112 protein-coding genes and 2 pseudogenes (1 of these 114 running past the window's edge) are annotated in these 115,343 nt (G+C 38.3%); 55 read left to right on the forward strand and 59 right to left on the reverse strand.

Features of this window, described 5'->3' with window-relative positions; genetic code table 11:
- Positions 1-544 precede the first annotated feature (544 nt).
- The 7 genes and pseudogenes from VB691_RS24405 to VB691_RS24435 form a co-directional block, all read left to right on the forward strand.
- Entirely contained in the window at positions 545-988 is a 444-nt protein-coding gene (locus VB691_RS24405; protein ID WP_323294125.1) for a DUF1816 domain-containing protein, read from the forward strand.
- 40 nt (positions 989-1,028) lie between these two features.
- Positions 1,029-1,625, forward strand: coding sequence for a phycobiliprotein lyase (locus VB691_RS24410; RefSeq protein WP_323294126.1), 597 nt, complete (start codon positions 1,029-1,031; stop codon positions 1,623-1,625).
- An 891-nt stretch (positions 1,626-2,516) separates the two neighbouring features.
- Positions 2,517-4,316 carry a group II intron reverse transcriptase/maturase gene (ltrA, locus tag VB691_RS24415; RefSeq protein ID WP_323294127.1) on the forward strand — a complete coding sequence of 600 codons (1,800 nt, stop codon included), beginning with the start codon at positions 2,517-2,519 and terminating at the stop codon, positions 4,314-4,316.
- A 114-nt stretch (positions 4,317-4,430) separates the two neighbouring features.
- The gene (locus VB691_RS24420) at positions 4,431-5,183 is read left to right on the forward strand and encodes a phycobilisome rod-core linker polypeptide (protein ID WP_323294128.1); all 753 of its coding nucleotides are present in this window, start codon (positions 4,431-4,433) and stop codon (positions 5,181-5,183) included.
- 136 nt (positions 5,184-5,319) lie between these two features.
- Entirely contained in the window at positions 5,320-5,619 is a 300-nt protein-coding gene (locus tag VB691_RS24425; RefSeq protein ID WP_323294129.1) for a hypothetical protein, read from the forward strand.
- 3 nt (positions 5,620-5,622) lie between these two features.
- Positions 5,623-5,874, forward strand: coding sequence for a PIN domain-containing protein (locus VB691_RS24430; protein WP_323294130.1), 252 nt, complete (start codon positions 5,623-5,625; stop codon positions 5,872-5,874).
- Positions 5,865-6,176, forward strand: a pseudogene (locus tag VB691_RS24435) (bleomycin hydrolase); the annotation flags it as partial. The gene VB691_RS24430 and the pseudogene VB691_RS24435, both read left to right, overlap by 10 nt.
- A gap of 100 nt (positions 6,177-6,276) precedes the next feature.
- On the opposite strand, the gene VB691_RS24440 reads toward VB691_RS24435, so the two are convergent.
- Entirely contained in the window at positions 6,277-6,402 is a 126-nt protein-coding gene (locus VB691_RS24440; protein WP_323294132.1) for a hypothetical protein, read from the reverse strand.
- 103 nt (positions 6,403-6,505) lie between these two features.
- Between VB691_RS24440 and VB691_RS24445 the strand changes: the two genes are divergently transcribed.
- From VB691_RS24445 to VB691_RS24465, 5 genes are all read left to right on the forward strand, one after another.
- Positions 6,506-7,948, forward strand: coding sequence for a circularly permuted type 2 ATP-grasp protein (locus tag VB691_RS24445; protein ID WP_323294133.1), 1,443 nt, complete (start codon positions 6,506-6,508; stop codon positions 7,946-7,948).
- Between the two features lie 61 nt (positions 7,949-8,009).
- Entirely contained in the window at positions 8,010-8,978 is a 969-nt protein-coding gene (locus tag VB691_RS24450) for an alpha-E domain-containing protein (protein WP_323294134.1), read from the forward strand.
- An 11-nt stretch (positions 8,979-8,989) separates the two neighbouring features.
- On the forward strand, positions 8,990-9,868 hold the full coding sequence (locus VB691_RS24455; RefSeq protein WP_323294135.1) for a transglutaminase family protein: 879 nt from the start codon (positions 8,990-8,992) through the stop codon (positions 9,866-9,868).
- 57 nt (positions 9,869-9,925) lie between these two features.
- Positions 9,926-11,152, forward strand: a complete 1,227-nt coding sequence (locus tag VB691_RS24460; protein ID WP_323294136.1) for a M20 family metallopeptidase — start codon at positions 9,926-9,928, stop codon at positions 11,150-11,152.
- A gap of 100 nt (positions 11,153-11,252) precedes the next feature.
- Positions 11,253-11,831, forward strand: coding sequence for a Uma2 family endonuclease (locus tag VB691_RS24465; protein WP_323294137.1), 579 nt, complete (start codon positions 11,253-11,255; stop codon positions 11,829-11,831).
- A gap of 85 nt (positions 11,832-11,916) precedes the next feature.
- Here VB691_RS24465 and VB691_RS24470 read toward each other — a convergent pair whose 3' ends face one another.
- Both VB691_RS24470 and VB691_RS24475 read right to left on the reverse strand, forming a co-directional pair.
- Positions 11,917-15,057, reverse strand: coding sequence for a DEAD/DEAH box helicase (locus VB691_RS24470; RefSeq protein ID WP_323294138.1), 3,141 nt, complete (start codon positions 15,055-15,057; stop codon positions 11,917-11,919).
- A gap of 508 nt (positions 15,058-15,565) precedes the next feature.
- On the reverse strand, positions 15,566-16,414 hold the full coding sequence (locus VB691_RS24475; protein ID WP_323294139.1) for a pentapeptide repeat-containing protein: 849 nt from the start codon (positions 16,412-16,414) through the stop codon (positions 15,566-15,568).
- Positions 16,415-16,579: 165 nt separating this feature from the next.
- Between VB691_RS24475 and VB691_RS24480 the strand changes: the two genes are divergently transcribed.
- The 4 genes from VB691_RS24480 to uvrA all read left to right on the forward strand — a co-directional run bounded on the left by VB691_RS24480 (position 16,580) and on the right by uvrA (position 21,160).
- Positions 16,580-16,867 (forward strand): LapA family protein, encoded by a 288-nt coding sequence (locus VB691_RS24480; protein ID WP_323294140.1) that lies wholly within the window; start codon positions 16,580-16,582, stop codon positions 16,865-16,867.
- A 17-nt stretch (positions 16,868-16,884) separates the two neighbouring features.
- The gene (locus VB691_RS24485) at positions 16,885-17,562 is read left to right on the forward strand and encodes a response regulator transcription factor (RefSeq protein ID WP_323294141.1); all 678 of its coding nucleotides are present in this window, start codon (positions 16,885-16,887) and stop codon (positions 17,560-17,562) included.
- Between the two features lie 91 nt (positions 17,563-17,653).
- Positions 17,654-18,157, forward strand: coding sequence for a DNA recombination-mediator protein A (locus tag VB691_RS24490; RefSeq protein WP_323294142.1), 504 nt, complete (start codon positions 17,654-17,656; stop codon positions 18,155-18,157).
- 126 nt (positions 18,158-18,283) lie between these two features.
- Positions 18,284-21,160: an excinuclease ABC subunit UvrA gene (uvrA, locus tag VB691_RS24495; protein ID WP_323294143.1), complete on the forward strand. Its 2,877-nt coding sequence runs from the start codon at positions 18,284-18,286 to the stop codon at positions 21,158-21,160.
- A 33-nt stretch (positions 21,161-21,193) separates the two neighbouring features.
- On the opposite strand, the gene VB691_RS24500 is transcribed toward uvrA, so the two are convergent.
- Positions 21,194-22,402 (reverse strand): glycosyltransferase family 4 protein, encoded by a 1,209-nt coding sequence (locus VB691_RS24500; protein WP_323294299.1) that lies wholly within the window; start codon positions 22,400-22,402, stop codon positions 21,194-21,196.
- Positions 22,403-22,709: 307 nt separating this feature from the next.
- On the opposite strand from VB691_RS24500, the gene VB691_RS24505 reads away from it, so the two are divergent.
- Positions 22,710-23,018 carry an RNA-binding protein gene (locus VB691_RS24505; protein WP_323294144.1) on the forward strand — a complete coding sequence of 103 codons (309 nt, stop codon included), beginning with the start codon at positions 22,710-22,712 and terminating at the stop codon, positions 23,016-23,018.
- Positions 23,019-23,061: 43 nt separating this feature from the next.
- On the opposite strand, the gene VB691_RS24510 is transcribed toward VB691_RS24505, so the two are convergent.
- From VB691_RS24510 to VB691_RS24530, 5 genes are all read right to left on the reverse strand, one after another.
- Entirely contained in the window at positions 23,062-24,036 is a 975-nt protein-coding gene (locus tag VB691_RS24510) for a GDP-mannose 4,6-dehydratase (RefSeq protein WP_323294145.1), read from the reverse strand.
- A 20-nt stretch (positions 24,037-24,056) separates the two neighbouring features.
- Positions 24,057-24,977, reverse strand: a complete 921-nt coding sequence (locus tag VB691_RS24515; protein WP_323294146.1) for a glycosyltransferase family 2 protein — start codon at positions 24,975-24,977, stop codon at positions 24,057-24,059.
- 150 nt (positions 24,978-25,127) lie between these two features.
- Positions 25,128-25,673, reverse strand: a complete 546-nt coding sequence (locus VB691_RS24520) for a hypothetical protein (protein ID WP_323294147.1) — start codon at positions 25,671-25,673, stop codon at positions 25,128-25,130.
- A 3-nt stretch (positions 25,674-25,676) separates the two neighbouring features.
- Positions 25,677-26,975 (reverse strand): AAA family ATPase, encoded by a 1,299-nt coding sequence (locus VB691_RS24525; protein ID WP_323294148.1) that lies wholly within the window; start codon positions 26,973-26,975, stop codon positions 25,677-25,679.
- Positions 26,976-27,023: 48 nt separating this feature from the next.
- The gene (locus tag VB691_RS24530; RefSeq protein ID WP_323294149.1) at positions 27,024-29,048 is read right to left on the reverse strand and encodes a M48 family metallopeptidase; all 2,025 of its coding nucleotides are present in this window, start codon (positions 29,046-29,048) and stop codon (positions 27,024-27,026) included.
- 912 nt (positions 29,049-29,960) lie between these two features.
- Here VB691_RS24530 and clpS point away from each other — a divergent pair.
- From clpS to VB691_RS24545, 3 genes are all read left to right on the forward strand, one after another.
- The gene (gene clpS, locus VB691_RS24535; protein WP_323294150.1) at positions 29,961-30,254 is read left to right on the forward strand and encodes an ATP-dependent Clp protease adapter ClpS; all 294 of its coding nucleotides are present in this window, start codon (positions 29,961-29,963) and stop codon (positions 30,252-30,254) included.
- A 3-nt stretch (positions 30,255-30,257) separates the two neighbouring features.
- Positions 30,258-30,548 carry a DUF2103 domain-containing protein gene (locus VB691_RS24540; RefSeq protein ID WP_323294151.1) on the forward strand — a complete coding sequence of 97 codons (291 nt, stop codon included), beginning with the start codon at positions 30,258-30,260 and terminating at the stop codon, positions 30,546-30,548.
- Positions 30,549-30,613: 65 nt separating this feature from the next.
- Complete coding sequence (locus VB691_RS24545; protein WP_323294152.1) at positions 30,614-32,509, forward strand: pentapeptide repeat-containing protein; 1,896 nt, start codon at positions 30,614-30,616, stop codon at positions 32,507-32,509.
- Positions 32,510-32,583: 74 nt separating this feature from the next.
- On the opposite strand, the gene tatA is transcribed toward VB691_RS24545, so the two are convergent.
- Positions 32,584-32,751: a twin-arginine translocase TatA/TatE family subunit gene (gene tatA / locus VB691_RS24550; protein ID WP_323294153.1), complete on the reverse strand. Its 168-nt coding sequence runs from the start codon at positions 32,749-32,751 to the stop codon at positions 32,584-32,586.
- Between the two features lie 119 nt (positions 32,752-32,870).
- On the opposite strand from tatA, the gene VB691_RS24555 reads away from it, so the two are divergent.
- Both VB691_RS24555 and VB691_RS24560 read left to right on the forward strand, forming a co-directional pair.
- On the forward strand, positions 32,871-33,611 hold the full coding sequence (locus VB691_RS24555) for a phycocyanobilin:ferredoxin oxidoreductase (RefSeq protein WP_323294154.1): 741 nt from the start codon (positions 32,871-32,873) through the stop codon (positions 33,609-33,611).
- Between the two features lie 32 nt (positions 33,612-33,643).
- A complete protein-coding gene (locus tag VB691_RS24560; protein ID WP_323294155.1) occupies positions 33,644-34,240 on the forward strand; it encodes a PAP/fibrillin family protein in 597 nt (198 codons plus the stop codon).
- A gap of 285 nt (positions 34,241-34,525) precedes the next feature.
- Here VB691_RS24560 and VB691_RS24565 read toward each other — a convergent pair whose 3' ends face one another.
- The gene (locus VB691_RS24565) at positions 34,526-34,876 is read right to left on the reverse strand and encodes a hypothetical protein (RefSeq protein WP_323294156.1); all 351 of its coding nucleotides are present in this window, start codon (positions 34,874-34,876) and stop codon (positions 34,526-34,528) included.
- Between the two features lie 387 nt (positions 34,877-35,263).
- Here VB691_RS24565 and VB691_RS24570 point away from each other — a divergent pair, with 387 nt between their 5' ends.
- Together VB691_RS24570 and VB691_RS24575 are read left to right on the forward strand one after the other, a co-directional pair.
- Positions 35,264-36,106: a M48 family metallopeptidase gene (locus tag VB691_RS24570; RefSeq protein WP_323294157.1), complete on the forward strand. Its 843-nt coding sequence runs from the start codon at positions 35,264-35,266 to the stop codon at positions 36,104-36,106.
- 26 nt (positions 36,107-36,132) lie between these two features.
- A complete protein-coding gene (locus VB691_RS24575; protein ID WP_323294158.1) occupies positions 36,133-36,765 on the forward strand; it encodes a Uma2 family endonuclease in 633 nt (210 codons plus the stop codon).
- Between the two features lie 75 nt (positions 36,766-36,840).
- Here the strand turns inward: VB691_RS24575 and VB691_RS24580 are convergent, their stop codons facing one another.
- The 8 genes from VB691_RS24580 to rimK all read right to left on the reverse strand — a co-directional run bounded on the left by VB691_RS24580 (position 36,841) and on the right by rimK (position 43,674).
- Positions 36,841-37,695, reverse strand: a complete 855-nt coding sequence (locus VB691_RS24580) for a HEAT repeat domain-containing protein (RefSeq protein ID WP_323294159.1) — start codon at positions 37,693-37,695, stop codon at positions 36,841-36,843.
- Positions 37,696-37,702: 7 nt separating this feature from the next.
- Entirely contained in the window at positions 37,703-37,939 is a 237-nt protein-coding gene (locus VB691_RS24585; RefSeq protein WP_323294160.1) for a phycobilisome linker polypeptide, read from the reverse strand.
- A 76-nt stretch (positions 37,940-38,015) separates the two neighbouring features.
- Positions 38,016-38,900 carry a phycobilisome linker polypeptide gene (locus tag VB691_RS24590; RefSeq protein ID WP_323294300.1) on the reverse strand — a complete coding sequence of 295 codons (885 nt, stop codon included), beginning with the start codon at positions 38,898-38,900 and terminating at the stop codon, positions 38,016-38,018.
- Positions 38,901-38,997: 97 nt separating this feature from the next.
- Positions 38,998-39,813: a phycobilisome linker polypeptide gene (locus VB691_RS24595; RefSeq protein ID WP_323294161.1), complete on the reverse strand. Its 816-nt coding sequence runs from the start codon at positions 39,811-39,813 to the stop codon at positions 38,998-39,000.
- A 126-nt stretch (positions 39,814-39,939) separates the two neighbouring features.
- A complete protein-coding gene (gene cpcA / locus VB691_RS24600) occupies positions 39,940-40,428 on the reverse strand; it encodes a phycocyanin subunit alpha (protein ID WP_323294162.1) in 489 nt (162 codons plus the stop codon).
- Positions 40,429-40,519: 91 nt separating this feature from the next.
- Positions 40,520-41,038, reverse strand: coding sequence for a phycocyanin subunit beta (locus VB691_RS24605; protein WP_323294163.1), 519 nt, complete (start codon positions 41,036-41,038; stop codon positions 40,520-40,522).
- Between the two features lie 737 nt (positions 41,039-41,775).
- Positions 41,776-42,765: a succinylglutamate desuccinylase/aspartoacylase family protein gene (locus VB691_RS24610; RefSeq protein WP_323294164.1), complete on the reverse strand. Its 990-nt coding sequence runs from the start codon at positions 42,763-42,765 to the stop codon at positions 41,776-41,778.
- Between the two features lie 3 nt (positions 42,766-42,768).
- A complete protein-coding gene (gene rimK / locus VB691_RS24615; protein ID WP_323294165.1) occupies positions 42,769-43,674 on the reverse strand; it encodes a 30S ribosomal protein S6--L-glutamate ligase in 906 nt (301 codons plus the stop codon).
- A gap of 578 nt (positions 43,675-44,252) precedes the next feature.
- Here rimK and ctpA point away from each other — a divergent pair.
- From ctpA to VB691_RS24650, 7 genes are all read left to right on the forward strand, one after another.
- On the forward strand, positions 44,253-45,494 hold the full coding sequence (gene ctpA / locus VB691_RS24620; protein ID WP_323294166.1) for a carboxyl-terminal processing protease CtpA: 1,242 nt from the start codon (positions 44,253-44,255) through the stop codon (positions 45,492-45,494).
- A 141-nt stretch (positions 45,495-45,635) separates the two neighbouring features.
- Positions 45,636-46,424 (forward strand): exodeoxyribonuclease III, encoded by a 789-nt coding sequence (gene xth / locus VB691_RS24625; RefSeq protein ID WP_323294167.1) that lies wholly within the window; start codon positions 45,636-45,638, stop codon positions 46,422-46,424.
- Between the two features lie 21 nt (positions 46,425-46,445).
- A complete protein-coding gene (locus VB691_RS24630) occupies positions 46,446-47,792 on the forward strand; it encodes a DNA cytosine methyltransferase (protein WP_323294168.1) in 1,347 nt (448 codons plus the stop codon).
- 139 nt (positions 47,793-47,931) lie between these two features.
- Positions 47,932-48,498 (forward strand): manganese efflux pump MntP family protein, encoded by a 567-nt coding sequence (locus VB691_RS24635; RefSeq protein ID WP_323294301.1) that lies wholly within the window; start codon positions 47,932-47,934, stop codon positions 48,496-48,498.
- Positions 48,499-48,758: 260 nt separating this feature from the next.
- On the forward strand, positions 48,759-49,409 hold the full coding sequence (locus VB691_RS24640; RefSeq protein ID WP_323294169.1) for a DUF3318 domain-containing protein: 651 nt from the start codon (positions 48,759-48,761) through the stop codon (positions 49,407-49,409).
- A gap of 28 nt (positions 49,410-49,437) precedes the next feature.
- Entirely contained in the window at positions 49,438-50,436 is a 999-nt protein-coding gene (locus VB691_RS24645; protein WP_323294170.1) for an anti-sigma factor antagonist, read from the forward strand.
- The gene (locus tag VB691_RS24650; RefSeq protein ID WP_323294302.1) at positions 50,429-50,890 is read left to right on the forward strand and encodes an ATP-binding protein; all 462 of its coding nucleotides are present in this window, start codon (positions 50,429-50,431) and stop codon (positions 50,888-50,890) included. The genes VB691_RS24645 and VB691_RS24650 overlap by 8 nt, the downstream gene beginning before the upstream one ends.
- A gap of 71 nt (positions 50,891-50,961) precedes the next feature.
- Here VB691_RS24650 and VB691_RS24655 read toward each other — a convergent pair whose 3' ends face one another.
- From VB691_RS24655 to VB691_RS24665, 3 genes are all read right to left on the reverse strand, one after another.
- The gene (locus tag VB691_RS24655) at positions 50,962-51,198 is read right to left on the reverse strand and encodes a ferredoxin-thioredoxin reductase variable chain (protein WP_323294303.1); all 237 of its coding nucleotides are present in this window, start codon (positions 51,196-51,198) and stop codon (positions 50,962-50,964) included.
- A gap of 674 nt (positions 51,199-51,872) precedes the next feature.
- A complete protein-coding gene (trxA, locus tag VB691_RS24660) occupies positions 51,873-52,256 on the reverse strand; it encodes a thioredoxin (RefSeq protein WP_416245507.1) in 384 nt (127 codons plus the stop codon).
- Positions 52,257-52,479: 223 nt separating this feature from the next.
- Complete coding sequence (locus tag VB691_RS24665; RefSeq protein ID WP_323294172.1) at positions 52,480-53,064, reverse strand: DUF3038 domain-containing protein; 585 nt, start codon at positions 53,062-53,064, stop codon at positions 52,480-52,482.
- Positions 53,065-53,287: 223 nt separating this feature from the next.
- Here VB691_RS24665 and VB691_RS24670 point away from each other — a divergent pair, with 223 nt between their 5' ends.
- On the forward strand, positions 53,288-54,853 hold the full coding sequence (locus tag VB691_RS24670; RefSeq protein ID WP_323294173.1) for a Na+/H+ antiporter: 1,566 nt from the start codon (positions 53,288-53,290) through the stop codon (positions 54,851-54,853).
- A 73-nt stretch (positions 54,854-54,926) separates the two neighbouring features.
- On the opposite strand, the gene VB691_RS24675 is transcribed toward VB691_RS24670, so the two are convergent.
- From VB691_RS24675 to smc, 4 genes and pseudogenes are all read right to left on the reverse strand, one after another.
- Entirely contained in the window at positions 54,927-55,331 is a 405-nt protein-coding gene (locus tag VB691_RS24675; RefSeq protein ID WP_323294174.1) for a hypothetical protein, read from the reverse strand.
- 278 nt (positions 55,332-55,609) lie between these two features.
- Positions 55,610-55,849 (reverse strand): annotated as a pseudogene (locus tag VB691_RS24680) (transposase); the annotation flags it as partial.
- An 88-nt stretch (positions 55,850-55,937) separates the two neighbouring features.
- The gene (locus VB691_RS24685) at positions 55,938-56,780 is read right to left on the reverse strand and encodes a hypothetical protein (RefSeq protein WP_323294175.1); all 843 of its coding nucleotides are present in this window, start codon (positions 56,778-56,780) and stop codon (positions 55,938-55,940) included.
- Positions 56,781-56,841: 61 nt separating this feature from the next.
- Entirely contained in the window at positions 56,842-60,516 is a 3,675-nt protein-coding gene (gene smc, locus VB691_RS24690; protein WP_323294176.1) for a chromosome segregation protein SMC, read from the reverse strand.
- A 134-nt stretch (positions 60,517-60,650) separates the two neighbouring features.
- Between smc and VB691_RS24695 the strand changes: the two genes are divergently transcribed.
- The 5 genes from VB691_RS24695 to VB691_RS24710 all read left to right on the forward strand — a co-directional run bounded on the left by VB691_RS24695 (position 60,651) and on the right by VB691_RS24710 (position 62,566).
- The gene (locus tag VB691_RS24695; RefSeq protein WP_323294177.1) at positions 60,651-60,812 is read left to right on the forward strand and encodes a hypothetical protein; all 162 of its coding nucleotides are present in this window, start codon (positions 60,651-60,653) and stop codon (positions 60,810-60,812) included.
- Between the two features lie 118 nt (positions 60,813-60,930).
- Positions 60,931-61,353, forward strand: coding sequence for a DUF29 domain-containing protein (locus tag VB691_RS24700; protein ID WP_323294178.1), 423 nt, complete (start codon positions 60,931-60,933; stop codon positions 61,351-61,353).
- 164 nt (positions 61,354-61,517) lie between these two features.
- Positions 61,518-61,586, forward strand: coding sequence for a DUF6972 family protein (locus VB691_RS25925; protein ID WP_416245536.1), 69 nt, complete (start codon positions 61,518-61,520; stop codon positions 61,584-61,586).
- Positions 61,558-61,806 carry a hypothetical protein gene (locus tag VB691_RS24705; protein ID WP_323294179.1) on the forward strand — a complete coding sequence of 83 codons (249 nt, stop codon included), beginning with the start codon at positions 61,558-61,560 and terminating at the stop codon, positions 61,804-61,806. Before VB691_RS25925 ends, VB691_RS24705 begins: the two co-directional genes overlap by 29 nt.
- Before the next feature lie 202 nt (positions 61,807-62,008).
- Positions 62,009-62,566 carry a Uma2 family endonuclease gene (locus VB691_RS24710; RefSeq protein WP_323294180.1) on the forward strand — a complete coding sequence of 186 codons (558 nt, stop codon included), beginning with the start codon at positions 62,009-62,011 and terminating at the stop codon, positions 62,564-62,566.
- 53 nt (positions 62,567-62,619) lie between these two features.
- On the opposite strand, the gene VB691_RS24715 is transcribed toward VB691_RS24710, so the two are convergent.
- The 16 genes from VB691_RS24715 to VB691_RS24790 all read right to left on the reverse strand — a co-directional run bounded on the left by VB691_RS24715 (position 62,620) and on the right by VB691_RS24790 (position 78,699).
- Positions 62,620-64,272 carry an acetolactate synthase large subunit gene (locus tag VB691_RS24715; protein WP_323294181.1) on the reverse strand — a complete coding sequence of 551 codons (1,653 nt, stop codon included), beginning with the start codon at positions 64,270-64,272 and terminating at the stop codon, positions 62,620-62,622.
- A gap of 148 nt (positions 64,273-64,420) precedes the next feature.
- Entirely contained in the window at positions 64,421-65,788 is a 1,368-nt protein-coding gene (locus tag VB691_RS24720; RefSeq protein WP_323294182.1) for an NAD-dependent succinate-semialdehyde dehydrogenase, read from the reverse strand.
- A gap of 461 nt (positions 65,789-66,249) precedes the next feature.
- A complete protein-coding gene (locus tag VB691_RS24725; RefSeq protein ID WP_323294183.1) occupies positions 66,250-66,891 on the reverse strand; it encodes a DUF4340 domain-containing protein in 642 nt (213 codons plus the stop codon).
- 32 nt (positions 66,892-66,923) lie between these two features.
- Positions 66,924-68,651 carry a GldG family protein gene (locus VB691_RS24730; protein WP_323294184.1) on the reverse strand — a complete coding sequence of 576 codons (1,728 nt, stop codon included), beginning with the start codon at positions 68,649-68,651 and terminating at the stop codon, positions 66,924-66,926.
- 45 nt (positions 68,652-68,696) lie between these two features.
- Complete coding sequence (locus VB691_RS24735) at positions 68,697-69,482, reverse strand: ABC transporter permease (RefSeq protein WP_323294185.1); 786 nt, start codon at positions 69,480-69,482, stop codon at positions 68,697-68,699.
- Complete coding sequence (locus VB691_RS24740) at positions 69,469-70,506, reverse strand: ABC transporter ATP-binding protein (protein ID WP_323294186.1); 1,038 nt, start codon at positions 70,504-70,506, stop codon at positions 69,469-69,471. The genes VB691_RS24735 and VB691_RS24740 overlap by 14 nt, the downstream gene beginning before the upstream one ends.
- Before the next feature lie 299 nt (positions 70,507-70,805).
- Positions 70,806-71,468 carry a Na(+)/H(+) antiporter subunit B gene (locus VB691_RS24745; protein WP_323294187.1) on the reverse strand — a complete coding sequence of 221 codons (663 nt, stop codon included), beginning with the start codon at positions 71,466-71,468 and terminating at the stop codon, positions 70,806-70,808.
- Positions 71,465-72,013 (reverse strand): DUF4040 domain-containing protein, encoded by a 549-nt coding sequence (locus VB691_RS24750; RefSeq protein ID WP_323294188.1) that lies wholly within the window; start codon positions 72,011-72,013, stop codon positions 71,465-71,467. The genes VB691_RS24745 and VB691_RS24750 overlap by 4 nt, the downstream gene beginning before the upstream one ends.
- Positions 72,006-72,284 (reverse strand): monovalent cation/H(+) antiporter subunit G, encoded by a 279-nt coding sequence (locus tag VB691_RS24755; RefSeq protein ID WP_323294189.1) that lies wholly within the window; start codon positions 72,282-72,284, stop codon positions 72,006-72,008. Before VB691_RS24755 ends, VB691_RS24750 begins: the two co-directional genes overlap by 8 nt.
- The gene (locus tag VB691_RS24760) at positions 72,281-72,532 is read right to left on the reverse strand and encodes a hypothetical protein (RefSeq protein WP_323294190.1); all 252 of its coding nucleotides are present in this window, start codon (positions 72,530-72,532) and stop codon (positions 72,281-72,283) included. The genes VB691_RS24755 and VB691_RS24760 overlap by 4 nt, the downstream gene beginning before the upstream one ends.
- Positions 72,529-72,918, reverse strand: coding sequence for a cation:proton antiporter (locus tag VB691_RS24765; protein WP_323294191.1), 390 nt, complete (start codon positions 72,916-72,918; stop codon positions 72,529-72,531). Before VB691_RS24765 ends, VB691_RS24760 begins: the two co-directional genes overlap by 4 nt.
- Positions 72,915-74,351: a cation:proton antiporter gene (locus VB691_RS24770; RefSeq protein ID WP_323294192.1), complete on the reverse strand. Its 1,437-nt coding sequence runs from the start codon at positions 74,349-74,351 to the stop codon at positions 72,915-72,917. Before VB691_RS24770 ends, VB691_RS24765 begins: the two co-directional genes overlap by 4 nt.
- Positions 74,348-74,683, reverse strand: coding sequence for a cation:proton antiporter subunit C (locus tag VB691_RS24775; RefSeq protein WP_323294193.1), 336 nt, complete (start codon positions 74,681-74,683; stop codon positions 74,348-74,350). The genes VB691_RS24770 and VB691_RS24775 overlap by 4 nt, the downstream gene beginning before the upstream one ends.
- Before the next feature lie 134 nt (positions 74,684-74,817).
- Positions 74,818-75,255, reverse strand: a complete 438-nt coding sequence (locus VB691_RS24780) for a phosphate-starvation-inducible PsiE family protein (protein WP_323294194.1) — start codon at positions 75,253-75,255, stop codon at positions 74,818-74,820.
- 132 nt (positions 75,256-75,387) lie between these two features.
- Positions 75,388-76,782: a cation:proton antiporter gene (locus VB691_RS24785; RefSeq protein ID WP_323294195.1), complete on the reverse strand. Its 1,395-nt coding sequence runs from the start codon at positions 76,780-76,782 to the stop codon at positions 75,388-75,390.
- 153 nt (positions 76,783-76,935) lie between these two features.
- The gene (locus tag VB691_RS24790; protein WP_323294196.1) at positions 76,936-78,699 is read right to left on the reverse strand and encodes a SulP family inorganic anion transporter; all 1,764 of its coding nucleotides are present in this window, start codon (positions 78,697-78,699) and stop codon (positions 76,936-76,938) included.
- 587 nt (positions 78,700-79,286) lie between these two features.
- On the opposite strand from VB691_RS24790, the gene VB691_RS24795 reads away from it, so the two are divergent.
- Both VB691_RS24795 and VB691_RS24800 read left to right on the forward strand, forming a co-directional pair.
- Positions 79,287-80,372: a sodium-dependent bicarbonate transport family permease gene (locus tag VB691_RS24795; protein ID WP_323294197.1), complete on the forward strand. Its 1,086-nt coding sequence runs from the start codon at positions 79,287-79,289 to the stop codon at positions 80,370-80,372.
- Positions 80,373-80,478: 106 nt separating this feature from the next.
- The gene (locus tag VB691_RS24800) at positions 80,479-80,811 is read left to right on the forward strand and encodes a P-II family nitrogen regulator (protein ID WP_323294198.1); all 333 of its coding nucleotides are present in this window, start codon (positions 80,479-80,481) and stop codon (positions 80,809-80,811) included.
- Between the two features lie 104 nt (positions 80,812-80,915).
- Here VB691_RS24800 and VB691_RS24805 read toward each other — a convergent pair whose 3' ends face one another.
- Complete coding sequence (locus VB691_RS24805) at positions 80,916-82,397, reverse strand: pentapeptide repeat-containing protein (RefSeq protein ID WP_323294199.1); 1,482 nt, start codon at positions 82,395-82,397, stop codon at positions 80,916-80,918.
- Between the two features lie 416 nt (positions 82,398-82,813).
- Here VB691_RS24805 and VB691_RS24810 point away from each other — a divergent pair, with 416 nt between their 5' ends.
- A complete protein-coding gene (locus VB691_RS24810; protein WP_323294200.1) occupies positions 82,814-83,818 on the forward strand; it encodes a sensor histidine kinase in 1,005 nt (334 codons plus the stop codon).
- A 72-nt stretch (positions 83,819-83,890) separates the two neighbouring features.
- Positions 83,891-86,689, forward strand: a complete 2,799-nt coding sequence (locus VB691_RS24815) for a hybrid sensor histidine kinase/response regulator (protein WP_323294201.1) — start codon at positions 83,891-83,893, stop codon at positions 86,687-86,689.
- Between the two features lie 16 nt (positions 86,690-86,705).
- On the opposite strand, the gene VB691_RS24820 is transcribed toward VB691_RS24815, so the two are convergent.
- Positions 86,706-87,503 carry an actin family protein gene (locus VB691_RS24820; protein ID WP_323294202.1) on the reverse strand — a complete coding sequence of 266 codons (798 nt, stop codon included), beginning with the start codon at positions 87,501-87,503 and terminating at the stop codon, positions 86,706-86,708.
- 175 nt (positions 87,504-87,678) lie between these two features.
- On the opposite strand from VB691_RS24820, the gene VB691_RS24825 reads away from it, so the two are divergent.
- From VB691_RS24825 to VB691_RS24835, 3 genes are all read left to right on the forward strand, one after another.
- Positions 87,679-88,092: a response regulator gene (locus VB691_RS24825; RefSeq protein ID WP_323294203.1), complete on the forward strand. Its 414-nt coding sequence runs from the start codon at positions 87,679-87,681 to the stop codon at positions 88,090-88,092.
- Between the two features lie 298 nt (positions 88,093-88,390).
- Positions 88,391-90,970 carry a DUF3536 domain-containing protein gene (locus VB691_RS24830; RefSeq protein WP_323294204.1) on the forward strand — a complete coding sequence of 860 codons (2,580 nt, stop codon included), beginning with the start codon at positions 88,391-88,393 and terminating at the stop codon, positions 90,968-90,970.
- A gap of 161 nt (positions 90,971-91,131) precedes the next feature.
- Positions 91,132-91,386, forward strand: a complete 255-nt coding sequence (locus VB691_RS24835; protein ID WP_323294205.1) for a SemiSWEET transporter — start codon at positions 91,132-91,134, stop codon at positions 91,384-91,386.
- A gap of 89 nt (positions 91,387-91,475) precedes the next feature.
- On the opposite strand, the gene VB691_RS24840 is transcribed toward VB691_RS24835, so the two are convergent.
- From VB691_RS24840 to VB691_RS24850, 3 genes are all read right to left on the reverse strand, one after another.
- Entirely contained in the window at positions 91,476-91,814 is a 339-nt protein-coding gene (locus tag VB691_RS24840) for a hypothetical protein (RefSeq protein WP_323294206.1), read from the reverse strand.
- 303 nt (positions 91,815-92,117) lie between these two features.
- Positions 92,118-92,348 carry a photosystem II protein, Psb35-related gene (locus VB691_RS24845; protein ID WP_323294207.1) on the reverse strand — a complete coding sequence of 77 codons (231 nt, stop codon included), beginning with the start codon at positions 92,346-92,348 and terminating at the stop codon, positions 92,118-92,120.
- 549 nt (positions 92,349-92,897) lie between these two features.
- Positions 92,898-94,277 carry a Rieske 2Fe-2S domain-containing protein gene (locus VB691_RS24850; RefSeq protein ID WP_323294208.1) on the reverse strand — a complete coding sequence of 460 codons (1,380 nt, stop codon included), beginning with the start codon at positions 94,275-94,277 and terminating at the stop codon, positions 92,898-92,900.
- Positions 94,278-94,571: 294 nt separating this feature from the next.
- Here VB691_RS24850 and crtR point away from each other — a divergent pair, with 294 nt between their 5' ends.
- Positions 94,572-95,453 (forward strand): beta-carotene hydroxylase, encoded by an 882-nt coding sequence (gene crtR, locus VB691_RS24855; RefSeq protein ID WP_323294304.1) that lies wholly within the window; start codon positions 94,572-94,574, stop codon positions 95,451-95,453.
- A 75-nt stretch (positions 95,454-95,528) separates the two neighbouring features.
- Here crtR and VB691_RS24860 read toward each other — a convergent pair whose 3' ends face one another.
- Complete coding sequence (locus VB691_RS24860) at positions 95,529-95,741, reverse strand: DUF2839 domain-containing protein (RefSeq protein ID WP_323294209.1); 213 nt, start codon at positions 95,739-95,741, stop codon at positions 95,529-95,531.
- 131 nt (positions 95,742-95,872) lie between these two features.
- Between VB691_RS24860 and VB691_RS24865 the strand changes: the two genes are divergently transcribed.
- From VB691_RS24865 to uvrC, 5 genes are all read left to right on the forward strand, one after another.
- On the forward strand, positions 95,873-96,196 hold the full coding sequence (locus VB691_RS24865) for a 2Fe-2S iron-sulfur cluster-binding protein (protein ID WP_323294210.1): 324 nt from the start codon (positions 95,873-95,875) through the stop codon (positions 96,194-96,196).
- Positions 96,197-96,257: 61 nt separating this feature from the next.
- Entirely contained in the window at positions 96,258-96,677 is a 420-nt protein-coding gene (locus VB691_RS24870) for a DUF1824 family protein (protein ID WP_323294305.1), read from the forward strand.
- 167 nt (positions 96,678-96,844) lie between these two features.
- Positions 96,845-97,939 (forward strand): HAMP domain-containing sensor histidine kinase, encoded by a 1,095-nt coding sequence (locus tag VB691_RS24875; protein WP_323294211.1) that lies wholly within the window; start codon positions 96,845-96,847, stop codon positions 97,937-97,939.
- 28 nt (positions 97,940-97,967) lie between these two features.
- A complete protein-coding gene (locus tag VB691_RS24880; RefSeq protein ID WP_323294212.1) occupies positions 97,968-98,672 on the forward strand; it encodes a 4'-phosphopantetheinyl transferase family protein in 705 nt (234 codons plus the stop codon).
- Positions 98,673-98,724: 52 nt separating this feature from the next.
- On the forward strand, positions 98,725-100,587 hold the full coding sequence (gene uvrC, locus VB691_RS24885; protein WP_323294213.1) for an excinuclease ABC subunit UvrC: 1,863 nt from the start codon (positions 98,725-98,727) through the stop codon (positions 100,585-100,587).
- A 35-nt stretch (positions 100,588-100,622) separates the two neighbouring features.
- On the opposite strand, the gene VB691_RS24890 is transcribed toward uvrC, so the two are convergent.
- From VB691_RS24890 to lexA, 4 genes are all read right to left on the reverse strand, one after another.
- The gene (locus tag VB691_RS24890; RefSeq protein ID WP_323294214.1) at positions 100,623-101,636 is read right to left on the reverse strand and encodes a potassium channel family protein; all 1,014 of its coding nucleotides are present in this window, start codon (positions 101,634-101,636) and stop codon (positions 100,623-100,625) included.
- A gap of 551 nt (positions 101,637-102,187) precedes the next feature.
- Positions 102,188-103,357 carry an RNA-guided endonuclease TnpB family protein gene (locus VB691_RS24895; RefSeq protein ID WP_323294215.1) on the reverse strand — a complete coding sequence of 390 codons (1,170 nt, stop codon included), beginning with the start codon at positions 103,355-103,357 and terminating at the stop codon, positions 102,188-102,190.
- A 353-nt stretch (positions 103,358-103,710) separates the two neighbouring features.
- Positions 103,711-104,367: a SnoaL-like polyketide cyclase gene (locus tag VB691_RS24900; RefSeq protein ID WP_323294216.1), complete on the reverse strand. Its 657-nt coding sequence runs from the start codon at positions 104,365-104,367 to the stop codon at positions 103,711-103,713.
- Between the two features lie 121 nt (positions 104,368-104,488).
- Positions 104,489-105,091, reverse strand: coding sequence for a transcriptional repressor LexA (lexA, locus tag VB691_RS24905; RefSeq protein WP_323294217.1), 603 nt, complete (start codon positions 105,089-105,091; stop codon positions 104,489-104,491).
- A 146-nt stretch (positions 105,092-105,237) separates the two neighbouring features.
- Between lexA and VB691_RS24910 the strand changes: the two genes are divergently transcribed.
- Positions 105,238-105,942 carry a YdcF family protein gene (locus VB691_RS24910; RefSeq protein WP_323294218.1) on the forward strand — a complete coding sequence of 235 codons (705 nt, stop codon included), beginning with the start codon at positions 105,238-105,240 and terminating at the stop codon, positions 105,940-105,942.
- Positions 105,943-105,964: 22 nt separating this feature from the next.
- Here the strand turns inward: VB691_RS24910 and VB691_RS24915 are convergent, their stop codons facing one another.
- The 7 genes from VB691_RS24915 to VB691_RS24945 all read right to left on the reverse strand — a co-directional run bounded on the left by VB691_RS24915 (position 105,965) and on the right by VB691_RS24945 (position 111,815).
- Positions 105,965-106,144 carry a hypothetical protein gene (locus VB691_RS24915; RefSeq protein ID WP_323294219.1) on the reverse strand — a complete coding sequence of 60 codons (180 nt, stop codon included), beginning with the start codon at positions 106,142-106,144 and terminating at the stop codon, positions 105,965-105,967.
- A 196-nt stretch (positions 106,145-106,340) separates the two neighbouring features.
- The gene (gene rpsJ, locus VB691_RS24920; RefSeq protein WP_323294220.1) at positions 106,341-106,658 is read right to left on the reverse strand and encodes a 30S ribosomal protein S10; all 318 of its coding nucleotides are present in this window, start codon (positions 106,656-106,658) and stop codon (positions 106,341-106,343) included.
- A gap of 106 nt (positions 106,659-106,764) precedes the next feature.
- Entirely contained in the window at positions 106,765-107,994 is a 1,230-nt protein-coding gene (gene tuf / locus VB691_RS24925) for an elongation factor Tu (protein ID WP_323294221.1), read from the reverse strand.
- Positions 107,995-108,123: 129 nt separating this feature from the next.
- The gene (gene fusA / locus VB691_RS24930) at positions 108,124-110,199 is read right to left on the reverse strand and encodes an elongation factor G (protein ID WP_323294222.1); all 2,076 of its coding nucleotides are present in this window, start codon (positions 110,197-110,199) and stop codon (positions 108,124-108,126) included.
- A 140-nt stretch (positions 110,200-110,339) separates the two neighbouring features.
- On the reverse strand, positions 110,340-110,810 hold the full coding sequence (rpsG, locus tag VB691_RS24935; RefSeq protein WP_323294223.1) for a 30S ribosomal protein S7: 471 nt from the start codon (positions 110,808-110,810) through the stop codon (positions 110,340-110,342).
- A gap of 185 nt (positions 110,811-110,995) precedes the next feature.
- Positions 110,996-111,373, reverse strand: coding sequence for a 30S ribosomal protein S12 (rpsL, locus tag VB691_RS24940; protein WP_323294224.1), 378 nt, complete (start codon positions 111,371-111,373; stop codon positions 110,996-110,998).
- Between the two features lie 112 nt (positions 111,374-111,485).
- On the reverse strand, positions 111,486-111,815 hold the full coding sequence (locus tag VB691_RS24945) for an iron-sulfur cluster assembly accessory protein (RefSeq protein WP_323294225.1): 330 nt from the start codon (positions 111,813-111,815) through the stop codon (positions 111,486-111,488).
- Between the two features lie 159 nt (positions 111,816-111,974).
- Here VB691_RS24945 and VB691_RS24950 point away from each other — a divergent pair, with 159 nt between their 5' ends.
- The 4 genes from VB691_RS24950 to VB691_RS24965 form a co-directional block, all read left to right on the forward strand.
- On the forward strand, positions 111,975-112,199 hold the full coding sequence (locus tag VB691_RS24950; protein ID WP_323294226.1) for a hypothetical protein: 225 nt from the start codon (positions 111,975-111,977) through the stop codon (positions 112,197-112,199).
- Positions 112,200-112,323: 124 nt separating this feature from the next.
- Complete coding sequence (yhdJ, locus tag VB691_RS24955) at positions 112,324-113,190, forward strand: adenine-specific DNA-methyltransferase (RefSeq protein WP_323294227.1); 867 nt, start codon at positions 112,324-112,326, stop codon at positions 113,188-113,190.
- Positions 113,180-114,295 (forward strand): restriction endonuclease, encoded by a 1,116-nt coding sequence (locus VB691_RS24960; protein ID WP_323294306.1) that lies wholly within the window; start codon positions 113,180-113,182, stop codon positions 114,293-114,295. Before yhdJ ends, VB691_RS24960 begins: the two co-directional genes overlap by 11 nt.
- Before the next feature lie 91 nt (positions 114,296-114,386).
- Positions 114,387-115,343, forward strand: partial view of a ribonuclease Z gene (locus tag VB691_RS24965; protein WP_323294228.1) — the 5' portion only. Its footprint extends 3 nt past the window's final position; only the first 957 of its 960 coding nucleotides appear in the window; its start codon is at positions 114,387-114,389; the stop codon falls past the right edge of the window.

Genomic DNA, 115,343 nt, shown 5'->3' on the forward strand with positions numbered 1-115,343 from the left:
AATTTATTTTAGTTAGTAAAATACACAAAACTTAATATAAAGCCGCCCTAAAACGCGATGCACTGAGCGACTTGTACTGAGCGCAGCCGAAGTATGCCGAAGTGGCGGGGTTTTAAACCCAATTTTCCGATAAATTGTGTAGCGCATTAGTTTCTCATGAAAAATATAGGATTAAGTCTTGACAATTATTTTATCAAAGATAGATAAACAAAGCATTGGGATCATCAAGGGATCAAGAGACAAAAGAGGAAAATTCATGGAACCAAAAAGAATGTATAGGCTGATATTCATTGTCAACGGGAAAATTTAAAGGGATGATGCAGTTTATTCCCTAAATATTCAGTAAAATATAAAAATCTCCTGAAATTTTTCAAGTTGTGGCCTCAGTTTTCTCATAGAGAAAAGCGACAACCCATGATAGGCTAAGGAAAATCCCTAAGCTCAAGCAGCTTTAACGTTTCCATCAAAGCGTATTTCAGTAGCCAGCTAAATCAACTTGATCGGGCTGTCATTAATCCCAATGTACCCAGTAACCCAAACTAACATGGCGACTAACAACGACGCAAATAACCGTGTTTTTCTATATGAAGTGGTGATTCAACCCCAAATGGCGGCACTTAACCAACTTAACGGTTTATTTCAACGTCGGGGGAAATTTTACTTAAAAGTCCCTTATGAACGGATGAACCAAGAAATGCAACGGATCACCCGCTTAGGAGGCAAAATTGTTAACATTATGCCTATTAATTCTCTTGATGAGCTACCTATTAAACGGGAGCTTGAATTGCCCTGGTGGGTTGAAATTATGACAACTCAGCCCCATTGTTTGTATTATTTTGGCCCTTTTGATAGTCCCGAAGAAGCCCAAATTAATCAAGGGGGTTATGTGGAAGACTTAGAACAAGAAGGCGTAAGCACTATTACCATAAAAATTAAACAATGTCAACCCCAAATCTTAACTCAAGAATTGGATGGGGTTAGATACTGATGTCTAAAAACTATTAAAACGAACAGGAGTAATCAAAATTATGGACGCATTAGAATTTTTTCAAAATAGTTCAGGGAAATGGCGATCGCAGCGCACGACTCATCATTTAGCCTTTAGACGGGCAGAAATTGGCAACTCAGAGATTTATGTAGAAGCTATCGGGCCAGATCATCCAAAAATTGCCGAAATTTGTCAACTACACGACTTTGATCCCGCTTTAGCCATTGGGGGTGCGTTTGTCAGTTGGGATGGTTCAATGGCTTGGGATAAAGAAGACGAAAATCACGAAGGTAACACTATTTTTGCCTTAATCCCGGATTCTAATAATCCGAGAGAGGGAATGCTCTTACGAGAGAGAGGTTACGCCGAAATTGTCCCCATTGCGGGCCGTTATCAGATAGATGAGGATAATGCCCTAGTGTTGGTGACAGAGTACGACACCATGAGTACCATTGAAAGGTTTTGGTTTGTAAATCCTGACCTAAGATTGAGAACGAGTACCGTCCAGAGGTTTGGTGGCTTTAATACGGCGACGTTTTGCGCGGAGATGCGTCAGGAAGATAACCCGAAGGGTTCGGCCAATGTTGTTGGGAACGTCTCAACCCTCAATCCTTGCTATTCCATCACGGGTTGGTAAGCTTGAGATCTTGCACCATGATTTAACAATAACAAAACCCCGATTTTAAAAGACAGGAAACCAAGCATGACTTTGTTACTATTGGGTAAAAAATCGGGGTTTTCAAACTAGGTGCAAGATCTCAGTCAGGGAAAACAAAGCTCAAGGATGGGTGGGAAAATGACCACAGAATTAGCTTAATGTCCCTCTCTTTCTCCCTCCTTTTCTAAGTTAATTGTAATAATTCTTAATATTACTCCTCTTAACGTACCCAACTCCCTTATGATTAGGATTACAGTTTTTGTGCGATTCGTTGAGCTAGAAAGCTTGTACTAACAAGTGTGTAGCTCGTTCAGAACATAGAAATCTGAATAACTGTTGATTTGTTGGCTAAAAGGAGCCACACTCGGAATCAAAGGAGAAATCCTAAGAGTGACGACATAACCCCCCGTTTTGGATTTAGTAAATCCAGGATGGAAGCGGGGTTAAAAAGGGAACCCGTCCTGAAACAGCAAGATATGCCGTTCCCTGAGTCAATTGGTCATGGTTAAAACACTAAGTTGAATCATTGTCCGAACCCTCACTTCTAAATCAAGTAGCTTAACTGTTTGATAAGCTGCGTTCAAAACGAACATGGTGAAAAGTAGAGTTCTGAAAACAACATCTACAAAGATTCCTAAAAGTAACCTGGGGGATAGATGAAACCTAAAACCAATAATCCCAAATCAACGGAACGAAGTAACCCCATGACTGCTCTTACCACTGGTCGAGTAGGTAAGAAGTGACAAACTTAAGCGCAAGGGTCATGGGGGTGAGAAGCAATAAGAAGCCAATGCCTACTTGTAATGAGTACGGATATGCTGACGTATTGCTGGTTTATTAGTAAGGAATAGTCTCTAGTAGAGGTATCAAATGTCGAAAGCGAGTATAACCAAGACTACGCACGAATGGAACACCATCAATTGGGCTAAAGTCCAAAGAAAGGTGTTTAAGCTTCAAAAACGAATATTTCAAGCTGTTAAATCAGGTGATAAGGTCAAAGCTAAAAAGCTTCAAAAACTCCTGATTAAGTCACATTACGCAAAGCTCTTAGCTGTACGCAAAGTAACCCAAGATAATCAAGGCAAGAAAACGGCTGGCGTTGATGGAATAAAGGTAACACACCCTAACCAAAGATTGAGGCTAGTCAACGAGCTAAATGTTGAAGGTTATAAAGCAAAGGCACTCTTGAGGGTATGGATACCAAAACCTGGACGGGATGAAAAACGCCCTCTAGGAATCCCTACTATTAAAGATAGAGCCATGCAAGCCTTGGTTAAATCAGCCTTAGAACCGTACTGGGAAGCCCAATTTGAGGGTACATCATACGGATTTAGACCAGGCAGAAGCGTACATGATGCTATCGGTAGGATATATGTGGCAATTAATAAAAGAGCCAAATACGTTCTAGATGCCGATATATCAAAGTGTTTTGACATGATTAACCATGATTACCTACTGTCCAAAGTAGATTGTCCCACCAGCATGAAACACATCATCAAGAAGTGGTTGAAAGCTGGTGTAATAGATAACGGCATATTCGAGGATACCGACAACGGAACCCCCCAATGCGGTGTAATTAGTCCTTTATTGGCTAACATCGCACTGCACGGAATGATTGACCACTTACAAAACCACTTCCCTAAAACAAATATTAGGGAAGATGGTTCATGCAATACAGGGTATAAACCCAAGGTCATCCGTTATGCCGATGACTTCGTAGTTCTCCATGAAGACTACAACGTTATTCTACAATGTAAGTCCTTAATATCTCAATGGTTAGAACAGGTTGGATTAGAACTCAAACTTGAGAAAACCTCTATCAGACACTCTCTCAAGAGCATCGAAATAAATGGGGAAACCGTTGAACCTGGGTTTGATTTCCTAGGGTTTAATATACGTTCATATCCAGTTGGTATACACCACTCTGGAAAGATAGTTAATAAACTCATGAACGTAAATAAACACATTGGATTTAAGACCATAATCAAACCCAGTAAAAAGGCAATAAAGGCACATCATAGAGCTTTAAAAGAGGTTGTCAATTCTCACAGAGATGCACCTCAAGCAGCATTAATCAGTAGATTAAACCCCATAATCAGAGGATGGAGTAATTTCTACTCTACTGTATGTAGTAAAGAAATATTCTCATCCGAAGACCATATTATGTGGGAAATGCTTAGAGCCTGGACAGTCAGAAGGAAGAAAAAGAAAACACCATTAATAAAAGCCCTCAGAAAATATTTCTCACACGGAAAAAACGGAATATGGACGTTCCAAACCGGAAAAACGTACCTAATAACCCATGCTGAAAGAGAGATAAAGAGACACACATTGGTTAGACCTGATTCTTCCCCTTATGATGGAAACTGGACTTACTGGAGTACACGACGAGGTAACTACCCAGAAACACCCGCAAGAGTATCAAAGCTCTTGAAGAAACAAAAAGGCAAGTGCGCGTTATGTAACCAACACTTTACACCTGATGACTTGATAGAAATTGACCATATTATCCCCAAGTCGAAAGGCGGTAAGGAAGAAGACAAAAACTACCAAGCTCTACATCGTCACTGTCATGATGTCAAAAGCAAAAATGACGGCTCCTGTAAATGGTCAGACAATGGCTATGAATGGTATGATGATGTGTTAACAGTACCGATGACAACGGGCTAATTGCCGAGAGCCGTATGAGGTGAAAGTCTCATGTACGGTTCGGAATGGGAGTTGTGGTAGGTGACTACCACTTCGACCCCTTCTAAGACTTTGTAAAATAACGGAGGTTCAAACTTGGCTCTTCCTCTTTTAAATTACGCGCCAAAATCCCAAAATGCGCGGGTAGAAGGATACATCGTACCAGGAGACGAACAACCGATCGTCTTCACTACTGAAAATCTCCTCTCTCCAGGAGATATGGGTAATCTGATCGAAGCTGCTTACCGCCAGATCTTTTTCCATGCGTTTAAGTGGGATCGGGAACCTGTCCTAGAATCTCAACTCCGTAATGGACAAATTACCGTGCGGGACTTCATTCGTGGTTTGTTACTCTCTAAGACGTTTATCAACAGCTTCTACGAGAAAAATAGTAACTACCGCTTTGTTGAGCAGTGTGTTCAACGGGTACTTGGCCGCGATGTTTACAGCGAACGGGAAAAAATCACTTGGTCTATTGTCGTTGCGACCAAAGGATACGGCGGTTTCATCGACGAATTACTCAATAGTGACGAGTATCTAGAAAACTTCGGTTATGATACCGTTCCTTTCCAACGTCGTCGTAACTTACCTGGACGCGAAGCTGGAGAAACTCCTTTCAACATTAAGTCTCCCCGTTATGATGGCTACTATCGCACGATTTTGGGCTTCCCCCAAATCGTTTGGCAAAACGAAATCCGTCGTTATGTTCCTCAAGACCAAAAAGCCAAAGCGGGCGATCCTGCAAACTTCTTAGGAGTAGCACGGAGTCTTCCCAGTGCCAAAGGAAACCCTACTGGCCGGGTTTCTACCGGAAATCTGGATTATATGTCGGCTGTTCCTCGTCGCTAATTAAAACGGCGTTACGCTGAAGCTTAAGGCTTAGGGAAAGTTGCGGATGGGCAGAATGATTTAGTCAAACGGACAACGTTATTCTGTGGATCTGTGGCTTTCCCTAATTTTATTGGTAAGTATAGGAGGAACAATTATGATAGAACCTAGCAGCATTCGACATCCAGAGGGTTATAAACCAATTACTAAAGAGGTTAAACCTGGATTATATGTAATTGAAAATGCTTATGAAGGGGAATATGTTTATTTTGAAAATGATTCTTTTCCTCATGAACAATCTTCCTCTGAGGTGATTAATGATTCTGAAAAAACGTCTGAAACAGTAGAATTAGAAGGAATTGGTGAAAAAATGCGTCAGCGTTTAGGAACTACTGAACCTAAACCGACAAAAAAACCTCAAATCACTCAAAAATATACCAGTGAAATAGACGCATAATTGATGAGAATTTTGGTAGATGCTGATATTATTGTAGAGTATTTACTGAATCGAGAAGATTTCAGAATAGAGGCTGAGATTCTCTGGAAAATTATAGAATCTCGGAAATTTGAGGCGTTTATTACAGAAAATGGATTGGCAAAAATTTGCTTTTATATTAGCCAATTAGTAAATCCTGATGATGTTCAAGAAACCATTAATGAGCTTCAAAAAGTTCTAAAAGTTTGTCCTGTTAATAACGATATCGTCGTATGACTGCTTGTTTACGAGATGCAGAAATTATTCTGCGTTATACAACTTACGCACTATTGTGTTGTGATGCTAGTATATTAGAGGATCGTTGTTTGAAGGGTTTAAAAGAAACCTATCTAGCATTAGGTGTTCCCATTGGTTCTGCTATTTATTCTATAACTATGATGAGAAGTAATATAATTGACTTAATTAATAAGCTTAATAGGAATTCTCAACTAGAATGGATTACTACCGATGGTGATTATTTATCTATAAATCAGGAACTTAATACTTATTTTGATCTTATTATTTCTTCATTGTCCTAATTTGTCAGATTTTTTCAATTACTCATTATCATTAAAAACTCGTTCAATAATCCGACGATTTTCTGCTTGTAACCCCCTAATTTCTGACTGACTCAATCATTCATTGAGACAAAATATTTGAGTTTTCTTCTGTAGTCAACTGTCGCTGGATTAATTGCTCCATCGTTTGTGCTAAATTTCTTAAAGCATTGTAAACATTTTCAAAATGACGGTCATTTAATGTCATAAAAACAAAACATTATTTATCGTTATTAATAGAAAATTAAACTATAATAATATAATAGCTTCAAGCAGATCCTGTAAGAAGTAAGGTTAGTGGAGAATTTGCGGTGGCTGTTCATCTTGACACCTATGACCCCGAAACATTTTATGATGAATTGTACGAAGCAGCAGGACAACCGAGATCCCATGCTGCCTCGTTAATTCAATGGATGCAGCAATTATCTTTAGAACAACTGCAACAACATCTAGACACAGCACAACTCGCATTATTTAATTTAGGGGTTACATTTCGCGTTTACAATGACAATCAAGGGGTAGAAAGAATATTTCCTTTTGATATTATTCCCCGTATTATTGATGGCAATGAATGGCAACAGTTAGAAAAAGGTCTTAAGCAAAGAATTCGCGCTTTAAACCTATTTTTAGGGGATATTTATGACCAACAAAAAATTATTAAAGATGGCAAAATTCCCCGCAAAATCATTGAATCAGCCCAAGGTTTTCTTGATCCTTGTGTTAATTTAACCCCACCATCAGGCATTTGGTGTCATATTACAGGCACAGATTTAGTCCGTCATAATGATGGTCAATGGTATGTTTTAGAAGATAATTTGCGGGTTCCTTCTGGTATTTCTTATGTCTTAGAAAACCGTCGGGTCATGAAAAGCACTTTTCCCCAAATTTTCCAAACCATGGCCGTTAAACCTGTGGATGACTATGCAAGTCATCTATTAGAAACCTTACTCAATTTAGCAAGTCCTCAAATTCCCGATCCTACGGTGGTTGTTTTAACACCAGGAATCTATAATTCTGCCTATTTTGAACACTCATTTTTAGCTCAACAAATGGGGGTAGAATTAGTAGAAGGACGAGACTTAGTTGTAGTTGATGGTTATTTGCAAATGAAGACCACAAAAGGACTACAACGGGTTGATGTGGTTTATCGTCGTGTGGATGATGAATTTATTGACCCCTTAGAGTTTCGTGCTGACTCTTTTTTAGGGGTTCGGGGGTTAATGGAGGTTTATCGTCAGGGAAGGGTTGCTTTAGCGAATGCACCAGGTACAGGGGTTGCTGATGATAAGGTGGTTTATGCTTATGTACCTGAAATGATTCGCTATTATTTAGGAGAAGATCCAATTTTATCGAATGTTCCTACTTATTTGTGTTGGAAAGAAAGTGATCGCAATTATGTCTTAGATAACTTAGATAAATTAGTGGTGAAAGCGGCCAATGAAGCTGGTGGTTATGGTATGTTAGTGGGAGTTAATTCTACTCAAGAACAACGGGAAGAATTTGCCAAAAGAATAATAGCTAATCCTCGTAATTATATCGCTCAACCTACCTTAAGTTTATCTCGCGTCCCAACCTTTATTGATGGACAAATAGAAGGACGACACGTTGATTTACGTCCCTATATTTTACATCGCGGCGATGAAATTCATGTTCACCCAGGGGGACTAACAAGGGTTGCTTTAACGAAAGGATCTTTAGTAGTTAATTCTTCTCAAGGTGGAGGCAGTAAAGACACTTGGGTTTTGAACAGTTAAACTAAGGGCAAATGGCCATTTGTCCTTAGATCAATTATCAATTTTATTAGTTATAATTTCCATGTTAAGTCGTGTTGCAGATTCAATTTATTGGTTAAATCGTTACATTGAACGAGCAGATAATGTGGCTCGTTTTGTAGATGTCAACCTCAACTTAATGTTAGATTTACCCCCAGGCGTTAGCCAACAATGGGAACCTTTGATATTAATAACGGGAGATCTAAAGCTATTTTCTGAAAAGTATGGAAAAGCCACATCAGAAAATGTCATTCAATTCTTAACTTTTGATCAAGACTATTCTAATTCTATTCTATCTTGTTTACAAATGGCGCGAGAAAATGCCCGTTCTGTGCGAGAAATTATTTCCTCAGAAATGTGGGAGGAAGTGAATCGTTTTTATCGTCTGATTATGGATGCAGCGAAATATCATCCTCAATCTACTCTCCCCTATTTTTTCACCCAAATAAAACTTTCTAGCCATCGTTTCGCGGGAGTAATGGATGCTACCATGACTCATAATGAGGCATGGCACTTTGGCCACATGGGAAGACTTCAAGAAAGGGCTGATAAAACGGCTCGTATTCTTGATGTAAAATACTTCTATTTATTGCCCTCTGCGGAATGGGTAGGAACCCCTTTAGATCAAATTCAATGGATCGCTCTTTTAAAGTCAGCAAGTGCTTATGAAATGTATCGAAAATGTCAACGACGTATTTTGCCAAATAACGTGGCAGAATTTTTGATTTTAAACCGAGAGTTTCCCAGATCTATCTATTTTTGTTTGCGTCAAGTACAACATTCCCTTCATCAAATTACAGGAACGCCCTTAGAAATTTGGAGTAATTCCGCCGAAAGATCCTTAGGCCGTTTGTGTTCCGAATTAGCTTATACTGTGATTGATGATATCATGGAAGTTGGATTACATGAATTTTTAGACCGCATTCAAACTCGTGTCAATACTATTGGAGAAAAAATGGGAGAAACCTTCTTTGTGACTGATTTTAGTGAACAATTATCCATCCAAAATTAAACAAAAATAAAGTGCGTTATTCTATTAATCATCAAACTATTTATACCTATAGTCAACCCGTTTTTCTCAACCCCCATAGTCTGAGAATGCGGCCTCGTTCTGATGGTAGGCAAAATCTCTTAAACTTTTCATTATCTATTACTCCAAGTCCCAAAGAAACAGCCGAAATTGTCGATTTAAACGGCAATAATGTGATTCAATTATGGTTTACTTATCCCACAGAAATATTAACTATTAATATCAGATCTGAGGTAAAAACTTATAATAATAATCCCTTTAGCTATTTATTAGAACCTTGGGCTGTAAATTTACCGATTGATTATCCAATTTCTTTATTTAATCAATTGCAACCTTATCTTGATTTTTACAATAAAATTCCTGATCCTGCTATTGTTCAATTAGCCCAAGAAATTCTACATAAAGTTCAAGGCAATACCTTAAATTTTTTGTCAAGTTTAAATCAGAAAATATATGAAAACTGTCACTATACGATTAGAGAAACGGGGGAAGCTTGGCAACCTGGAATTACTTGGAAAAACCAACAAGGATCTTGTCGTGATAACGCCTTATTATTTATGGAAGCTTGTCGCGTGGTAGGATTAGGAGTAAGATTTGTCAGTGGCTATCAAGAAGGCGATCGCCATCAAGAACAAAGAGACTTACACGCTTGGGTAGAAGTGTATTTGCCAGGGGGAGGTTGGCGCGGTTATGATCCCACTCATGGGTTAGCTGTAGCCCATGGATATATGGCCTTAGCCGCCAGTCCCTTCCCCCAAGGGGCCGCCCCCGTAACCGGAGAAATTACCCCCGTTAGACCCATTGTAGAGACAAATCAGCCCCCAAAATCAGCGATCGCAGTTCATCTTTTTATTGAACATCAGGACGAATAAATATTAGTAATTAACCCTAAAAATATCAATCCTAGTCTTTCTTAAAATTAGTAACTTATGATTTCTAGCTTTCCTCAATTATCTTCTCTTAACTTCTCCCAAATTCGCCTAGAAATTCGCAATCTTCAAGCGCAATTAGTGCAATGGCGACGGCACTTACACCAACGTCCTGAGTTGGGTTTTCAAGAAGAAATTACGGCAGCTTTTATCGCCCAAAAATTAACAAAAATGGGCATTCCTCATCAAACAGGTATCGCCAAAACGGGAATTATTGCCATTATTAAAAGCCCTCATCCTGGCCCAGTTTTAGCCCTTCGCGCTGATATGGATGCCTTACCAATTCATGAAGAAAATGAAGTGTCTTATCGTTCCCAACATCAAGGAATTATGCACGCTTGTGGCCATGATGGACATATTACCATTGCATTAGGAACTGCCCATTATTTATGGCAACATCGTGAGGACTTTCAAGGCACAGTAAAAATCATTTTTCAACCTGCTGAAGAAAGTCCAGGGGGTGCTAAACCCATGATAGAAGAAGGGGTGTTAAAAAATCCTGATGTTGATGCTATTATTGGGCTACATTTATGGAATAATTTGCCTTTAGGAACCGTTGGGGTACGCAGTGGCCCTTTAATGGCGGCCGTTGAATGTTTTCGCCTCAATATATTTGGAAAAGGCGGCCATGGGGCAATGCCTCACCAAACTATTGATTCTGTGGTGGTTAGCGCACAAATAGTTAATGCTTTGCAGTCTATTGTTTCTCGTAATGTTAACCCCATTGATTCTGCGGTGGTAACGGTAGGGGAACTTCATGCAGGAACAGCCTTAAATGTGATTGCTGATACGGCAAGAATGAGTGGAACGGTGCGCTATTTTAATCCTGAGTTTGAAGGATATTTTGGGCAAAGAATTGGGGAAATTGTGGGGGGAATTTGTCAAGCTTATGGGGCTAATTATGAACTTGATTATTGGCGTTTATATCCTCCAGTTATTAATGATGAAAAAATGGCAGAGTTGGTGCGTTCAGTAGCCTTAGAAGTGGTAGAAACCCCCGCAGGAATTGCCCCGACTTGTCAGACAATGGGAGGTGAAGATATGTCCTTCTTTTTGCAAGAAGTCCCAGGATGTTACTTCTTTTTGGGGTCAGCTAATCATGAAAAAGGTTTGGCCTATCCTCATCATCATCCTCGTTTTGATTTTGATGAGACAGTATTACCTTTGGGAGTGGAAATGTTTGTGCGTTGTGTGGAAAAGTTTTATCAAAATTTTACAAAATTATAGCAACAACACTTAACTTGTAGATAAATTTTCTGATCAATGTCTATAATTAAAATATCTCAACTGTCCATCATATTAAAAACCCTTCAAATCAGAGGTTCAAATGGTTGTTGCGATCGCTAAATCCATAACCGTCGAAGAATACTTAGCACAGGAAGAAGTTGCCCAAGACAAAAGCGAATTAATTAATGGAGAAATGATTAAAATGGCAGGAGCTTCTGCTAATCACAATCTTTTAACGGGTAAACTGCACGCTCGGTTGTTATTAGCGTTAGAAGACTTGGGTTATACGGTATTTATGAGTGATATGAAACTTTGGCCGCCCTATTTTCAAAACTATTTTTATCCTGATGTCATGGTAATTAAGGGCGAACCTTGCTTTACCGATGCAAAACAAACCGCAGTGACTAATCCTTGTTTAATTGCAGAAATATTATCAGTTTCAACGGAAGGATTTGATAAGAATCAGAAATTTACTTTTTATCGCACGATCCCTGAATTACAAGAATATCTGTTAATTGATCAATGTGCTTATCGGGTAGAATTATATCGTAAAGTTGGCAATCGCCAATGGTTATTAACAGAATTTATCGGTCAAGAAGAAGTGGTTACTTTAGAATCTGTAGCCCTAGAAATTACACTAGGGGATTTGTATAAACGAGTCAATTTTATAGGAGAGTGATAATCGGGAAATATTTGCTGCTTATAAAGCGAGTTGAGGCTTTATTAGACATCTCCAAAAGCCCAGATTTTACCTTTTTTCCAGTCTAATCATCAATAATAGAATCTCGATCTAATAATAATAAATTGCGTAATTGATCCGTATCTAATTCTGTTAACCATTGTTCACCAGTATCAACAGTTTGTTCTGCTAACTGTTGTTTGCTTTCTAACATTTCATTAATTCTTTCTTCTAAGGTTCCAGTACAAACAAATTTATGTACCTGAACATTGCGTTTTTGTCCTAAGCGAAAAGCGCGATCAGTCGCCTGATTTTCTACCGCAGGGTTCCACCAACGATCAATATGAAAAACATGATTAGCGCGGGTTAAATTTAATCCTGTTCCTCCCGCTTTTAAGGAAAGAATAAAAATCTGGGGCCCCTTGGGATCATTTTGAAACTGATCAATCATTTCTTGTCTTTTTTCTCGACGAGTTGCCCCATATAAAAAGAGAACATCTTGAGAGAATTTTTTCATTAAATATTGTTGTAATAGTTTTCCCCACTCCGCAAACTGGGTAAAAATTAAGGCATGATCTCCTTCTTCAATAACTTCTTCTAACATTTCTTCTAATCTTAATAATTTACCTGATTTTTGTCCAGATTCTAAAGCTTTTTCTTTTAAAAAATGATCTGGATGGTTACAAATTTGTTTTAATTTTAGGAGTAAACTAAGAATTAATCCCCTGCGTTGAATTCCGGTTTGTTCCTCAATTTCTATGAGAGAATTATCAACTAATTGCTGATAAAGTTTAGCCTGTTCCGAAGATAAACCACAAAACACTGTCATTTCCTGTTTTTCAGGTAAATCTTGAATAATATCTCGATCCGTTTTCAATCTTCTTAAAATAAAAGGACGCACTAAAGAACGCATAATTTGTAAAGATTCTTTATCTCCATATTTTTCAATTGGGGTGGCAAAACGACGGCGAAAAAATTGCTGTGTCCCTAGAAATCCTGGGTTAAGAAAATCAAGAATTGACCATAATTCTATCAAACGATTTTCCACAGGGGTTCCTGTTAAAGCCACTCGAAATTGTGTAGATAATTGACGTACTGCTTGAGACTGTTTTGCTTGAGGATTTTTAATATTTTGTGCTTCATCTAAGACAATTCCTTGCCATTCAATCTGCTCAAAAGTTTTAAGATCTCGATAAATTAAGGCGTAACTTGTAATCACCAAATTTTCCTTATTAACTGCCTTAATAAAGTCTTTGCCCTTACTTCTTTTATCCCCATGATGAATTAAAGTAGAGAGGGTTGGTGCAAATTTTTTGACTTCTCTTTCCCAGTTATTTAAAACCGAAGTAGGGCAGACAATTAAAGTAGGTTTTGTTAACATATCTTCGTCTTTTAAATAGAGAAGAAATCCTATAAGTTGGGGGGTTTTTCCTAATCCCATATCATCGGCTAAACAAGCCCCTAAGCCCCATTTTTCAAGAAAGGCTAACCAACCCACTCCTCGCTGTTGATAAGGTCGTAATTGCCCTTTAAAACCGGGTGGATTTTCAATTGATTGTATGGATTGATTATCATTAATACTATTAATTAATTGCGCTAAATCTCCGGTTGTTTCAAAGTTAGTAACAGGCAGTTTGGCTAAGATTGAATTATCTCCTGTACTGAGGCGTAAAGCATCTTCAACGGATAATTGAAGCGGTTCATAGGATTTACTTAAAATAGTTTGTGCTGCTTTAACATCTGTCGGTTGTAAGGCGATCCATTCTCCATTAATTTCGACTAAAGGAGATTTTTTAGATAATAATTTTTCAAAGTCTTTCTGAGAAATTTTTGTCTCTCCAATGGCCAAGTTTAATTGATAATTTAGTAAACTTTTTAGGCTGAGTCTTTCTCCTTTTTTCGCTTCAACTCCTGCGGTTAAACTGATACCTAAACGCTTTTCTTTTACCCCTTTAGCTAAACTTGGGGGCAGTATAACTCCTAAACCATTATCTTTTAAAATTTCAGCAATTGAGCGAATAAATTCATAAACTTGAATCGGATCTAATTGACAAGAAGTTGGGGATGCTTCTTGTAAGCTTTCTTTAATGATAAAATACAAGCGTGAAGCTAATCCTAATCCTTTTAATAGGGTTTCTTGAGGATTTTCTATGGTGCGGTTTTGCCAAACTAATTGTTTAACAGGATGTTGCCATATTGTTTCGGCATCAATAATAAATTCGGCATCATCTAACGCTTGTAAGCTATATTTTAATGTCCAATTTGTTTCATCAGAATTTGGTAGATCTGGGGGTGGATTTTCTAATTTGAAACAAACGCGAAATTGATTAATTCCTAGTTTATTTTCACCAGGAATAATTAGATAGTCATCAAGAGAAGATGTCCAATTATTTAAGGCATTGCTAAGCTGTTTAATGTCTGTGTCTGAAGCAACAATTTGTGAGGATGTTTGTGTTAGAGACTGTAACCATTTTTGAATAAAAATATTAGGGGTAATTGATAAGGGAGAAAATAGACGAATTTGGTAATCAATAATAGTTGATAGAAAGTCAAGAATTATGGTTTGTTTTTCTAGTAATAGTCTTTCAGATGTCAAACTTAACTCATCCTTTCCCAGACAAGCTATGGGCATCAGTTGGGTGAATTTAGCTAACTGTGCCTGATCAATTAGACTGTCCAGCAAAGGATACCATAAACCTTGAGAGTTTCCGTCTTTTTGAGAGAGAATTCCTGGTAAATATTTCCCCCTACTCAACAAGTCAAGACTCCAACGATAAAGATGTGTCCAAAATTTTAGATCTTGACCAATATAATTTTCACTATTATCTGAAAACGCTAAGGGTAACTGACTCAAAAAATCAATTGTTTCTCTAGCATTAAGATATATTCCTTCTACTTGCCAAGGGTTTAAAAATACTGATTTTTTTGTCTTTTCCTGCTCTAATAATTGAATAGAAAATAAAGGAACAATCTGCTTTGCTTTAGTGTTTTTTTGACTTGGTAATGTAACAATTATAGAATCCCATTTTGCTTTTTTAAGTTCATTGATTTTAATATTTTGATTGTTTAAATAACCAAAGAAATCCAATTTATTTAAGCTAAAAGGATGTAGATTAACAGCATCATCTGAATAACTTTCTAAGGATAAAGTTCGCCAAGTTTCCCCCCAAATAAACAAATTACTTTGATGATTACTTTTCAGCCAAATTCCATGTAAAGTAGACATAATTTTCCTATTTGGGAATTCTTTTGTTAAATGATAACAGTTGATGGAACGTTAAATTCCAAGTGTCCAAATAAATTGTTCTCTATCACTCATAGATAGCAGTTTAAAGGCAGAAGTTTGAAGCCAAAGCTTATTGTATCATTTTTACTCCTTTTTCTGCTGAGTCCTTTTTATTTTCTCCTGTTCCCTGTCCTAAAGCTATAATTCAAGATACCGTTGTTATGCTAAATTATCACAAATAATAGACTTTAACTCTAAAGAGTTAAGCTATACAAACAAAGGTTGCCTACGCAACCTATAATTTAGTCAGCGAAGGCGGAATTAATTTTTGTAGAATCAGGTAATAGTGGCGTTATTAATTATTAATTTAGCTTTATCTATTAATGATTTGTAGTGCGTCAATAAAATATAACTTTATTCTCATTATCAAAGTAAAGGGAAAGAATATCTAAGCCAACTTTTTATGCTCATTTCTTTCCCAAATCTCTAATCAATCTCAATAAAAATGTTAGGAAGCATTAGAAACAACAAAAGTTTTATCAGCTTTCTTTAATTGATTAATTTCATTGATTAACTGAGATCGTTCCTCAGACAAGTCATATAACTGAACTTTCAATTTTGCATTTTCTAGGCGTAGTTTTTCAATTTCTTTGACCATCTCTTGAGAGTTTATATCTGTTGCTTGCTTAGAAATTACTACCGCATTTGCAATCGTTTTTTGCCTTGATTTGCTGTTAGAATTTTCTCGTTTTTGAGCTAATTTATTAAGAGTATTTTCTGATTTCTGAGGAATATAATCAATCAAAAAAGTAGAGGAAGAAACTTCGATTAATGGGGAGTCTTCATCAGTTAATTTTATTCCTTTAGTTCCCGTTAAATCTGCACCAGAAAAATTAGTATCTTGTAGATTTGCTCCTGTAAAATTTGCTCCCGTTAAATAAGCATTGCTGAGATCTGCTTTTTCTAAGTTAGCATTTTTAAGATTAGCATCGATTAAATAAGCCTCAATTAAATAGACTCCATAGAGATTTGCTTTGCGTAAAAAGGCTTGACTAAAATCAGCTTGTGTGAGATAGGAATAACTAAGATCAGCTTCATCAAATATCCCTTCAAGACAAATAGCAGAGGTAAAATCACTATGACGAAGATTTGCTTTAGTTAACAGCGCACAACTTAAATCAGCCCCATAAAAAATCGCTTTTTCTAAGTTAGCATTGATCAGATTTGCCCCTCTTAGGTTATGATTACTTAAATTAGCTCCTTGGAGATCAGGAATAAGATCAGGATTTTGTTTACGCCACTGATTCCAAGCTTCTAAATGACTGGTGAGGAGAGAAAAGTGCTGTGGGTTTGCCATAATAATTTTAGGTTAGGTTACATTTCTTAATGCCATATATTTAAGTATCATATTGAATGCAGATCAAGTGTAGTGATTCAAGTCTCAGGTTAATGGTGATTGAGATCACACAATAAGGCAGGAAATATGAAAATCTGAGTGATCAGATATATTACAATAGTGATTATGCTGAAAATATTGACGAATCTTTTGGTTGCTGGTTTAATTGCTTTTTGGTTAGGGGCGATCGCTATTTTTTCGATTCAAAATATTAGTGCTGTTTCCTTAACCTTTTTATTATGGCAATCGATTAAACTACCTATTGGGGTTTTACTCGCTTTTTGTGTGGGCGGTGGTTTCATCTTAGGGGCATTATTCCCTATCCTGTGGCAACCCCTCAAACCCAAGGGAAAACGACGTTTATCGAGAGAAACTCAATCCTCAAATGATTTTGATTTTGACTTTGATCAATAAAAACGAGGCAATAACCCATGAGTAACGCCCATATTTTGGTCGTTGAAGATGAAGCCAAACTCGCTCAATTTATTGAGTTAGAATTAAAATATGAAGGCTATCAAATTACCGTGGTTAATGACGGTTTATCGGGGTTAACCACCGCCAGAGAAATTAACCCTGACCTAATTTTATTAGATTGGATGTTGCCTGGTATTTCTGGCTTAGAAATTTGTAAACGCCTCCGCCAAACAGGGAGTAAGGTTCCCATTGTGTTAGTCACTGCTAAAGATGATATCAGCGATCGCGTGGCGGGACTTGATGCGGGGGCCGATGATTACATTGTCAAGCCTTTTAGTCTCGAAGAATTACTGGCCAGAGTGCGGGCCCACCTAAGACGTAACCAAGACGACAACCCAGACTTACTGCAATTTGAAGATTTAAGCTTAAATCGGAGTACCCGTGCAGTTTATCGAGGCAGTCGTTTAATTGAATTGACAGCCAAAGAATTTGATCTCCTAGAATATCTTATTACTCATCCGCGCCAAGTGTTAACCCGTGACCAAATTTTAGAAAGAGTGTGGGGTTATGACTTTATGGGAGATTCCAATATTATTGAGGTTTATATCCGCTATTTACGCTTAAAATTAGAAGCAGAACAGGAAAAACGCCTCATTCAAACTGTGCGAGGGGTGGGGTATGTACTGCGAGACTGAGACAACATTATAAAAATTTGACAACAGAGAGTCCATAATGAAGCGAGGTTTGCTAGAATAACAGGCGGTCATTCAGCCTAAGAGAGAGTCTTTGAGTCAATCAGTTGATATTCCTACCCTAGATACGTTGGCGCAGGAACTCGCTGCTATCCAGCAAACGGGTTCAAAGCGTATTGCCTTATTAGGTTCGCGCCATGTCCCAATCACTCATCAACAGTTAATTGAAATGATGAGTTATGCTTTGGTTTTAGGTGGTAATCGTTTGATGACATCCGGTGCCACAGGAACCAACGCAGCCGCGATTAAAGGGGCTATGCGGGCCGATCCTAACCTGTTGACGGTCATTTTACCCCAAAGCCTAACAAAGCAGCCTAGAGAGTCTAGAGAGCAACTAGAACAGGTGGTTCATCTGGTAGAAAACCCAGAAAATGACGGATTGTCTTTAGGGGAAGCTAGTGCAATGTGTAACCGAGAAATTGTTACTCGTTGTCAACAATTAATCTGCTTCGCTTTTCATGATAGTCATACCCTATTACAAACCTGTGCTGAAGCAGAAGAACAACGAAAATTGGTGACGTTATTCTACTTTGATTAACGGTTTCACCCATGACTAACCCAACCAACCAAAATCCGGCTAACCTTCCTTGGGGTAAGTCGGATATCTATGTCGGTTTTGATATCTAAAATTAACTTTGTTTAAGGATTATTAAGCTTTGGGGATATGTTAGATATAAACACCATTCGCATTCGTGGCGCAAGGCAACATAACTTAAAAAATATCGATCTCGAACTGCCCCGCGATCGCCTCATCGTTTTTACAGGGGTTTCGGGTTCGGGTAAGTCTTCTTTAGCGTTTGATACCATTTTTGCTGAGGGACAACGGCGTTATGTAGAGTCGTTGAGTGCTTATGCCAGACAGTTTTTAGGACAGTTGGATAAACCTGATGTAGATGCGATCGAAGGGTTAAGTCCTGCTATTTCTATTGACCAAAAATCCACTTCTCATAACCCTCGTTCAACGGTGGGAACGGTAACAGAAATTTATGATTATTTACGGTTATTATTTGGTCGGGCCGGTGAACCTCATTGTCCCCATTGCGATCGCTTAATTTCTCCCCAAACTATTGATCAAATGTGCGATCGGGTTATGGAATTACCTGATCAGACTAAGTTTCAAGTTTTAGCCCCTGTAGTTCGAGGAAAAAAGGGAACCCATAAACAATTATTATCTAGTTTAGCATCCCAGGGATTTGTTAGGGTGCGAGTTAATGGAGATGTTCGAGAACTTTCCGATAATATTGAATTAAATAAAAATCATTATAACAACATTGAAATTGTTGTAGATCGCTTAATCAAAAAAGAGGGAATTCAAGAAAGATTAGTAGATTCCTTAAGCACTTGTCTCAAACATGGGGAAGGATTAGCTACCATTGATATCTTGGCAGAAAATAATGACAAAGACAAGGATAATTTAGAAAATAATGTTTCGGAAATCATGTTTTCTGAAAACTTTGCTTGTCCTGAACATGGGGCAGTTATGGAAGAATTATCTCCTCGTTTATTCTCGTTTAATTCTCCCTATGGAGCTTGTCCTAATTGTCATGGATTAGGAAGTTTGCGGCAATTTTCCCCTGATTTAGTGATACCTGATCTCAAGGCTCCTTTATATGCTGCTGTTGCTCCTTGGTCAGAAAAAGACAATTCTTATTATTTGTCTTTATTCTATAGTATTGGACAAGCTTACGACTTTGAGATTCAAACTTCTTGGAATAAATTAACCAAACAGCAACAAGAAATTTTATTATATGGCAGTGATGAACCGATCTGGTTTGAGCAAGATTCTCGCTCGGATGAAAGCAAAGGTTATTATCGTCAGTTTAACGGAATTTTAGCGATTTTAGAGCGTAATTATCAAGAAAGTAGCTCAGAAGTTATTAAACAGAAGATGGATAAATATATCGTTGATCAAACCTGCGAAGTTTGTCAAGGAAAACGGCTCAAACCAGAAGCTCTATCTGTTCGTTTAGGACAATACAGCATTGATGATTTAACCAGTGTTGCCATTGATAAATGCTTGCAGAGAATTGAGGAATTAAAATTAACTTCAAGACAAAAATTAATTGGAGAATTAGCCCTAAAAGAAATCAAAAATCGCTTAGAATTCCTCTTAGATGTCGGTTTAGATTATTTGACTTTAAATAGAGGAACTATTACTTTATCTGGTGGAGAAGCCCAAAGAATTCGTTTGGCGACACAAATTGGTTCAGGATTAACAGGGGTTTTATATGTTTTAGATGAACCAAGTATTGGGTTACATCAACGAGATAATGGACGGTTATTAACTACCTTAAAAAAACTGAGAGATTTAGGTAATACATTGATTGTTGTTGAACATGATGAAGAAACTATTCGTGCTGCAGATTATCTAGTTGATATTGGCCCTTTAGCGGGAATTCATGGGGGAGAAATTATTTGTCAAGGAGATTTAAAGACCTTATTAAACTCAAAAAAATCATTGACAGCAGATTATTTGTCCGGTAAAAAAGTGATAGAAACTCCAGCCAAACGTCGCAAAGGTAATGGAATGTCTCTTTGCTTAAAACATTGCAATGCTAACAATTTAAAAAATATTAGTGTTGAAATTCCCTTGGGAAAATTAGTCTCTATTACGGGGGTTTCTGGTTCAGGCAAATCTACTTTAGTCAATGAATTATTATATCCTGCACTGCAACATCATTTAACAAAAAAAATCCCCTTTCCTAAACAGATGAATGAGATGACTGGACTCAATGCAATTGATAAAGTGATTGTCATTGATCAGTCTCCTATTGGGAGAACACCTCGTTCTAACCCTGCAACTTATACGGGCATTTTTGATGGAATCAGAGAGCTTTTTTCTCAAACCGTAGAAGCAAAAGCAAGGGGTTACAAACCTGGGCAATTTTCCTTTAATGTTAAAGGAGGAAGATGTGAAAATTGTGGGGGTCAAGGGGTTAATATAATTGAGATGAATTTCTTACCGAATGTCTATGTTCAATGCGAAGTTTGTAAGGGTGCAAGATACAACCGAGAAACCCTACAAGTGAAGTATAAAGGTCATTCTATTGCTGATGTTTTAAACATGACAGTAGAAGAAGCATTGAGTGTATTTGAAAATATTCCTAAAGCAGTTAGTCGTTTACAAACTTTAGTCGATGTTGGATTAGGTTATATTAAATTAGGACAGTCTGCTCCTACCTTATCAGGAGGGGAAGCACAGAGGGTAAAATTAGCTTCAGAATTATCCCGTAGAGCAACAGGAAAGACCTTATATTTGATTGATGAACCCACTACCGGATTATCTTTTTATGATGTACATCATCTCTTAAATGTGTTACAAAGATTAGTAGATAAAGGCAATTCTATTTTAGTTATTGAACATAATTTAGATGTGATTCGCTGTTCAGATTGGATTATTGATTTAGGGCCAGAAGGTGGGGATAAAGGAGGAGAAGTTGTTACTTTTGGAACACCGGAAGAAGTTGCTAAAAATCCTCACTCTTATACAGGAAAATATTTAAAATCTGTCCTGAAACAATATCCCATCCAGAAGACATAATAACCAAAATGCACAACAGCTTAACTAAATTCATTAAGCAGCAATAATTTTTTCATACTCATTCCCCAAGGCTTCCCAAGTATAATTATTCTCAATATACTCTCGACCATTTTTAGATAAAGTATCACGTAAATTACCATCCTCAAATAAATCACTAATCCTATTAATATATTCTTCTATAGTATTTGCTCTTAAAGCCCTTAAAGGAACATTTTTTCCCGCCACTTCCATTCCTTCTAAACCGCGATCGCTTGCCACCACAGGAACCCCTGCGGCCATAGCTTCAAGGGTTTTAAATTTCATGCCAAACCCTGTCCGCAAGGGAATAACTGCCACTGTTGCTCGATGCAAATAATCAACAACAGAAGGGACTCTTCCTGTTACTGTAATACCAGGAAGTTTGGCTAATGCTTGTACTTCAGGAGAGGGTTTAGACCCCACTAATGTTAAGGTTGTATTGGGATATTTTGTTTGCAATAATGGCAAAACTTCTTGACTAAAAAAGACAGCACCGTCAATATTAACAAAATAGTCTAATCCCCCAACAAATATTAACTGATGTCCTCCTGGATCATGAGAACGATAAGGAAAGGTTTTTAAGTCTACACCATTAGCAATTAAAGCAATTTTTGCATTGGGAGCAAAGTCCCGCATTTGTTTCTCATCTTCATCTGTTGTCACAACAACTTGGGAAAATTTAGAGAGAGTCCGTTGTTCATAACGACGCAACAAAGGAAGGTAAAGACGATCTCTTAGCTGATTTTCTGAGGTTCCTGTTGCTAATTGATTTAAACAAGTTTTATACACAGAACTATGAATATCAATAACAGTTTTTATTTTGTGTTTCCACTGGGGACGAATATAAATTTCATTAACACTATGCTCACAAGTAATGACATCAAACCGTTGCTCAGCTACTGCTTGATCTATCCATTGTTGAATTTCTTCTAGATAAAGATAGCGCACATTGGGAGGAGTTCCTTCTAAAAAAAATTGACTAAACCTCATAACTTTATCCAAAAATCCGTTGGTGTCTCCGGTAGGACAGGGAAACACCTTTAAGTCTGTAACATAAGTACGGAGTTGTTCAATTTCTTCCTTGGTAACGTCTTCCGTTAATTGAGTAATTAATGTAGTATCGTGAATTTGACTGATAAATTTGAGTAAATTAAACGTTCTTCCTTGAGTTCCCCCACGACTAGGTGGATAGGGAAAAGTAGCACAAATCATCAATATTTTCATGGCTTTATTTGTTAGGTTGCTCACGAGTTTTTTGCTCGATTATAATTTTACAATAAAAGTTTAGCGTTAAAAATCTTACCCCAAACCCCGAACCCCTATAAGATCCAAGATCCCCTGAAAACTAAATTTCTTGTCCGTCTAATTCACTAAAAATCAGAAACCGTGTTATTATGGAAGATGAGACAGTTAAGTATCGGTAGTAGATTTTGTTATCAGCATTGACAGGTATTTCCCGTTCAGCCTTGGTATGATTCTCTCCGACCGCTCAATCTCTACAAACATCCTAGATTCACGGAGATAATCCCAAATGTCAATTTATGTAGGCAACCTATCCTATGACGTTACTGAAGCTGACCTTAACTCGGTATTTGCCGATTATGGTTCAGTCAAGCGCGTTCATATCCCCACTGACCGTGACACCGGTCGGATGCGTGGCTTTGCTTTCGTCGAAATGGACTCTGTCACCCAAGAAGAGACCGCTATTTCTACCCTAGACGGAGCAGAGTGGATGGGACGCACTTTAAAGGTCAACAAAGCCAAAGAACGTGAACAACGTTCTGGAGGAGGCGGCTCCTTCGGTGGCGGCGGCGGTAGAGGTCGACGCAACCAATACTAAGACCTAAATTAAGTCAATCAGGAGTAGGGGATTATTCGATTTTCTACTCCTTTTTTTGTTGTTGCATCTTATATTCAATCATCATTTTTACCAAGTCTGGCATCTTGTATTGCGCTTTCCAGCCTAATTTTTCCCATGCTTTACTGGGATTTCCGCAACTATAGGCAAGATCGGTAGGACGAAATAAGTTGGGATTTGTACTGACATAATCTTGCCAATTTAACCCTAAATAATCAAAGGTTTGTATCACAAATTCTTCCAAAGAATAGCTTTCTCCCGTAGCAATTACATAGTCATCCGGTTGAGATTCTTGTAACATTAAATACATGGCTTTAACATATTCTGGGGCCCAACCCCAATCTCGTTTAATGCTTACATTACCTAACTGTAATTTTTGAGAAATTCCTTGAGCAATATTACAAGCTGCGCTGACAATCTTTTGGGTAACAAATCGTTGGGGACGCAAGGGAGATTCATGGTTAAATAGAATCCCTGAACAGGCAAAAATTCCGTAAGCTTCTCGATAATTGGACACTTCCCAAAAAGCCGCAGATTTGGCAACAGCATAGGGACTACGGGGACGAAAAGGGGTTAATTCATCGGCAGGAGAAACCCCAATATCCCCAAAACATTCACTCGATCCCGCATTATAAAACTTAATTGGTGCGCCAGTAAATCGAATCGCTTCTAACAGATTTAATGTCCCGGTAGCAATACTTTCTAAGGTTTCGACAGGTAACTCAAAAGACAATCCTACAGAACTTTGGCCTGCTAAATTATAAACTTCTTCAGGCTGCACTTTATTTAATACTTGCAAGACACTCCGAAAATCATTGAGAGACATAGATTCAATTTTGATTTGCTCCCGAATCCCTAAACGGATTAAATTCTGAAATGATGAGATCTGAGCATCTCGTGATGTCCCAAAAACAATATAACCTTGAGCGAGGAGAAATTGAGCCAGATAAGACCCATCTTGACCAGAAATGCCACAAATTAAAGCCGTTTTTTGTCCCATAAATTTAGTGATTTGTGTTCTTAATTGTTCTTAGGGGTTAATAATAATTGTATCGCTTCCTTTAAATAGCCAATTTGGCCATAAGCATAGACTAGATTATCAAAACTGAGAGCAGGATTAGTCATATATTTTAACGATTTATATAACCCCCTTATTAACCTTTCTCCTCCCCTTCCCAATTGAACAATTCCCGTGCGCCCCGCAATTTCCTCTCGATAACATTCACTTACTCCTTGCCACCAACTACGTCGTAAAAACCAGCCCGGTTTGAGTCTTTCGGGGGACACATTATGGGCTACTAAGGCATCAGGAAGATAGGCTACTTCCCAGCCTTGGGTTAAGGCCAATTCTGTCACAAAAAGTTCCTCATTGGAAAGGAGTTTTTTGCCGACTCTACCTAAATTAACATCAAACCCCCCAATTTTTTCTAAAAATGACCGTCTGAGGGAGTAATTTAAGCCTCTAGGGGTTAACTGAGGATTGGTAATGGAAACCATTTTATCACCTAAATCGTAGGCTCCTAACCCTCCCGCTAAATCTTCAGAAATCCATTGAGGGGGAGATATCTCTTCTGGCCAGATTAAGGTAACTTTGCCCCCGGCGATCGCCAATTTTTCCTGATTTTGATAAGCATCCACCAAAACCCGCAACCATTGGGGAGAGGCGATCGCATCATCATCAAGATAGGCTAAAATGGGCGCGGTGGTTTCTTTGGCCCCTGTATTACGTGCCACTGATAGCCCCAAAATTGGCTCATAAACGTACTTTAAACGGGGATGGGACAAACGAGACTCTACCACCTGTTTTGTGGTGTCTGTGGAGCCATTATCCACTACCAGGATCTCATAATTTGTGCCTTCTTGGGCTAATAAACTATCAATTGCATCTCCTAAATAGCGATCGCGGTTATGGGTACAAATAATGGCAGCAATGTCATACATGATTTAAAATTTTCTGGGCTATAAGTGGTCACTGCTAAGTATATTATTTAACGTGGGTAAATGAGTGGCCATTGATCGGGAGAAGTTCTATAATTTATTTTTTGTAGGGGTAATTCATGAATTACCCCTACAAGCATAACATAGATAAAATTATTGGCAATGTTTATTAATTAAATACATTAAAGATTGATTTGTTTTATTTTCAATGACATTCTCTAGGTTATATAAGTTTAATATTTCGAGTAAAAAAATTATTCTAGAATCAAACTTTTTAGGTATACTTTGATTAAATTGTTCTTTGGTTAAATTATCGGTATTTTGATATTTAGTTGATTTAGGAATACCAAGGGTTTCAAATCCTACTTTATCTAATCCTGCATAGTACCAACTTTCAATCTCTTTGCAAACGACAATAATTTTATTAGTATCAATATTTGTTATTTCTTGCTTAATTTTATTCTTTTTGGTAGTAATACAAGTAAAAGAATCAATGTCAGCTAAATAAAAATAATCAGCTTTCGTCCCCATCGCAATAATACTACTAATAAAGTCTTTTTTGAATTTAGATGTTTTTTGAGAATATTTAATAACTGAAATCTTATTATAGCTTTCTTGGAAACAAGGTTTAAGAATTTTTTCAACAAATCTTTCATCCTCTGGCCCTTCTACCCAAATAAATAATTGTTTATAGGTCATTTCTTATTTACCTAATTCTAATAAGTTTTGGATATAAAGTTCTTCTACTCTAATTTCATTTTCTAAGAAGATTTTAACTTGTTCACTATCAGAAGGTCTAGTAATTTGAGAAAATCCTTCTTCATCTCTTGTTATTAATAATATGTCTTCTAAGTTAGCATATTTAACTATTTCTGGGTTATGAGTTGTAATTAAAGTTTGTTTGTTTTTAGACGCATCTTTCATCATTTCTACAACTTTACTGATCAGATGGGGGTGAATGTTTCTTTCGGGTTCTTCAATAATGGTAAATGATGTATTACTGAAGTACAAAGCGACGATTAAGGCTATAATATTAATGGTGCCATCGGAGATAAAAGCAGCAGGGAAATATTCATTGTTTTTAGCGTAGGTTTCTTTTAGTTTAAACATCAATGATTTATCAGCAAATTTCTCAACTTCTAATTTATCAATGAAGGGTAATAAGTCCCTGACAAAATTAGAGAGTTTTCTGTTTTTTTCAGGATCTCTCAGAATTTTATTGAGGACAATGGCTAAATTACTGCCATCTTCTTCTAAGTCTATTTTACCTGTTATGGGTGCGGCTTTTTTGGGTAGTTTAGGCTCAAAGTCAAAGATACCAATTTTATCGAATCGTTGATGATATATTATTGGAAAACCAAACACAAAAAAAGGAGTTTGTAAAAGTAAAAAATTAGGTTCTAATTGACTCCTCTCAACTGATTTTTTTATTGTTTCTAGATATTTATTAAGACCATCATCATCAAGTATTTCTACATTGGCTGACTCATCAAAAAGATTTAAGTTAAAATCAAACTTCAACTTATTTTCTCCTAAAGAAGAAAGTATTTCTGCTGTTCCCAAAAAATCTTTTTCTCTATTTTCTATGATTTTTAAAAGATCACATTTATAAATTAATTCATCTTTAAAAATATGATATTTGTTTTTATCAATGTCATCAAATTGAACATTAAATTTATAATTTAATTCTTTAATATGAAAGAATAGATCCGATTCAGTATTAAATGGTTTTAACAAACAATTTTTATAAGAAAAAACAATTTCTAAAGAAAAATTTTGACTTGTACCAATTTGATTATTTCTAAAATACTCAACACCACCTTGTAAAGAAATGGCATTTTCTAAGCCATATTTTTCAATATCTTTAAGAAACTTAAAAATCTCAACAAAATTAGATTTACCCGAAGCATTAGACCCAATGACAACATTAAAATCATTAAAATGGATCGTACAATCTTTAAAAGTTTTAAAATTACAAACTCGAATACTTTTGATCTTCATTGATTTAACAATAATCGACGAATAAGGTGGGCAATGCCCACCCTACAATTAGTTGGCGGTTTGCTCTGGGGGTTTCTCCTTTTTATCCTTCTTGTCTTCTGGTTTTTTGCCTTCTTTTTCCGCTTTATAAGTGGCTAATATTTCATCAACTTCTTGCCGCATTTGTTGATGTTTTTCTACCCCTTCATAAGCAAAACGGTTGAAATTATTTCGGACAATTTCCACCTCAATATATTTCACGCGATCGCTAGTATCAGGGTGTGTAGATAACCAAGCAGGGGGACGGTTTTTATGTTCATCGTTCATTACTACCATCAAATTTCGTACCCCGTCAGCAGCGTAACCCGTAGCAGCGAGTAAACGAGTGCCAAATAAGTCCGCTTGTTGTTCCATCTCTCGACTATAACTGAGAACAGCGAGACTATTGGCCAAACCGCCCACATAGGGGATATAGTCCACTACACTGCTGGTTAAGGCACTTTGGGTCATCTGTTGGAAGCCGTGGGAAAGGACAGTATGGGCTAATTCATGGGCCAATAACCCCGCTAACTCGGCCTCTGAATCTGTTTTAGCGATCGCCCCGGCATTAACAAAAATCTTACCACCTGGCAAAGCAAAGGCATTGATATTTTCATCCATGACCACATAGAATTCATAGTTAAATTCCTCTCGTCCGGCGGCTTTAGCTAATTTCTGCCCAATTTCATTAACATAGGCTAAAACTTCGGGATCATCAACCAATTTGAGTTGATTTTTCATCCCTTCCGCATAACTTTGGCCAATAGCTGATTCCCCTTGTAACAAAAGATAACTGGTTTGTAAAGTAGATAGGGGAGCAAAGACATTTCCCATTAAAGCGGCACCGACACCACCCATAACGGCATTTCCTACCATATTCCAGGCCATTTGTGATTGTAAGTCCCCTTGATAACGAGCTAAATTATCATCAGCCCGTTTTTTAAACTCTGCTGCCCGAAAATGATCCTGATTAAAAATCGCAAACTGACGGGCGGTTAAGGAAGCGGCTAACCAGTTTTTAGCTTCTTCATCAGCAGCAATTTTAGCATCAACTAAGGGTGCTTCATTGGGATAAAGCGTCGCCGCAGTAGTTAAGATTTCCCGCGCTTCATCAGGGCGTTTATCTTGTTCTAGGGCTTCAGCATACTTAAGATGACCTGGAATAAATTCAGGGTATTTTGCCGATAAGAGTTGTAATGGGGCTAAACGTTTGCTCTTGTAAACCTGATTATCCGTTAAACTTTCCTGATAGAGTCGCCAATAAACCCCACCCCCTGGTAACAACTGTTCTGGTTCATAAACCGCTTGAGCAAGCATTTCTCGGTTTAATTCTGCTTCTTTGCCAAAGGGTTCTTTGGCATCACGGTAGAATCTTTCTGCTAATAAGGTATCACCGCAACGATAAAAATGATCTCCTTTGGCCAGGGTTTGATAACGGGCAATGTCTTCAGGAGAAGGGGCGTTAGTTGCTTCTGAGGTGGTTTCAGGGTCTGCTGTGGGGGGTTTTTCTAAGGCTGAGGCCCCTTGAGTGGGGAGAGGGGTTTGAGTTTCTTTTTGAGCGACTTCTATAGGAGTTGCAAAGGGATGTTGTGCCAAAGGAGGCGCACTTTCACAACTATTTGCTGTTTCTGGGGTGGTTGTCTGAGTAGCTTCTGTTTCAGTTTCTGTTGAAGGGGAAGTTACAGGGGCCGGTTTTTTATGTTCGGGTTGTTTTTTGTCAGTATTAACTACTTCCGGGGTAGTTTCCGTTAATAGGGGAGTTACAGCCTCCGCTTTTGTCGGTTCGGGCTGTTTTTTGTCGATATTAAGCGATTCATGCTTGCTTTCTGGCGGTTGTAATTCAGCAATGTGGGGGATTTCTTCGGGAATAATTTCAGTTGTATGATTATAGGAGGATTTAGAGATCTCAAAGGACGTGCTATCTAGGGGAACGATCTCTGAGGTCAAATCAGCCTTTAATGGTGCGGTTTCCGGTTGGGGTAATGTTTGGGCGAATGTTGCCGTCGGACAAAGAATGCTTGCAAGAATTAGAGATAAGTGCCAGTTTAGTCTCATAAAACAATCCTTTATTTATTATAGATGGGGGATATGATGTTGTCGCCCAGTGTTCTCTCTATGTTATAGACAATGTTTGAGGCTGAAACATCTTTTAGTATAATTTTAGGTTTAAGCACAGACCCTATCTGTAGGGGTAATTTATGAATTACCCCTACACAAAACCTAATTTATTTTTCCTTAACAACTATCTCATGGTGTTGCCAGAGGACTCCCGTTAAATTTCTCAGTAAAAAAAGACTCACAGAAATTAACGGGAGACGGGGCTTTTAAAGGGCGGAAATAGTTCCGCCCTTTAAAAGCCCCTCATGAATGGCCACCAATATATTAATCCGACCGATTTTGGTTAATTTAGTGCTACAATCATTATCACCCAGTGACCAGTAATGTGGGCTAGGTAAAACAAAAAACGAAAAAGAAGTACCAAGAAAACTTAAAGCTTCGGCTTCGCTCAGCTTTAACACCGAGCGTAGTCGAGGTGTTAAGAGTCAAAGTATGGGGTTTTAACCACTAAATCTCTGGTTATGTAAAACTTTGAGAGATTAGAATAATCTGATACTTTTTGCGGTCGGGCAGCCCGTGTTCACAGAATAGAAACCAGGAAACATAAAAAGCTTGTGGAGTCGGTTTGACGGGGGCATCGCCTAGTTAAGAGGCAATCTGAAAGAAACAAGAATCTCCCGTTACAATCTTTGATTTAACGGGAGAGTGTCAAAATCTAAAGACAAAATCCCTGACTAATTAGCTGAGACTTTGGTGGCGTGAGACAGTATATATGTTCACAAACTCCTCCACCGAAGGCTACGGTTGACTCAAATCACGATACAATCAAGTTTCATGCCTGATGAGTAGATTTGAGTAAGTTTTATCTAGCGGATTGTCAATTTCTGATGAGTAAGAGCAACTAAAGGGATGGCCACTTCTACCTCGACTACGCCAAAAGGGTCTACTGTTGTTGATCGTAAGACCTATCCTAACTATAAAGTCATTGTCCTCAACGATGATTTTAATACCTTTGAACACGTGGCTAACTGCCTAATGAAGTATATCCCGTCCATGACTAAAGAACGCGCTTGGGAACTCACTGAACAAGTTCACTATCAAGGTTTAGCAACGGTGTGGGTGGGGCCCCAAGAACAAGCGGAACTCTATCACCAACAACTGCGACGGGAGGGGTTAACTATGGCCCCTTTGGAGGAAGCATAAATCATGAGTCAAGAAGACAAGGGCCGGTTAGTTTGGAACCATTCTACTCATGTTGATGGGTTAATTCCCATTCTTGAAAAGTTAATTAATTATACTGGAATTCGTACTGTAACTCCTGGGGTTATTAGTCGTTCTAGGGGCCATTCTCCTCATTTAAAATTGCGGGTGTCGGTTCCCATTCGAGGAGGTTATAAGGCGATCGCTAGACAGGGAAAAACGGTACAAGAGGTCTTTATTGTCACAAATTTAAGTCAAAAAGAACTGGAATCAGCGATTAATACGGTACTCAATTAAGTTATTTAAAAAAGTTTGTGTTTTTTTTGCGCTATTGTTTTTTTATACTTATTTTATGGCTATCTTTGTTTATTTTTGCTTCCCCAAGTTTTGCTGATGCTGAACGCATTCCCCTGACCCTAGATTTACTTCAAGAACGCCTTAATTCACCCCAAATTGAAGAAGGAATATCGACCATTGATCTCAGCCATTTTGTGATTGATTTAACTCCAGAAAATAGGGAATTTCGAGAGGAATTTTATCAGCAGTTACAAAGTCGTCTCAATCGTTCAGATCAGGTCATTGGGTTAGATTTTAGTAATGGGTTGATTCAAGGGGATTTTATTACCAGTCGTCTGGGATTAAGAACGGTTCTTTCCTCAGAAGCTTTACCTCAAATTCTAACAGAAATTGAAACTAAAATAGTGACAGCAGATGAACAGTTTTCCTCAAATCCTGGGGACATACTAACCTCAGTAATCTTGTTAAGAAGTTCGGTCAAACTTAATGATACTTTGATTACAGGTAAAGCTGATTTTAGGGGGACATTTTTTTTGCAAAAGTTAGAAGCTAAGCAAGCAAAATTTACCCAAGAAATTGATTTTAGTCAATGTCATTTTGCAAGAACATCTGATTTTAGTCAGGCAGTTTTTGGTAGAGATGTTAATTTTAATTTAGCTAATTTTCGGAAAAAAGTTAAATTTATTCAAACAACATTTCAAGGAGAAGCGAACTTTATTCGCAGTCAGTTTCAAGAAGAAGCTGATTTTAGTCAAGCAGAATTCATCAAAATTGCTAATTTTCAGCACAGTTTATGGTCAGAATATGTAAATTTTAGTAATATCAATTGGCGAGATCGGGTAATTTTTTCTAACAGTATTTTTTCTGAATCTGTTAGCTTTTTAAATTCGACATTTGAAAAAAGTATTTCTTTTAGAAAGACCTATTTTCGGGTTTTGTTGAGTTTAAAAGATATTAAAATATTAGGAACAATGGATTTTAGTAATGCTGAATTTTTTCGGGTTCGAGGGGTTAATATTTCTGGATTAGCATTTGAATCTGATGGGGCTAAAATTTTCGGCGATACAGGTAGTATTGGGAGAGTAATGTATTTGAATAATTTGGAGGGTAATGAAACTGTTTTACGGAATTTAATCCAAAATTTTCGCAAATTAGAACAAATACCCGATGCAAATCAATTAGACTATAAGACTCAGAAGTTAAAACAAGAACAGTTAATAACTCAACTCATTAAAAACCCTTATCTTCAAATTTTCAGATTAACTTTTATTAAATTAATTATTCATTTTGTTTTTTTGAGTATTTTATTATTATTGAGTGATTACGGTACAAATTTTAACTTAATTTTTGGAGTAGGACTCATTAATATTGGCTATTTTGGGGTATTATTTTGGTTAGTAGATCGTTGGAGACGAAGACTTCCCAATCCTATTTTACCTAACCAATATGATATTATTTGTATGCTGATTAGTGGATTATTATTAATAGGAATGGGAACAGTAGAAATTGTTAATGCTGCTGAAAATTATATCATTACATTAATTTGTTTGGGATTAATTTTAGTCCCGATTCCTATTGCATTACTCGGTAGGATTTATCAAGGTGGAAGATATCATGATTTGATGGAAAGTTCCTATTTTGTTATGGATGGAGCATTGAGACAATTACAATTATTAATTGTTCGTTTACCCATTATTCCTGAATTCCATTTTTTCCGCGATCGCTATACCCCTTTAGTCTGGGAAAGGCGGTGGAATTGGCTAAATTATTATGATTTTAGCTTAAATAATTTTCTGAAATTAGGATTTAATGACATTCGATTGCGGGATCAACATATTCCTGGTTTAATTACAACCTTGGTGTGGTATCAATGGAGTTTGGGAATCCTCTATATTGTCTTACTATTATGGACGCTATCTCGCACAATTCCCGGATTGAATGTATTAATTTATTTGAAATAAATAGGTAGTAATAAATAATTTAGGGGCGAACATCAGTTCGCCCCTACGATAATTCATAAATCATCACTTATTCCTCATTCCTTATCTTCAAAATCCTCATCCGTTGGGTTGTTAATTTCTTCTTTAAAACCCCGTAAGGTTTTCCCTAGAGAAGATCCCAATTCAGGAATTTTCTTAGGGCCAAAGATCAACAAGGCAGCCAAGAGAATTATACCAACTTCAGGCCATCCTAATCCAAACATATTGTCTCCAAAGGTTAAGTTATTTTGGAAGTGATTAACATCAGGTTCAATCTCAGTATATCCTAAAACATAGGATCTTTTATTGATTATGTCTCAGAGACGCTGATTACAATTCAACCATGACTATTTTAGAAACCTCCCCCACCACGTTGCAATTACATCCGTTAATTCGTGAGTTAGCTGATGTTATTTTAGCCCATTGGCAGCAATATCTTGAGTTAAGTCCCTATCAGTTACCCGATGGATTAGGATATGTTGAGGGGAAACTGGAAGGGGAAAAACTCGTCATTGAAAATCGTTGCTATCAAACCCCTCAATTTCGGAAAATGCACCTAGAGTTAGCTAAGGTAGGACAAGGGTTAGACATTCTCCATTGTGTCATGTTTCCCCGTCCTGAATATTCCCTTCCCATGTTTGGGTGTGATATTGTAGCAGGACGGGGTGCAGTCAGTGCAGCGATCGCGGATTTATCTCCTGCTAACCCTCAGTTAAGCTTGTCTGATGCCTATCGTCAAGCTTTATCCCAACTTCCCACCCCAAACTTTTCTGATACCCGTGATTTACCAGAATGGGGAGATATTTTTTCAGATTATTGTTTATTTATTCGTCCGAATAATGAAGTAGAGGGAACCCAGTTTATTAACCGAGTTGGGGATTTTTTAAAGATACATTGTCAACAAGCGACAGTCTCTCAAGCTGTTTCTGCTCAACAACGTATCTTCAACTTAGAGGGACAAGAATATTATTGTCAAAAGCAACAACAAAATGATAAAACTCGTCGGGTTCTAGAGAAAGCATTTGGGGAAGAATGGGCCCATAAATATATGACTCAGGTATTATTTGACTTACCTCCCCATTAATCAGTTAGAAACAATTTTAAAGGTATTGACTAATGAATGAAAAAGCCAAATTATTAGAAACCATCGCCGGGAAAAATCGCGGTTTACTAGCGACAGAAATGGATAAAGTTCGGGTACTTTCTGCCATTGAACAACTCGAAGATCATAACCCAAACCCTCAACCCCTAAAAACCCCAGAGTTGTTAGAAGGCAACTGGCGATTACTTTACACTAGCAGTCGAGGAATTTTAGGATTGGATCGTATTCCCCTTTTACAATTAGGTCAAATCTATCAATATATTCGTGTTGAAGATGCTAAATTGTACAACATTGCTGAAATTGTTGGCGTTCCTTTTTTAGAGGGAATTGTTAGTGTTGCAGCTAGATTTGAATGGATATCTGAACGACGGGTTCAGGTGAAATTTGAACGCTATATTTTAGGACTTCAGAAGTTACTAGGATATACTTCACCCAATCAATTGATTAAAGAAATTGAAGCAGGGAAAAAGTTTTCACCCTTGGATTTTAGTATTGAAAGTCGGGAACAACAAGGATGGTTAGAAATCACTTATTTAGATGAAGATCTTCGTATTGGACGAGGTAATGAGGGTAGTGTTTTTGTTTTAGCCAAAGAGAAAGCTATGGTATAATTAAATTGAATTCCTGCTAAGATATACTATAGCAGTCCTATGTTGATTATGAGTTCAACAATTGACAATGAACAATGGACAATTGACAATTACCTCTACCTAAAAGGTAGAGGATTGAAAATAAGGAAAAATTTTTTAATTTCTCCCCTTAAAAGAGGAGGTTTTAAACCAAATTAACCAATTGTCAATTGTCAATTGTCAATTGTCCATTGATAAGAATCCTAGTAAAAGGTAACAGAGATTTTTCAGAAATTATTTAGGATTGCTATAGGTTTTAACACTGATCTAAAAACGCACTTTACCGATTAAAAAATCAGTAATTATCTCAGGGGAATTTTTCTTAACCCAATAAATAGCCACTGTCCGAAAGCCTCGTTTAGAAAGCCTTGCGACTAATTTCATCATTTTATTAAGAGGACGAAAGCGAAATTTTTTATTAATTAAATTGACTGATCCCACATCATAAAGACAATCAATAATCATTTTAAACGTCGCTTCTTCTCGTTCGACTAAATTTTCAACTAAAATTAAAACATTTTTCTTTTGTTCCGCTTCTAGTTGTTTTGCTTCCGAGAGTTTGGGAACGTATTTAGCCACTTTTACTGAGTTTTTTTGACCTTTACGAGAAACTAACATAAGAAATTTAACGCTAAACTTCCCTATAGGATAAAACATAGTCCCATCATAAACCCCCTTCTCCCTTAAGTCTAGGGTTTATTTGTAAGGGAGGGAGGGAGGAAACGATAAGATAATAAGGTTATCACCCTATGACCCCTAGCTCAAGGTTTGAGTGACGTAAAGTAATTTAAGGGGATAGACTCAAAATCTGAGAAATCGATAAATAGAATTAAAGAGAAAAAAGTAGAAATATTGGGATAAAATCCCTAAAATTATAGACAATAAAAAATCTGTAACAATCACTGATTTAAACTTTAATCGTAGCTGCTAGAATGCAAGAAGAAACCGAAAATAATAAACGGAAAAACTATCACTGATCCCCTTTAGTTCTTACTTTCAGTCCTTATGATGAAACTTCTTCGCCTCTATCGTCGCTCCTTAGCCTATAGTTTATTAACTGTTGTTTTTAGTAGCCTGATCATTATCAGCACTCCTCAACCTGGTTATAGTCAATCTTGGTTAAACTGGATTTTTCAAGGAGTACAAGTCATTCAATTATCTACCCTGTCCGATAGTCAAGAAGTCAAATATGGGCAACAAATTAACCAAGAATTATTAAAAAGTGGGCAATTTACCCCGTCACGAAATCGAGAATTAACCCAACGAATTGATCGCATTGGACAACGCTTAGCCAAAAATAGCAGTCGTTCTAATCTTCCCTTTACCTTTCAAGTGGTCAATGATAACGCTATTAATGCCTTTGCTACTATGGGAGGCTTTGTTTATATTAATACTGGATTAATTGCGGCTGCGGACAATGAAGCGGAATTAGCTAGTGTCATGGCCCATGAAATTGCCCATATTACCGAACGTCATTCCATTAAACAAATGCGAAATGTCGCTGTTTCTCAAGGGTTAATGTCTGCTGCTGGACTGAGTGAAAATAATATTGTTAACTTAGGAGTTCAACTGGCTGTTAATCTGCCAAATAGCCGAGAAGCTGAATTAGAAGCAGATCAAATGGGACTAAAAAATTTACGACGGGTGGGCTATGCGCCCATTGGTATGATTACATTTATGAAAAAACTGACCCAAAACGGAGGCGCGGCCCCTGAATTTTTAAGCACTCATCCTGCCACCCCACAACGGGTTAATGCTTTAACGAAATCAGTTAATCCTCAAACTGCCTCTCAAGGGGATGGGTTAAATAATCAAGCTTATCAGCAACAATTCCGCGCCTTACTTTAGCCAATTAAATATCCTTCTGAATCTCAATGCTAATTACAATTAATGAAAACACTTTAAGTTTATCGTCGGGTAACACAGTTATTTTTCCCCATCAGACATGGGAAGATTATGAACGATTGCTTAATCTACGTCAGGAAAAATCCACTCCTAAACTGTCTTTTAATCTCAAAACCAAAGAAATTCGCCTCATGTCTCCCTTACCCAGTCATGGAAACCGCATTGACACTCTCAGAGATTTAGTTAAGATTATGTTAGGTCAAAAAGGGTTAGATTGGCAGTGTTTTGATCCCATTACTTTAAAAATACCACCCAAAGCAGGAGTAGAACCAGATACTTGTTTTTATATCGAGAATAGACAAGCCATCTTAGGTAAAGATAAAATTGATTTAACCGTTGAACCACCGCCAGATTTAGCCATTGAAGTTGATTTTACCTCAATAACCGATATAGGAGCTTATGAAATCCTCAAAATCCCTGAATTATGGATTTATCGTCAAGGAGTATTAAAGGTTTATTTGTTACAAGGAGAAGGTTATCAAGAAAGTGCAATTAGTCGATTATTTCCTGATATTGATGTTAAGAATATCTTACCTAAATATGTTGAGTTAGGATGGAATCAGGGTTCAAGTATTGCCTTACGTCAATTCAGTAATCTTTGATTAGACGAAGATAATCCCAGAAATAAATTATTGAATCCCGATAAATAATCATGGGATAATTTATTTGAATATAGGTTATAACAACTCATCCATCAACATCATCACTTTGATACTTTCTTCATCTAAATCTTGTGTCGATTCTTTGCTTAAATGATGTTCTAAAATGCCTTTAAGGGAAATTAATTTTAAGCTATTTTCTGCCAGGGTATTAGCGATCGCTTCTGCCCCGTCTAAATAACCAATAGCCCCTAAATCCATTAAAGCAGAACGACGTACCTGTAAATCTTTTTCTCCTAATGCAGTGACCAGTTTTTCTCCATAAATAGGACTTTCTGTCAACTGATACAATGCTCTGGCAGCAGCATATTGAACTTTTTGCACAAAATGCTCTAAAAAGGGTTCAATTAATCCAATGGCTTCCCTTGCTTTGAGGGTTCCTAACGCCTCTAGAATAGCTTCATAAGGTTGTCTGAGATGGGGTTTCCCTTCTACCTGTTGCGCTACTTCTATTCCTCCCTCTAACAACTGAATCAATGCAGGAATAGCTTGAGCATCTGCCAACATTTCCAAAGATTGCGCCGCCGACTCTCTGACATAATAATCATCACAGTCCAAGGCCTTAATTAAGGCGGAAACAACACGGCGATCGCCTAATTTACCCAAAGCTTTAGCCGCATTGCGTCGCAAGGGATAACCCCCATCAGGAGAGCGATCGCTTTCATCTTCTAAAGCTATCAACAGAGCATCAATAGCCACCGGATCATTAACCCGAAACCGTCCGATCCACCAAGCCGCATAATAACGCGCACTGGGATCTTCCGTCTGTTGTAGGTTGTGTAAAGCTTGTTCAACCGTATAAGCAGGAGCATCGGCAGATCCTTGACCTGCCGATAGTCCCATGATATTTTTATCCTGGGAATTGTCCACCATGACAACGTTAGCCTTCAGTGGAAGGTGTAATGTTGATGATAGTGCCACCCATGCGGGTAATGCGCTGCATTTCTTCGTTCATACGATTATAGGGGACTTTGATAAAAACGCTACCACTGCGACGCACAGGATAACTATTCTTATCGTTTGTCTCGTTTTGACGAAGTCCAGTCACTTCATAGACGAAGACGCGACTGGCCGAGGGGTTATTAGCTGCTCCAACTAATGCTGATTGACCTAACATGACCAAGAATTTCCTAAACGATTATTGACTTATTGTGGATCGAATTGTGGCACAAGAAGCTTTTTCGGGCTTCTCTTTAGCCAGCAGGGGTAATACTTGCTACTTTACCACCAGAACGATTAATCCGTTGTAAGGTAGCAGATAATTCTTCGTAAGGAACAATCAAGGCTCGGCTGCTACGACGAACACTGGGATAGTTTGTCGCACCTTTGGCCCCGATACCGGAAATTTCTACCCGATAGGTTTTGCCTGAGGTACTACCAAAAGCAACAGTCCCACCCAAAGACTTACTGGGAGTAACATTGGCTTTGGAGGCACGATAAGCCCAACCATCGTTAGCACCAGAGGGCCCAACTACCGCAGAAGCTGTATTTTGTCCTAACTCGGTAGCTAAGCGTACGGTGGTACCTTCTAATTGAGAGCGATCGCTATTGGCATAACCGCGATAAAGGCGGAACATCCGTGTAAACCCAACGGTTTTTTGTCCTACTTGGGTATTGAAACCGCGATAATAAGGAACAATATTTTCCCCAAAGTTTTCTTGATATTCTACGGAGTCAATGTAGGAATCGATATCAGCATCAAATCCTTTATTTTCATAAAGATCAAGATGATAAACAACCTCAGATTCATCGTAGGGAGCGCGTCCCAAGAGATGCTTCTGGTTGAGTTCAATGACTCTGGTTTGGAAATTGCTGTAGAAGAACTTCGATTTATAAAGTTCTGATTTGGCTACGGCACGAACAAATTCTCTGACGCTGATAGAGCCATTACAGAGTAAGGACTCAGCACCCTTGAGGCGTTCAGATTCCATAATGTAGTCATTGCCTAAAACTTGGCGATAGACTGCACGAATAACGCCTTGAGCATCTTCGTTCCGCCAGTCGGGGCGGAGTTCTACGGGAGATGCGTCACTAAAGGCAGATGTACCGAGACGAGAGGCTGCTGTTGTAATCGCCACTGAAAAGTTCTCCTTTGTATGATTACCATTGAGATCACGCATTGCAGATAAGGGTTAAAGATTATTAACCCTTATCTTTTTTAAAAAATCAACCGACTTAAGCGAGGGTAATCGTTGTTACCTTGCCACCTTGACGGTTGATTTGTTGCAATTTGTTGGATAGCTGTTCGTAGGGAATCAGATATTCCATACTACTACGGCGTATTTGGGTTCCTCGTCCTGGGGCTGCTCCTTGGACGACTCTCACCCGATACACTTGGTCACGACTTCCCCCAGAAACACCAGACAAGACTTCGGCAGTCTCACCAATGTAGACGGGTGAAGAACTGTTGCGAGCCACTTCTTGAATCAACTTGCTTTGCTTGCCTTGGGCGCGATCGCTGCTGGCATAGCCCCGATATAGTTGAAACATACGACTAAATCCAACGGTTTTTTGATTCCGTTGCGTGGAAAATCCCCGACAGTAGGGAACGATCGAGTCACCAAAGTTTTCTTGATATTCAACAGAGTCGATATAAGAATTAATTTCTGCTTCGTATCCCTGTTGATGATATAGATCACTGTGGTAGGCAATTTCTGATTGATCGTAGGGGGCCCTACCTAATAGGTGTTTATAATTGAGTTCGATAAAGCGATTTTGGGGATTGCTCTGGAAAAATTTATTACGGTATAACTCTGAGAGGGCGATCAATCTGACAAAATCTTTAACGGAAATATTGCCATTCCGTAATAAAGACTCTGCACTCTTCAGCCGTTCGCAAGACATCAGGTGATCATTCCCTAATACCTGACGATAGGCAGCGCGAATTGCTACTTCTGCCTCTTCTTCTGTCCAATTTTTCCGTAATTCCACAGGGGACGAATCCACAAAAGGCTCAAAACCTAACCGTTGGGCTGCTGTTAAACTGGTCATAATTTAACCTCCTAACAATGCTTAATGAAGGTATTAGATATGGCAAGACCTGGAGAAACAGATGATTGCTAACTTAATTAGCTAACAACCCCCTGCCTTTCCAGGTCATTAGCACTTTCTAGATAACTAGCTCAGTGCGTTAATGGCGTAATCGAGGTAGGAATTAGCTTCATCACGAGCATCTCCACTTAAACCATGGTTAGCTTTGATGTACTTGAGAGCTTCAACGTACCAGCTAGGAGATAAATCAAAGGTGCGGTTGATTTCTGCAACACCAGCAACTAAATATTCATCCATGGGGCCGGTTCCACCAGCAATTAAGCAGTAGGTAACCATGCGGAGGTAGTAACCGATGTCACGAGCACATTTGTCTTTACCACGTTGATCAGCCGCGAAGTTGGGCCCTTGCATTTGGGTGGTGTAAGGGAATTTGGCGTAAACTGCATTAGCAGCACCAGTAACCAATTGAGCAGATTTTTCGCTAAGAGCTTTAGCTGCTGCTAAACCAGAAGCAGCTTGACGATAACGTCCAAAAGCAATTTGGAGTTCAGTGCTGCTTAAGAAGCGGCCTTGAGAATCTGCGGTAGAAATGGCTTCAGTCAAGGGGGTTTTCATTGTTTTCGTATCTCCCGATTGTTTTGCTAAGTTTTCCTAGAAATGGTCTTGAAATCATGCTTGATTGCTGATTAACAACTAAAGCTTAAAATTAAGCAACAGCAGCAGCAGCACGATCAAAGTATCCTGCGATTTCAGACTGGATTGCGCTGCAATCACCAGCGGTGATTCCGGTGGGATCCATTACGATAGCTAAGGCAGCCTCTTTCATTTTTTGAACACCAGCAGCCACAGAAGCACCGGGAACACCCAGAGCAACGTAGGTTTCACGAAGGCCATTTAAGCAACGATCTTCGAGAACACTGCCGTCTCCAGCAAAAGTAGCATAGGTAACATAGCGCAGGATGATATCCATGTCGCGTAAGCAAGCAGCCATACGACGGTGGGTATAAGCATTTCCACCAGGAGCGATTAACTGGGGTTGCTCAGCAAATAAAGAACGAGCAGCGTTAGCAACGATACTTGAAGCGTTGCCAGTGATGCGGTTAACAGCATCGATACGCTTGTTGCTTTCGGCCACCATCGCACTCAGAGCATCTACCTGAGAGGCAGATAAGAACTCACCGCGAGTATCAGCTTGAGAAACTACTCTGGTAAATGCGTCAAACATTGAATTAATCTCCTACTTGACTTGACTTGACTTAATAAGTTGAGTTGGAACGGAATACGGAATACCCAGATTGGGTCGATTCTGCTGCTTGGACAGACATTAATCTCCGTGATTTCCCAAGTCCCTTTCAAAAGTTTTTTTAAGAAACCTGAGACAACTTTAAATGGTGATCTCAGAAATCGTGAAAGGTTCTTCAAGAAGTATCCAAGATTATCTCGGTTCTGTCTTGTGTACCCTTCAGTTAATTTTATACAATGCTCTTGAATCATTATTTATTACATATTATTAAAAAAACTGCTGTCTTTTTGTAAAGAAGTGTTAAGAAGGTGCCTGAAAAGCTGAACATTAGGGCAATTCACCCTAATTGATTGAACTTGAACCGCTTTTTAACTGTGCTGGATCTTTCTGATTAACAAACTAGGGTAAAAGCTAGTCTTAAAGAGGGTTTGAGGGATTAATGCTTTTTTTTCAATGCCTCTAGGTTTTGGGAACTCAGCTTGTAATATTTCTTAATAAATTGCAGTGAACTAGGGGAAAGCCTTCGAGGAGTAAAACAGGAATAATAAGATAATTTGATGTAGTTAACTTTATTCAATAATTTATTTGTATGGGTGATGCTCATGTTCATTCTGGCTATTGTGTTGCTCCTGTTAGTCATCAATTGGATCGGGTCTTCGATTTTGGCAATCATACCGCTCCATTTATTAGATTTTTTCACTTCTTTTCTGGGTTTAATCCTAGGAATCATCGTTTTTCTCCTCCTTAGTTGGTTTGTCGGAGATTAAAGCTAAATTAACAATGGCATCGCCTTGATTAACCAAGGGGTTTTGAACATGGCCAATAACCACCCCCTGTTCAGGAGAACGAATCTTAGCCATAGTTTCCCCAAAAGCATCAGTAATAATGCCCAAACGCTGCTTTTTTTCCACTTTATTGCCCAATTTGACCTCTAAATGTAGCAACCCACTACGAGACGCTCTTACCCATTTAGTTTGAGTTATTTCCAGGGAAGTAAATTGGGTATTAGCTAAAGGACGAGGGTACATCTTCAAGAGATCCATGACGCGAAGAATACCATCAACCCCAATTTCAATACCATCAGGATCAAAACGGGATGCTTCTCCCGTTTCGTACAACAATGTAGGAATTCCCTGTTTACTGGCTGCTTGACGGAGGGAACCGTCACGGGTGGTAGCATTAATCATCAAAGGTGCGCCAAAGGCCTGAGCGCAGCGATAAGTCTCGGCATCGGCTAAATTAGCGCGAATTTGGGGCAAATTAATCCTGGGTTGGGCGGCAGTATGTAAATCTATCCCGTGGGTACTGCGATGGACAATTTCCGTCATAAATAAATGAGCAAGACGGGAACCAAGGGAACCCTGGGCTGATCCAGGAAAAGAGCGATTTAAGTCACGGCGATCGGGTAAATAGCGAGATTGTTCAATAAACCCAAAAACATTAACAATGGGGACAGCGATCACTGCCCCGTATAAATGTTTGGCCTTCAGTCTCTCCAACACTTGACGAATAATTTCGACCCCATTAATTTCATCCCCGTGAATAGCCGCACTTAACCAGAGTCTGGGGCCAGGAAATTGACCATTAATAGCAATCACAGGCAAAGAAATGGTTGTGCGGGTGGGTAATTGGGCCACGGGAATCTCTAAATGTTGTCGTTGTCCAGGGGCGATCGCCATTCCGCCAATTTCTAAGATCTGGTTTGTCATAAGTTAATACTGAATGCGATCGCGGTTGCTTCCAGAAGGAGCATTTTTCCCTAAAAATTCAATGATTTTGGTAGCCACATCCACCCCGGAGGCTTTTTCAATGCCTTCAAGTCCAGGGGAAGAATTAACTTCCATAACCACAGGGCCATGATTAGAGCGAAGCATATCAACTCCTGCCACTTTTAGCCCCATGGATTTTGCGGCCCGAACGGCCGTAGTGCGTTCTTCTGGAGTTAATTTAACCATATCGGCCTGGCCACCACGATGAAGATTAGAGCGAAAATCTCCTTCTGCCCCTTGACGCTTCATGGCGGCGATCACTTTACCTCCCACCACAAAACAGCGAATATCAACCCCGGCAGCTTCTTTGATAAATTCTTGAACCAGAATATTAGCATCTAACTGACGAAAGGCTTCAATAACAGATTTAGCGGCGGTGTGGGTTTCCGCTAATACCACCCCGATACCTTGAGTGCCTTCTAAGAGTTTAATCACGACAGGCGCACCGCCAACGGATTCCAGTAACCCTTCAATATCTTGTGTTGCATGAGCAAATCCTGTCACGGGCAAACCGATACCATCCCTGGCCAAAAGTTGTAAGCAGCGCAGTTTATCACGGGAACGGGAAATGGCCTGAGATTCATTGGCACTAAACACCCCCATAACCTCAAATTGACGGACGACGGCAGTACCATAAAAGGTTTTAGAGGCAGCAATGCGGGGGATGATGGCATCAACACTTTCTAGGGGTTTGCCGTTGTAGTAAACAGCGGGTTTATGGGAGGTAATATTCATGTAACAACGGAGGTAATTAATCACCCGCATATCATGGCCTAGGGCTTCTCCCGCTTCTTTTAGTCGTTTTGTTGAGTATAAAGAGGCATCTTGAGATAAGATGGCAATTTTCATACAATTTCCTCAGTTTTGATCCTTCAAATTCACAATTTTTTCAGAATTTAGCAACGCACGCTGCCCCTGTCTCCATCATCTCATAGTCAAAAGGGTTGTCTTTGGATATTGAGTTAATTTTTAAGGCTTTTCAGCAACAACTTAGAAATTTCACGCCATAATAGGTATAGGGAAACACATTTTATCGGATTCCCAAAGGAGAGAGGTCATGATTAATACATTTCTTTATCCTGATAGCATCACTTATCTGATTGTGAAACTCTGTGTTCTGTTTTTCGCGGTTTTACTATATTTGATGGTAACGGCAACTCCTGTTACTTAAAACAGGGCTATTTCATATAGCCTTGTACTTAAAAAGAGGTGAGTATAAGGATTTGGCCTGTAGACTAATGCCAAATCCTTGAATTTTAGGATGAGATTAGAGAGTTTTTTTCATGGTTAACTCGCTTGGTTAATATTAAGATAGCTAATAAACCTATTGTCACTTTATCGCTCCAATTTTGCTAGAATGTCAACACAATGGAATTAGATCCCTGGATCATTAAAGCATTCAGAAACATCATTTATTAGTTTGCCACATGAGAAAACGTGCATTTTGGGTAACTCTTATCCTTACTTTTTCCCTCATCTTCAACCTTTTTACTTGGACTCCCGACGCAGCAGCTTTTACAGAAGATCAAAAGCTTTTGCTTCAATCTTGGAGACTGGTTAATCAATCTTATTTAGATGATACCTTTAATCATCAAAATTGGTGGTCATTGCGGCAAAATCTTCTTAAGCGTCCCCTCCATGATCGTGAGGAAACTTACGACACCATTGATGAGATGTTAGCTACCTTAGATGAACCCTTTACCCGTCTTTTGCGCCCTGAGCAATATCATAACCTACAAGTTAGTACAGCAGGGGAATTATCTGGGGTAGGACTACAGATTAATATTAATCCTGACACGGGCAACTTAGAGGTGGTTTCTCCTTTAGCGGGATCGCCGGCCGAAACTGCTGGAATTAAAACCCACGATCGCATTTTAGAAATTGACGGGATGGATACCACAACCCTGACTTTAGACGAGGCAGCTACCAGAATGCGGGGCCCCAGTGGGACAACGGTTTCTTTAACTATTTTACCCCATCAAGATAATGCTAAGAGTCGTCAGATTAATATTGTGCGGGAAAAGATTTCTTTAAGTCCCGTTTTTGCCACTTTAGATAATCCGAATCATAATCTACCTATTGGTTATATTCGTCTTAATCAATTTAGTGCCAATGCTACCAAAGAAATGACGGAAGCGATCAATAATTTAGAAAAACAAGGGGCCCAAGCTTATATTTTAGACTTAAGAAATAATCCTGGGGGACTCTTACAAGCGGGCATTGAAATTGCTCGTTTATGGATGAAAAAAGGGACAGTTGTTTATACTGTAAACCGTCAAGGGGTTCAAGATAGTTTTACGGCTGTGGGATCTGCTTTAACCGAAGATCCTTTAGTGGTATTAGTGAATCAAGGAACTGCCAGTGCTAGTGAAATTTTAGCCGGAGCATTACAAGACAATAGACGAGGTATTTTAGTGGGAGAAAAAACCTTTGGAAAAGGCTTAATACAGTCATTATTTGAGTTACCTGATGGTGCGGGTTTAGCTGTTACTGTTGCTAAGTATGAAACCCCTAATCATAAGGATATTCATAAGTTAGGAATTGCTCCTGATGAATTAGTTACCCAAGATCCCATTGCTTATCAGCAAATTGGCACAAAAGATGATTTACAGTATCAAGCGGCGATTAAATTTTTGACAGGTAATTCTGTTTTGGCCAATGCTGCTTAAGGGTTATTAAATTACAATTAAGTTTCAAGACTGTTTGAATGGTCTTGATTTTTTTTGTTTAAAAAAGCCAGAGGAAATTCTTGATATAACTTGGTTTCCAGAGTAGACTATATATAGGCTTTAAAACGGGATAGAAATTAGATGAAAGTTGCGACATGGAATGTGAATTCAATTCGGACAAGACAAACCCATGTGATCGACTGGTTAAACACCAATAATGTTGATGTTCTTTGTTTACAAGAAACCAAAGTTATTGATCAGGATTTTCCGACAGCACCCTTTGAAGAATTGGGCTATCATACTTATATTTATGGGCAAAAAGCTTACAATGGTGTGGCAATTTTTAGTCGTCAACAGATGACGGATGTGATCACGGGATTTACCCCCATTGTTGGAGAATCTTTAGCACAAGAATTTGATCAACAAAAGCGAGTAATTACAGGGGTTATTGGTGATGTTCGTATTATTAATTTATATGTTCCCAATGGCTCAGAAATTGGAAGCGAAAAGTATCAATATAAATTACAATGGTTTAAAATTCTTCAAACTTATCTAGAAATATTGAGAGAAAAAGAAGCTTATGAATTATGTGTTTGTGGAGATTTTAATGTTGCTTTAGAAGACAAAGATATTTATGATCCAAAAAACAAAGAAAAACATATTATGTCCTCTCCTTTAGAAAGAGAAGCTTTACAAAATATCTTGACAATTGGCTTAAAAGATGTGTTTCGTAAATTTACTGCTGAAGGAGGATATTTTAGTTGGTGGGATTATCGTTCAGGAGGATTTCAACGGAATAGAGGCTGGCGAATTGATCATCTTTATTTAACAGATAAATTGTCGGAAAAAGCCATTAGTTGTATAATAGATAGAGAGCCAAGAAAACAAGAAAAACCGAGTGATCATACACCAGTAATTGTTGAATTTTAATGTTAATTAATTTGATTATTAATGAAGAAAAAACGCCCCATTGCTGTTGATTTGTTTGCTGGTGCAGGTGGAATGACATTAGGGTTTGAACAAGCAGGATTTGATGTTTTAGCTTCCGTTGAAATTGATCCTATACACTGTGCTATTCATGAATATAATTTTCCCTTTTGGACAGTAATTTGTGAGTCTATCGAAACCATAACAGCGAGAGAAATTAGGGGTTTATCTAACATTGGTAATCAACCGATTGATGTTGTTTTTGGTGGGCCTCCTTGTCAGGGTTTTTCCTTAATAGGTAAACGCAGTTTAGAAGATGATCGTAACTCTCTTGTTCAGCATTTTATTCGCTTAGTTTTGGAACTAAAACCTAACTACTTTGTCATGGAAAATGTTCCAGGTATGGCTATCGGAAAACATCAAAAATTTTTGCAGGAAATCTTTGATAAATTTGCTCAAAATAACTATCAAGTTAGGACAGACTATCAAATTTTAAATGCGGCTAATTATGGGGTTCCTCAAACGAGAGAAAGACTATTTTTGTTAGGAGCAAAACAAGGATTAGAATTGCCTAATTATCCTAATTATATCACTCAATATTCTCAGAATAACGGTAAATTACTGCCTAAAACTCCAACGGTTAAAGATGCAATTCAAGATTTACCAGAAGTCAGTAATTATCCCGAATTAAATCATCAAGATTGGGTGATTGCTGATTATGGAAAACCGAGTGATTATGTTAAACAGTTAAGAAATTTATCTCATTTAGCTGATTATTATTCCTATGGCAGAGAGTATAATCAGCAATTATTAACCTCAAGTTTATTGACAAAACATACGCCTAAATCAATTGAAAGATTTAAGCATACTACACCAGGCAATATTGAACCCATCAGTCGTTTTTTAAGATTAAATCCTGACGGTTTATGTAACACTTTAAGAGCAGGAACACCTAGTAATAGAGGGGCCCATACTTCTCCCCGTCCGATCCATCCTTTTCACCCTAGATGTATTACCGTTAGGGAAGCAGCAAGACTTCATTCTTATCCTGATTGGTTTCGATTTCATGTCACAAAATGGCACGGTTTTCGTCAAATTGGCAATTCAGTTCCGCCTTTATTAGCTAAAGCTGTAGCCAAAGAAATTATTAAAGTTCTTGAAATTATTCCGATTAAATTAACATCTGTATATAGATTAGAAAGAGAAGATTTATTAAGCTTTAATATGTCTCAAGCTGCCAACTATTATAATGTAGATCCTAAAGTGCTTGGAACAAGAACTAGAAAAATCAACAAGGAGAATCATGAGTACAAACGGAAAAATTGGAACGTAGGGGCATATTGCATACGCCCTCTCTTTAATAACGAATAGTAATGATTAAATTAATAATAATTCATCCCTGATCAATTTTGAAAAATATATGAGTAAACTATGAAAGAAAAATGAAAGCTTTTAATCAGACAATCAGCTAATCTAGAGAAGTCAATCAAAATAATCAATGGTTTTGAAGATGGAATTACTCAATACAAGTTTTTTGGGTTTAGGTTTAGCGGCGGATGCTTTTGCAGTTTCCATAACCAGTGGTTTTTTGATTCAACACATTAAATTAAATAAAGCCCTGAAAATTGCCTTATTTTTTGGTATATTTCAGGGAATGATGCCTTTCCTTGGGTGGTTAGCGGGATTATCATTTAGAGGGATATTAAGCAGTTTTGATCATTGGATCGCTTTTGTCCTATTAGGGTTTATTGGCGGAAAAATGATTTATGAAGCCGTCAAAAATGATGAAGAAGATAAAAAATTTAATCCTCTAGATACTTATACATTGCTAGTCCTAGCCATTGCTACGAGTATAGACGCTCTAGCGGCTGGATTAGGATTATCCTTCTTAAAATACTCCATTCTTTTACCATGTACTTTAATTGGGTTAATCACCTTTTTCTTATCATTAATTGGGGTGTTTATTGGTCATAAATTTGGAGGTATTTTCAACCAAAAAATCGAGATTATCGGCGGATTGACTTTAATTGGAATTGGCACTAAAATATTGATTGAAGATTTAATAAAAGTCACTTAAAGTAGTACATCCTTCGGGATTCTTAGATAAAGTAGACCCAATTAAACCAACTAGAAAATATGCCAAACGATTAAAAAGCGTGCAGGTTTCTGTGAATCAAGAATCTCCCGCTACATTGCCGAGCGCAATTAGCGGTGAGAGTGTCAACCCCATTCTTTGCCCTCCATGATTATCATAGAAGAAGCGGGTTATGGTATGACACCGCTACAGTCTCAGGATAAAATTCCTTATAATGACAACTAAAAACATCAAATAGCCCTATGACATCTTATGTAACCTCGTCTGCTAGAGCGGAAATGAGCGAACTAAGGCGGTTAAAAACCCTATTACCGCCAGAATTACAAAGTTGGGTCATGGTAGAAGGCAGTACGGAAATCAATCCACCGCTTGTCCGCTGTGAAGAACTAGGAAGAGACGAAGTAGAAATTCAAATTGACTTAGCCAAGTGGGAAAACCTGGCCATTGACCAACGAAACCTGCTATTTTGGCACGAAGTCGCCCGTATTCAAAATGACACCATTCCCAGGGAAGGATGGGAAATGGCGGCCCTTGCCATTGGGTTAGGGGGCGCAGTGGGAGAACTTTGGGTACAAGATGGCTTATTGTTATTATTAGCTTTGTCTCTTTGTGGCATTTCTGGTTATCGACTCTGGCAAAAAAACAACGGAGATCGTAAATTAAAAGAGTCCATCGACGCTGATGAAAAAGCGATCGCCTTAGCCACTCGTTTTGGTTACTCCTTGCCCAATGCTTATAAAAGTCTGGGCAGTGCCTTCAAAACACTGATTGAACAAACCCCTAACCGCCGACAACGGAAACAATATGAGTCTCGTTTACAGGCACTCAGACGCAGTGCAGGTCAAGCTAAAACCAAAATGCAGCAAGAAGAGGGCAAACGCCCCATCCGCTAACCACTCAATTGCCCAATAACGACAGTTGATGACTACCCACACACCAGAAACTGATTTTCCGATTGTTATTATTAACAATCATCCTGTTATGGGAATGCCGAAACGTTTAACTGTCTTAGAGGCAGTTCGTTTTAAAGGGGTTTGCCATCAATTTTTGGCATCCCATTCCCTACCTAGCCAACTTATTTTGGATTTCAGTCAAACTGAATTTATGGACAGTAGTGGGATTGGGGCGTTGGTTCATAATTTTAAGGCTGCCCAAAGTAAAAAAGTCCAACTCATTCTTTACAATACTCATCCTCCTGTGATGGCCGTTTTGTCCATGACAGGACTCGATGAAATTTTACCCATTACCTCAACTCTAGATGCCAACCACCAAACAATGAGTGCTATTGGCAAGGGAAAGCCTCCTGAAACTCATCCTTCCGTTAATTCTTGGATTAAACGGTTAATTGATGTGATTGGTAGTTTGGTGGGTTTAGGGGTGACAGGAATCTTGTTTATTCCCATCGCCATTTTGATTAAAATAGATAGTCCTGGCCCCATATTTTTTCAACAAACTCGCTGTGGTTGGCTAGGAAAACGTTTTACAATGACTAAATTTCGTTCTATGTGTGCCGATGCGGAAACTTTGAAAAAAAAGATTCCCAATCAAGCAACAGGTGCTATCTTTAAAAATACCAATGATCCTCGTATTACTAGAGTTGGGAGTTTTTTACGAAAGACTAGCTTGGATGAACTGCCCCAATTCTGGCATGTTTTAAAAGGAGAGATGAGTTTAGTGGGAACTAGGCCTCCAACTCCCGATGAAGTGGAACGCTATGAAGTTCCGCAATGGCAACGATTAGATGTTAAACCAGGGATGACAGGAGAGTGGCAAGTTTATGGGCGATCGCGGATCAAAAATTTTGAAGAAGTCATTGAATTAGATTTACGGTATCAAAAAAACTGGAGTCATTGCTATGATGTCAAGCTCATTTGTAAAACCTTATTAATTTTATTCCATAAAAATAGTGGTGCTGTTTGAGAGAGAAAATCACAAAAATCAGTCATTGATCGAACAATTTCGCCTCTCCGTTAGGACTGAAATAGAAGCGTTAGAGGAGGTTTTATTGTGGTTTGAGGCCATTGCTAAGCCTTATTTACTAAAAAAGTCTTTATGGGAATGTAAACTCGCTTTAGCAGAAGGTTTTACTAATACTGTCTATTATGCTCATCAAGATTTACAGCCTCTTGTTCCCATTATTTTAGAGATTCATTTCTATTTAGATTGGATAGAAATGCAAATTTGGAATGTGGGGCCGCCTTTTGATTTACAGGGAAAACTGACAGAATTACGAAAAAAAAAAGGAAACCCCTTAGACAAAGAAAGTGATCGCGGCCTCTTTTTTATGCAAGAATTAACCGATGAATTAGACTATATTCGGGTTGAAAATAAACGGAATTGTTTAATAATGCGTAAGTTAATTAATATCAAATAATCTTAGGTATTTAATGATTAGGTATCAGTTTGAGAGAATTTAAAATTCTCTCAAACTGAACATCTAAATTCTTAAAGACTATCTATTTCCATGACTTCTACTTCCTGATCTCGAAAGTGGGCCTTAAATCGTTTTTCAAACTTCACTAAGATAGGTAAATTGGCACTGACGGGTCTACCTTGCCAGTTGGTCACAATATCCATGATTTCTCCTTCCATTCCCTTCAGGTCAAATGGCTCTTTTTTATGTTCAGGATGATGGTAAACAATAACAGATTCTCTAATACGGACGCGATCGCCAACTTTCATCTTCATTAACTCTCTATAATTCTATCCTGCTCGACCCGTCACCATTATATTTTCTGAGTGCCTAATTCTGAGGAAACCTCAGAATATAAGAGGCACGAAGGGCGATATTTGTTCCGAGGTACAAAGGATTGGGAAGTCAGTCCCCTATTATACCTTACGCGCGTCACCGCTTTTGATATCGTACAACAATGTTGAGCAGGTTTAATACATAATCTAAGCTTATTGATATTATATATTTCTTTTAAAATACAAATAACTTAAAATTAGTTGCTCTTGACAAGTAATGAAAATATTTAGCAATAAGCAACGAAGTTACGCCTTTATGGTATGATGTTTAATAGTTAAAAATCTACAGCCAGTGTGTCTTGTCCTAAATATAGTCTTGGAAAGTATCATTATTTCGTTGAGTGGCTTGAAGATTTTCTGTTTTGAATCATCGTTTAGTTGTTTTTTATTGGTTTATTTGAGCAAATGTACTAAATCAGGCTTGAGTAGGAATACTTAGGGGTTGACAAAATCACACAATTGTGCATAAAAAAATCAAGAATTATCTAAATCTTGAAGTTTGATATCAAATAATTAAATCAGATCTCCTAAAAAAAGGGGAAGGGATTATATTGTTTTTTGCTTTTTTAACCCCAGGTTGAACCCTGGGGTTAGCTTTTAATTAATCTTTAAAGATGCTTTTCTAGGGCTTCGCTAAAGGTATTATAGGGAGATTTTCCGACGATATTTTCCACAACTTCCCCATCTTTGAAAATCAGAACACAGGGAATACTCCGAATGCCATATTTTTTGGCATTATCTTTGTTTTGATCGATGTCAATTTTCACTACATTGGCCCGTCCTTCATATTCTCCCGCTAATTGATCAATGAAAGGACTAATAACGCGGCAGGGGCCACACCAAGTGGCTGTATAATCAACAACCAATGGGAGAGAACCAATTAATAGGTTTTCAAAATCTTCGTTTTGGATGAAATTTGCTTTTGTCATGAGAGTTTTCCTCTGATTATTGTTACCAAGGCTGTTGCCTCGGAAGGAACAGGGAATAGGCAACAGGGAACAGAAAATACTGTTGCCTGTAATACTAGGTTTAAAGCCCCTTCTTTTAAGAGTAAAGAAGGCTTAGGAGAGGTACAATCATCTTCCAAGGGATTCACTGTTCCCCGTTCCCTGTTCCCTTGAATGAATTTTTACAATCAAATCTTGATAAAATAAATCTGAAGTAAAGACAGATACTGATTTCCATTCTATCTCTTTTGTGTCTCCCTCAACACAACTAATGAGTATAGTCTAATAAAGCTAACCAGAGACGACGATGGCCATTCTCTACACTGTAAAACAATAAATCTACCAGCAGTTTTGAAGCGAGTTTCTTGGGTTGGGGAAGCTCTATCAATTTAGTTGCTATCATTGCGATTTGATAAAATTCGTGAAATTTTTGCAAATAATTGCCCAATAATGTAACTTTGGCTGGATCTTTATTTTGTGCTGTCATTTGTTCCAATAAGGTAACTGCACGGCGGATTAATTCTTGATATTTGCCCGCAATATAACAAATAATTAAAATCAGCGATCGCGTTTGTTCTACGGAGAGAGTTGTGAGCAGAATTTCCTCCCCATTATCTGCTCGGTTTGACCACAAAGTTACTGTTTCAGTTAGGGTGCTGTTAATTTCCAAATCTAACGCAGCTTGTAGTAACATATCTTGATCGATGGGAATTAATGATTCTAGGGCCAATAGCATCAAATCAATGTGGGTTTGAATTAGGGCCAGTTGTTGGGGGGTGGGGGTATTGGTGAGGGGTAAATTTTCCCAATTTGGCACTGAGGAAGGGAGATTAACAGTTGATGTCATAACCATAAGCGTTAGTATAAGTTATTTATTTTGTTCTTCGTATTTTAAACTAACTGACGAAAATTGTGGAAAAAAGTTTTGATTTGTTCGGATAAGTTAAATAGCCAAAAATAAAGTTAATATATCCTAGGATAGTTGTAGTGGTAACAAAATTATTGACTATGTTCACCTTTCTCTGTTTAATTATAACCACAGACTAACTCACTTTGTCATCTTTAGGAATCATCTCATGAGTTTAGAAGCTAGTGTTGCTGATATTGCAATCAAGGAAAATTTAGAACAATTTTTAGTTGTTTTATGTGTTTCCTTAAGTGTGGCCACAATTTCTCGTGTTTTTGCTTGGTTTCGTCAAATTCCCTACACCCTGCTTTTGGTAATTGTTGGGTTAGGATTAGCGTTTATTGATGTTCGTTTGGTTAATCTTTCTCCTGAATTAATTTTAGAGATTTTTTTACCCCCTTTACTGTTTGAAGCTGCTTGGAATGTTAGCTGGCGAGAGCTTAAAAAACATTGGATTCCTATCGTTTTATTTGCCATAATTGGGGTCATTATTTCTGTTCTTGGAATTTCTTTGGCACTCAGTAATTTAACTGATTTGGCCTTACCTATTGCTTTATTAGTAGGGGCAAGTTTATCGGCAACTGATCCAGTTTCAGTAGTGGCTTTATTTCGAGAATTAGGAGCTAGTAAAAAGTTAACAATTCTCATGGAAGGAGAAAGTTTATTTAATGATGGTGTGGCGGTTGTTGCTTTCTTACTTTTGGTGGGTATTCCTTTAGGAACTGAGGTTTTTTCTTTACCTATAACCATCGCTAGTTTCTTTACATTTGTTGGCATTGGCATTGGTTTAGGTTGTTTAGTTGGCTTTGGAATTTCCTATCTTACTCAACGCTTTGATCTGCCATTAGTTGAACAATCTTTAACCTTAGTATCTGCCTATGGAGCCTACTTAATGACGGAAGAATTAGGGGGTTCTGGAGTAATTGCTGTGGTAACAGTTGGCATTATTTTAGGTAATTTTGGCTCTCGAATTGGCATGAATCCGAGAACCCGTTTATTGGTGTCTGAGTTTTGGGATTTTCTAGCTTTTTTTGTCAATTCAATTGTCTTTCTATTAATTGGTGATCAGATCCATTTTGAGAGTTTAAGAAGCAATTTAGGCATTATTGCTATTGCAATTATGGCCGTCTTAGTCACTCGTTTGGTTGCTATTTATGGACTAGCAAGTTTAAGCAATAAATTCACTGATGTAGATATTAGTTTACCTGAACAAACTGTCTTATGGTGGGGCGGTTTAAGAGGTTCTGTTTCTATTGCTTTAGCCTTAAGTGTTCCTGTTTCATTAGTTGGACGAGAGGAAATTATTGATACTGTGTTTGGGGTTGTTTTATTTACTCTCTTAATTCAAGGGTTAAGCACTCAATGGGTTCTCAAAAAATTAGATTTAATTGGAGATCAACCTTTGCGTCAAGAATATACTGAATTATTAGCGCGAAGAACTGCCATTCAAAGAGTGTTAGACTATCTTAAAGAGCTAGATATTTCTCCCGATATTGATCAGGAATTATATCGTTATAAGCGAGAATTAGTTCAAGGAGAGTTTAAAAGTATTGAGGAAAAGATTTATAAATTTCAACAGGAATATCCTCAATTAAAAACCTTAGCAGGGGAACAATTACAAGAAACATTACTCGACATTGAAGCTAATACCTATGCAGAATTAATTCGCAATGGGAAATTGAGTAATAATCTTTCTCCTTTGTTATTAGAGATTTTAGCAGAAGCGGGAGATTAATAAAAAAAAGAGACGTTATCCGAAACGTCTCTCAATTAAACCATGAAAAAACTTGTAAACTAGCCAAACTTATTTAACGATTTCTTCCTCTGTTTTTCTTCATTTCACCCCAAATTTGTTGTTGTTCAGGGGTTAAAATAGCTTGCATTTGTTGGCTGGTTTCTTGTCTAATAGTTCGCATTTTTGATTTTTGCTCCTCTGTAAAATTTAGCGATCGCCAATTTTTACCCCGTCCCTGTTGCGGGGTATTTTCTAATTGTTTCTGTTGTTCTGGTGTTAAAATAGCGAGGATGCGATCGCGGCTAGATTTTTGGATTTCTTGCCATTGATTTTTTTGAGACTCGCTCAAGTTTAGTTTTTCAGCAAACCTTTCTCCCCGTTGCTCTGTATTGGGTGTAGACTGGGAAAAAGCGGGAGGAACAAAGTAGAAAGGAAGTGAAACTAAAAGGACACTCGATAATATTAAGGTTCGTTTCATTGTTTGACGCTATTAGTTATGTGTTTATTCATTACGTGGGTTTAGACTGGGAAGGATTGATAAAGGTTCAATTAATTTTACTTGAGTAGGTTTTTGATTTTTATGATAATAGTAATTAAGTCCAAATTAGTTGAATATCTCTACTTAAAACTGGAGTTTAGACTACAACCCCAAGCGTCACACTAGACTGTACGGTTTAATTCTGGGGGGAGTGCATAGAAATTTGTCTTAGCCTGTCAGAAAGCTAAGATTATTTGAGAATATTGTCATTTAGGGTTTTAAGCCACTTCTTTTTTGTCTTTTTTCTGGCGAGTAACTGTCTTTTTGACCGTCGGATAACGAGGTTTTTTATTACGTTTCTTACCCTTCTCCCATCCTGGAGACTTTCCTCTGGTTTTCGGCGGTTTGGCTGGTGTCTCTATCTCGACCAAAAATCTGAAAAAGCTTTGTGCCACTCTTCCAGGGGTTAATTTTTCTGTTGGCAAGGGCTTTTGCCAAGGTAAGGGATTATCCTCTATATGTCCAAATACCAATGAAACAGTAAACTTATGCAAGAGTCTTGTAAATGAAGCCGTCTATGGAGATAATGCCATAGACTCAAGATAATTACATAAATTTTTGAGCAATCGATTGAATTTCAGGGGTATAATCTACGGCCCCTGATAATAGGTTCCCTCCCGTTCCACTAATACCCACAAAACGATAGGGTTCTAAAAATGAGACAAAATCTTTCCCTTCCAATTCATCCCCATAGACTTTTTCGAGAAAATATCCTTGACTATCATTAACTTTTTTATAAGCATTGATTAAATATGTTTTATAAAATCCAACATTACATTTATAAAATCGTGTTGAAATTTTGCTTTTAATATGAGGACGACCTCTCCACTGGCCCAAACTTAAATGAAAAACATATTTAGCAATAGAACGCTTCATGAGTTTGAATCTTTCCGGTAATGACATAGTATAAATTTGTTGATCAAACATGAAGTCCCATGGAGCCTTTTCCAAAAACAAATATTTTTTGTCCATAGAATTTTTATCAAAAACATTTTGGAGACCTAGATGTCTTTCACTGATATTATCAAAGTTCTCGACAAATGTATGTCCGGTAATCTTATAAAAGTTTTTTTCAGGATTATTTACCAAAAACTGACTATGGTTAACAGCGTAATCAAGAATTTTTCCTTCTCCATACCCTTTACCGTATTTTTTGGTATTTTGATTACCATCAAAAACCAATACTTCTAACTGCTTATCATGGTAGTTGGCAAACTCAATAATATTAGTAAAATCATAATCTGTATTGCTATTTTCACAAAAAGTAATAGCTGAAATTTTTGTAAACTTTATCCATGATACTAAACCACAGAGATAACGAAAAAGTCGTTCTTTATTATCTCTTAGCTTAACATAACAGGTATCACCAACATTAATTGTTGCCGTCATAACTAGGATTTCGTTGCTCGTTATCATAATTTTTAACCTCTAAAATTATCATTATACCTTGCTATAATTTAATTCCCAAAACTTGAGTATAGGCCCCCCTCGCTTGAGTAACACCAATAGTTCTTTGAGATGCTTCAATCATGGGACGACGTAAACTAACCACAATAAACTGTGCTTGTTGTGCTTGTTGTCGTATCATTTTAGAGAGTTTTTCGACATTGGCCCCATCTAAAAACATATCGACTTCATCAAACCCATAAAAGGGTGAGGGACGATATCTTTGTAGGGCAAAAATAAAGCTTAAAGCGGTTAATGATTTTTCTCCCCCTGACATGGAACTTAATCTTTGTACGGGCTTTCCTTTCGGGTGTGCAACTAAGTTTAATCCTCCTTCAAAGGGGTCTTCTGTATTATCTAATTGTAAGTATCCATCTCCATCTGAAAGGGTGGCAAAAATGCCCTGAAAGTTCTCATTAACGGCATCAAAAGCTTCTTTAAATGACCGAAATCTTAAGGTGGTAAAGTTCTCTATTCTTAAGAGTAATTCGGTTCTTTCTCCTTGAATAGTGGTTAATTTTTCTGTGAGTTCATTTAACCTTTCTTCGGTTTTTTGATGTTCTTCTAAAGCCAACATATTAACGGGTTCCATCGCTTCTAGGCGTTTTTGTCCGTTACGAATTTCTTTTTGTAATTCTTCTATATGAGGGTTTAAGTCTGTAAAATTTTCATCTATTTCTGATAGTAACGGGACTTCTGGTAAGGGTTCAGGAAGTTCATTTTCTTGAGTTTCTAGTTCTTCTTGAATAGTAATTAAAGCTTCTTTTCTTTCCTGTTGAGTGGTTTGTAATTTTTCTAATTGCCAGGTTTTTTGTTGATGATTCTTTTGAGAAGCTGTTAATAATTCTTCCGTGCGATCGCGTTCTTTTTTGGTTTCCCCTAATTTTAAGGTTAACTTTTCTAATAAACTTTCTAAGTTATTAATCTTATTATCAATTTGTTCTAACTTATTTTTAACTTCAATTTGTTCATTATTTATATTGACAATTTGCTGATTTTGTGATTCTACTTTTTGTTGTCCTTCCTGAATTTTCTCCCCTAAATTTTGACATTGGGTTTGCATTTCTTGTAGTTTACTTTCTCCCTGACGGAGTTCGGTTTCTCTTGTTTGTAACTGGGTTTCTTGACTTTTAATTAACGTTTGAATTTCTTGCCATTCACTATGAGTCTGGGACTTTTCTAACTCCCGTAAACGTTCCTGCTTTTGCTGTAATTCTACTTCTAAATGGGGAATTTCTGCGGCAATAATTTTTAGTTGACTGTCTACAGTTTCTACTTCTTGTCTATGACGAGATAACTGTAAACTTAATTTTTCTTGTTGGCCAGTTAAACGTTGTATTTCTTTCTCTAACTGTTGACGTTTTAATTGTTGCTCTCTCCCGTCTTGTCTTGCATCAGTTAATGCTGTCGATAATTGTTGAATTTGTTCTGATTTTTGTCCTAACCCTATCTCATTGCGAGATAATAAACCTTCTAAATCTTTTAATCTTTGTTTGAGGGACTTTCCTTCTTGGGACTCTCCTTGCATCATGTTTCCAAAACGTATAGAAGATCGCTTTGGTTTACTTCCTCCTGTCATGGCCCCACTGGTTTCTAAGAGATCTCCATCTAAGGTAATAATGCGCTGTTTTCCTAAATGGTTTCTTGCATCATTTAAGGTTTCAAAAACAACAGTATTACCGAAAACATAAGCAAAAATCTTCTCAAATTCTGGTTGACAAAGCACTAAATTAACTGCTAAATCAATAAACCCTTGTGCCTGACGTAAATTGCCAGGATCTTGTCTTCTATAGGGTTGAATTTTTGTTAATGGTAAAAAGGTCGCTCGTCCTGCTTTTGCTTGTTTTAATAGCTGAATTCCCGCAGATGCAATGGTTTCATCTTCGACGACTACAAACCCTAATCTTGCTCCTGCTGCAATTTCTAAAGCTAATTGATAACGGGGGTTTACCTGTCCTAATTGAGCGACTAACCCACAGACACCAGGGAGATCAGATGTTAAAATAAGTTGGGTTGCATAAGTTCCTTGGGCTTCTTGTTGGGCCTGTTGAGAAGCTTCTATGCGATCTAATTGTCGTTGTTTTTCTCTGTACTCTTTATCTAGACGGTTTTGGGTTTCTTGTAAGATACTTTTATCTTGTTCTGCGGTGGCTAATTGTTGAGCAATATTTTGTATTCTTTCTTCAGAAGGAATAGATAATTCTTCTAATTCTTGTCCTTGACTGTTTAATTCTGTTTCTATTATTTCTAACTGCTGTATTTCATCAGTAATCGTATTTTTTAACTGTTGATAACGTTCTGTAAGTTTAGCCCGTTGTGTTAATTGGGGGTTTAAACTATCCTGTAATATAGAGATTTGGCGGCTTAAATTGGCTTGTTCTTGTACCCAAGCATCAGATGCTTCTGCAACTGCATTTGCTTGTTCTCTGACCATTTCTAAGGTGTGAAGGTTGCGATCGCGTTGTTCTTTTAAGAAAGGTAAACTATCTTGTTCTAAGCGATTACTTTCTTGAGTCAGTTGGGTTAAATTATGTTTTTGTTGTGTAATTGTTATCTCAGTTTGAGAAATTTCTAGGGTAGTTTGTTTAACTAAATTATTTAATTCTTCTTCTCGTTGTTGGAGTTGGTTACGTTGTGCTTTTTGGGTTGCAAGTTGAGATGCAACGGTAAGTTGTTCATCTTCTCCTAATGCTTTGACTTGACGGTTAAGATCATCAACTTTAGTCGTAATTTCTGTTATTTGTTGGGATAGGTTTGTTAAGTTTTGAATCAGTTGTTTTTCTTCTTGTTCCCCTGTCATAATTTGCTGATTAATACGGGAAACTTGTTGTTGCAGAGATTTCCAAACTAAGACGGTTTCCCACCCTTGTTTTTGTTGAATTTGCACCTTTAATTTTTGATACTTTTCTGCTTTAATACGATCTGATGCTAAACGTTCTAAAGATCGCTTTAATTCTGTTTCAATGATCTGACATCTTTCTTCCCTATCTCTAACTTCTTCTAGAGTTTCTTTTGTTTTTACGATTTTACGATCAAATTCGGCAACCCCCGCTAATTCATCAATTATCTGTCTTCTTTCCTTAGAATTCATACTGATAATGCGAGTAACATCCCCTTGCAATACCACATTATACCCTTCAGGATAGATGCGAAGACGGTTTAATTGTTCATGGAGTTCACTAGCATTACAAGGTTCATCATTAATGTAATAAGTTGAGGAATAACTACCCCCTTTTGTCACCCGTAACCGTCGTGTTACAGTCCATTCACTGCTACTAATAATATTTTTTTTATTTATACTTTCTGACTCATTATCAACATGATGTCCATTCCCATTACTCTGATTATTCTCAGTTAATTCTAGCTTAGTCGTCGGCGGATTTTCAGGACTAAATTCACTTAATTCTAAGAGATCAGAAACATCAAAAGTAACAGAAACACTTGCTTCTTGAGTTTTGCGATTATTGCTATGATTATTATTAACTAAATCAGGAAGACGTTCCGCACGCATTCCTTTTGAGGTAGCCAGTCCCAGACAAAACAGCAAGGCATCGAGTATATTAGATTTACCCGACCCATTAGGGCCAGATACCACCGTAAACCCAGGCAAAAAAGGAATGGCAGTTGTACCGCCAAAGGATTTAAAATGAGACAATTCGATGCGCTTGATATGAACCATGGGCGCGATATAGCCAACTTCCCAGAACTTTTAAAATAACACCTAATTGATCTAGTCTAGCAAGTAAAGACCTTTTTTAGGGTACAAAAGTTCCAACGATCTCCGTTCACCAGTCAAGTAGGGGTCAATGGCCGTTGACCCCTAGAATAAGGCTTTACTGCGCGGTAGAAAGTTGGGAACAAATGGAAAATGTCGCCCGTCAGATGAACTCGGCACCTGTTCAAGCGTTGAGGGGAGGGGCTTTCAAACCGAGAACCTCCCCCTACTCTTTCCAAGGTCTGGGACTTGAAGGGTGACAATTTAGCTTTCCCTAGTTAATAATTGGATCATAGTATTATGTCCCTACAGTTAAAAACACAATTTTATACAAAATTAAGCTAACATGAAGTAAAAAAGCTCTACAAATACTGAGAAATGCTGTACGAAACTGACATAATAAAATGGGTTGACCAACAAATATCCTTAATTAAAGAACAACGATATACTGAAGTAGATTGGGTCAATATATTAGAAGAGATTGAAGACTTGGGTAAACGGGAACGAGACAGATTTTTGTCCTCTATTCGCTTAATTATTCAACATTTATTAAAGTGGGAGTATCAACCAGAAAAACGGTCTACTTCTTGGGAAATTACCATTAAAAGAGAAAGAAATCATCTGAAACGATATTTAAGAGATACCCCAAGTTTAAAACGATATTGGAAAGATTTATCAAAAGTTTATGAAGATGCTAGGGCAGATGCTGCTAATGAAACGGGAATATCTGATTGGAATTTTCCTGATTATTGTACTTATTCTACTGAACAAATTCAAGATGATTGGTTTCCAGGAGAATAGTATCAGATTATGACTATGATATAATTATAAATACAAGTTAAATTAATTATAGGATATTTTTTAGTTAAAAGAAAACCTGTTATGAATACGCATAAACTCGAAACCACTCTAACAGAAAATGGACAACTGTTTATAGACTTAGTATTGATAGAACTCAAATTCCTTTGTATTATGGAGAAATAAAAGTAACCAAAGACAAGTATCATGTTATCCCCCGAACTCGACCTAGTTAATAATTGGATCTTAACTGAAGTTTGGATTGATTCTACAGCTATACCTCCTTATGTTTTGATGTTATTAGGAGATGATCAAGGTAATTTTGCTATTTATGATCCTAAAGACAATTATCATCTTGTTCATGCTTGTTCTAGTTATGAAGAAGCAAAACTGTGGTTGTTAGAAGATGAATATGAGAGGGTTGAGGGAAGAATTTCAATTGAAAAAGTTGCATAGGAAGGAAAGAAGCAAGAATTAAGGAACCACCCTGCGATATAAGTTGACCAGCACTACCTGATGCAAATCCGACGGTTGAACTATCAACTCCCCACTCTTGTCCAGCCGAAGAAGATGAGTCTCCCCCTACCAAAAACGCCTCAGTGGTAGTATCAAAGTTAAAATTAAACGTACCCCCATTACTGGGTTGCCAAGAAAATATATGATACAAACCACTTCAACTATCAGTGATCAAGAATTAATGAAACTCAGTTCTCAAAACCCAGAATTGAGATTTGAACGCAACGCAGATGGAACTTTAGTAACAATGGCACCCACAGGAAAAATATCAAGTAATAGAGAAGCTAAGGCGATCACTTATGTATCTATCTGGGTACAAGAAAATGACTTAGGAGAGGTGTTTAGTTCCAGTGGAGGGTTTAAATTACCTAATGGTGCAATTCGTTCCCCTGATGTTGCTTTTGTGAGCAAAGATCGCTTACCTTTAGGATGGGATGAAGGGGAGGATGAATTTTTCAATTTAGCCCCAGATTTTGTCATAGAAATTAGGTCAAAAACTGATAATTTAGATGTTCTAAAAGCGAAGATGGAAGAATATCGTGATAATGGAGTGAGTTTAGGTTGGTTAATTGATCGCCATAACCGTCAAGCCTTAGTTTATCGTCAAGATGGTTCGATTACGAGTTATCCCCCTGATGCAATTTTGAATGGGGAAAATGTTGTTCCTGGGTTTACATTAGCGTTAAAAATTTTACTTTAGGTTTAATAAAAAAGGTGGGCAATGCCCACCCTACAGTTAATATTAGGAGCAATTTATTCCCAAACCTGACAACTTAAATCGCCCGCTTTTTGAGAGAAACGGATATTTTCTCCATAATCAACCGGACAATCAATCACTGCTGGAACATCCTGTGCTAAAGCTGTTTTCAAAGTAGGAATTAAATCTGCTGCTGACTCAACACGATAGCCTTTTAATCCCATACTTTCGGCAAACTTAACAAAATCAGGATTAGTAAATTTAATGAAAGCAGACTCACCAAATTGATTAATTTGTTTCCATTCAATTAAGCCATAACCACTGTCATTGAAAATCAGGGTAACAAAAGGCGTTCCCACCCGCAAAGCCGTTTCTAACTCTTGACAGTTCATCATAAAACCGCCGTCCCCCGTCACCGCTACCACCTTCTTATCTGGGGCCACAAATTTAGCTGCGATCGCCCCAGGAATAGCAATACCCATGGCTGCAAACCCATTAGAAATAATACAGGTATTAGGACAATCAGAATGATAATGACGGGCCATCCACATTTTATGGGCCCCCACATCAGAAATAACGATATCTTCAGGCCCCATTACCTGACGCAGATCGTAGATAATCTTTTGCGGTTTAACCGGAAACCCATCATCATTAGCATATTTTTCATATTCCGTCACCAAATCTGTGCGTAACCCTGTGGCAATGGAGGTAGACTTTCCTTGACGATCGGCCCGTTTTAAAATATCGATCAAGGAGTCAGAAATATCCCCCACGACTTCCACTAAAGGAATATAACTGCTGTCAATTTCTGCCGGGGCCATGCCAATATGAATAATCGGGGTTGTGCCTTCAGGATTCCATTTTTTGGGGGAATATTCAATCAAATCATATCCCACCGCAATCACTAAATCACTTTGTTCAAAGGCACAGGTAATTAAGTCTCGTTGTTGCAGGCCAACTGTCCAGAGGGACAAAGGATGAGTATAAGGAACGGCCCCTTTGCCCATAAAGGTATTAGCAACGGGAATATTTAAGCTAGTGACAAACTCCGTTAAAGCTTCACTGGCCTTGGCCCGAATTGTCCCATTCCCGACTAAAATTAAGGGGTTTTTCGCCTTAGAAATAGCCATAGCTGCCGCATTTAAACTGCGATAGGAGGCATAGGTTTTTTCTTGCGCGTCCCGTTGTAAGGGGTGGCCAACTACAGGCATGGCGGCAATATTTTCCGGCAAATCAATATGAACTGCCCCAGGTTTCTCACTTTCGGCCACTTTAAAGGCTTTACGGGTGACTTCTGGGGTAATACTAGGCCGCACAATTTGCTTATTCCATTTGGTGACAGGGGCAAACATAGCCACCAAATCGAGATATTGATGGGATTCAATGTGCATTCGATCGGTTCCCACCTGTCCCGTAATAGCCACCAAAGGCGCACCATCTAGATTAGCATCAGCCACCCCTGTCATCAAGTTGGTAGCCCCTGGCCCCAAGGTGGAGAGACAAACTCCGGCCTTTCCCGTCAGTCGTCCGTAAACATCGGCCATAAAAGCGGCCCCTTGTTCGTGACGGGTGGTGATAAATTTGATGGAAGAATGCTTTAAAGCTTCAAGAACGTGTAAATTTTCTTCACCAGGCAATCCAAAAATGTACTCTACTCCCTCGTTTTCTAGACACTGAACTAATAATTCAGCGGTTGTGAGTTCCCCCATGATGCTTGTCCCCTTGTGCTGTTTGGTTGATAAGGACTCCCGAAAAAATGATCCTCATTGATCGAATTCTTCGGGAGTTTTCTGATGGATGATTAATCTAATTTAACGAAAGATCCTTGACAAAAACGATTTAATCGGATCAGATTATTCACTTAATCCACACCGTTTTAACGTTGAGGAATTCTTGCATTCCTTGAATGCTTAATTCCCGTCCATATCCCGATCGCTTGATTCCCCCGAAAGGTAGACGGGGGTCAGATTTGACCATGCCATTAATAAAGACACATCCGGCCTCAATTTCCTCAATTAAGCGTTCTTGTTGGGCCGTATCTGTTGTCCAACCACTGGCCCCTAATCCAAAGATGGTACTATTGGCTAATTCGATGGCTTCGTCGAGATCTTTTACCCGAAAGAGTAAAGCAACGGGGCCGAAGAATTCATCGCTGTAACCAGGGGAATCTACGGGAATATCGGTTAATATGGTAGGGGGATAGAAGTTACCAGGGCGATCGCTGATCACTTGGCCCCCTGTTAAAATTTTCCCTCCTTTTGTCACCGTTTCTTGAACTTGTTGGCTAATTTCCAATAACATCGACGGAGTGGCTAAGGGGCCAATGTCTGTGTCTTCTAGCATCGGATCACCAATTTTTAAGGCTTGGAATTTTTCCACTAATAATTGCTCAAAGCGATCGGCTACGGACTCGACTAAGATGAAGCGTTTGGCCGCAATACAAGATTGTCCATTATTGAGTAGCCTTGCAGTAACTGCTGTGGTGGCAGCAGCTTCAATATCAGCACTTTCTAAGACGATAAAGGGGTCGCTTCCCCCTAATTCTAAAACAGTTTTCTTAATCTGTTTACCAGCCGTCGCAGCTAAACTGGCCCCTGCGGGTTCACTTCCTGTTAAGGTAGCGGCTTTTACCCGATCATCTTTCATGATAGACTCTACTTGAGATGCCCCAATTAGCAATGTTTGGAAGGCCCCTGCGGGAAAACCTGCTTCTGTGAGAATGGCTTCAATGGCTAAGGCACTTTGGGGGACGTTAGAGGCGTGTTTGAGAATGCCTACATTACCTGCCATCAAAGCAGGGGCCGCAAAGCGAAACACCTGCCAAAATGGGTAATTCCAAGGCATGACCGCTAGAATTATCCCCATGGGTTGATAACGGATGAAGCTACGACTGCCGTCGGTGGTAACGGGAACATCTTTGAGAAAGTCAGCGGCATGGTCAGCGTAGTAACGACACACTAAGGCGCATTTGTTGACTTCAGCGATGGCACTTTTAATGGGTTTTCCCATTTCTAGGGTCATTATTTCCCCAAATTTGCGCTGATCTCTCTCTAAAATGTCTGCTGCTGCCTTTAACCATTGACTCCGTTGTTCTAGGGGAATCTTGCGATACTGTTTAAAGGTTGCCGAACCTAAAGCGAGTTTGACTTCGATCTCCTCAGCACTGAGGGGTTCAAAGCTTTTTAGCGTTTCTCCCGTTGCTGGGTTAACTGTAGCGATACCCATTCGTTCCTCCTAATTCCCTGACTGTTTACGATGATATTTGGCCCTTCCTTAGTCTGCCCTTGCTTATCTAACGGATGGGGTCTTTTTTGGGAATTTTTAAGATCTATCTCTAGCTTCACTCTCTAGAGAGGAGACAGACTACAATTTTAACATTTTGATACATTACAGCTTAACTCAGGAAAGAAAATAATGAAGACTCAATTAAATCACCTCAAGACTTTCTCTTTATATAAGATACAATTATATAAATATGCTTATTGTATCAATTATATTCAAGTCTAACCCCTGCTTTACATTCCTTAACAAATAGGTCAATTTCCTGATTTTCAACAAATTTGCCAGATAATTGCATTTTTGCTATTTTCATGATAACATTTTATGTGATAGGGTGGGGGAATACTTCTGACTAAAAAGGCTCTGTGAGGGGCAAAACCCTTATTTTTGCGTTGTTTCCCCCTACATTATGGCTGAGTTGTCGATGACTTGGGTTCCTGAGTCGGTTTAGGGTCTTGATTGGTTTTAGTTTGAGATTCATCGGTTTTAGGCTCTAATAATATCCATTCTTCGGGTGTTCTTTCTAAGGCATATTGAAAACTTTTTGGCACTAAACCGATGGTAATTTTACCTTCAGGTTGAGTATTGGGATCAACTTGTGCATATAATAATTCTCCCTGAAAATCTGGATTTCCGATAATGATTTGATGGCTTTTCTTGTTTTCTAATACAACTGTTATGGTGGCTAAAGGTTTATCTAAGCCATATTCTGCTTTCTGATTATTGTCAATGGTAAAAGTTCTATTTATGTCGCTACTTACCAATAAATTAGTTAAAAAAGAAACAACGGCATCATTGGCTATTTTCTCTTTAGGTTTGGTCATTTTCCAAGGTTGATTATTATCTTCAGTCTTCTCAAATTTCATGGTTTGTGATTGAGTTTCAATAGTTAATAGTTTAATTTCTTTTTCTTGAAAATCAAATAGTTTTTTAGTCTGAGACTTGATTTCTTCTTGTTTAGGATTAATTTGTGATTCATAAACATAGACAATTGTTGCTAATAAGATAGCGGCAATTAAAAATCCCCAAGTTGTTTTTTGTAGTTTCATTATTCACCTCATTGATATTTACACTAATTTTTTTATCGTCTACGCCACCAAGTTATTACAGCAGCAACTAAACCAGATAAAGGAAAGACAACTAACGCGAGTAACGCTAATAAATTAACTTGCAAAGAAGACAAATTAATACGTCTATTTTTAGCTTCTTTTGGACGAATAGATAAGGGTTGCTCGTCTTGACTTCCTAACCATTGCACTGAATTTAAAAAGACATCTCCATTTAATTGTTGACCAAATAAATTATTGGTAGCAAATGTTGAATTCCCAATGACAATTAAACGTGATTCAGTTTTTTTGGCTTTTGCTTTATTAGGAGAAGGGGATGAGTTTGTGGGTTCTTTCTTTTCTTCTACTTTGTTACCATTAGCATCATTATTAGGGGAAGGAGAAGGAGAAGGAGATGAGTTTGTGGTTTCGTTCTTTTCTTCTACTTTGTTACCATTGGAATCATTATTTTTCTCCGTTGGATTAATTTTACGGGTTAAAGCAACACCTAAGTCAAATGGGCCAGAAATATCCGTTTTGGGGTCAAATGTTACCTCTCCAGATTCTAAATCATTTTCCGCCCACATTTTGTCACTACTAACAATAAGAGAAGTTGCCTCCACCCCTTTCATCTCAACTGTATCAATAGGACGAGAGAAAGGATAAAAAGAAATTCCGTTAGCAAATTCTTTAGTAATAGGATGATTACCATAAGTAGTAATAAAAGGAGTTGTTGGCCCCAAACCCACCACATCTCCGGCCCCTGAGCCATCAATAATAATACGATTATCTAATTTAATGCCCCAGTCTTTAAATAGGGGTTCTAATCCTGGATCTGTGTTAGGATCAAGCAATAATAATATATTGCCGCCTTCTTCTGAATAGGTTTTTAATGCTTGAACTTCTTGGTCAAATAATTTACGTTTAGGACTGGCAATAATAATCACATCTGCATCAGTGGGAATACCAAAACTCTCCACTAAATTCAAGGGTTTAACATTATATCCTTTGTTTTCTAAGCTACTAACTGCCTCAGAAAGACTTCCTTGTTCAGCATTTTCTTTTTCTAAGGAATATTCTCCATGGCCTTGTAGTAAATAAATGGTCGGGATATAATCTTTTTTGATTTTTTCAATGGCATTGGTAAGTTTAATTTCTGATAAAGCTTCTCGGTTATTAAAAGCAATTAAAGTTTGAACCAGTTGTTTTTTATCCCCATATTTTAAGTAAACATCTCCCAATGATTTAACATTGAATTCCTTAGTTAGTCCAACTTTTACATCGGGATCAACAATTTCAAATTCAAACTTATTATTATAGCGTTTATAGTTTTCTAATAAGTCCTTATCCTGGGGATTTGTTTCTTTATCAAAAATAAGAACTTTGATAGGTTGTTGCAGATTTTTAACAATTGATTGAGTTTCTGCGGATAGGGTATAAAGTTGATTATCCGTTAAATCAATACGGGGAAAATAGCGAATAGCAATAAAATTAATTAGCCCTAAAATCATCAATAAAGAGAGAGTAGAAATTAAAGCATTTGTTCCCGCTTGTGTTGAACGTTTTTGCCAAAAACTTTGACCAGTGATTAAAATAAATAATAGCCAAATGACTAAACAAACACCCCCAATAATCACTAAACCCAAATATAATGGTTCCCAGGTTTTGCTAGTAAAACCTGCTACTAAACCAGCAACGGTTAAGATTAAACCAGGAACAAAAAGATACTTTAATATTTTTCGATAATCTGGCAATTTCTTCATGTTAATTCCCTCAATAATTGATTTACTTTGGTATATTTTGATAAATTAAGAACGTTGAAAGCGAAACGCTTCAATTGACTGTGCTGTTAAGAAAATCCCCAAAAATATATAACTTGCAAACAAGACTAAACTACTGATATCTAAAACCCCTTTAACTAAGTCAGTATAACGATCAAATAGAGAAATATGTGATAGAATGGTGCCAAAAGGTTCTTTTACATTATTGGCGATCGCATCCATAATCCACAAAAATAGAACTAAGACAAAGGTTAAAATATAAGCTAAAATCCCACTATCTGTTAAGGAAGAAATAAACATTCCCAGAGAAAGAATAGCTGTAGCAATGAGAATTAAAGAACCATGAGCTAATAAAATGACTTGTAAGTTAACGGGAGGACTTGTATTACTGAAGATAATAATTTCATAAATCCAGATTGGAATCATTAAAACCACAAAAAAAGCAACTACTCCCAATAATTTACCTAATGCAACTACCCAATTTGTTACAGGAGAAGTAGCTAATAATTCGAGGGTTCCGCGCTTCTTTTCCTCAGAATAGAGTCCCATTGATAAAGCAGGTAATAACACCAATAATAAGGAAGTTAGAACCCCAAAAAACTCCTCTAAAAATTGACTAGGAACATCCACCGACTGCGGTAATTGTCCACTTTGTTCTAAAAAGGACAGGGTTTGCAAAAGTTGATCGAGAATGGCCCCAAAAAAGAAGCCAGAGAGTAACCAAAAAACAGCAGCAATAATATAAGCAAACGGTGACGTAAAATAGCCTTGAAATTCTTTGCGAAAGATAGCAGTTAAATTAGTTAGTATCATCAGAGTCATTAATTACAACAGGGTTTTCAATGTCAAAATTGTCAGAAGTTTCAACAGGTGTTTCTTGAGTTTCAATACTTGATTCTTCCGTAATTAATTCTAAGAAAACATCCTCTAAGGAGGCACGGGTTCGCCGCATTTCATACAGTCCCAAACCCTGACTAATAATTAAAGCAGCAATGTCTTTGCCAATTTCTCGATCTGAGTCCGTAGTTAAGTTAATAAAATGGCGTTGCTCCTCATTATCTTTGAGATCAGAATTAATCTCAATCTTGGCAATACCAGACATTTCGTTTAACCTCGGTTCAAGATGTGATATATCCCCCTCAATCTCTAATTCATATCCTCCCCTTGCTGTTAGATGAGACATTAAATTATCAGGGGTATCTGTGGCAATAACTTTACCCCGATTAATAATAGTAACGCGATCGCAAGTCATACTTACTTCTGGCAAAATATGAGTCGATAAAATGATGGTATGTTCCCCTGCTAAACTCTTAATTAGATTGCGAACTTCAATGATTTGTTTCGGGTCAAGTCCGACAGTGGGTTCATCTAAAATAATCGCAGGGGGATCATGAACAATGGCTTGAGCAATGCCTACCCGTTGTTTATACCCCTTAGAAAGCTTGCGAATTAAGACTTTACGCTTATCTCCTAACTGACAGCGTTCCATCGCCCAGTTTACCCTAGAAACGCGATCGCCGGCCACCACCCCTTTAATGCGTGCCACAAACAGCAAAAACCCTTCTACGGTCATATCAGGATACAAAGGGGGCGTTTCAGGAAGATACCCGATACGTCGTCGCACTTCCATCGACTGTTCATGGACATCATACCCTGCTATTTTAGCGGTTCCGGTGGTGGCAGGGATATAGCCGCTTAAAATTCGCATGGTGGTGGTTTTTCCTGCACCATTGGGCCCCAAAAATCCGAGAATTTCTCCACTTTCAACGGAAAAATCTACATCTTGAATGGCAGCAGTTGCACCGTAAATTTTACTGAGGTGTTCGACTTCAATCATAAATAATGAATTGATAGACACTGAGGATCAATTATGCCTTAATTATTACAATTTTTTAGGTATTTTTTGATTGCTTTGCTTTAGGACTGATTATTTTGGTCAAAAGTTTCGATTCTTGATTAAGGGTTTAATTGAGTTTTAATAGGAATAGTAACAGTGCTACCTGGAGTCAGTTGTATCTCAGGAATGGGAATAATAATGGTCATCTTAAAATTAAAAATTCGTAGGGGTCAACGGCCGTTGACCCCTACATAATACCTTAGTGCTAAAGATAGTCCTCGATTTTACTACAATTCAAATTACAATAATCCCCGATAACGAATAAAAATTAAAATAACCGCCCAAGATCCCAGGGCAACTTTGATGGCAACTAAGATGTTTAATAAAGGTATGACCCCACCACTAAACAATGTACCTAATTCTCCTTGGGGTAGTTCTAATCCCGTCAAGGTAATCGCTGCCAGAACAATAAAAATCAGCACTGAAACCTTCTCCCAGGTAGCCGCGTGCCAACGTTGATAAATTCTTTGCATCCACTCCGAAGGTGAGGTAATAGCGATTAGTCCGATCGCAGTTCCTCCGGCCACTCCTGCTGCAAACCCCCCACCAGGAGTAAGATGGCCCCGAATAGCCAATTCAATACTAACTAATGCGGCAATAGTTGCCCCTAACCGTGCTAAAACAATCGATGGTTGGTCATTAAATTGATGAATGAGGGTTAAGGGTTGTTCATTGGCCAACAAAAAACGGGCCCCCATAATGGCAATAGTAAACACAACTACCTCGAAAATTGTGTCATAGAGGCGATTTCTGAAAATAATCCCTGATACCGCATTGGGAACCCCACTATCTTGCACTATAGTCTCTACAATGGAGAAATCAAGTAATTCCGCTACAGGATTAGGAATTACCAGCATTTTGACATAAAGGGCGATTCCAGCCACAAGATAAACCCATTTCATTGCTGTTTCTCCTTAGTATCTGAGGGGGTAAAATGAGTCACTGACGATAGTTCCGGTTTAATGATGTCATAGAGACGTTGAACCCTGGTAACGGTGTGATAGGGTTGTTCTGTGATGTTGCGATCGCCTTCTAAGTTTAGCTGACAGATACCATGAACTTCTTTTTTAAGTAATGCTTGGTCTAAGTCTTGTTGAGCTTCATAGGGAACTAATTCTAGACGTAGGTGATGTTTATCTAAGATGCTTCTCAAACTGTTGATGAGTTGCTTTTGAGGGGTTTCTGTTGCCTCATTTTCCACCATTCCCAGACGCATAACCATAGATGAACGCACAGCCACACCATAGAGAGTAATAGCTAACATTGTCCCGACTAAAGCTTCTGTTAAAGCGACATCTGCTGCTCCAAACATAGCATAAATTAAGGCTGCTATTGCGCCTAAAATGCCCCTAATAACTAAAGCATGATAAGGATTAACTTGTAAGATAACTAAACAAGCTGATAAGGGCAAAAGGGCGGTTATAACATAAACATAACTATCATTCATGATCTCCCTCACTACTAGAACAATAAGCTAAAACATACCCTAATACTGTATTCCAAATGGCTAAGGAAATAAGGGCTAATATTAGTAAAGGCCACTCACTTGGTATTTTAAAAAGTAATCCCACCATAATACTCATTGATCCCAAGGTATCGGCCACAGAAAGACTATGAAGTTTATACAAAACTGAGCGATCGCCGATCAGAGGCCAAGTTCCCCAAAACCAGAAGACGATTCCTAAACCAATTAAAGCATAACTTACAAGATTAATCATATACTCCTCATCCGTTTTAAAATCTGAGCTAATAACATTAAGGAGGCATTACCCACACTAAGAATTATCACCCCGACAACACCGATCATCCAATCATCTCGTAGGACAGAAATAACCAAAATCATCACCGATGTTTTAGTCGCAATGCTGGCAAAGGCTAACATTTTTTGCCAAATATCTTTATCTTGACAAGCTTCATATATAGGGATAAGTAAGGCAAAAATCATGGTCATTAATATCCAGTTCATTGCTTTTTCCTCGGTAGAATGCGATGGACTTCATACCAACCTTTTTGGTGATATTTTAAGACAATAGTTTTCGGGGTAAAGGTAATTAAAAAAATGTCTAAAAAAATCAGTCCAGAGGTTCGTTGGGGTTTAACTCGTTCCATTGTCACCCCTTCTTCGGTATGGGGACGAAACATGATTTCAAAGGCTTCAAAATAGGCTTGAGGAATAGCGATCAAGACTTCAATTATGGCCCGAAACCAATCTTTTAAAAGCCCTGGAGAAGTAAGTTTACGGGGCAAGAGCAAGGCGATACTGACCCCAATAATAATATTGGCTAAACTGAGATCGGAGGTTAACAAAAACCAGATAGTTAGTCGTAAAATTAAATCTAAATAGCCAATCATGGGAACACCATCCAAAAGATTAGGATTAACATTAAACTCATACCTCCGATCAGATGCTCAAATTGTTCGATCGCACGGGGAAACTTGATGATAGAACGTTGAAAAATCAGAAAATAAGCCAGCCATCCTAGGAAAATTGTAGCCAGGGGTTTAATGGTATTAGCAACAGTATACGCTTGAGAATAGACTACATTGGCTACTATTAACCCTCCCAAAAGCAAGGCCATAGCTGGCCAAAATCCTGGTTTAACCTTTCCTTGTCCCGTTTGCAGATCATGGGGTAAAAAAATGAATTTAGCAAAGGAGATGGCTGTTCCAAAAGCTGCTAAATTCATACCGATCGCTTGCCAAGATAAAATATTTTTCATGGTCAATATTTTGGCCCCAAAACCCGATAATAAGGGAAAACCAGAAATGGAGAAGCTTGCTATAACCAGAGCGATCCAAATTGGGGTATAAATAGGTTGATGTTTAAGTTCCTTTAAGTTGCGACTGGGTAACACCCCGGCAATGAGGAATAAGGCTGATTTGACTAACCCGTGAGTTAAGGCATAAAAGCCCCCCACTTCTGGCGCAGCGAGGATAAAACCTAACTGGGAAACGGTGTGAAAGGCTAACATCCGTTTACTATCTTTTTCAAAGACGGCATAACCAACCCCCAAAAGGGCTGTCCCCATGCCAAAAAGACGAATGATCGGGTCTATTTCTGGGATCATTAAGGCACAACGCACTAGGGGAAATACCCCTGCTTTGACCACAACTCCTGATAATATGGCGGAAACGGGGGTTTCTGATTCAGAATGGGTTAAGGGTAGCCATAACCCTGAAACGAAAATTCCGCCTTTGGTTAGGAGTCCTAAAAAAATGAGGGCGATCGCTTCTGGGGGTGAGCCTTTTAGTCCCGCAAAACTAAAGGAATGATGGGCTTGATAGACTAAAATGGCCCCCACCAGATAAAACAACATGGCGGTGTTACTGACAAAAAGATAACGCAGGGCTACCCAAATTGAGCGATCGCTGCGAGGATAGGCAATAAGCAGAAAAGCTGCAATTCCAATCACTTCTAAGGCAACATATAAACTGATAAAATCAGCACAAATAAAGGCTGAGTTAACACTGCCATGTAAGATGATTAGTTGAGTATAAAAAAAGGCGGTTTTTTCTAGATTCCAACAGTAAAGAATGACTGCTGCTGTGACAATGGCATTGGTTAAAATGAAAAAGCCACTCAGGTGATCGACAACTAAAATTACTGCAAAATTATCTAATAAATTTAAGTTTAAGGGTGAAGTATGACTAAATATTTGTAAGGCATATCCACCCGAAACTATGGCTACTCCTAAAGCAAGATAGCGGTCAATTTTAGGAAGTAGATAGATAGTAAAACCGATAAATAAGGGGATAGCTATCCAGGTAATGGTTAGGGTGTTCATGGTGTATTATTTTTCTCGATTTCACTGCTTTCTAAGGTAGGATTATTTTTAGCTAATTTCATGACTCCTACTAACATTAAGGCTTGAATAGAAAAGCCAATAACAATGGCTGTTAAAATGACTGCTTGGGGTACAGGATCTGCATAATTAATATTTTCTTTATTACCAAGAATGGGAGTAAATAAGCCATTTTTTGAAGCAACTAATACATAATAGGCAATTACTCCGGTACTCATCACATCCATTGAGATGATCTTCATGACAAGATTCTGTTTAAAGATGATCCCAAAAAATCCAATTAATATGGTGGCAAATATGAAGGCTTCTAACACGGTGTTTTGGGTGAGGTTTATTTGTATTTTAATTTGATATTAATATACTTTTAATTATAATTTATTTAAGTTAAAAATATACATTGAAAAAGATAATGGTTTAGGTTGATAAAACTCTATCAATCTAGGATAATTTAGGGAAAAATACGATTACTTAGTCTGATTAATAAATAACTGATTGCCAAAGCTAAAGCGGCTACTGCTAGGGCAATAATATCAGATTTTTCATATTTAGCTGGATCAAAAATAATAATTTTTCTGGCTACTGCAATTAAAGCAGTTACGACTACTAATTCAACTTGAACAATATGTTTTCTGAGATAAGCTGTAATATTTTCTAACAATTCTAAGGCAATTAATATATTTAAGAAAAGTCCAAAAAGCTCTAAAAGGGTTTTATCAAAAAAGCCAAATGGTTCTGTGGTAAATAAATCTTTACAAAGAACAATCATTAAATCAAAAATAGAAACCCCAATCACAACAATTAGAGCAATAGATAATATTTTAGAAACAATGTTTTCAACTAAATGAATAAATCTTAGAAAATTTTCATCTTTAAACATTCTTTTCATAAGTCATAAATTTAATCATAAAAACCTTACCATTATTATAGAATACAACCAGGAAAAATTATTAATTATTATCTGTATTTTTCCTGGCTCTTTATCAATGGATAATGGATAATTATCCATTGTTGAAGGCAATTACTTGACTAAATCAACTTCCTTTGTAGGTGTGACTGTTTCTGCTTCACCGGATTCCTTAAAGGCAAATCTTAACAAAGGTGGAGCCATAAATGTTGTAAGAATTACCATCACAATGATCGCCGCATCTAACGCAGGACTTAAGACACCACTTGCGGAACCAATACCAGCAAAAACTAAGCCAACTTCACCCCTAGGAATCATGCCAAAACCAATGGCTAAACGGTTAATTTTTTCTTGTCCTGTGACTACCCATCCAGTAATTACTTTACCGAAAATTGCCACAACCATTAAAAAGGTAGCAATGATTAAACCTTCACGATTTTCAGGCACAATAGGATTCAAAACCCCTAGATCAACTTTTGCCCCTACACTCACAAAGAAAATGGGAACTAAAATATCAGCAATGGGAATTATTTGTTGATCCAATTCTTTGCGTTTATCCGTTTCATCTAAGACTAACCCTGCGGCAAAGGCTCCTAAAATTGCTTCCAGATGAATTACATTCGCTAAAAAAGCCATTAAGAAAGCAAAAATCAAAGCAGGAATCACTAATTTACCGCGAGTTTGTAGGCGATCAGAAATAGCGACAAAAGACTTATTGAAGAAATTTCCTAGGAAAATTGACCCCAATAAAAATGCTGTGGCACTAATAATTAAATAGACCACATTCAGCACATCAACGGTTCCCGTTTTCGCTAAACTAGCAACAACAGCTAAGACAATAATTCCTAAAACATCGTCAATAACGGCAGCACCGACAATAATTTGACCCTCTTTGGACTTAAGATGGCCTAATTCCGAGAGAACTTTTGAGGTAATGCCGATACTGGTAGCAGTTAATGCAGCACCAGCAAAAATCGCGGGAATTGCTGGAATACCAAATAATAACATCAGTCCGGCGGTTCCTGCTGCAAAGGGGGCCGCTACCCCAACAACAGCAACGATCGCCGCTTGATAGCCTACCCGTTGCAACTCCTTCAAATCCGATTCTAAGCCAATTTCAAAGAGAAGGATAATCACCCCTAATTCCGCTAAAACGGAGACGACTTCGCTTTGGCTGTTAAACACTTCCACCACAGCATCAGGGGTTAAACCAGCAACTAATTGTAAAAAACTCATTAAAACGGAATCAGTTGCTGTTGCCCCACTTTCAGGGAATACTAATAAATGAAAGGCTGAAGCACCGACAAGGACACCACCAACTAATTCCCCTAAAACGGGGGGTAAATTGAGGGATCTTGATAATTCTCCCCCTAATTTACTGGCTAAATAAACAATGACTAAACTGAGTAAAACCCCTGCCAAAATCATTGGGCCATTCTCAGCAGTGGTTTCTGTTGCAAGTAGGGGAAACGAATACAAAAATTGTGTCAATGGTGAACCTAGCATCATTGTGTTTAATTATGTGGACAATATAGGGGAAGTCAGACTCGTATTGAATTTCGACAGGCTAAATTGCCGCAATGTCGAAGTAAGTCAGAAGTCGTAGGGGTAGGTTTTTGACAAAACTTGATGATTTTCATACATAAACCAGCCCCACAGAACTTATTTAAGATTGCGATCGCTAGAAGATGTCTGATTAGTTGCGTCAGTATCATTAGCTGTAGAGACGTAAGAACTATCCATCCCCATCTCTTGTTGAATCTGTTCTAAAGTATATCCTTTAAGTTGAGCAACGGCTAATTGTAAGGCAGCGACGCGAGTTTGTACACGGTTTTGTTGAGGCACTCGATCTAAGATATCGAACTTTCTCAAGCGTTCCTTAACTTTACCTTCTCCACCGACGATGAACACTTTTAAGTTCTTCGCGTAAGCATCTTCTACCATTTTTTCAATGGCTAAGGTAGCAGTTACCCCCAACAAAGGTACATGGGTTAAATCAATAATCAGCATCTCATAGTTTTCGACAATGCTTTGACGCTGAGTAATAGCCTTAGCAGCACCGAAACTCATGGGGCCAGCTAAATCTAAGAGTAAAATACGTCCATTAGCTTCTCTCATTAAGTGTCTTGCTTCTTGAGTCGCCAAAGCATCATCATCATGACTATCAACAGCTTTAACCCGATCTGCTTGAATATCAGCCAAACGTTGAATAGTTAAAATGTTAGCAACAAAAATCCCAATACCAACCGCGATAATTAAATCATAGAAGACGGTGAGCAACATCACCCCATACATGATGGCTGCGGCTTTCCAGGATAGATTATGGGCGCGTTTGAGGAATTTCCAGTCAATAATATCAATACCTACCTTAAAGGCAATACCCGCTAATACTGCTAAGGGAATACTTTGGGTTAAAGGGGCAGCCCACAAGACAACAATTAACAAAATAAAGGCACGGGTTAAACCAGATAGGGCAGTAGTTCCCCCAGCTTGAATATTAACAACGGTTCCCATGGTGGCACCCGCACCAGGTAAACCCCCACATAAACCAGAGACTAAGTTACCAAGTCCTTGACCAATTAATTCTTTATCGGAGTTATGTTGAGTTTGGGTTAAACTATCGGCAATTACAGCCGTTAACAGAGCATCAATACACCCTAACATCCCTAACACTAAGCCATCAACAATCATGGTATTGACTTGCTCTAGGGTAAAAGTGGGCATTACTAAAGTAGGAAGTCCGGTGCTGAATTCAGGAATGGTTTTGATGCCACCACCAGAAAAGAAGACCAACGATAACACAGTACAACCAATTAAGGCTACTAATTGAGGGGGTACATATTTCTTGAGTTGGGCCGGCATCAAGAATAAAACCGCCACAGTTAACAGCCCTAATGTTACTTCTCCCATGTGACTACTAATCTGAGTTAACACATCGGGGGCATTTTTCAAAGCTGCAACCACTCCACCTTTGGGGTTGCTTGCCCCCAGTAAGGGGCCAAATTGCAGAATTACTAGAATTAGCCCAATTCCTGACATAAAGCCAGAAATAACGGTATAGGGCATCAAGGTAATATATTTACCGAGTTTCAGGAACCCGAAGATGATTTGAAAGATACCCGCTAACATCACCACGGTAAAGGCCATGGCTAAGCCATTTTCAGGGTTATCCGCCGTCATTTTTGTGACAATGGCAGTCATCACAACCGTCATGGGCCCCGTCGGTTCAGAGATCAGGGTGGGTGTTCCCCCAAACAGGGCAGCAAAGAAACCGACTAAAACTGCACCCCATAAACCGGCCGCAGGGCCAGCACCAGAGGCAACCCCGAAGGCGAGGGCCATGGGTAGGGCGATAACGGTGGCGGTGATCCCACCAAAAATGTCGCCCCTGACATTTCTAAAGTGAATACGATTGGTTATCTGCATGATCTAATATGTTAGTGAGTTCTAACTTGGGTTTGATTGTTTCTGTCTGGGTTATCCCCTTTAAACTATGTCATCCATAGAGATGACACATTTAAGTCGTCATTTTATAGACTAACTTCTATTATTTTTTTTAAAAGCATAGTCTAATTCCTATAGTGAGCATACAACCAGCGATAGGTATTCGTCAACCCCTTCTATATTAATTTTTTCTTATATTAACTTAAAGGTTTGATTGTCTGTTGAATTGTTCGCTATATAGTACAAAGATAAAGCATAAGCAAAGCTTATTGATATGATTTGAAAGTTGTTTTTGCTAAATGAATACTTCCTTAAGGTTTTACTATAGAATTACTTAAATGGAAAAAGTAAGTTGCATCGGGAAAAATCGATGAATTGTCTAATTTGATCGAGCAAGATAGGCGATCGCTCACTTTGAGACAGGTGGGCATCACCTTCTGTCGAACGCAACTTATTCCCGAACATGAATCGCCACTCACCCGGATGCGTAGAGCCAGCCACCTAGTATTCGAGTCCCCGCTTGCCTGCCGTCCTGACCCCTAATATCTGATTTAAGGAGTAATTACAAATTGGATTTCTTATCTGATTTCTTGACAAAATTCGGGGCGCAGTTGCAGTCCCCGACACTCGGCTTTCTGATTGGTGGCATTGTTATTGCCGCCCTCGGTAGCGAACTAACAATTCCAGATGCGGTTTATCAGTTCATCGTCTTCATGCTGCTCATGAAAGTCGGCCTGACTGGTGGACAGGCGATCCGCGACTCTAATCTGGTGGAGATGCTGCTGCCCGCGTTGTTCGCCGTTCTAATAGGTATCCTTATCGTGTTCATCGGTCGCTATACTTTGGCAAAGCTGCCGAAGATCAAAGTCGTGGATGCCCTTGCGACTTCGGGCTTATTTGGGGCTGTAAGTGGCTCTACCATGGCCGCCGCCCTAACGCTCCTAGACGAGCAAGGAGTTGTATACGAGCCCTGGGCCGCAGCCCTCTATCCCTTCATGGACATTCCAGCCCTCGTGACTGCGATCGTCGTGGCCAGTATTTATCTCAACAAGAAGTCCGACAACTATCTCAGCAAGGAAGAGTCCCCCAACAATCCAGAGTATCCCACCACCAGGCAAGAGTATCTCAGCAAGCAGCGCGGTACCGGAGGTAACCAGGTCGAGATATGGCCCATTATAAAGGAAAGCCTCCAGGGATCAGCCCTATCAGCACTGCTACTCGGCCTCGCTTTAGGCCTGCTAACCCAGCCGGAAAGTGTCTATAAAACCTTCTACGAGCCTCTCTTCCGAGGCCTGCTTTCGGTACTGATGTTGATCATGGGTATGGAGGCATGGGCAAGGCTCGGTGAGCTACGCAAGGTGGCCCAGTGGTACGCCGTATATGCCTTCGTGGCACCTCTGCTACATGGATTTATCGCCTTCGGTCTCGGCATGATTGCCCACTACGCCACGGGATTCAGCCTTGGCGGAGTCGTGATCCTGGCCGTCATCGCTGCCTCAAGTTCAGACATCTCAGGGCCGCCCACGTTACGGGCCGGTATCCCGTCGGCCAATCCCTCCGCCTACATCGGCGCGTCTACAGCCGTTGGCACGCCGGTTGCGATTGCCTTGTGCATACCGCTCTTCACTGGGCTCGCCCAGGCGCTGGGCGGCTGATCCCAAACATCTCGCGGTCTGCTGGGCCAAGAGAGCATCGACAGATCAAGTAGAGTAATATGTGTATTGAAACTTTACGATACACCCATGTAAGGAGGTAACCAAAATGGCCAAGCCAGCCAATAAGCTCGTTATCGTTACGGAAAAGATTCTGCTGAAAAAGATCGCCAAGATCATCGATGAAGCAGGGGCGACCGGTTATACGGTGTTGGAGACTGGCGGTAAAGGCAGTCGCAATGTCCGCTCGTCAGGACAACCCACCGTTTCTGACATCGAGTCGAATATAAAGTTCGAGGTACTCACCGAAAATCGGGATATGGCCGAGAATATTGCGGACGAGATCGCAGTGAAGTTTTTCAACGATTATGCGGGCATCGCCTATATCTGTGACGCGGAGGTACTGTACGGACACAGTTTCTGTGGGCCAGACGGCTGTTGAATCGAGACGACGCAGACCGAAAAAGCCTGGGTCATGTCCCCTGCTTTTTCGGGTCTTTTGTAAATTGAACTTATTGGCAAAGTCTATTTTTGAGGTTATAATTCTTAGGATTTTTTTCTGCGGGAAGCCAAACCACCTAAACCAGCGATCGCCAACAAACCTAATGTTGTGGAAGGTTCGGGGACAGAGGTAGAATCAGATACAACGGTTCCATCGGGTAAAGTACCAGAAAAACCGTTCAAAGAACCGAGTTGATTTTGGTTAATATTGGCATTGAGTAGATTAACATTGACGAAATTCCCACCCATTAAATTTGCTCCGGCAAAATTGGAATCAGTGAGATCCGTATCGGTAAACGAACTGTCTCCCAGATTAGCTCCAGAAAAATTACTTCCAGGAATATTACTGTTTATCACTTCAACAGAGATTAAACTAGTATTGGTAAAATCAGGAGGAGTCGGTTCGTTTGCGTTAGTCGTGAAAAGACTATTTATACTCAGTGGGTCAATAACAATACCTACTTCCAAAGTTGCATTATCAATACGGGCGTAGTCAATTATCGCATTAGAAAAGTTAGTTCCATTGAAGTTACTATCAGAAATCACAGCTAACAGTAGGTCAGATCCAGAAAAATTGGCATTAGTCAGGTTACTGCCAACATAGGCAGTGTTTCTAGCAACTGTATTAGAAAAGTTGGCATTGGTAAGATTGGCACGAGAAAAATTACTAAAGTTGACATTAGAATTAGCAAAGTTGGCTCCAGAGAGATCCGCTAGAATGTAACGCACCCCACCTAGTACACCATTATTAGAAAGGTTAGCGCCAGAAAGATTAGCTCGATCAAAGGTAGCACCATTGATTATAGCCAAGCCCAGATCAATGACTTCGGCGCGATTGAAGACAGCAAAAGAAGCATCGGAAAAATTCGCTCCAGCTAGATTAGCACCTACGAAGTTGGAACCAGCTAAGTTAATCCCTGTGAAGTCATAACCAGGAAGGTTAAACCCAGAGAAGTCCATCTCGACTAGCTTCGCTCCTGTCAGATCATTGTTTAGGAAAAAATTCTCATTAATGTTGTCAAAGATAGGGCTAATAAAGAGTGCAGTTGGATCAGTTAGAACGGAAATAATATCAACATTAGATCCATTAAAAGTAGGACCGTTAAATACTGCATTCGTAAGGGTATTGTTAGAAAAATTAGTATTACTAAAATCACCAATCATAATTGAATCAGTGAAATTTGTATTGATGAAGGTCGATTGTGCAAACAGTCCAGTGGACTGGGCGTTAGTGAAGTTAGCGTTGGTAAAATTGGAGTTTATATAGATGGGAAAATCATCTATAACGTCCGAGAAATTAGCCCCTGTAAAGTCAGAATCAAAAACAAAATTTCCAGAAAATTCACGACCGGAAAAATCAGCCCCAGAAAGGTCACATCCTGAACAGGAACCAGTAGTTAAAAACGTTTGCAGGTCATTTTCATTAAAGGCTTGTACTTGGGCTGAACCCGCAAATCCTAAAAGGACAGTAATCGCTGAAATAGTCCCTATCTTCCGTGAATTGAGATTGTTAAAAGAATTGAGCATGATGGTTAATACTGAAAAAAACTAAATGTGTTGTAAAGCATTGCTCCGAGGCAGAAGAAGGTTGACATCCTCACGCGCCCTAAAAGGGCGGTGATTCCTCGCCACGCCACTTGCTTAGAGTGGTCGCTGAATGGGGTTGACTTTTCACCGAGATGTGCTTTCAGATCGAAAGTCTTATCTTCTCTCCGCGTCCGTTGTTTTGTTCACACTGAAAACATATCACGATAAATATGGATATTTCCGCCCAAAAAGTATTGATTTTAAGAGAAGACTTGCCTTTAAAGTATAGAAAGTCTAAAAAGTATGATCCCGATTGGTGATAAGATTAAAACTTACTCACTTCTCACTTTCTCTTGTTCTAGGAGACAAGTATTAAAAGAGGTTGGGGTATCTAAAATTTTAAATGGTAGTATGGTATGGATATAGAAGTTGCCATTAATCTAGTAGATAAGCTTGTTTTTCAAAAAAATAATCAACATCTAAGTTGCATTCAAATCAATTTATTACGAAGCGTTTGGTTAAATCAATCTTATGAAGAACTAGCAGAAATTTGTTATTGTTCAGTTTCTAATATCAAGATGGTAGGCTCAGCATTTTGGACAGAATTATCGCAAATTTTGGGAGAAAAAGTGACTAAAAGAACAGTGCGGGCAATTTTAGAATCCTATCACCAAGATTTAAAACAGGGGAAGTTAAGAAGAACAACAATTAAGACGGGCAATAATAATAATAATTTACGCAAAACAGCTAATACCATAAAAACAATAAAATCTGAGGAAATACCTGATTCTTGGTTTGATTCTGAGATATTATTTCGACTGACTGAGAGATTAGATAATTCTTTAAAGACGATTTCTACTAATTGTAATACTGATCTCATTCCAATTAAGTCCCTTTCAGAAAAACTGCAACTGATAAATAGTTTAAGCAGACAAAAATATTCTCTAAATCGAACTTCTTTAGATATTATCAATATTTGTCGCAATTTAATTAATGATTTTAACCTTCATTATCCTAACCGAAGGATTATTCTTTCACTTTTTGAAGAACCTGTTTTACCTCATTATGATCTCAGTGTCAGTACCTTGATAGATGAAAAGTTAGTACAAAATATTCTCAAAAATTTACTCTCAAATGCCTTACAATATTCTAATCCTGAAAGTATCATTACTCTTGATCTAAATGTAGAAGAACAGAAGGGAATTTTTACAGTGATAGATGAGGGAATTGGTATTCCTCCAGATGAATTAGAACAGGTTTTTCAGCCCTGTTATTCTGCGACTAATGCTCGTCAATGGTCTGGAGATGGTTTAGGATTAACCATTGTGGAAAAAAGTGTTAGATTGCATCAAGGTCAGGTTTCTGTGGCTAGTCAGCTAAAACAGGGTTCTACTTTTATCGTTGTGTTACCAGTTGTTTGAACTATTTAGTTAAATCAACTATAACAATCTTACATACAGATGTAAACGCTATAATAGATGAATAAATAAATTATGTCTAATTACGCCAAGCCGATAAGAGAAAATCAGAAAAAAATTAGATTACTAAGCTTATTATTTGCTTTCTTATTAGCTTTTTTACTCTTGTTAACTTTACGACAAAATAAGAGTTATAGCTATTCGGTTAAATCAGAAAATAGACCCATTATTTTAAAAAGCAATAAAATTAAATATCCTATTAGCTTAAATTTAGATATTTTAGAAGATAAGAGTCGCAAATTAACTATTAAAGAAATTACCTCTCCAGAATATTCAAGTCAATTTATCCCCAACAATCAAAAAACCCCTAACTTGGGTTTCTCTCCCAGTAATTTTTGGGTTAGATTTTCCGTTAAAAATGAAGCATATCCCGATCTTAAATGGTTATTAGTATTAAATGATGCACGGATGGGTTATATTGATTTTTATATTCCTACTCCAGATAAATCAGATTTTATTGTTAAAAAAACAGGTAAAGCTTTTCCTTTTAAAACCAGAGATATTCCCCATCATAGTTTTGTTTTTAACCTACCCATAGCACAAAAAGAAGAAACGACGTTTTATTTTCGATTCAACGCTATTACTACCATGTATTTTCCCTTAGCTATTTGGGAAAGAGAATCATTTTTTCGTGCAGAGAATAAAATGATATTTATTTTGGGGCTACACTATGGAATGCTTTTAATTATGATAGGTTATAATTTTTTCTTGTTTATCGCTTTGCGAGATAAAAGTTATTTTTATTATGTGTTATTTGTGATTTTTACCACTATAAATCAAGGGATGCGTCAAGGTTTTTTTGAACAATATATATTGACAAATTATAATAATAATTTATTATTTCCCTTCGTTAATATAACTAGTGTAATACTTTTGTTGGAAGTTGCTAAAAATTTTCTTAATTTAAAAACAAATTCTTTAAATCTATATCGGATAACAGTAGTAGCACAAAGTTATTGTTTAATTTTATTTCTTATATTTCCTATTAATCCAGTTATAGTCAACAAATTTTTTATCCTTTCTCTTTTGTTAATCATTGTTTTTCTGTTGATAACTGGTTTTTTGGTTTATAAAAAAGGATACCAACCTGCTCGATTTTATTTGTTAGCACAGGTTGCTATTTTTGCTTCTTTCCTATTTGCTAATTTAGAGAATTTACAACTCATGCCTTCTTCAGAATGGGCGGTTGACAGTCAGTTAACTTCTACTGTTATCTTAGTCTTATTATATTCTTTAGCGTTAGCAGATATAATCAACTTAATCAAAAAAGAGAAAACAGAAGCCTTATTTTTAGCTTTAGAAGCATCTCAGCAAAATCAAAGATTAATTCAAGAACAAAATATTATTTTAGAGAGAAAAGTTAATGAACGTACCAAAAAACTGCAAGAAAATGAAATACAGTTAAGAGAAGCGAAGGAAAAAGCGGAAACTGCTAATCAAGCTAAAAGTACCTTTATTGCCAATATGAGTCATGAATTACGGACTCCTCTCAATGCAATTTTAGGCTTTAGTCAATTGATGCAAGATTCGGAAAAGTTATCTCCTGATTATCGAGAAAATGTTAATATTATTCATCATAGTGGTGAACATTTACTCACTTTAATTAATCATGTTCTTAATTTGTCAAAAATTGAAGCAGGTAAATTTGTTCTTGATCTGACAAATTGTAATCTTTATGAGTTACTGGATGAATTAAAAAAAATCTTTCTTCTTTCTGCTAGAAATAAAGATTTAAACTTATCCTTTACTAAAGAGTCAAATGTTCCTCAATGGATTAAAACTGATGAAACTAAACTAAAACAAATATTAATTAATATTCTTGGAAATGCCGTTAAATTTACTAATTCTGGTACGGTATCTTTACGAGTAGCGAGAGAAAATAATACCCTTATATTTGAGATCGAAGATACAGGAATTGGAATTGCTCAAGAAGAAATAGACAAGGTTTTTAAATCATTTTACCAATGCAAAAATTTACCCCAATCTCAAGAAGGAACGGGATTAGGATTAACGATAAGTGAAAATTTTATTAAGTTAATGGGAGGTAAAATTACGGTTCAAAGTGTGATTGGTAAAGGAACGACTTTTCGCTTTTTTATCGAATTAATTGAAGTTAATCATCATGAAATAAAAAGTCCAGTCAATCAACAACGAGTGATAGGTTTAGAACCCAAGCAACCCCACTACAAAATTTTAATTGTAGATGATAATATAGCCAATCGTCGGTTATTATTGAAACTGCTACAACCCCTAGAATTTTCTCTAAAAGAAGCTGCTAATGGACAAGAAGCTTTTACTATTTGGCAAAAATGGCATCCTGATTTAATTTTTATGGATATCAGAATGCCAGTCATGGATGGTTTTCAAGCAACCGAGAAAATTAAAGCGACACCTCAAGGAAAAACAACAATTATTATTGCTGTTACTGCTAGTGTATTAGAAGAAAAAGAAACATTGATTTATGAAGCCGGGTGTGATGGATTGATTCGCAAACCTTTTAATGATATCGAAATATTTGAAGCATTACATCAACATTTAGGGTTCCGTTATATTTATGAATCTTCTGTAGATGCTCCATTATTACCGACTTCGGAAGACTTGCTGACTCCTCAAGATTTAAAACAGTTACCGCAAGCATGGTTAGATAAAATGTATGAAGCTATTTATAAAGGTGATATTATGTTAGCCTCAGAACTAATTACCGAAATTAGTCGTGATTATCCTGTTTTGGGGCAACAATTGACACAATTACTAGATAATTACGAGTTTGAACAACTATTAACCTTAACTGAACAGGGTATCAAGAAGAACTGAAGCTAACATTAATTAGCTATTGAAAACACTTGTCGTGAACAATCTTTGCCCCGTACTGTTGATACTCTTGCTTAGTAATCCAAGAACCATTCTCATTAAGGAGCGGTGCCATCTTATCTCCTCCGCGCCAAGCTGCATTTTCCGGTTCATTTGCTTCAACAATTTTTACTGTTGCATTTGGTGGTGCTAATGCTGCAACTCGATCCCGAAGTTTTGTAGAAATTCCTGTATACATAGAACTGCTACCAGTGAGGATAATATTAGAATAAAGGGAGTGACGTACATCGCTATCGCAACGAAAAATTGAAGCATAAACTCTGTCGGCGATATTTGCAACTTCTTGGTCGTTAATCTTGTTTTCTTTTAAAGAGTATTGAATTATGGCATGGGTGAAAGGAGAGCCTTGATAGCAAGGGACTATAACGAGACAAGAACCATTCTCCCCAAAGTTTATGACAGTTCCGTTAAGGTTTCCCCCATCATAAAGGGCTAATAGTTCCCTCATTATTAAATAAAATCCTGATACCTTGAATGTCTCGAAGAAAATTTGCGTCATTTTTTCTCGATTGACTTCTGAGTTGAGAGGGGGTTCAGTAATAATGATAGAATGCTGGGATGGATCGACACCTAGTTGCTTAAAGGTATGAGATAAAACATCCTTCATACCATCCCAGTTTGTCACCATACCATAAGCATCCATTGGAGCTTTCGATGTAACAGAATTAGTCGGGAAGACGACCGTAGGCGTATCACCACTTGATAACCCTGCTCTAGTATAATCAGGTTTACTGTCGATAATGATCGGTGAGTTCATAATTTTTTACCCCAGTATTTGGTTGATTTGGTGTTTGGTGTTTAACTGAATCTTACTGGATAAATAATATCAGAAACCATTCAGAAATTTTATTCTAAAAAGTATAAATTTTACAAAAAAATCCCCGGAAAGTATAAAAAGTATAAAAAGTATAATCTAGAAAATCGAAGGATAAATGATGACAGAAAAGAACATTAAACAAGCCAAAATTTTAATCATTGATGATAATCCTAGTAATCTAAAATTATTAACAAAAATTTTAGTTGAACAAAATTACCGTGTACGAATTGCCCCTAGTGCCAAATTAGGAATTAATAGCGTTATGGCTGAAGCTCCTGATTTGATTCTTTTAGACATTAAAATGCCAGATATGGATGGTTATACCATTTGCCAGCAATTCAAAGCTAATGAACAAACCCGTGATATTCCCATAATTTTTGTTAGTGGATTGGAAGATGTTATGGATAAAGTCAAAGCGTTTAAGATGGGAGGCGTTGATTATATTGTGAAGCCTTTTGCTACGGAAGAAGTTATCGCTAGAGTAGAAAATCAATTACAAATTATTAAAAAACTGCAAGAAAACAAATAGAGGTCTAATCTTGTAGATTTCTTTTGAGAATAAATCTAAAATAATTGCTCTGAAAAAAAATTAAGATTTTCTTTAGAAATAGAGTCATTAACAATCAACAGTTAAGCTGAGTGGAGTTAGGGTTGATTTAGATACAGAAATCTCAGATGAAAACGTGCTAAATTAGCCTGAGGGGAATCTAATTCTTCAAATTCGTCATCATTACATTACATTTCCTAATTCCCCAAAAATTGTCCTAGCTTTCATCCCTACTCTATCAACGGCTAAGGAAAAAAACAACTTTAATCAGGTATTTTCTATGACATATCTTGCGGATCAGAATACGACTACCCAGGCTAATTTAGGGGCAGAAAATGTTAACCCCTTAACGACAGCGACAGGGGTTTATGTCACCCTTCATGGTCACTTTTATCAACCTCCCAGGGAAAACCCCTATTTAGATACCATTGAACGACAACCCAGTGCTTATCCGTTTCGTAACTGGAATGAACGCATTGCCCATGAATGTTATCGTACCAATGCTTTTGCGAGAATTTTCAACCCTCAAGGGGAATTAATCGGTATTGTTAATAATTTTGAGTATTTAAGCTTCAATATCGGCCCTACTTTGATGTCCTGGTTACAAACCCATGATCTCGAAACTTACCAGCGCATTATTGAAGCCGATCACAAGAGTTGTCAACGGTTGAATGGTCATGGCAATGCGATCGCTCAAGTCTACAATCATATTATCCTGCCCTTAGCCAACAAACAGGACAAATACACCCAAATTCGTTGGGGAAAAGCTGATTTTCGTCATCGTTTTGGTCGTAACCCCGAAGGAATGTGGTTAGCCGAGACAGCCGTTGATTATGCCACCTTAGAGGTGTTAATCGATGAAGACATCAAATTCATCGTTTTAGCTCCAACTCAAGCCGAGAGATGCCGTCCCTTTGCCACAGAGGAGACATCTAACCCCGAATGGCATGAAGTGGGTGGGGGACAAATTGATCCCACCCGTCCCTATCGCTGTTTTATTAAAGATGGACGATATTTAGATATATTCTTCTATGATGGCCCGATTTCCGGCGATATTGGCTTTGGGGATGTGTTGGAGAGTTCCCAACATTTAGCGGGAAGAATTGGCCGCGCTATCAAAGGGGATCATCGTAAGTCTCAAATTATCAGCATTGGCACCGACGGCGAAACCTTTGGCCATCATAAGCGAGACAAAGAAAGATGTATTGCCTATGCTTTTACGGTCGAATTTCCCCAAAGAAACTGGACTGTTACCAATTACGCCCATTATTTAAGCATTTGTCCCCCCGTTTGGGAAGTAGAATTAAAGCCCGTCACCGCCTGGAGTTGTATGCACGGGGTGGATCGTTGGCAAGATGACTGTGGTTGCGGTGGTGGTGGGGAATGGCACCAAAAATGGCGGCGACCCCTCAGAGATACCTTAGACTGGTTAAGAGATCAATTAATTCCCACCTATGAACAGACAGCGGGCCAACTGTTTAATGATCCTTGGCGGGCGAGAGATGAATATATTAAAGTAATCTTAGATCGCTCTGTGGAAAATGTCGAAGAATTCCTCAGTCGTCATCAACGTCATGCCCTTTCCCCTGCGGAACAAATTGATGCTTTACGATTATTAGAAGTGCAGCGTCATTCGTTATTAATGTATACCAGTTGTGGCTGGTTTTTTGAGGAGATTTCTCGTCCTGAAGGAACCCAAATTTTACGCTATGCGGCCCGGGCTTTAGAATTAGCTGGAGAAGTTGCAGGGTTGAATTTAGAGAAGGAATTTATTAGCCGTTTAGCTGCTGCGCCGAGTAATGTAGAAACCTACAAAGATGGGGCAGATGTTTACTATCATTTGGTGGTTTCTTCCCAGGTTAATTTCCAACAGGTAGCGGCTCATTATGCCATTAGTTCCCTGTTTACCAAGTATCTTCCTCAACAACAAGTTTACTGTTATGATGCTCAGCAATTTGACTACGAAAAGCAACAATTAGGAACTTTAACTTTAGCAGTAGGACAGGTAAAATTAACCTCAAAAATTACTTGGGAAAGTCATCATTTTACTTTTGCCGTCTTACATTTAGGAGGTTGGGACTTTCATTGTTGTATTCAACCCTTTAATGGACGTTTATCCTATAGCGAGATTAAAGAACAATTATTTGATCTCTTTAAACAAGCAAGTGCGGCCCAAATTATCTTAGCAATGGGTAAACTCTTTGGGGAACAGTCTTTTAGTTTACAACATTTGTTTGCGGAAGAACGTCATCGTATTATGAACCTATTAACGGTGAAAACTAAGCAACATTTGGATCAACTTTATACCCAAGTTTATCGAGATAATTACAGCATTTTAGCCGCTTTTCATCGGGATGAAATTCCTGTTCCAAAAGAGTTACAAGTCGCTGCTGAAATTGCCTTATCTCATCGCTGTTTAACGACAGTTCGGGCCTTAGAAAAAAGCCTTGAGGAGCAAACGGTAAAAGATACCCATTTAGAGGAATTAACGATCCTTGCGACAGAAGCGAGTCATCTCTCTTGTGTGTTAGATGTTCCTGAAGCAAAACAAACTCTAGAACGGTTAATTCTTAAAATTTTAGGGCAAGTTTTAAATGATGAAAGTTCGGTTGATTTAGAACAGGAAATTAAGCCCCTGGAACGAATGATTGAACTTGGGAAACAATTGAATCTAGACTTATCTTTGGATAAAGTACAAGAGCTTTATTATCAGTTCTTGTATGAACAATTTGTGCCGAATTGTGTTGATGGTAATGGCAAGCAAGAAAGTCTTCCCGCTTGTCGTTGGACTCCTTCTCAACTCTGTCCTTTGTTAAATTTAGGGGCAACTTTGGGCATTAATGTTAGTCCTTGGTTGTAATTAGTTAGATTGCTAATTTTGTAGAGACGTTTCATTAAACGTCTCTATATTTATTTTTGACTTGTTTTGAGATAAATTTAGTCATTGTGTTACTAATAAACAGTCTGAAGATACAACACAGCCTAAACTAAAACCATTAAAAAATCCCTAACTTAGTCACCATGAATTCTATTACCTGGATTGGTCTAATTGCTGGTACATTAACAACAATTTCCTTTTTTCCCCAATTCCTAAAAACCTGGAAAACTCGCTCAACTAAAGATATTTCCTTAGAAATGTTTCTCCTCTTTTGTACGGGACTTATACTCTGGATAATTTATGGCGTATTTATCCAAAATCTTCCTCTTATTATGACTAATGTTGCTACCTTTATTCTGGCATTCCCAATCTTAGTTTTGAAACTTAAATATAAATAATTCAAAAAAAATCCCGCATCTTAAACTGATTAAACTGAAGAAAAATTAATCAAGTTTGTGCGGGATAAAATCACTAAGTCTAAGGAAATCTAATCTTCGTCACGGGCCGGAAAAGCTTCCTCAATTTTCCAGATAATGTTTTTATGATCAATAAACCAACTGCGGGTTTCGGGGGTTAATTGTTCCCAAATAATATCGATGGGAATATGAGGGGAAGCATACTGATATTTTTGTCCTAATTGTCTCAAATTGTCGATCACATGATTGGATAAACCAAACACAGACAAATCAACCTGAAACTGCCTCCCGAAGACTCCCCCACTGGGATCAAAAATAAGTTGTGATGCTCTTACTAAATCAGCAAAGTGCTTCGGTTTGAGTCCTGTCACTTGCTGAATTTCCATCGCTCGGCTATTTGTTGACTTCATAGCTACATTCCTTGGATAGAATTCTGTAGCTATTGTAACTTATGAAGGTAAAAATCCTCTTATTTAAAGTCTGCAAATGATGACTAATTATCGAATTATTAAGATTATCATAGATTAGTTACATTTTTGTAAAAATCTATAACCCAAATATACTGTTTTAAGAACAAATATTAACAAAAGATTAGTTTTTCATAAGCCATTAAGGGCTTATGAAAAGGCTAAAATAATTAGATTAAAAGATACTTAATCTAATTGTTGACTGATTAGATAACGAAGTCATTCGTCAGAAGTTTGTTTAATCACTTAGCTGCTGGGTAAATTTTGACTACCATAAGCATCAATTTGGAAGGCGGGAATGCGATCGCTATCAACTTCTTTACCTGTCACTGACTTCGCTAAGATTTCAAAGGACTCAGAACGCCAGTTTCTTTCATGGATAGGTTTGGTTTGTTCACCGCGAAAATAAGCCTGGGTGCCAATTACAGCAGCCGCAACCCAACCGACGACTAATAAGGAAATTACTAGGGTTAACATAATGATTTACTCCGTTTGTTAAGTTTATTTAACTCTTATGTAAATAAATGTAACAGAATATTGCCAAAGAAGTCAATCTAATCTATATACGGTTTTTACACCAGATGGCTGCGGGTTTCACCTAATCTTCCGTTTCAAGGTTAAATAAATCTTTTTTGAGGTTTTTGACTCTATATATGATATCTATCTCTGATTAATACTGTTTTTCTCTGTCTAACGTCGCTTTTTAATGTTTTAAAATCAGCAATATCTTCGTTAGAGTTAAACATTAATCGTATTGTTTAAAAATAGTGGCTCTACCGAACCTGCTATGTAAAACTATTAAAAAATATAGGCTCAAACCCTTAAGGGTTAAGCTATACAGACAAAACCCGCCTACGCGGGTTAAATTTAGTCCCCGAAAGGAGACTTGGTACTTGGTTTCTATAGTATCAGGCTTCAGTCTGTATGTGGGTGTTGATTTAGCATAACAAGTTCGGTAGAACCGAAATCATTATTCAAAAGCCAAATATTCAAGGATATCAACCCCGCTTATTCTAGTATTTCTCACTAATAAAGTTTCATCTGTGGTAGTCCATTTTTAGGAAGACTACTTAAAAAACGATGACGGAAATCATCAGATACAGCAGAAACCAATAAACTTAAAATTGCCAATATAGTTGAAACAACAGCTAATTTAACTGAGATACCGATCACAAAAAATAACAAGGTTAAAATCACAAAAAAGATGGTTAAATAGCGAGAATATTGCTTAATCTTTTCTAATAAAACCACAGAACTACGACAACTCGGACAATATTTAGTATGTCGATTCCAACGATCATATAATTGCTCATCTGTCAAGCCTTGATAGGACTTTTCTTCGCCATTTTGCCAAGCAGGTTTTCCCCCTGCAAATTCATCTAACCACTTTCTAAAGGTCAAAATCCCAATATCAGCAGGAGCAGGTAAAAAATAAGCTTTATTCCAAGGTTTATCTAAGGATGATTGTAAGGTTTCTTGACCGTGCATCACCGTTAAATCTTGATCGCTTAATTGATAGTTTGATAAATGTTGTAAGCCTGTGCGTAAATTTTTAGGTAGTAGATCTAAGAAAAAATTATTTTGAGAAAAACTACTATTAGAAATAAACTTGCCAATGTAACGACAATAACCTGGTTTTGTGGGAATAAAATATAATTGAAATAGGAAAAGACTTCCGTTAGGATAACGATAAATTGTGGTATTACAACAAGGAGGACTAAACTTTCTCGTTGCCTCCATATCCTTATTAAACAGATTATAACCGCTATGTTTTAAGGTAAATCCTGCCTCTGCTGAAATTTCTCCTACTGTTTCAAAAGTTGTAATAGGCACAGTTTTATCAGGAGAAAATCCTGCTATTCCTTCATGAAGAAATTGAGCATGGGAAGGGTCAAAACTACTTTCAAAAGACACAATATAACCGACCGGAACTTCTGACAAATGCCAGTCAGTTGCAGTTACATCTAGACCACATTCTGGAATAATTGCAGGTTGTTTTAACTGACAATCTGTAAAGGCAGTTTCACTACTATCGGGCCATACCCATAATAATCCTTGATTAACTTGGGTGGGATAAATTGTAACTTTTGATCGGGAACTTTTACAAGCAGTTTCTAACCCTTCATTACCAGCTAACATCGGAATTTTAGTACAATTTCCTGTTTCATCAAAACACCAACCATGATGGCGACACATTAACGTGCCATCTGCTTGTATTTTTCCCATAGAAAGGGGTGCTAATTTATGGGGACATTGATCATCCATGATCACCCATTTCTGTTGTTTATCCCGCCAAATAACTAACTTTTTACCTAAAAGCGTAACAGGAGTAGGAATCGCCGGATCGAGATAACTTAAAGGGCTAATAGGATACCAATTTTGAGTCCAGGAAAATTGCGTTGTCATAATGCTTAAAATCTTGATTTATGCTTCTTAATACTCAATTAATGCAGAAGATAGACCATTAGTAATAATTAAAATACTCAGGCTGTACTGATATTATGACAAAAATTTAGGCTATCTTGGATCGACAGTCTTATTTGCTCAAGGAATGAACTATGGCCTAACCTTGATAATTTGTGATTTGTACTCCATCTTTACATAAGATGAGATAATGTTACAAATCTTTATTAAAAGTCTGTTATCCTGTAAACTACTCAAAGATCAATGATAATGTTGCTAAAGGAGCAAGAAACCGCTATGCAGTCGGCCGAGACGCTGCAAACAGTCCCCAAGGAGTTTCTCAAACCCCCAGGGGGGTTTAACCCCAATGTGGCAATGTTTTTTACCGCCTTGTCCCTCATTGCTTTGTCAATTTGTGGTTATTGGTTATGGGGATGGCCGAGTTGGCTATGTTTTATTTCTGATGTTCTTGCCCTTCATCTGTCGGGTACAGTGATTCATGATGCCTCTCATAATGCTGCCCATCAAAATCGCGTGATTAACGCCATTTTGGGTCATGGTAGCGCGTTAATGTTAGGTTTTGCCTTTCCTGTCTTTACAAGGGTTCATTTACAACACCACGCCCATGTTAATGATCCTGATAATGATCCCGATCATTTTGTTTCAACCGGGGGGCCATTGTGGTTAATTGCCACGCGTTTTTTTTACCACGAAATCTTCTTTTTTAAGCGTCGTTTGTGGAAAAAATACGAATTATTGGAGTGGTTTTTGAGTAGATTATTTTTGTTTACAGTTGTGTTTCTTGCTATTCATTACGGATTTATTGGCTATGTCATGAATTTTTGGTTTGTTCCTGCCTTAGTTGTCGGGGTTGCTTTAGGGTTATTCTTTGATTATTTGCCCCATCGTCCTTTTCATGAACGTGATCGTTGGAAAAATGCTAGAGTTTACCCTAGTGCGGTTTTAAACCTCATGATTTTTGGGCAAAATTATCATTTAATTCATCATCTTTGGCCGTCGATTCCTTGGTATAAATATCAACCTGCTTATCATGCAACTAAACCTTTATTAGATGCCAAAGGATGTGAGCAATCTTTAGGTTTATTAGAAAGAAAAAATCTCTGGAACTTCCTCTATGATGTCTTTTTAGGGATTCGATTTCATCATAAAAAGTCTTAATCCTCAATTGAGTTCATGAATTATCTGGATGAACCAATAATCCCCCGTCACAGCGTTAGCTTGACGGTGGGAGTGTCAATGAACTTCCCACCAACCGAAAAGAGGGCCAATAACACGCACCGTTAGCCAAAGCGCGACCATCCCCCCAATACCAAGCCAAGCTCCTCGCGTTGTCCATTGGTAGAAGGCATCCGCTTGACGTTTCGTGATAGGAACCCATGACAAAATGCGTTCCTCTTGACCATACTGTTCGCCTAAAGCTGTTTTACGACGTTTTGCTTCACCCATCAGTCATGCCATAACTCATCTATTTTGATCATAACCTTTTCAGGAGAAATATTAAAAACTTTGGCAGGTTAGTTTTCTGATGTCCCCTCCCGTCGTAGCATAAATAATGAGATACAGCTTTTGGGGGAGCGATGGCAGTTTATCGAGTTCGGTTAATCAATCCCATTACTCAGAGCGATCGCATTCTAGAAGTGCCTGACGATCAGTACATTTTAGATATGGCTGAAATGGCAGGAATGCGCTTACCATCGGGATGTCTTCAAGGAGAATGTTCTCTTTGTGTGGCCAAACTAATTGAAGGAAAAATCGATCAAAGTGAGCAAACATTTCTCAATTCAGATGAGATTAAGGCCGGTTATACGGTTACTTGTGTTACCTATCCGCGCTCAGATTGTGTCTTAGAAACCCATCAAGAATCTGTCCTTTATAAAGATGCTTTATATTTGCATTCTTAGGGATTCACACCTGTTAAAAGGACTTATTTTTATTACTGTTAACTTACTTACTCCTAATATGATGACTCAACCTAATACGACTTTAACTGTTGATGAAGCCCAAAAAATTATGGCAGATTATAGCTGTCCCCACGTTAATATTGTTGACTCTAACTCCGAGGAAGAAAAATTGCGTCAAGCGATTAAATTAGTATCAAGTCTTTGCGATACTCAAAATCTTGGCATTTGCGCTGATAATTCTCAGGAAGGCTTTAAAGCTCTTAAAAGTTATCTTAAAGCCTTGGGTTATTCTGATGAATTAGATATTAAGACTTCTCTCCCCAAACAAACTCCAATTTATCTCAAATTTAGTACGGCAAAAATGTCTTATTATGTTGATTCTTATACGGGAAGTTATCGCGGTGTTTTAATTTCTTGTCAATGTGAAGACCCGACTTTAATGGGAACTTATGGTCATTTTTCCTTGAATTTATTTGACTAAAGATAGTGGACAATCAAAATTAAAGCAACTGTAAAATAGAATTCAATCTTAGGGCTTAATATTATTAAGCCCCTACACAATATCTCGGTTGATAAGTCTTAATTTATATTGATCGGGTATAATAAAAAGTAATTGAAAACAATAATAAAATTGAGTCTAACCTATCAATGGCAAAACTTAGTCTTGGAACTCGCTTATTTTTATCCCATTTATTGGTCATGTTTGTGGGATTAGGGAGTTTTATTTGTATTGCTAAAATTTCCTCTCCTCGAATGTTTGTTGTACGCTTAGAACAACTCGAACAACGGGGATTTTTTACCGTTCGTTCAGCGAGAACTTATTTAGTAAAAGGCTTTGAAACAGCGTGGGATAATAGTGCTGTTTGGTCAGTAATTTTTGGGGTAAGTGCATCAGGAGGACTCAGTTATTGGGCTTCTCGTCGTATTATGAAACCTCTAAATCAGATGAAAGATATTACAATAAAATTAGCAGAAGGTCATTTAGATGAACGAATGCCAGAAAGTGAAATTCCTGAATGGAATCAGTTAGGAAATAGCTTTAATCTCATGGCAAGTAGTTTAGAAGATGTGGAAAAAAGACGACGTGAATTAATTAGTGATATGACCCATGAATTACGCACACCTTTAACAGTTGTGAGAGGATATTTAGAAGAATTATCTAACGGAACGGTAGAATCTTCTCCTGAACTTTATGTCCGTCTTATTCAAGAAACTCGACGTTTAGAAAGATTAATTCATGATCTCCAAGAACTTTCTAAAGCAGAAGCGGGTTATTTATCTATTAGTTTACATCAAATTTATTTGGTTCCTTTATTAACATCATTGGTAGATAAATTTTCTGATCAAATTATGGAGGATGGCCCGATCATTCAGTTAAAATGTCCTCCCGAATTACCCGCAGTTTTAGCTGATAGTGATCGCACAGAACAAATTTTAATCAACTTATTAGGTAATGCGATTTGTTATACTGAAACAGGAAGCATTACAGTACAAGCTTGGCGAGATAAACATAAAATTTGGGTCGCTATTATTGATACAGGAATTGGTATTAACTCTGAAGATTTACCCTTTGTTTTTGAACGGTTTTGGCGAGCAGATAAATCTCGATCTCGTTATTCTGGTGGGACAGGAATTGGCCTAGCAATTACCCGCCGTCTGGTAGAATTACAAGGGGGTGTAATTGAAGTAGAAAGCGAAGTAGGAAAAGGTAGTTGTTTTCGCTTTTCTCTGCCCATTATTTAACCTATTTGAAGACGTTTAAAAATAATTTATGTGGTCTTTTCCAACTAAATCTATTACTCTAAATAATCTTGATGTTAATCTTTGGTGCATGAATCTTGATTTATCTAAAGATCAAGTTGACGAACGCTTCCACATTCTCAATGATCAAGAACAAATTAAGGCAAAAAGATTTCAATTTGAACAACATCAAAGACGCTTTATTGTTGCGAGAAGTACCCTAAAAATCATTTTAAGTCGTTACTTAAATATTCCCCCCGATCAGATTACTTTTGAATATAGTCCTTTGGGTAAACCTAAATTAAGTAATGAAATCAATTCTCAAAAAATAGAATTTAATTTATCTCATTCTCAAGAATTAGCTATTTATGGAATTACTTGCGATCGCCTGATTGGAGTTGATGTAGAATATATAAGACCGATGCCTGATGCAGAACAACTAGCTAAGCGTTTTTTTTGCCCTCAAGAAGCTGAAAAAATTAACACTCTTTCTTCTCCTGATAAAGACAAAGCATTCTTTCAATTATGGACAGCCAAAGAAGCCTATTTAAAAGCAACAGGGGAGGGAATTAGCGGAGGTTTAGATAAAGTAGAAATTTTCCTTGATTCTCCGCTACAATTAATTAATCTACCTCATTGGCAATTATTGTCTTTTACTCCCCAAACTGATTATTTAGCCGCGATAGTTGTTGCAGGAAACTTAGGAAATGTTAGCTATTGGAAAGCTGACTATTGACTAAGTAACAAATAAGAAATAGCAATTAATAATTAAATGCTTTAAACCCCTTATGATATCCTTACCCATTTCTGACAGTTTAGAACACCGTTTAAAGACCCTTCCTTCTGAACCTGGTGTCTATTTAATGCGAGATCATCGAGGGGAAATTCTCTATATTGGGAAGTCAAAAAAACTGCGATCGCGGGTTCGTTCCTATTTCCAAAATGGTCAACCCCACAGCCCCCGTATTGCCTTAATGGTGCAACAAATAGCAGATATTGAATTTATTGTAACCGATACAGAAGCAGAAGCCTTAGCCTTAGAAGCAAACCTAATTAAACAACATCAACCCTACTTTAATGTTCTCCTAAAAGATGATAAAAAATATCCTTATGTTTGTATTACTTGGTCGGAAGCTTATCCGAGAATTTTTATTACCCGTAAACGACGCTTAAATAATCAACGCGATCGCTATTATGGCCCCTATGTTGATACTCATCATCTTCGTTCCACTTTACACCTCGTTAAACGCATTTTTCCCCTACGTCAGCGTCCCCGTCCCCTATTTAAAGATCGCCCCTGTTTAAATTATGATATTGGTCGCTGTCCAGGGGTTTGTCAAAGTTTAATTACCCCTAATGATTACCATAAAATTGTGGAAAAAGTGGCCATGGTTTTCCAAGGACGTACAGAAGAATTACTCGCTAAACTGCAAGAACAAATGGCAAAAGCTGCAACTGCCCTAAATTTTGAACAAGCAGCCCAAATTCGAGATCAAATTAAAGCCCTCAATGTCTTAGGAATTGATCAAAAAGTCGCTTTACCTGATGATACTGTGTCACAAGATGCGATCGCTTTAGCAGCAGATGAACAATACACTTGTATTCAATTGTTTCAAATTCGGGCAGGGCGTTTAGTGGGAAGATTAGGGTTTTTTGCTGATACCGAGTCAGGCACTCCAGGCAATATTTTACAACGGGTTTTAGAAGAACATTATTGGCAAGTTGAGCAGGTGGAAATTCCCAGTGAAATTTTAGTTCAATATGAGTTACCAGAAACAGAAATTCTGGCTCAATGGTTGAGTGAAAAAAAAGGCCGTAAAGTTAATTTTATTGTTCCTCAACGACAACAAAAAGCCGAGTTAATTAGTTTAGTTGAACGGAATGCGGGTTATGAATTAGCAAAAACTCAGCGTCATGTAGAACAGAATTTATTAGCCCTAGAAGATCTCGCCCAATTATTAAATTTATCCGACTTACCCCGTCGCATTGAAGGATATGATATTTCCCATATTCAAGGATCAAATGCTGTTGCTTCTCAAGTAGTGTTTATTGATGGAGTTCCGGCAAAACAATCCTATCGTCATTATAAGATAAAAAATCCTACTGTTACGATTGGTCATTCCGATGATTTTGCCAGTCTTGCTGAAGTAATTGATCGCCGTTTTCGTTCCTATCAAAATAAAACAGAGGAAGAATTATTAAAGTTAGCAGATTATCCCGATTTAATTATGATTGATGGAGGAAAAGGACAACTTTCTTCTGTAATTAAAGTGTTACAAGATCTGAAGCTTTTTCCGTTTTTAAATGTGATTAGTTTAGCCAAACAACGAGAAGAAATCTTTTTACCTGGAGAGTCTCACCCATTAGTAACTGAACCGGAACAACCAGGGGTACAATTATTAAGGAGAGTTAGGGATGAAGCCCATCGATTTGCTGTTAATTTTCACCGTCAACAACGACTTAAAAAAAGTCGGCGATCGCGGTTAGATGAAATCCCCAATTTAGGTTTTCAAAGACAAAAACAATTATTAGCTCATTTCCATTCTCTTGATTATATTCGAGAGGCTTCTATTGAAAAATTACAAGAAGTATCAGGTATTGGCCCCGCTTTAGCAAGAGATATTTATCATTACTTTCATCCTGAAGCTTAAGGATCTTTCTCACTAGAATACTTTTTCAGCAAGCCCTACATAGGTTGATGATAAGCCATGACAATGAGTGAATCTTCGGCTGCAAGTCTCTGAAAATGACTTTGTTTTGGATTCAGTAGGATCTCTCCATTTCCTCGTTTAATACCAATTAGAATCAAGGGATTTTCTTCATGAGATCCAAGATCATTACTAATCCATTTACTCAGTTCTATAAACGTTTTACCCAGTAAATATTTTGGATACTGCTCTGGGGTAATATAATAAAACTCATTGGAGCAATCTGAATAAGTTAGTAGTTGCTGATAAACCACAGACATATTTTTGAATACAGCACTTTGAGCAATAATTCCTGAACTGTAATCTCGCGCTGAAATTACTTCATCAACACCCGCTTCTTTCAGATGTCGCCGACGGCCTAAATTGACCAACTCTCCAACGACGTGAATATCTTTTTGTCGGTTAGGGATTTGTTCGAGATGTTTAATCGCCAAGGCAATTAGAGCGTTTTTTTCATCGGGACCTTCAGTTTCTTCATCGGCTAAGAGAATGATGGCTTTAGCTTGAGAAGCTTGAAACTTTTCTAAGGTAACATGATGGGTAGGATCTGCTTGAATAAAATAGACATTCCTCTGACTTTCCAAATCATCAAGGTCTTCGATAACTGATGAAGAAATGATCACAATGTCTCTTTGGTGATGCTTATTAGCCTCAAGCAACTGATGGATAATTGTCGGAGCTTTGTTATTCCAGTTACAGATAATTATATGGTCGTTAAAATTCTTCACAACTTTCTCCTGTAAAAGAGCATGAGCGATAAATAATGAGGAAATCTTGCCAACAATGGTTCCAAAAGCCAAGGTTCCAAAAACTAAAAGAAACAATTGGATAACTCTTCCCGTAATTGTTGTCGGTTTCTCTGGATATTCCCCCATTAGGGTGATAATGGCATTCTCTACAACCTCCCAAGCGGCTGCTTTTGACATGAATCCATTTTCACTCCATAATAGTAAGGTAATCAGACTAGCAATGAAAGCGAAAATTGCTATCACAATCGGCAAAAATTTCAAATAAACACTTTGCATCGAAGACAAGACATAAGAAAGTACATACTTAATTTAACGGTTTTTTTTGCTGATCAACTGAGATCTTGCACCTAGTCTAAAATCCCCGACTTTTTGCAAAATATTAACGAGTTTATCAGGGTTTTAGGCTTTAAAAGTCGGGGATTTGTTGTTTTTCAATCATGGTGCAAGATCTAAGATCAACGTGAGTTCGACGAAACTGGGTTATGGTAGAGTTTAGGAGCCAGGAGTAAGGAGTCAGAATAGTTAATTTGACATCCTCACGCGCCCTTCGCTATCGCGCTTAGGGCGGTGATTCCTACTAGAACAAACTTAATTGTTCGTACTTTAGGTGGGTTGACGCTTCACAGAAATGTGCTTTCTTTTGCGAAAGTCTGACCTTTTCTCCACGTCCGTTTTTCGTCTCAGAATGTCTTTCCGCGACACTTAAAATATTCGTTGAAGCGTTAATATCTCTATCGTGAATACTAAGTGGTCGGACATAAATAAGCGTAGGGTGGGCATTGCCCACCAAAAGGCTAAAACGCTGATCTAGAGGTTATTGTGGGCAATGCCCACCCTACAAGTTGTATTCGTTTAATTATGTCCGACCACTTATTACAAAAAAGGCAAGTCCATTCTCTGATTGAGAGTTCTTTTTTACCTCCTTTTTCTCCACAACAAGAGCAAGTTTGAGAAGTTGGTTCCCATCGATTAATTACCCTAACGTCTCGCCCATACATTTCACCTTTAGCTATTAGCATGGTACGAAAACTACGCCACCCTAAATCTGAGATAGCACGGGAAAGCTTACGATTTTTAACCATTCCACTAACGTTTAAATCTTCTAAAGCTATCAGTTGGTTTTCCTGAATTAGTTTAGTCGATAGTTTATGCAAAAAGTCAGTTCTAATATCGGTTATTTTTGCGTGTAATTTAGCTACTTTTAATCTTGCTACTTCGCGTCTTTTACTCCCTTTCTGCTTGCGTGATAAATTTTTTTGAAGTCTTCTTAATTGTTTAAGGTTAGACTTTAAAGGTTTGGGTGCTTTAATCTTTTCACCATTACTTAATGTAGCAAAATCAATGATACCTAAATCTACTCCTATTGAAGCTTCGGCTCCGCTCAGCTTCAACACCGAGCGTAGTCGAGGTGTTGAGTTATTATTAGGTGTTAATGGAATAGGATTAACTTCACATACAAAACTCAAAAAATATCTATCAGCACTGTCTTTAATTACGGTAACAGACGATGGTTTAGAGGGTAATTCTCTACTCCAAACTATCTTTAATTTACCTATCTTAGCCAAGTATACATTGTGCTGATTAACTTTAAAGCCATTATTAGTAAATTTAGCTGATTGTTTAGACTTACGCTTTTTAAATTTTGGAGGTTTAACTTTTTTACCTTTTCTTTTTCCTGTACAAGAATCAAAAAAGTTCTTAAAAGCTATATCTAGATCCCTAAGACTTTGTTGCAAAGGAACGGCAGAAACTTCACCTAACCAAATCTTTTCTTCTGTCTTTTTGAGGCTCGTTAACCGACTAGAAAGTAGTTTGCTATCTGGTTTTTTCTTCCCCTCTCGATACTCTTGTTTGCAATGAGCTAAAGCATCATTAAAAACTACCCGACAACATCCGAACAGTTTGGCTAAATGCCATTTCTGTTGGTCTGTCGGATAGATCCTAAAACGATACCTTTGTTTCATTACTTTAACTCAATTTTGATGTATACTCTGATTATAGAGTTGCAGCCAGAGTATGTCAAGACCTAAGAAAATCCAATTTAATGTTAATGAGCGCGAATATGAGACACTCAAAGAATATGCTGAATACCTCAATATTTCAATGGCTGAGGTCTTAAGAGACTATATTAAATCCCTAGAAAGCCGTCCTAAAAGGCTTGCACTGAGCTTGCCGAAGTGACGGGGTTTTAAACCCAATTTTCTGATAAAAGGAAATTATGGAATTTAAGGGCAATAATCAAATAAATCTCCCGTATTCTTTGACTTAATTCTTTATATTTCTCCTAGCGCGGTGAATTCTGACCCTAGCTCATACATTAATGAAAAGGACAACCAGAGGTTAATTTGTGGAGAAAAGAACTATTATCAAAATAATGCTCAACGGACAGAATTTTTAAGTCATCAGTTACTTTTACCACACTTAAACCGACAATTTCAATGGTTTCTCCCGTCGGTTGATGCTCTTTATAAGGGCCGCTAAATGTTCCCCAATGTCGCCATTTAAACGTCACATTTGGGGGGCCAGATACTACTTCTACTAATTCCCAAAGAAACCCATTAGGAAAGGCATTATGAAACAATTCAAAGGAAGATTTAAAGTTCTCTTCTGTCGGATCATAAGCTTTAGTTTTGTCAATAAAAAGATTATAAGTTCCTTGATCGATCACATCTTGAGCAGTATAAATAGGGCCTCCATTACTACTCATTTGAAACTTATCAGCAACAATAGACAACCACTGTTGAGGGTTCAACTTATGGGAAGCTTCCATCTCAAAAGTTCTGACTAAATTTTGGGCGATCGCTTCTAAAGACCCCAAGGGATGATTATATTGACTTTCTTTCTGCAAAAATTGGTCAGTATGGGAATAGTCAGGACGTTTCCCTTCCCGCCATTCTACCCCTTCATCGTGAGCCAAAACTGTATTGCGATCTTGTACCCAAAGAGGCAATTCAGCGCCGTTATCTTTACTCATTTAACTTTTTCCGTGGCGAGTCTATTACAAGTTTATTATAAAAAAAAAACAGGGTAATTAATTATAATAACCCTGAAATTTTCCTTAAGTTTTCATCAATTATTGCGACCGTAAGTCAGGGTTAATACCCTCGCCAAACTCCCACCAATATTCCTTGTACTTTGACTTGAGTAACTTTAACTTCAATGGGTTGATACTTGAGGTTAGAAGGTTTGAGAATCACCATATCTCCCTCTTGATAAAACCGTTTTAAAGTGTTTCCATAATTCTCAACTCTAGCAGCCACAATTTCCCCATTTTTTAAGGTTTCATCCGCAACAGGATAACGCATAATGGCTAAATCTCCCTCCGTAATGAGATCATCAATCATGCTATCTCCTGTCACCCGCAAGCCATAATAATTATTGGGTTGCAATAAATGAGATAAGTCTAATTTCTCTTGTTCATCCGTAAAAGGCTCAACTAAACCCCCAGCAGCAATGGCTCCTAAAATGGGAATTCCTTTGGGTTTAGCGTGCAGAATTCGCATGGTGCGGGCTTTTCCTTCAGTCCAATCAATATAGCCTTTATTTCTCAGTCTTTCTAAACGACTTTGTACCGGGGCCGGCGATCGCAAATTCATGGCTTTCATCATTTGACGAATGGACGGGGCGTGTTGCTTTTCGTTAATATATTGAACAAGCCAGTCGTATAATTCTTTTTGAGCAGGTGTTAAAGCTTCCATCACAATTGCCAATCTTCAGAACATGGGTACTATGATAAACCTTTTTGAGCCAATTGATGCAAATATTAATAATTAAGCTTTGTCGTCAGTTGCAGTTTTATCTAGAATTATAAGCGAATAATTAATTTAGATGATATTTTAAGACTTTGACTAAATTAAAACTTGATTTAAAAAGCCGTCTAGTAAGAAAGAAACGTAAAAGAACGTTTAAACGCCTATTCATACTCATCTTTTTTGCTGTTATCGGATTTATCTTCAGTAGTTTAGTCTACAATGTTGGCGTAAGATTACCGCTCAATTCCCATCAACCCGTCGATGGAATTTTGGTGCTAGGGGGCAGCATTCGGCGAGAAATGTATGCAGCCCAATTAGCCCGCCAAGATCCTGACATTCCCATTATCATCTCTCAAGGCTCAAAAGCCCCTTGTGTTAAGCTTATTTTCGAGAGAGAACAAGCCTCCATGGAGCAGGTTTTGCTCGAACAGTGCGCCCATTCAACCTTTGAGAATTTTTTCTTTTGTGTTCCCCTACTCCATCAGCGAGGCTTTAATAAAGTCAAACTGATCACGTCGGAGAGTCATCTTCCCAGAGCTAAATGGCTGGCACAAATTCACTTAGGGGCTAAAGGCATCGCCGTTGAAGTGGATACGGCTAAGGAAATTGGCGTTCCTGGCAATAATGAATCGAGCTTAAAAACCTTCCTGGATGTCACCCGCAGCTTAATTTGGGCTGTATTTAGCCAAATAATTCAACCTCCCTGTTTAAGCGTTACACCCCTTAAGGAAGTCAACCTCTCAGATTGGTATGCTCAAGGATTTGATTGTGAACGTCAGGGAGGTCTTAATCGCTAGGGTTATAATCGATGATGATTAGTTAGGATGTCGCCTGCCAGTCCGAGCAAGCGACTACATTCCCCCAATCTTCCCAAATTTCACTAATAATTTGCAGTTCCTTCAGGCTTAATGCCCTAGCTGCCTGTTCCGCTTTTTGCTGAGATACTCCGGCTTTAACCAGTTGTTTTTGATAAGACTGCTGAAGTTGATCGCAGGTCATGGCTTTTCCTCTACACAGTTAAGTAAGATTTAGTTGCTTATGACAGCTAGTTTAAAGGATAAATGTTAGCGATCGTGTATAACTTGTATAACTTGTTCACTTTCGCTAAAAATAACAATTGAAGAAGGCAGGAGACAGGCTTCGTTCGTGAGATCAGTCCCAACCCCTAACCCCCAAAACCTACCCCCTTGCCTTGTTATAGCTTCACTTCAATCTCAACCCCAGCGGGTAAATCTAATTTCATCAAAGCATCAATGGTTTTAGAAGAAGGCTGATAAATATCGATGATACGACGGTGAGTCCGAGTTTCAAAATGTTCCCGTGAATCTTTGTCAACGTGAGGCGATCGCAAAACACAATAAATGCGGCGTTTGGTCGGTAGGGGAATAGGGCCAATGGCTTTGGCATCAGTGCGGTTAGCAGTATCGACAATTTTCTCACAGGAAGTATCCAGTAAGCGACGGTCAAAAGCCTTTAAACGAATGCGAATTTTTTGTTGAGCAAGGGTAGCCATAATGTTTAATTTTCCAGGTTCAGGAATGATGTCAACGTATCTTGAGAGAAAATGAGTGACCAGCAGAGGTTCCCCTTAACTGGTCACTGTTCATTGTCTGGTTGTCCTACTTAAGAATTTTGGAAACCACGCCCGCACCGATGGTACGGCCGCCTTCCCGAATAGCAAAACGCATTCCTTGTTCAATGGCGATAGCATTAATCAACTCTACCGTCATTTTAATCCGGTCGCCGGGCATCACCATTTCTACTGCGTCCCCTTCGTCAGAGGTGTAATCTTGAATGATTCCAGTAACATCAGTTGTCCGTACATAGAACTGAGGACGATAGTTCTTAAAGAAAGGGGTATGACGGCCACCTTCTTCTTTGGTCAGGACGTAGACTTCCCCTTCAAAGGTCGTATGAGGAGTGATTGAACCAGGTTTAGCAATTACCATTCCCCGTTCAATATCTTCCTTTTTAACCCCCCGTAACAGCAAGCCTACGTTGTCCCCTGCGAGTCCTTCTTCAAGCTGTTTTTGGAACATTTCTACCCCAGTCACCGTTGTGGTGCTGGTGTTGCGGATTCCTACAATCTCAACAGTTTCACCGACTTTGACTTTACCCCGTTCAATCCGTCCGGTAGCCACAGTTCCCCGACCAGAGATAGAGAACACATCTTCTACCGCCATTAAGAAAGGTTTATCAATTTCCCGTTCAGGGGTAGGAATACTCTCATCAACGGCAGCCATGAGGTCTAAGATTTTCTGAGTCCACTCATTGCCCCCTTTCGCCAGTTTGGGATCATCCTTGAGGGTTTCTACTGCTTTGAGGGCTGAACCAGCCACAATGGGAATATCATCCCCAGGAAAACCATACTCATTGAGCAAGTCCCGAACTTCGAGTTCTACGAGTTCTAAAAGTTCTTCATCATCGACCATATCTTGTTTGTTGAGGAAGACCACCAGACTAGGAACCCCTACCTGTTTCGCTAACAGGATGTGTTCACGGGTTTGGGGCATGGGGCCATCTGCTGCCGATACCACTAAGATCCCGCCGTCCATTTGAGCGGCTCCGGTGATCATGTTTTTAACATAGTCAGCGTGTCCAGGACAATCTACGTGGGCATAGTGACGGTCTTTGGTTTCATATTCCACGTGGGCGGTATTGATGGTGATCCCCCGTGCCTTTTCTTCAGGAGCCGCATCAATATCTTCGTAGTTACGAGCTTTGGCTTGCCCAGACGCAGCCAAGGTCATTGTAATTGCTGCTGTTAGGGTTGTTTTACCATGGTCAACGTGACCGATAGTTCCGATGTTAACGTGAGGTTTATTCCGTTCAAATTTTGCGCGTGCCATGAATCAACTGTTCCTTTTTTTGTCTTCTTTTTCTAGACAGTAATCTGTGTCAGTCATCAGTTACCAATAGTTAATTATCCACTATGAATGGCTTACTGTTCACTGAATAACTGTTCACCGTTCACTGTTTTATGCGTTCCCTTTGTTTTTAGCGATTATCGCCTCGGCGACATTGCGGGGGACTTCTGCGTAATGGCTAAATTCCATTGAGAAGATCCCCCGACCTTGGGTTTTTGACCGGATATCGGTCGCATAACCAAACATTTCTGCGAGAGGAACGTTCGCAGAAACTGTGGCCAGTCCGTCTTCGGAGTTCATCCCTTCGATTTGACCCCGACGAGCGTTAAGATCTCCCATCACATCTCCTAAGAAATCTTCTGGGACTTCGACCTCAACTTCCATCATGGGTTCTAGGATGACTGGCGAAGCTTTGTTAACGGCATTGCGAATGGCCATTGACCCCGCAATTTTAAAGGCCATTTCTGATGAGTCAACATCGTGGAAAGAACCATCGACCAAAGTTGCCTTGAGATCGATCATAGGATAACCTGCCACAATGCCCGATTCACAGGCCTCTTTCATCCCTTGTTCGGCGGGGGCAATGTATTCTTTAGGAATCACACCCCCGACAATTTTGGAGACGAACTCAAACCCGCTGCCAGGTTCTCCAGGGTCTAAGTGAATCACCACATGACCATATTGACCTTTACCACCACTCTGACGAATATACTTCCCTTCCGCATCAGAGGCCTTGCGAATGGTTTCACGGTAGGCAACTTGGGGTTGACCGACGGTTGCTTCGACTTTATATTCTCGCAACATCCGATCCACCAAGATTTCTAGGTGGAGTTCTCCCATTCCCGCAATCACGGTTTGGTTGGTTTCGGGGTCAATACTGACGCGGAAGGTGGGATCTTCATCCGCCAAGGCCTGCAAGGCTTTGGAGAGTTTTTCCATATCCTGTTTGGTTTTGGGTTCTACGGCCACGGAAATAACAGGTTCGGGGACGTAGAGGGATTCCAAAATAATAGGATGGTCTTCATCACAGAGGGTATCCCCAGTGGTGGTATTTTTGAGGCCAATGGCGGCCCCTAAATCTCCCGCCCGCAATTCATCAACTTCAATACGATCATTGGATTTGAGAATGATCAGACGGGAAACTCTTTCTTTCTGCTCTTTGATGGAATTGTAGACATAACTGCCTTTTTCCAAAACCCCTGAATAAACCCGCATAAAGGTTAATCGCCCATAGGGATCAGCGGCAATTTTAAAGGCCAGGGCAGCAAATGGCTCATCATCGGAGGCATGGCGACTGTCTTCTTGTCCGTTGGGCAGCAGTCCCTTAATGGCGGGTACATCTAAGGGGGAGGGCAAATAATCTACCACCGCATCAAGCAGCAGTTGTACTCCCTTATTCTTAAAGGCAGAGCCGCACAACAGGGGGACAAGGGTACGATCTAGGGTTCCTTTGCGTAAGCCCCGCTTAATTTCTGCTTCTGTTAGTTCTTCCCCTTCTAGATATTTTTCCAATAGGGTTTCATCAGTTTCAGCTACGGCTTCAATCAGTTTGGTGCGATATTCTTGAGCTTCTTCTAAGAGTTCGGCTGGGATCTCAGTATCTTCAATATTTTGACCTAAATCATCTTCATAAATTTTGGCTCGCATCCGCACTAAATCGATAATGCCATGGAATTCCGTTTCACTACCGATGGGAATTTCAATCGGAACCGCATTAGCTCTCAGTCGCTCCTTAATCTGCTGATAAACTTTTAAAAAGTTAGCCCCCGTGCGATCCATCTTGTTGACAAAGGCAATGCGCGGAACTTGATAGCGATCGGCTTGCCGCCATACTGTTTCTGATTGAGGCTGGACACCTCCCACTGAACAAAAAACAGCAATTACCCCATCTAAAACCCGCATGGAACGTTCAACTTCTATGGTAAAGTCTACGTGACCAGGGGTGTCAATGATGTTTACTCGATGATCCAGCCAACTGGTGGTAATGGCAGCCGCAGTAATGGTGATGCCCCGTTCCTGTTCTTGGGCCATCCAGTCCATAGTCGCTGTGCCTTCATGGACTTCACCGAGCTTATGAGCAATTCCTGTGTAAAAGAGGATTCGTTCTGTTGTTGTTGTCTTGCCCGCGTCTATGTGGGCAGCAATGCCAATATTTCGTACCCTCTCCAGCGGGATATTACGTGCCACAGCTACCTCCTTTGTTTTGCCTGGCTGAATTTTCTTATCTTGATTCAGTCTATGGGTTCACACTATTTACAATTCTATACTTTATCTTTAGGAAAATCGGGCTAGAGTTCACATCCTTCAAGGAATTACCTTTTTCTTTCCTAATAGCGATAATGAGCAAAGGCTTTATTTGCTTCTGCCATGCGATGGGTTTCATCCCGCTTTTTCATGGCGGCCCCTGTTTCATTGGCAGCATCCATAATTTCGTTGGCTAATTTACTGGCCATGGTACGACCGCCCCGTATACGAGAATAGCGGATCAGCCAACGTAAAGCCAAGGTAGTTCCTCTTGTCGAACGCACTTCCATGGGAACTTGATAGGTTGCCCCACCCACACGACGGGCCTTAACTTCGACCAAGGGGGTGAGATTTTTGATGGCTTTTTCAAACACTTCTAGGGGATCGCTGCCTGTCCGTTCTCCGATAGTGGTCATGGCATCATACATAATACCTGACGCAACCGACTTTTTGCCGCTTTTCATGACTCGACGAATGGTCATGCTAACTAAACAGCTATTATAGACGGGATCGGGGGGAACGGGGCGTTTTTTGATGTTTCCTCGACGAGACATAGTGGCTCTTTCCTGATAAGTTTAAAGATAGTTTTACACTTCTCCCTGGTAACGCTTTGGGGGCTGATGGGAGATTATGCTTGGAGTTCTCTAGTTTCTGTTGGTTTTCAATTTCCTAACCTTGGTAGCTATCCGATCAGGATGGTTAAGGGCAGAAAATAATCATGAAACTATCGACGGAAGCTTTAGGCTTTTTTGGGACGCTTGGTTCCATATTTAGAACGTCCTTGTTTGCGATCTTTCACCCCTTGGGCATCTAAGGTACCGCGAATGATATGATAACGGACACCAGGTAAATCTTTCACCCGTCCGCCACGAATCAAAACAACGGAGTGTTCTTGTAGGTTATGACCAATGCCAGGAATGTAGGCTGTGACTTCAAACCCTGATGTTAAACGTACCCTGGCGACTTTTCTCAGGGCTGAGTTGGGTTTTTTCGGTGTGGTGGTATAAACCCGCGTGCAAACTCCCCGACGTTGAGGACATTGCTTAAGGGCGGGAGATTTGGTTTTCTTTTTAGCTTTTGAGCGTTCGCTCCGAATCAGTTGTTGAATAGTGGGCATAGTTGGTTTGTATACAGGAAGGGCAAGTAAGACCCCCTATCATCCGTAAAATCGTTGACAAATTACCATACTACCGATATATGGTATGCTCTGTCAACTCTTTAATTTATATTTAAACTTTTTCGGTGAAGGAAAGGCCGCAACGACAGGTAGCTTGGGCGTTGGGGTTATGGAAACGAAAACCGCCTCCCATCAGATCTTCGGCGTAGTCTAGGCGCAAGTTTTCCAGGTAAGGAAGGCTTTTTGACTCGATAATTAAGGAAACTCCTTCAAGATCATAGGGTTGTTCCCCATTTGGTACGGTTTCACATAACTCTAGGGCATAGTATAAGCCAGAACACCCTCCTTGAGCGATCGCCAGTCGGAAATAGCTTTCTGGTTGTTGACGGCTTTTTTGTATTCGTTTAATTTCTTTAACAGCGGCGGGTGTAAGTTCAATCATAACTTTATATTTTTTCAGCTAAAGTTTTCTCACCATAATATACTTCTTTATATAGTAAAGCATAGTCAAGCCCCTAAGCATAAAACGATAATTTATCTTAGTTACTATTTTCTAGTTTAGTGGTAAGATATGACTGATTATTAATTATGGTTAACTGCAATGTGGCGAGTAAATATTCATTGTGACGGAGATGCTTGGAAACGTTCTGGGGCTGAATTCAAAGCCATGACCCAAAACTATCAAGCTGAATTAATAGTTTCCCAAAAAAGGCCTGATGAGACGCGCCTTATGTCCTACAAAATTGAGGATATTAGCGAAGTTGAAAACTTTCAAGAAGATTGCACAAAATTTCCTGGATTTACTGCTGACTTTGAATCTCTCTAAAGGGGAAAAAATCAATTTTTATTAGGAGGGAGATTTGCTCTTAATCTATGTGTTAATAAATCTTGATTTTGTCAACACAACATAAATTCTATTAATCGACTTTCATCTAGTTTTTACATCAACTATGATACCCCAAAAATTTGGACAGGATCATATCATTTTTTTAGGAAATGCACTTGAAGTATTGAAGGAAGATATTGAAGATCATAGTATTAATTTGATTTTTGCTGATCCTCCTTACAATATAGGTAAAAAATATGCCAATTTTATTGATAAATGGTCAGATGATAACACTTATCTCCAGTGGTGTTATCAGTGGATTGATTTATGTCTTAAAAAACTTCATCCTCATGGAAGTATTTATTTGATGGCAAGTACCCAATCTATGCCATATCTAGATATTTATTTACGTCAACATCTTCATATATTATCTCGAATAATTTGGCATTATGATAGTTCTGGCGTTCAAGCCAAAAACTATTTTGGTTCGTTATATGAACCGATTCTTTACGCTGTTAAAAATCCTAATAATTACACATTTAATAGTCATGATATTCAAGTAGAAGCAAAAACAGGAGCTAAACGAAAATTAATTGATTATCGTAAAGCGATACCAACAGTGTATAATTCTAAAAAAGTTCCTGGCAATGTTTGGTATATTCCTAGAGTACGTTACCGTATGGAAGAATATGAAAAACATCCTACCCAGAAACCTGAAACTCTTTTAGAACGTATTTTATTAGCAAGTAGTAATCCCGGTGATGTCATTCTTGACCCCTTTTCAGGAACTTTTACTACTTCAGCCGTTGCCCAAAGATTAGGAAGGAAATCTATTGGTATTGAAATGGAAGAAGATTATGTAAAAATTGGACTCAGAAGATTAGGAATTATGACTCATTATCAAGGTGAACCCCTAAAACCACTCCCTAAAAAGTATGTAAAAGAATCTTGTAAACTTGAGCAATTAGAGCTTTTTAATGATGAGCAGTAGTCATCAATTTACTCAAGTAATTCTTGATATTTTAACTCAGCATTTTGGTGATATTGCTGAGGAAATTTTTAATAAAAGTCCATTAATACAATATCTCAATATCAAAACAAAATCAGCTAATAGAGATTCAAAATCAAGACCATCTCTCGGTAATCATTACGCTCTTTATGTATTAATTGAAGATTATATTAATGGTAACTTTAATACCAATAAGAATTATGAAAATTATGAAGGAGCTAAATTTTCAGACTTATTGCGTCGTCAACGAGAGTTACCTTTTGGAGAAAAATTACAAAATCATGCCCTAAATCATCGACTTAATATGGAGTTTAAAAAATATTTTCCTACCCTTGGAGAAGAACCAATTCTAAGAGATATAGCTACAAGTCGCTATTGGATTAATGAAAATTTACTGATTGTTACAGTCTCAAAAGTACAATATAATATTGCCATAGCGATTAAAGATATTATTGATTCATTTGTAGCTGTTAGACAGAAATCCTTTAGAGACTTTATGAGGTATTGTGATGAACTATTAGTTATTGAAAATAAAAATTGTGATGAAGCAATTGCCTTTATCAAAAATTTGTTAAAACCTAATACAGATGCTAGAGTTTTCGAGATTACCAGTTATGCAATTCTCAAAATATTTTATGCCCAACAAACTATATTTTGGGGGTATTCTTTGGATACCTTAGTTGAGGATGCCTTGATTTTATATAAAACTGGACGCACTAATGCAAATGATGGTGGTATTGATTTTGTGATGAAACCTTTGGGACGTTTTTTTCAAGTCACCGAAACGGTTGAGGTTGACAAATATTTTTTAGATATCGATAAAATTCAAAGATATCCAATTACTTTTGTCGTAAAATCCAATGAAACTCCAGAGCAGATCAAGGCAAAAATTAAACAACAAGCTGAAATAAAATACAAAATAAAAGCAATAGTCAAACGTTACTTAAATTGTATCGAAGAAATTATTAATCTTCCCAGTTTAGATGACAAGTTAACAGAAATTGTTGGAAATAATCAAATACAAGACGTAATTAGAGAAATTTTGATTCAAAGTAAATTAGAATTTAATATAGATGAAGCCGATTAATTAGTGATCTTGATCTCTAGATAAAAAAAAGAACAGAGAAATCACGATAGAATAGGCAAATAGATCCCAAAGTGAGTAACAATAATTTATTGTGGAGATTACCTTTTTAGGAACCAGTTCCGGTGTGCCAACGCGATCGCGTAATGTGTCTAGTGTAGCCCTACGTCTTCCCCAACGGGCGGAAGTTTGGCTATTTGACTGCGGGGAAGGCACACAACATCAATTATTACGCAGTGATGTCAAAATCTCCCAAATTACCCGCATTTTCGTCACTCATATGCACGGAGATCACATTTATGGGTTAATGGGATTGTTAGCCAGTTGTGGTTTGGCGGGAAATGCTCAAGCAATCGAGATTTATGGCCCCCCCGATCTGGCAGATTATCTCAAAGCTTGTGCTAGATATTCTCATGTAAAATTTTCTAACCGTGTTCGGGTTTATGGGGTTAATCCCGGTATTCTCTACGAAGATGAGGAATTTACGGTTAGTTGTGAGTTGCTGAAACATCGCATTCCGGCCTTTGGCTATCGTATCACCGAAAAAGACCGTCCTGGGCGTTTTAATATAGAAAGGGCCACCGCTTTAGGCATTCCTCCAGGGCCTGTCTATGGACAGCTAAAACGGGGGGAAACCGTCACATTACCCGATGGCCGTCGTATTCGGGGGAAAGAGTTATGTGGAGAGACAGAAACGGGCCGTAAGGTGGTTTACTGCACGGATACGGTGTTTTGTGAGAGTGCCATTGATTTGGCCCAGGATGCTGATGTTTTGATTCATGAGGCAACTTTTGCCCATCAAGATGCTCAATTAGCTTTTGATCGTCTTCATTCTACCTCAACTATGGCAGCACAGGTTGCATTAGGGGCAGGGGTAAAACAATTAATTATGACTCATTTTAGTCCCCGTTATGCCCCAGGAAATGACATACAATTAGACGATTTATTGAGTGAAGCTAGGGCAATTTTTCCTCATACTATTTTGTCCCGTGATTTTATGACTTATGAAGTACCAAGACGCAACATAAATCGGGAAATTATAGGGGTTGTT

The sequence above is a fragment of the Crocosphaera sp. XPORK-15E genome, assembly GCF_034931425.1.
Lineage (GTDB): Bacteria > Cyanobacteriota > Cyanobacteriia > Cyanobacteriales > Microcystaceae > UHCC-0190.

Coding starts and splice junctions, on each gene's coding strand:
- VB691_RS24405 (WP_323294125.1), top strand. CDS start 545: ATGGCGACTAACAACGACGCAAATAACCGTGTTTTTCTATATGAAGTG.
- VB691_RS24410 (WP_323294126.1), top strand. CDS start 1,029: ATGGACGCATTAGAATTTTTTCAAAATAGTTCAGGGAAATGGCGATCG.
- ltrA (WP_323294127.1), top strand. CDS start 2,517: ATGTCGAAAGCGAGTATAACCAAGACTACGCACGAATGGAACACCATC.
- VB691_RS24425 (WP_323294129.1), top strand. CDS start 5,320: ATGATAGAACCTAGCAGCATTCGACATCCAGAGGGTTATAAACCAATT.
- VB691_RS24430 (WP_323294130.1), top strand. CDS start 5,623: ATGAGAATTTTGGTAGATGCTGATATTATTGTAGAGTATTTACTGAAT.
- VB691_RS24440 (WP_323294132.1), bottom strand. CDS start 6,402: ATGACATTAAATGACCGTCATTTTGAAAATGTTTACAATGCTTTAAGA.
- VB691_RS24450 (WP_323294134.1), top strand. CDS start 8,010: ATGTTAAGTCGTGTTGCAGATTCAATTTATTGGTTAAATCGTTACATT.
- VB691_RS24460 (WP_323294136.1), top strand. CDS start 9,926: ATGATTTCTAGCTTTCCTCAATTATCTTCTCTTAACTTCTCCCAAATT.
- VB691_RS24465 (WP_323294137.1), top strand. CDS start 11,253: ATGGTTGTTGCGATCGCTAAATCCATAACCGTCGAAGAATACTTAGCA.
- VB691_RS24470 (WP_323294138.1), bottom strand. CDS start 15,057: ATGTCTACTTTACATGGAATTTGGCTGAAAAGTAATCATCAAAGTAAT.
- VB691_RS24475 (WP_323294139.1), bottom strand. CDS start 16,414: ATGGCAAACCCACAGCACTTTTCTCTCCTCACCAGTCATTTAGAAGCT.
- VB691_RS24480 (WP_323294140.1), top strand. CDS start 16,580: ATGCTGAAAATATTGACGAATCTTTTGGTTGCTGGTTTAATTGCTTTT.
- VB691_RS24485 (WP_323294141.1), top strand. CDS start 16,885: ATGAGTAACGCCCATATTTTGGTCGTTGAAGATGAAGCCAAACTCGCT.
- uvrA (WP_323294143.1), top strand. CDS start 18,284: ATGTTAGATATAAACACCATTCGCATTCGTGGCGCAAGGCAACATAAC.
- VB691_RS24500 (WP_323294299.1), bottom strand. CDS start 22,402: ATGAAAATATTGATGATTTGTGCTACTTTTCCCTATCCACCTAGTCGT.
- VB691_RS24505 (WP_323294144.1), top strand. CDS start 22,710: ATGTCAATTTATGTAGGCAACCTATCCTATGACGTTACTGAAGCTGAC.
- VB691_RS24510 (WP_323294145.1), bottom strand. CDS start 24,036: ATGGGACAAAAAACGGCTTTAATTTGTGGCATTTCTGGTCAAGATGGG.
- VB691_RS24515 (WP_323294146.1), bottom strand. CDS start 24,977: ATGTATGACATTGCTGCCATTATTTGTACCCATAACCGCGATCGCTAT.
- VB691_RS24520 (WP_323294147.1), bottom strand. CDS start 25,673: ATGACCTATAAACAATTATTTATTTGGGTAGAAGGGCCAGAGGATGAA.
- VB691_RS24525 (WP_323294148.1), bottom strand. CDS start 26,975: ATGAAGATCAAAAGTATTCGAGTTTGTAATTTTAAAACTTTTAAAGAT.
- VB691_RS24530 (WP_323294149.1), bottom strand. CDS start 29,048: ATGAGACTAAACTGGCACTTATCTCTAATTCTTGCAAGCATTCTTTGT.
- clpS (WP_323294150.1), top strand. CDS start 29,961: ATGGCCACTTCTACCTCGACTACGCCAAAAGGGTCTACTGTTGTTGAT.
- VB691_RS24540 (WP_323294151.1), top strand. CDS start 30,258: ATGAGTCAAGAAGACAAGGGCCGGTTAGTTTGGAACCATTCTACTCAT.
- tatA (WP_323294153.1), bottom strand. CDS start 32,751: ATGTTTGGATTAGGATGGCCTGAAGTTGGTATAATTCTCTTGGCTGCC.
- VB691_RS24555 (WP_323294154.1), top strand. CDS start 32,871: ATGACTATTTTAGAAACCTCCCCCACCACGTTGCAATTACATCCGTTA.
- VB691_RS24560 (WP_323294155.1), top strand. CDS start 33,644: ATGAATGAAAAAGCCAAATTATTAGAAACCATCGCCGGGAAAAATCGC.
- VB691_RS24565 (WP_323294156.1), bottom strand. CDS start 34,876: ATGTTAGTTTCTCGTAAAGGTCAAAAAAACTCAGTAAAAGTGGCTAAA.
- VB691_RS24570 (WP_323294157.1), top strand. CDS start 35,264: ATGATGAAACTTCTTCGCCTCTATCGTCGCTCCTTAGCCTATAGTTTA.
- VB691_RS24575 (WP_323294158.1), top strand. CDS start 36,133: ATGCTAATTACAATTAATGAAAACACTTTAAGTTTATCGTCGGGTAAC.
- VB691_RS24580 (WP_323294159.1), bottom strand. CDS start 37,695: ATGGTGGACAATTCCCAGGATAAAAATATCATGGGACTATCGGCAGGT.
- VB691_RS24585 (WP_323294160.1), bottom strand. CDS start 37,939: ATGTTAGGTCAATCAGCATTAGTTGGAGCAGCTAATAACCCCTCGGCC.
- VB691_RS24595 (WP_323294161.1), bottom strand. CDS start 39,813: ATGACCAGTTTAACAGCAGCCCAACGGTTAGGTTTTGAGCCTTTTGTG.
- cpcA (WP_323294162.1), bottom strand. CDS start 40,428: ATGAAAACCCCCTTGACTGAAGCCATTTCTACCGCAGATTCTCAAGGC.
- VB691_RS24605 (WP_323294163.1), bottom strand. CDS start 41,038: ATGTTTGACGCATTTACCAGAGTAGTTTCTCAAGCTGATACTCGCGGT.
- VB691_RS24610 (WP_323294164.1), bottom strand. CDS start 42,765: ATGACAAACCAGATCTTAGAAATTGGCGGAATGGCGATCGCCCCTGGA.
- rimK (WP_323294165.1), bottom strand. CDS start 43,674: ATGAAAATTGCCATCTTATCTCAAGATGCCTCTTTATACTCAACAAAA.
- ctpA (WP_323294166.1), top strand. CDS start 44,253: ATGAGAAAACGTGCATTTTGGGTAACTCTTATCCTTACTTTTTCCCTC.
- xth (WP_323294167.1), top strand. CDS start 45,636: ATGAAAGTTGCGACATGGAATGTGAATTCAATTCGGACAAGACAAACC.
- VB691_RS24630 (WP_323294168.1), top strand. CDS start 46,446: ATGAAGAAAAAACGCCCCATTGCTGTTGATTTGTTTGCTGGTGCAGGT.
- VB691_RS24635 (WP_323294301.1), top strand. CDS start 47,932: ATGGAATTACTCAATACAAGTTTTTTGGGTTTAGGTTTAGCGGCGGAT.
- VB691_RS24640 (WP_323294169.1), top strand. CDS start 48,759: ATGACATCTTATGTAACCTCGTCTGCTAGAGCGGAAATGAGCGAACTA.
- VB691_RS24645 (WP_323294170.1), top strand. CDS start 49,438: ATGACTACCCACACACCAGAAACTGATTTTCCGATTGTTATTATTAAC.
- VB691_RS24655 (WP_323294303.1), bottom strand. CDS start 51,198: ATGAAAGTTGGCGATCGCGTCCGTATTAGAGAATCTGTTATTGTTTAC.
- VB691_RS24665 (WP_323294172.1), bottom strand. CDS start 53,064: ATGGTTATGACATCAACTGTTAATCTCCCTTCCTCAGTGCCAAATTGG.
- VB691_RS24670 (WP_323294173.1), top strand. CDS start 53,288: ATGAGTTTAGAAGCTAGTGTTGCTGATATTGCAATCAAGGAAAATTTA.
- VB691_RS24675 (WP_323294174.1), bottom strand. CDS start 55,331: ATGAAACGAACCTTAATATTATCGAGTGTCCTTTTAGTTTCACTTCCT.
- VB691_RS24685 (WP_323294175.1), bottom strand. CDS start 56,780: ATGACGGCAACAATTAATGTTGGTGATACCTGTTATGTTAAGCTAAGA.
- smc (WP_323294176.1), bottom strand. CDS start 60,516: ATGGTTCATATCAAGCGCATCGAATTGTCTCATTTTAAATCCTTTGGC.
- VB691_RS24700 (WP_323294178.1), top strand. CDS start 60,931: ATGCTGTACGAAACTGACATAATAAAATGGGTTGACCAACAAATATCC.
- VB691_RS24705 (WP_323294179.1), top strand. CDS start 61,558: ATGTTATCCCCCGAACTCGACCTAGTTAATAATTGGATCTTAACTGAA.
- VB691_RS24710 (WP_323294180.1), top strand. CDS start 62,009: ATGATACAAACCACTTCAACTATCAGTGATCAAGAATTAATGAAACTC.
- VB691_RS24715 (WP_323294181.1), bottom strand. CDS start 64,272: ATGGGGGAACTCACAACCGCTGAATTATTAGTTCAGTGTCTAGAAAAC.
- VB691_RS24720 (WP_323294182.1), bottom strand. CDS start 65,788: ATGGGTATCGCTACAGTTAACCCAGCAACGGGAGAAACGCTAAAAAGC.
- VB691_RS24725 (WP_323294183.1), bottom strand. CDS start 66,891: ATGAAACTACAAAAAACAACTTGGGGATTTTTAATTGCCGCTATCTTA.
- VB691_RS24730 (WP_323294184.1), bottom strand. CDS start 68,651: ATGAAGAAATTGCCAGATTATCGAAAAATATTAAAGTATCTTTTTGTT.
- VB691_RS24735 (WP_323294185.1), bottom strand. CDS start 69,482: ATGATACTAACTAATTTAACTGCTATCTTTCGCAAAGAATTTCAAGGC.
- VB691_RS24740 (WP_323294186.1), bottom strand. CDS start 70,506: ATGATTGAAGTCGAACACCTCAGTAAAATTTACGGTGCAACTGCTGCC.
- VB691_RS24745 (WP_323294187.1), bottom strand. CDS start 71,468: ATGAAATGGGTTTATCTTGTGGCTGGAATCGCCCTTTATGTCAAAATG.
- VB691_RS24750 (WP_323294188.1), bottom strand. CDS start 72,013: ATGAATGATAGTTATGTTTATGTTATAACCGCCCTTTTGCCCTTATCA.
- VB691_RS24755 (WP_323294189.1), bottom strand. CDS start 72,284: ATGATTAATCTTGTAAGTTATGCTTTAATTGGTTTAGGAATCGTCTTC.
- VB691_RS24760 (WP_323294190.1), bottom strand. CDS start 72,532: ATGAACTGGATATTAATGACCATGATTTTTGCCTTACTTATCCCTATA.
- VB691_RS24765 (WP_323294191.1), bottom strand. CDS start 72,918: ATGATTGGCTATTTAGATTTAATTTTACGACTAACTATCTGGTTTTTG.
- VB691_RS24770 (WP_323294192.1), bottom strand. CDS start 74,351: ATGAACACCCTAACCATTACCTGGATAGCTATCCCCTTATTTATCGGT.
- VB691_RS24780 (WP_323294194.1), bottom strand. CDS start 75,255: ATGAAAAGAATGTTTAAAGATGAAAATTTTCTAAGATTTATTCATTTA.
- VB691_RS24785 (WP_323294195.1), bottom strand. CDS start 76,782: ATGATGCTAGGTTCACCATTGACACAATTTTTGTATTCGTTTCCCCTA.
- VB691_RS24790 (WP_323294196.1), bottom strand. CDS start 78,699: ATGCAGATAACCAATCGTATTCACTTTAGAAATGTCAGGGGCGACATT.
- VB691_RS24800 (WP_323294198.1), top strand. CDS start 80,479: ATGGCCAAGCCAGCCAATAAGCTCGTTATCGTTACGGAAAAGATTCTG.
- VB691_RS24805 (WP_323294199.1), bottom strand. CDS start 82,397: ATGCTCAATTCTTTTAACAATCTCAATTCACGGAAGATAGGGACTATT.
- VB691_RS24810 (WP_323294200.1), top strand. CDS start 82,814: ATGGATATAGAAGTTGCCATTAATCTAGTAGATAAGCTTGTTTTTCAA.
- VB691_RS24815 (WP_323294201.1), top strand. CDS start 83,891: ATGTCTAATTACGCCAAGCCGATAAGAGAAAATCAGAAAAAAATTAGA.
- VB691_RS24820 (WP_323294202.1), bottom strand. CDS start 87,503: ATGAACTCACCGATCATTATCGACAGTAAACCTGATTATACTAGAGCA.
- VB691_RS24825 (WP_323294203.1), top strand. CDS start 87,679: ATGATGACAGAAAAGAACATTAAACAAGCCAAAATTTTAATCATTGAT.
- VB691_RS24830 (WP_323294204.1), top strand. CDS start 88,391: ATGACATATCTTGCGGATCAGAATACGACTACCCAGGCTAATTTAGGG.
- VB691_RS24835 (WP_323294205.1), top strand. CDS start 91,132: ATGAATTCTATTACCTGGATTGGTCTAATTGCTGGTACATTAACAACA.
- VB691_RS24840 (WP_323294206.1), bottom strand. CDS start 91,814: ATGAAGTCAACAAATAGCCGAGCGATGGAAATTCAGCAAGTGACAGGA.
- VB691_RS24845 (WP_323294207.1), bottom strand. CDS start 92,348: ATGTTAACCCTAGTAATTTCCTTATTAGTCGTCGGTTGGGTTGCGGCT.
- VB691_RS24850 (WP_323294208.1), bottom strand. CDS start 94,277: ATGACAACGCAATTTTCCTGGACTCAAAATTGGTATCCTATTAGCCCT.
- crtR (WP_323294304.1), top strand. CDS start 94,572: ATGCAGTCGGCCGAGACGCTGCAAACAGTCCCCAAGGAGTTTCTCAAA.
- VB691_RS24860 (WP_323294209.1), bottom strand. CDS start 95,741: ATGGGTGAAGCAAAACGTCGTAAAACAGCTTTAGGCGAACAGTATGGT.
- VB691_RS24865 (WP_323294210.1), top strand. CDS start 95,873: ATGGCAGTTTATCGAGTTCGGTTAATCAATCCCATTACTCAGAGCGAT.
- VB691_RS24870 (WP_323294305.1), top strand. CDS start 96,258: ATGACTCAACCTAATACGACTTTAACTGTTGATGAAGCCCAAAAAATT.
- VB691_RS24875 (WP_323294211.1), top strand. CDS start 96,845: ATGGCAAAACTTAGTCTTGGAACTCGCTTATTTTTATCCCATTTATTG.
- VB691_RS24880 (WP_323294212.1), top strand. CDS start 97,968: ATGTGGTCTTTTCCAACTAAATCTATTACTCTAAATAATCTTGATGTT.
- uvrC (WP_323294213.1), top strand. CDS start 98,725: ATGATATCCTTACCCATTTCTGACAGTTTAGAACACCGTTTAAAGACC.
- VB691_RS24895 (WP_323294215.1), bottom strand. CDS start 103,357: ATGAAACAAAGGTATCGTTTTAGGATCTATCCGACAGACCAACAGAAA.
- VB691_RS24900 (WP_323294216.1), bottom strand. CDS start 104,367: ATGAGTAAAGATAACGGCGCTGAATTGCCTCTTTGGGTACAAGATCGC.
- lexA (WP_323294217.1), bottom strand. CDS start 105,091: ATGGAAGCTTTAACACCTGCTCAAAAAGAATTATACGACTGGCTTGTT.
- VB691_RS24915 (WP_323294219.1), bottom strand. CDS start 106,144: ATGACCTGCGATCAACTTCAGCAGTCTTATCAAAAACAACTGGTTAAA.
- rpsJ (WP_323294220.1), bottom strand. CDS start 106,658: ATGGCTACCCTTGCTCAACAAAAAATTCGCATTCGTTTAAAGGCTTTT.
- tuf (WP_323294221.1), bottom strand. CDS start 107,994: ATGGCACGCGCAAAATTTGAACGGAATAAACCTCACGTTAACATCGGA.
- rpsG (WP_323294223.1), bottom strand. CDS start 110,810: ATGTCTCGTCGAGGAAACATCAAAAAACGCCCCGTTCCCCCCGATCCC.
- rpsL (WP_323294224.1), bottom strand. CDS start 111,373: ATGCCCACTATTCAACAACTGATTCGGAGCGAACGCTCAAAAGCTAAA.
- VB691_RS24945 (WP_323294225.1), bottom strand. CDS start 111,815: ATGATTGAACTTACACCCGCCGCTGTTAAAGAAATTAAACGAATACAA.
- VB691_RS24950 (WP_323294226.1), top strand. CDS start 111,975: ATGTGGCGAGTAAATATTCATTGTGACGGAGATGCTTGGAAACGTTCT.
- yhdJ (WP_323294227.1), top strand. CDS start 112,324: ATGATACCCCAAAAATTTGGACAGGATCATATCATTTTTTTAGGAAAT.
- VB691_RS24960 (WP_323294306.1), top strand. CDS start 113,180: ATGAGCAGTAGTCATCAATTTACTCAAGTAATTCTTGATATTTTAACT.